We start from the raw sequence: 112,764 nt of genomic DNA, 5'->3' as shown, positions 1-112,764 counted from the left end.
CGATGGTAGTGTGGGGTTTCCCCATGTGAGAGTAGGACATCGCCAGGCTTTAAATTTGAACACTTGTCAGCGACGACAAGTATTCCACTGCGGAGTGGTAGTTCAGTTGGTTAGAATACCGGCCTGTCACGCCGGGGGTCGCGGGTTCGAGTCCCGTCCACTCCGCCACTTATTCAGAGATTCAGCTCTTTAAAACTGAAATAGGGGTGTAGCTCCAATTGGCAGAGCAGCGGATTCCAAATCCGCGTGTTGGGAGTTCGAATCTCTCCACCCCTGCCATATTTAAGGCTCTAGCAGAAATGCTAGAGCCTTTTTGCTTTCTGAATATAATATACAACGTAGGTGGAGCTGCGGACTCCCGACTTACCAAAACAGCGCACGCGGGAGTCTAAGCCTCCACTCCTAGCATATCTAAGGATCTAGACTGCGCGTTCCGGCAGAAATGCTAGAGTCTTTATTATTCCTGTCATCTTTAGAAGTAACGCTAAAAGCCCCAAGTACTCCTTTAGCTATATCTATCTGCTCAACACTCATTTTGCTCTGTAGTTCTGCTAATAAATAACTAATGCTATAGCAACGATACGTTAAGTCTCGTTATTTCAGCTTTCAGGTGAAAGGTTCAAGCCTTTCGATTTATGCTTATAAAACTTGAGAATGGTTTATTAGGTAGACTCGCGAGTGCGCATGAGAATGAGTTATCTGTGTGGCTTAACTCCCTGAAAGAGTTTTGCCCAAATTTAATGTTCACCCCGCGTTAAGGCTTTTGAATACTCCAATAACAGTGCATCAACTACCCAAGGTAAGTTCTATGTTCCTTCAGCTAGCGTTCTAGTAAGGAAATCGGTGGAGCTGACTTTCACTAGGTATAAAAAAAGCCACCTACAGTAGGCGGCCTTGGTTGATCTATTTAGATGTTAATCTAGCTCTTTCTCAGCTTGTTTCGCTTTTTCTATCATTGGAGTGATTGTTGATCCTTGAACCAGAATAGAGAACACAACAACAGCATAGGTCATAACGAGGATTATCTCTTTAACATCTATTGCTTTGTCTTCAATCACCCAGATACCTGAAGGGATTGAAAGTGCCATAGCTAGAGCTAAGCCTCCGCGTAGACCACCCCAAGTTAGAATCTTAGTCGACCATGGGTTGTAAGTTCTAAAGCGTTTAAATCCAATATAAGACAAGAAAACACTTAGATAGCGTGCACTCAATACTAGAGGGACTGCGAACGCCATCAAAATCCAATCTTCTTGGTGGAACTTGAATAGCAGCATAGACATACCAATCAATAAGAATAGTACGCCATTTAAGAACTCATCTATTAATTCCCAGAAATGGTCTAGGTGATCCTCACTTTCCTTAGAAAATCCGATGAAGCGTGTCCAGTTGCCTATCATGATACCAGATACCACCATTGCTAATGGTCCAGATACATGCAGAACCTCTGCAAAAGCATAACCAGCTGTAGGAATACCGATGGTTAATAGCAACTCCATCGAGTGGTCATCTGTGTTGCTGATTAGATAGTGGAATATCAAACCTAGAACAAATCCGTAGACGATACCGCCAATAGCCTCTTGGACGAATAACATGGTCACGCTACCTACAGTCGGAGCTTCTGTGCCGAACGCAATGGTAAATAGGGTTACGAAGATAACTAGGCCAAAACCATCGTTGAATAGAGATTCTCCCTCGATTTGAGTAGAGATTCGTCTGGGAGCATCGAGCTTCTTCACTATTGCTAATACAGCTATTGGATCGGTTGGAGATATTAGAGAACCAAACAGTAAGCAATAAATTAGGTCAAATTGAATACCGATAAATTGACAGAACCCATAAAGTACAAAGCCAATAAAGAATGTCGAAAATAGTGTAGCACCAAGAGCGAGTACCGTTATTTCCCATTTCTGATCTTTTAGATTAGGTAACTTAATTCCCAAACCACCTGCAAAAAGTAAGAATCCCAGTATTCCTTTTAGGAGGAAGTCTTCAAAGTTGATACTGGCAACGGTTTCTGAGGCGATGTCAGCCAATTGGAACCAATTGTTTTGTCCCGCAATGATAATCAATAGAGATAGCATCATTGAGCCAGCTGTGATGGCGATGGTTGTCTGCATTTTACCAATTTTGGTATTAACGAAAGCAATAAGCATGGCTGCAGCGGACAAGAAGCATAAGGTGTAATAGACCGACATTGGGATTCCAATATGTAACAAAATATGAATATTAATTCTCGTTCTCTCATGCTCAAATAGCAAACATTTTTTTGTCATGACTTGGTCATTTACTTTACGTTTTAGACGTCTAGACTCCTTTCGAATGTGTGATAGGATGGAGAGATAATTAAAGGAATGAGGTTGTATCGTGGGAAGTAATGTAAGGCAAAAGATTGACGCTCTGTTGAAGCAACGAATTTTACTGATTGATGGTGGCATGGGTACCATGATTCAGGATTATAAATTGGAAGAGCAAGACTATCGCGGTGAGCGATTTGCTGATTGGCATAGTGACTTAAAAGGTAACAATGACCTTATGGTACTTACGCAGCCTAAGCTTATCAAAGATATCCATATGGAGTATTTGGAAGCCGGTGCTGATATCCTCGAGACCAATACCTTTAACGCTACAACCATCGCTATGGCCGACTATGATATGGAAAGTCTTAGCGAAGAAATTAACTATGCTGCTGCTAAGTTGGCTCGTGAAGCAGCAGATGAATGGACAGTGAAGACTCCTGATAAACCCCGTTTCGTGGCGGGTGTGTTAGGTCCAACTAACCGAACTTGTTCTCTCTCCCCAGATGTTAATGACCCGGGCTATCGTAATGTTAGCTTTGATGAACTTGTTGAGGCTTACTCTGAATCGACTCGTGCGCTTATCAAGGGCGGTTCAGACTTAATTCTTATTGAAACTATCTTCGATACGTTAAACGCGAAAGCGTGTGCTTTTGCGGTTGAATCTGTCTTTGAAGAAATGGGTATCATTTTACCGGTTATGATCTCCGGTACTATCACAGATGCATCTGGTCGGACGCTTTCCGGACAAACAACAGAAGCATTCTATAATGCCCTTCGTCATGTAAAACCTATCTCATTTGGATTGAACTGTGCATTAGGCCCAGATGAATTACGCGAATATGTCGGTGAAATGTCTCGTATCTCCGAATGTCATGTTTCTGCACACCCTAACGCGGGTTTACCTAATGCATTTGGTGAGTATGACCTTTCTCCCGAAGATATGGCTGAACACGTCAAGGAATGGGCTGAAAGTGGTTTCTTGAACTTAATTGGTGGTTGTTGTGGTACGACGCCAGAACATATACGCCAAATGGCAGAAGTTGTTGAAGGTGTAACACCGCGCCAATTACCAGATTTACCCGTCTCTTGTCGTCTCTCTGGTTTAGAGCCATTGACGATATCCAAGGAATCTCTATTTGTTAACGTGGGTGAGCGAACTAACGTTACGGGCTCTGCTCGCTTTAAGCGCCTTATCAAAGAAGAGCTATATGATGAAGCTTTGAGTGTGGCTCGAGAGCAAGTTGAGAACGGCGCTCAAATTATCGATATCAACATGGATGAAGGGATGCTAGACGCTGAAGCGTGTATGGTTAAATTCCTTAATCTATGTGCTTCTGAACCTGAGATCTCGAAAGTGCCAGTCATGGTCGACTCTTCAAAATGGGAAGTTATCGAAGCGGGTCTGAAATGTATTCAGGGTAAAGGGATCGTTAACTCGATCTCATTGAAGGAAGGGAAAGAGAAGTTTGTCGAACAAGCGAAACTGGTTCGCCGATATGGTGCTGCCGTTATCGTGATGGCGTTCGATGAAGTTGGCCAAGCTGATACTCGAGAGCGTAAGGTTGAGATTTGTACTAATGCCTACAATATTCTGGTTGATGAAGTGGGCTTCCCACCTGAAGATATTATTTTTGACCCGAACATTTTTGCTGTGGCGACAGGTATTGATGAGCATAACAACTATGCGGTCGATTTCATTGAAGCTGTAGGGGACATCAAACGAGACTTACCTCATGCGATGATTTCTGGTGGTGTATCGAATGTTTCGTTCTCATTCCGAGGTAATAACTACGTTCGTGAGGCTATCCACGCAGTATTCCTATACCACTGCTTTAAAAACGGTATGGATATGGGCATCGTAAATGCTGGGCAATTAGAGATTTACGATAATGTCCCTGAGGATTTACGTGAAGCCGTTGAAGATGTGGTTCTAAACCGCCGAGATGATTCCACTGAGCGCTTGCTAGATATCGCAACTGAATATCTAGAGCGTGCAGTTGGAAAGGTTGAAGATAAATCTGCTTTAGAGTGGCGTACCTGGCCAGTAGAAAAACGCTTAGAGCATTCTTTAGTTAAAGGTATTACCGACTTTATTGTTGAAGATACCGAAGAAGCTCGTGTTAATGCCTCTCGCCCTATCGAGGTGATAGAAGGCCCATTAATGGATGGTATGAATGTGGTTGGTGACCTCTTTGGTGAAGGTAAGATGTTCCTTCCTCAAGTGGTGAAATCTGCACGTGTTATGAAGCAAGCGGTAGCCCATTTAGAGCCATTTATCAATGCAACCAAAGACGTAGGTGCAACTAACGGAAAAATCTTACTTGCGACCGTAAAAGGCGATGTTCACGATATTGGCAAAAATATTGTGGGCGTTGTCTTGCAGTGTAATAACTACGAAATTATCGATTTAGGCGTGATGGTTTCATGTGAAAAAATCCTTAAGGTCGCTAAGGAAGAAAACGTCGATATCATTGGCCTTTCGGGTTTGATCACTCCTTCCCTGGATGAGATGGTGCATGTTGCGAAAGAAATGGAAAGACAAGGTTTTAAACTGCCTCTTCTCATCGGTGGAGCAACCACATCTAAAGCGCATACAGCCGTTAAGATTGAACAGAACTACTCCGAGCCTGTGGTCTACGTAAACAATGCTTCACGTGCGGTGGGTGTGTGTACTTCGTTGCTATCTAACGAATTGAAACCTGCATTTGTTGAGAAGTTGGATATTGATTACGATCGCGTTCGCGATCAGCATAATCGTAAGAAGCCTCGTACTAAACCGGTCACTCTTGAAAGAGCACGTGCTAATAAAGTCGCTATCGATTGGGATGCTTACACGCCACCGGCACCCGCTAAACCGGGAGTTCACATCTTTAATGATTTTGATGTGGCAACTTTGCGTCAGTACATCGACTGGACTCCATTCTTTATGACATGGTCATTGGTCGGTAAATACCCTGCAATTCTTAATCATGAAGAAGTGGGCGAGGAAGCGAAACGCTTATTCAAAGATGCCAACGATTTATTGGATCGAGTACAGAAAGAGAAGTTACTTGAAGCTCGTGGGATGTGTGCGATGTTCCCTGCCAACAGCGTTGGCGATGATATCGAAGTGTATACCGATGAATCTCGTACTGAAGTGTTAAAGGTTTTACACAACCTTCGTCAGCAAACCGAGAAGCCAAAAGGTTTTAACTACTGTTTGTCTGATTACATTGCGCCGAAAGATAGCGGTAAAGCGGACTGGATTGGTGGCTTTGCAGTGACTGGTGGTATCGGCGAGCGTGAGCTTGCTGATGAATACAAAGCCAACGGTGATGACTACAACGCGATTATGATTCAGGCGGTTGCTGACCGATTGGCTGAAGCGTTCGCTGAATACCTGCATAAAGAAGTGAGAAAGGACATTTGGGGCTACTCGCCGGATGAGGAGCTGTCTAATGACGATTTGATTCGTGAGAAGTACCAAGGTATTCGTCCAGCTCCAGGTTACCCTGCTTGCCCAGAACATACAGAAAAAGGAACGTTGTGGGAGTTGATGGATGTTGAAAAAGCGATCGACATGTCACTAACCACGAGCTACGCGATGTGGCCTGGTGCTTCAGTGTCTGGTATGTATTTTTCACATCCTGATGCCCGATACTTTGCAATTGCACAGATTCAACAGGATCAAGTGGATAGCTATGCCGACCGTAAAGGTTGGGATATGTTGGAAGCTGAGAAGTGGTTAGGCCCAAACATTAACTAGTTTGAATCTATAACGAGCTTTGATTCGTAACGTAAAAAAGAGAAAGGGTTGCTTAATAGCAACCCTTTTTGTATCTGTAATTTAGTTATTTATCTGTCGATGATAAACGGACTATCTACTCAAATAACTCTTGATGAAGTTTTTGAATCGCCAACTTAGACACAGATTCATCTAGCAAGAAGCATAGGTTGTGTGGGCTTGCTCCGTAACAAATCATACGTAGGTTGAAATCTTCTAGAGTGCCGAATACCTGCTTTGCATAGCCTTTGCTTTCGCTCATGTTGTTACCAATAAGAGCAACGAGGCATAGGTCGTGCTCAATATCTACGGAACACAACTCTTCAAGCTCAAGGCGAGCGGCTTCTGGTAACTCAGGAGCACCACCAGAGGTATCGGTTTGATCGAGAGTAAGTGAGACACTGATCTCTGAGGTAGTGATAAGATCGACTGAGATCTTATGTTTAGCCAGGATCTCGAATACCTTAGCCAAAAAACCATAGGCATGGAACATGTTAGCGCTGCGTAGCGTAACCATGGTTTGGTTGCAGCGTAGGGCAAGCGCTCTGAACAGAGGAGAGCTTTCAACTTGTTGACGAATCCATGTTCCACCGAGCTCTGGCGCTTTTGATGAGCCGACAAAAACCGGGATTTGATGGCGTAGTGCAGGAACCAGAGTCGAAGGGTGTAATATCTTCGCACCAAAATTTGCCATCTCAGAGGCTTCACTGAAGCTGATCTCTGGGATAGGGGATGCTTTCGGTGCGATGCGTGGATCTGTGGTGTAGATGCCTGGAACATCAGTCCAGATCTCTAAACCAATCGCTTGTACTGACTCGGCAATTAGTGCAGCAGAGTAATCACTGCCGCCGCGACCTAACGTTGTGGTGTTACCTTCGCTATCGGCACCGATAAAGCCTTGGGTAACGACAACTTGCTGTTGGCATAGTGGAATCAATTTCTGCTGTGCTAAAGCTGCAATATCCTTTAATTGTGGTTCTGCTTTACCGAAGTCATCATTGGTGCGCATCACTTCTCTGATATCAAAACGAACAGCGGGTGTCCCACGTTCACGAATGATCTGAGTCAGAATATGTGTCGACATCAGTTCACCACATGCCACTAGGTGATCGGTGAGTTTGGTACTGGTTTGGAATGATGCGGCCTCTGCAGCGCTCGCAATGTCATCCAGAATACAGTGAACTTCTTTTTCAATGCTAATTGGGTCAGCTAGCTGAGCAAGAATCGTATTATGAATATCGGTTAACTGTGTCACTAGTTCTTGGCGACGAGTTTTATCTTGAACACCATTCGCGAGTTCAACAAGCAGGTTAGTCACGCCAGAGCATGCGCTACTCACGACCAGTTTCGTATTTGAGTTGTTTTCAATAATGGCAGCACAACGGCTCATTGCTTCAAAGTTGGCAACACTTGTTCCACCAAACTTAGCGACATTAAAAGAACCAGCTACATTAGATGCACTCACGATATATCTCCCACGATTTCCTAAAATAAAATTACTGTTGGGTAATCCAACGTCCGATGTTTTTCGAAGAGAGTTTTAGAGCAAAAAAGAGAGGAATTATTAGAATAGTAACCTCAGAAGCTCTTCACCATATAGAAATGGCGACAGTTAACGGGATTCAGCCCGCTCAACCGATAATAAAGGTCCTGCATCCTTTTATTATCTCGGCACTGCTCCCCATGAATGTTTTGTATTGGAAATGCGGTTCCACAAAACACCTGCCTGGGCAGTGCTCCTCTTCTGCTAGATAGCCATTTCATTGAACGTGTTTGCGCAAATAATGTCAATCCGTAACGTGAGATAATTGAAAAATAATTTTAACAATTATGTGACACTGGTTTGACCTCAATACTTATGGCTAATTGCTGAGGTAATCAATTTGCTTTAGGGTGGATTGTTCACAACATTAACGTAAGGGATGTACATGTCTAATTTAACACTCACTGCTGCTATCGATAGCTTTTATCCGCCACACCGAACGTTAATGGGGCCGGGGCCTTCAGACATTTCTCCTCAAGTTTTACAGGCCTTAAGCCGTCCAACCATTGGTCACCTTGACCCGCTATTTATTGCGATGATGGATGAGCTTAAACAACTTCTCAAATACGCTTTTCAGACGGAAAACGAATTTACGATTGCCGTTTCTGCTCCAGGCAGTGCGGGCATGGAAACCTGTTTTGTTAATTTGATTGAGCCTGGTGAAAAGGTCATTGTTTGTCGTAACGGTGTTTTTGGTGAGCGTATGCGCGAGAATGTTGTTCGCTGCGGTGGTGAAGCCATCCTTGTTGATGACGAGTGGGGTAAGCCCGTTTCAGTTGAAAAGGTAGAAAAGGCATTGGCAGAAAACCCCGATGCTGTTGCTGTCGCATTTGTGCATGCCGAGACGTCTACTGGCGCGTTATCGGATGCTCAAGCTATTTCAGCAGTAGCTCGTCAGTTTGATGCATTGTCGATTGTGGATGCGGTGACATCATTAGGTGGTGTGCCATTGTTGGTTGATGAATGGCAACTCGATGCGGTTTATTCAGGCAGTCAGAAGTGTCTGTCTTGTGTACCTGGTTTATCTCCCGTGACGTTCTCTCAACGTGCTGTCGATAAAATGAAAGCACGTCAAGCTCCCGTACAAAGCTGGTTCTTGGATCAGAGCTTGATATTAGGTTATTGGAGTGGACAAGGTAAGCGTAGCTATCACCACACTGCGCCTGTGAACAGCCTATATGCTCTGCATGAGTCGTTGGTTTTATTGAAAAATGAAGGCCTAGACAATGCGTGGTCTCGTCACTATGCGATGCACCAAGAACTTAAAGCTGGCGTAGAAGCTTTGGGGTTGGAATTTGTGGTTGCTGAAGAGAGTCGCTTACCTCAATTGAATGCGCTTTACTTCCCTGAAGGGATTGATGAAGCCAAAATAAGAACGCAGCTGTTAGAAGAGTATAATCTTGAAATCGGTGCTGGGTTGGGCTCTCTGGCTGGGAAGGCTTGGCGTATTGGTTTAATGGGTTATGGCGCTCGAAAAGAGAATGTCGCTTTGTGCTTAAAAGCGTTGCAAGATGTTTTAACATAATGCTAATAAATTGAAGTTTAAAAGAAAAGCGCACGAGAGATCGTGCGCTTTTTTGTGCCTAACCGAAAGATCAGAAATGGTGCTTTAGTTCTGAGAGCTAAACATCACTCAGTAGACGACAGGTTATCTTCTTCTTGTGATACTTTCTTATACTGAACCTTTGAAAAGTCTCGATTTGGGAACAAGAAGCTCGCTTCACTGCGAATTTGTTCTGCTTTGCTGTGATCGCCCAAGCCTTGATACGCGAGAATCAGGTTGCTGTAGAAAGCAGGCCTTGGCTTACTCTTTATGATCTCTAACGACCACTCTATATAAGGCTGGATCAGGCTAGGATCGGCTTTGTAGAGGCCGATATTTAGAAAGGTACTGTACACGTCCCAATCATAGCGATCTTTCCATACTACGGGGTTCGTTACCTGCTTAAGAATATCTGGGTTTTTCGGCTTAGACATTTCAAATTTAGTGAGCACATAATTGGTGTGTAAGGCACTCAGCATGTAAAAACTCACCAAGATAGGAACGACTAAGCTCGACACTCTGAATAGGGTTTTACTGACGATACTAAACGGCTGCTGATAGTGGCGAGAAGCCCGTTGGTCGACCCAGTAAATCAAAATGATAAAGGTTATCCAGTGAATCGCCGAGTGGTAAAAAGGATACTCAAGCTGAGAATGTAAGAGTATCGGTATAAATAGTGCGAGCAGTGCTAGACGTGTTCCTTTCGCTGAGCTTGCTATGCGTGACATCACCAACACTGCAGCAATCAAGATCCCGATGATTGTTACTATTCCGCCTTCAACCCCCCAAAACAGGAACTCATTGTGTGGGTGATCCATTGCAGGAAGGCCGGGATGATAATTTGAGTTAAGTTGATGTTGGCGGGCTGTGTATAGCGTGTATTCGGATTCGAACTTTCCGTAGCCATAACCGGTAAATGGTTTTTCGATCATCATATCGAGCGCTTGTGGAAAGGTATAAGCTCGTGGACTTTCTAAGTTCGTCCTTTTACTTGCGAGGCTATCAGTTGCACTAAGGCTGATAACCGAAAAAGCGACGACGATACCGACGAGCACTGATGCACACCACCCGTAGAAGCGTTTCTTGGTCGAGAACTTGTATAGATAAGGCAGAATGCATACAAATCCAATGACGGCAGCCAACCATCCGGTACGTGATGCGATGATGATCAGCAAAGGTACGGTTAAGGCTGGTGTTAAATAAAGTAGAAGCGACTCGCTAATTTGGTGATTATATTTAGTTGGTTGCCTTGCTAAAAGATACGCTGACAGCACAAAACCAGTAGCAAGAAAGCTTGCCATTACATTCGGTTGTTGGAATATCCCATATGGTCGGTTTGCAGCAGTGTTGTAGCCAAATAGGTTGCCAGGTTCTAATAGGAAATATTGCACATAGCCAAATAGTGCCTGTATAACCACAGCAAGCACAATGAACCACAACATGCGCTGCTTGTGCTTATTGCTGAACTTAAATTGTTGTAGCACGACGAATAATGCAAAGCCCGCCCACAATCCAAGTAAGCGCCCTGATGCTCCTTGAGGGGCGGCATTGCTGTATAAAATCGGCAGTGTGAGTATGATGCAGCTTATCAGAAAGCCAACGGTTAACTTTGAATATTTGAGTGTTCGGTTAGTGGCAAGCTGGTAGAAGCCAATCGCCAACGTAAAGCTAAGAGCTAACCAAGTGGTTGGATTAAAGGATAAAGCAAGGCCTGAGCCTCCAGGATTGGGCATGAAAAAATGCATGGCTATTAAGAATACAATAGCTAGAGAGGCAAGGAATGCCTTGTTAAGCGGAAGCTGAGTTCTCTGATTTTCTAGCTGGGTACCGCTAGTATGTATTGTTGCCATAAATCCCTAACCTTATAAAAACAGAGCTTGTTCCTTCTGAAACAAGCTCTGTTACTTTAACATTTTTCTGTCTACTCGCAGGGCGCTATTTTACACCTACTTCAAATTTAACATAGGCTTAAGGAAGCGAGCAGTGTGCGAACCTTCGACTAACGCCACATCTTCAGGTGTACCTTCTGCAACAATTTCCCCGCCCCCTTGACCACCTTCAGGGCCAAGATCTAAGATCCAGTCTGCTGTTTTGACGACATCGAGGTTGTGCTCAATCACGACAACCGTATTACCGTGATCACGTAATCTATGTAATACCGTTAACAGTTGCTGGATATCGTGGAAATGTAGGCCTGTTGTTGGCTCATCGAGAATGTATAAGGTTTTTCCCGTGTCTCTTTTAGACAATTCACGCGCTAATTTAACGCGTTGCGCTTCACCACCAGATAAGGTTGTCGCTGCTTGTCCGAGGCGAATGTAGGAAAGGCCAACATCCATTAGGGTTTGCAGCTTACGAGCGATAACGGGTACCGGGTTGAAGTATTCACGAGCATCTTCGACAGTCATCTCTAGAACTTCGTCAATGGTTTTACCCTTGTAGCGGACCTCTAGAGTCTCACGGTTATAACGCTTACCTTTACACACATCACACGGTACATACACATCTGGCAAGAAATGCATCTCTACTTTGATGACACCGTCTCCCTGACACGCTTCACAGCGACCACCACGAACGTTAAAACTGAATCGACCTGGCTTGTAGCCACGAGATCGTGATTCTTGGGTACCTGCAAATAACTCACGAATTGGCGTGAAAATACCAGTGTAGGTTGCAGGGTTTGATCTAGGGGTGCGACCGATAGGGCTTTGATCAATATCGATCACTTTGTCGAAATGCTCTAAGCCTTTTATCTTTTTGTGCTGTGCCGGAACCGCAGTGGTTGCACCGTTTAATTGAGTGTGAGCAACTTTAAAGAAGGTGTCATTGATTAGTGTTGATTTTCCTGACCCCGATACCCCCGTAATACAGCTGAACAAGCCTACAGGGATTGTCGCAGTGACATTCTTTAGGTTGTTTCCTTTCGCGCCAACGATCTCGACGACCTTTTTCTTGTTGATAGGCGTTCTTTGTTTTGGTACCGCAATTTCTTTGGCGCCGCTCAGGTATTGCCCTGTTAAAGAGTTCGGATTTTCGATGATGTCTTGCATGGTACCTTCTGCCACCACGTGACCACCATGAACACCTGCGCCTGGACCTATATCGATAACATGGTCAGCGCAACGAATCGCATCTTCGTCATGCTCAACAACAAGTACGGTATTTCCTAAGTTTCTTAGGTGAACCAGAGTTTGTAGTAGACGTTCATTATCACGCTGGTGGAGGCCAATCGATGGTTCATCCAGCACATACATAACACCCACTAAACCGGCTCCAATTTGACTTGCTAGACGAATTCTTTGCGCTTCACCACCTGACAGTGTTTCTGCACTGCGTGATAGGTTCAGGTAATTCAAACCAACGTTCACCAAAAAATGCAGACGATCATTGATCTCTTTCATCACTTTATCAGCAATTTGTCCACGCTGGCCGTCTAACTTCAACTCTTGGAAAAATTGTAGTGCGTCAGCAATACTGAGCTGAACGATTTCTGGCAGTGTGGTATCGCCAATAAAGACATTTCGAGCTTCTAATCTTAAGCGTGTACCATCACAGCTAGAGCATGATTTCGTTGATATGTACTTGGCAAGATCTTCACGCACCGCGCTAGATTCAGTGTCGCGGTAACGGCGTTCCAGCGTATTTAAAATACCTTCAAAGGGGTGACGCTTGACTCGGATATCACCACGATCATTGATGTATTTGAATTCAACTTCAGTTCTACCAGAGCCCTTGAGGATGATCTCTTGAGTTTTCTTTGGTAAAGAGTTGAACGGAGCATAAAGGTCAAAACCATAATGGTCTGATAGCGATGTCAGCATTTGGAAATAGTAATAATTTTTCTGATCCCAGCCTTTTATCGCACCTTCTGCAATGCTTAGGTTCTCATCTAAAATTACTCGAGTTGGGTCAAAATATTGTTGAACACCAAGTCCATCACACGTACCACATGCACCAGCAGGATTGTTGAATGAGAATAGGCGAGGCTCAAGTTCTTGCATGCTGTAGCCACACTTTGGACAAGCAAAATTAGCCGAGAACACGATCTCTTCTTGTTCTTTATCATCCATCCAACCGACTACAGCGATACCGCCAGAGAGCTCTAATGTTGTCTCAAACGATTCAGCTAAACGCTGTTGAAGATCTGGGCGAACCTTAAAGCGATCAACGACAACTTCAATGGTGTGCTTCTTGTGCAGTTCCAATGTTGGTGGATCGGACAAATCACAGGTCTCGCCATCAATACGGGCACGGATAAAGCCTTGAGCCGCTAGGTTCTCAAGCGTTTTAACGTGCTCACCTTTACGTTCTTTGACTATCGGAGCCAAAAGCATCATCTTTGAACCAGCAGGCAGTTCTAAGACTTTATCGACCATTTGACTGATGGTTTGTGCTGCAAGAGGGGTATTGTGATCAGGACAGCGTGGTTCACCGACTCGCGCGTAAAGCAGTCTTAGGTAATCATAGACTTCAGTGATGGTGCCAACCGTTGAACGAGGATTGTGAGAAGTTGATTTCTGTTCTATCGAGATGGCTGGAGATAAACCTTCGATGTGGTCGACATCAGGCTTTTCCATGAGAGATAGAAATTGACGAGCATAGGCCGACAGAGACTCAACATAACGACGTTGACCTTCTGCGTAGAGGGTATCAAACGCAAGTGACGACTTTCCTGAACCTGATAATCCAGTGATAACCGTTAGCTTATCACGGGGTATGGTTAGGTTAATGTCTTTGAGGTTATGCGTACGAGCGCCTCTAATTTCTATTTTATCCATCTCAACAGACCATGTAATTTTAAGTGGCTAAAGTATTACATAGAGTGAGATTTGTGCAAAGTTTTACTGGATAAAAAAACAGTAAACAAAAAAGGGTGACTCAAAGAGCCACCCTTTCTACCAATTTAAACGTTGATTATTAACCCGTTGTCACGCTTCTTTCTTTGTCGAGTGCTTACCTAGTTCGATTTGCTTTTGGTCTTTTTTGTATAGATTTTCAAAGCAGTAGTTTGTTGCTTCGATATAACCTTCAACACTACCGCAATCAAAACGTTGGCCTTTAAATTTGTAAGCCAACACACAGCCTGCTCTTGCTTGTTTTAGCAATGCATCAGTGATTTGGATTTCGCCGCCTTTGCCTGGTTCAGTCTGCTCGATCAGTTCAAAGATATCTGGAGTCAGAATGTAGCGGCCAATGATCGCTAGGTTGCTTGGTGCAGTACCTGGTTCTGGCTTTTCTACCATGTCATCGACACGGAAAAGATCGTCTTTGATCATCTCGCCCGAGATAACACCGTATTTATGAGTTTCGTTTTCAGGCACTTCTTGTACTGCAACGATTGAGCAACGGAACTGCTTGTATAGCGCAACCATTTGAGCCAGAACGCCTTGCTGCTCGTTCACACAAAGGTCATCAGCAAGCACAACGGCGAAAGGCTCATCACCCACAAGTTCACGACCAGTCAAGATAGCATGGCCTAGACCTTTCATTTCGCGTTGACGAATGTAGGTAAAGTTTGCTGCTTCAATCGTCTCACGAATATTGATCAGCAAGTCTTCTTTATTGGTACCGCTAATTTGGTGCTCTAGCTCGTAGTTCTTATCAAAGTGATCCATCAGTGAATGTTTACCACGGCCAGTAACGATGCACATTCCATCCATACCGGCTTCGATAGCTTCCTCTACACCGTATTCAATCAGAGGTTTGTTTACTACAGGCATCATTTCTTTCGGCATTGACTTAGTTGCTGGTAAAAAACGTGTACCGTAGCCTGCTGCCGGGAAAAGGCACTTTTTGATCATGATAAGACCCTTTATCTATAATAATTATTGATTCAACTGATTTGTTGATATTTCTGAGGGCAACTCTAGCATATGTTATGTCGAAATTTCAGCAACAATACCAATGATTACTCGAGCTTCCCTCAAAATTATTGTCAGATTAGAGGCGGAGTGGTTATGCAAGCAAGTTTTGGTTTGCCCATGCAATAGCTTGGACTCTATTTTTCACCGCTAACTTACGGAATATTTGATAGAGGTGGGATTTGACCGTGAATTCGCTAATGAAAAGGTCATCGGCTATTTGAGTATTTGATGATCCTGATTGAAGGCAGCGAATGACTTGGATTTCACGAATAGTTAAATCAACATTGGTTGGGGTCGTATTGGTATTGACCATATTACGATAATAAAACAGAAGTTGATTAGTCACCTTCCTAGGTAGCCAGTTGTCACCATCGATCACTTCTTGAAGACCACGAGCAATCTTGTCCTTTTGTTCAGTGTTGTAAAAGAGTCCTTTTAGTACCCCATAGGTAAGAAGCTCTGAGGTTGGAAGTTGCTGGGGGACATTGAATAAAATGATTTCGTGATTTTTCCACATAACAGTCAGGTTAGGACAAATAACCAGTAGTTGTGGTACCTCTCTATAATCGACGAGCAAGATCCGGTTACTCTGCTTTCTATCAACTAACATTAATTCGTCGGGTGTCATTTTGTAGAGAATAATAGATAAGTGCTTTTCTATCTCCTTTACATGTAGATAGGTATCGTTTGGGTCGATGCACAGAAAGTGTAAAGTGCGAGCGTATCTTGATTTTCTCATTGAAACGTCCTGTTTGAGTGGGATTAGATTCCACGTTGTCATGCAGGCTTTCGCTTCTCTAGCGCCTTGATAGTGACTTGCGTTGAATATCAATTATCAAAGTAAATGAGTGGTTTGTAAGTGGAGAAAAAAGCAACATCGCTCTGAATATCATGATTTGTTACGTTTTTATTCTTTGTGGTGGAGTGAGAATAGGAAGCGATTTATCACAGCAGAAAAGCATGCTATTCTTGTGCGCTAAAATTTTCTGAGACTATGAATTTAGACGGAGCAAATCATGGCTAGCCGTGGAGTTAACAAAGTTATATTAGTGGGTAACCTAGGTAATGACCCTGAAATTCGTTACATGCCAAATGGCGGTGCAGTAGCGAACATTACCATTGCAACGTCAGAGTCATGGCGTGACAAAGCAACTGGCGAACAGCGCGAAAAAACAGAATGGCACCGTGTTGCTCTGTTTGGCAAGCTGGCGGAAGTTGCTGGTGAGTACCTACGTAAAGGTTCCCAAGTTTACATTGAAGGTCAACTTCAAACGCGTAAATGGCAAGATCAAAGCGGTCAAGATCGCTACACAACAGAAGTCGTTGTTCAAGGCTTCAACGGTGTAATGCAAATGCTTGGCGGTCGTGCTCAAGGCGGTGCTCCTGCCCAAGGTGGTATGGGTAACAACCAACAGCAAGGTAGTTGGGGTCAGCCACAGCAGCCACAACAACAGCAGCAACAATACAGTGCGCCAGCTCAACAGCAGCCGAAAGCACCTCAACAAGCTCCTCAGCAGGCTCAACCTCAATATAATGAGCCGCCGATGGATTTTGATGATGACATCCCATTTTGAGGACTGTTTTTAATATATTATAAAAGCAGTATTAAATTGGAAGAAGCCGCGTTCGTCGCGGCTTTTTGTTACCTACAATTCTTAACGCTTTATTTACAACGTCAATTTATAGTATAAGTAGCAATACGGTATAATGTGAGTTGAAAAGGATTTCGTTATTCATGAGATATACCCCGACACTAAAATTGAGCACTCGATTGGTCGCATTTGTCACTGTGATAGTGATCAGTGCGATGTTCATTCTTTTTATTGGTGGCACACTCTCCTTTAAGCGTATTGGACAGGAATATTTAGACCATTATTTGGTTGGCATTGTCGACGTCGTAGATAAAGAGATGGAAGATCCAGATGCTGCGTATTCAATGCAACGTTGGATGCCGAAGATGTTGCAGGCAAGCAATATCGTTGAGATGAAACTCTCGAACCAAACAGGTATCGTTTATCGATTTAAAGATACCTCCCCACAAATTGATCCAAACCGTCTCTATGAGAGAAGCTTCATTTTAGACCGAAATGAAGGCTATCAAATCGAATTTAAAGCACTCCCCCCTTATATTGGTTACAACTATTCGATTGAAGCTATGTGGTCGATTACTTTGGCGGTGGCATTGATCCTTTTCTGTTTGGCTCGCGGTGTTCGTTGGTTAAAAGAACAGTTAATGGGATCAGAGATTTTGGAAGAGCGAGGGAGAATGATCCTTGCTGGGCAGGTTGAGGCTCATTCAAAAGGGGACGAGCGAGAATGGCCATATACGGCAAGTGAAGCGCTTGATGTATTGATTGAAGAGTTGAAAGATGCACGCCAAGAGCGAAGTCGCTTTGATACTTTTATTCGCACCCATACTTTTCTAGATAAGCTCACTGGTACAGCCAACCGAGTACTATTTGATAACAAACTTGAATCTGTACTGCATGAAAGTGGCGCTCGTGGAGGCGTTTTACTGATACGTATCGACGAGTGGGAACAAGTTCGAGATGCCAATGACAAGCAGATCACCGACGGATTTATTATTGAAGTTGGTGAAGTATTGTCGAATATTGTTCAGCGTTATCCCGATGTCATTTTTTCTCGCTATTACGAAGCAGACTTTGCTGTGTTTATTCCGCATCAAGGAACAAAGGATATTGCGACGTTGGCTGCTCAATGTTTAAGGCAATTAGATAAATTGACTCCGCCGGAGCCTTTGGAATCAGATAATTGGTGCCATATTGGTGTGACAATGTATACCGAAGGTGAACGCCATAGCCAAATTATGGATGAAACGGAAACGGCGTTAAAGAGCGCTCAGTTAGAGCGCATTAATAACTGGAGCCGTTACCCAAAAGAAAATAAAAGTGAGATAGACAGAGGCAGTGTTCGCTGGAGAACATTACTTGATAAAGCCCTGCTACCTGAAAATTTAGTAATCTTTGCTCAGCGGTGTTATCTTATGCCGGATTCAGGTCAAGCTAATGAATTGCATAAAGAAATATTTATTAGAATTCAAGATCCAGATAAAGGTCTATTGAAATCTTCTCGCTTTATGTCTGCGGTAGAACAAGTCGGTTATCAAGCTCAAATGGATCAATCGGTTTTGACGGTTTTATTTAAGTCGCTGAAAGTATCAACACAGCCTGTCAATTATTCGGTGAACTTGAGTGTCACTCCGTTTGCAAATAAATCACATTTTAAATGGTTCCGAAGTGAGTTGTTACAGCTCTCTGCTCAGCATCGTTCTCAGCTTGCTTTTGAATTTTCAGAAGGCCATCTAATTACTCACCTTGATTATATGCGACCAGTGGCGAAGATGTTACGAGGGTTAGGGTGTAAAGTGGTGGTTGGCCAAGCTGGGCGAACCATTGTTAGCACTCATTATATAAAGGATTTGAAGGTTGACTATATTAAGCTTCATCGAAGTTTGGTAAAGAAAATCGATCAAAGGCATGAAAACCAACTGTTTGTTCGAAGTCTGATTGGAGCATGCGGTGATTCTCCAACTGAAGTGATCGCGGTCGGAGTTGAGACAAAGCAAGAAAAGAATACCTTGATAGAGTTAGGCATTAACGGTTATCAAGGGAGATATTTCGACGAAGAACAACAAATAATTCCCTTGCCTACTCAAGGGGATAAGACAGTGAAAGCTGAATCCGTTGTAAAAGTCGGTCGAAGAAATCGATGGCGTAAGAGTAATAGTTAAGCATGAATTTTAAAGCGATTTTAGACAAAATAAAGCCAACGAATAATAGCGGTAGTTCTCAAGTTGTCCTTTTGGGCAATGATACCGTTTATATTTCATCGACTGAGTCAAAACCTCAAGTCACCAGTTTCCCTGTGGTTAACGGTGACTGGGAAAGTGCGCTGAAAAAATTGTTGAGCAGTGAATCGCTTACTAGTGATAGCCTTCAGCTAATTGTCTGTGCGAACTACTACCAAACCTATCAAATTGATAAACCGGACATTCCACAGAGTGAATGGTCGGTTGCATTGCCTTTTCTATTGAAAGATCTGATCTCTGAAAGGGTGGCTGATATTACAGCGAGTGCGGTAGCGCTACCGACCTCGAATAAGCTACAAGTGTATGTTTTGCCTAAAAAGCTATTGGACAAGCTTGTAAGCATTACTAATTCAGCACAAGTTGATCTTAAAGGTATTGCTCCCGAAGATGAAGTTTGGGGCTATAGTGCTGGTGAACTCTCTAATTTCATTCTTTTACAACGCAGCCCCAACTCACATTTTAAGCTTGGTGCATTTGTTGAAAACACGGTTTGCTTCCAAAGAACAATCCGCAGTGTTGTCCCCCCATTAACTGGTACCGCATCAAGTGCATTGCAGTTGGATGGTCTAGCTTTAGAACTCCAAAGGTCGATTGATTACCTTTCTTCTCAAATTAAAGGCACCCAACTTCATCAGTTAAAAATATGCTGTGATGAGGAAGATGAAGCTGAATTGCAGAGCGTGTTAAATAGCACATTGAGTTCGACCGTTTCTTTACTTGTTGAAGGTGAGCGCGAAAATTCAGAGAAATGGTTAGTTACGCTCGCGGCTGAAAAGAATGTTTTTAACGTTAATCTCTACCCTGAGCACCTTAAGCCTAAAAAAGAGTATTTCACTCTAGTGAATGTGGTTATGGTTTGGGGGCTTGTGTGTACCTTGTTGCTTGGCAGTTATTGTGTAATGCAGTATCAAGCATCGAGTTTGGATGAAGAGCTAGCAGCTTTACAATATGACTTGAATCAGCTTAACCAAGAAGTTAACCAATTAAATAGTAAGTTGGTTCAACATAAACCGTCTCCAGTGAAAGTAGCTGCGGTTGCTCGTCTCACTAGCGAGATACAAGCGAATAAAGAGGCTTTGAAGGCGGTCGGTCAATACGATGAATCCCAGCAAGTCGGGTATTCTGGTGTTATGAATTCCTTCGCTAAATTAGGGCGAAATGATATTTCGCTTTCGCATATCTACATGACTCACGAGACCCTAAAGCTTCGCGGTTTGGCTCGTGACGCTAATGTTGTTCCAAACTGGATTGGTCAGTTTAAAAATGAACTTAATTTAGTCGGGCGCACCTTTGAAAAGATAAAGATAGGTCGTAATGAGCAAGATGTGGTGACGTTTGAGTTAAGTACTCATAGGGAGAGTGAATAATGCAACTGTGGAACCAGCTTAGCGATAAGTTCCTTGCATTAAGCCTGAGAGAGAAATGGCTACTTTTCGTGTGTGGTCTAGTGGGCTTATCCATGCTTGTATTTACCTTATTGATTGAACCTGCATATCTTGATTTACAAGAAAAGAATGTGAAGTCGATGAGCCTTACGCAGTCAAATCAGAAACAACAAGGTGAATTACTTGTTCTACAAGCCAAGTTGAACAAAGACCCAGATAAAGAAATTGATCTTGAGTTAAAAAAACTATTGGTTGAGAGCCAAGAGCTATCATTTGAGCTCGCTGAAATCGTTGATAGGTTGGTTACGCCTTCTCAAATGGCGCAGTTATTAGAGAGCGTTCTTAATGCAGGTAATGGACTGAAGCTTGAGTCTTTAGAATCGTTACAACCAGAAGCTATTTCGGACAATCAAGAGAACAGTGACAATTCAAAGTACTTTCTCCATCCTGTTAGAATGGAGTTGACGGGTAGCTACTTCGATATTTTAATTTATCTTCAAGCACTTGAGTCACTTCCTGTGAGCTATTATTGGCGCACGTTTGAGTATTCAGTAGAAGAATATCCCAAAGCTCGACTTGTGTTCGAGGTTTACACCCTAGGTACCAGACAGGAGTTTATCGGTGGTTAGAACTCTAGTGTTATCTTTGCTGTTTGGTAGTTCAGTGGTATGGGCAGAACAAGACCCAACTGCGCCATTAGGTTGGCTTTCGCCCCAACAGCAATCAGCATCAGTTAAAAAGGCGCCAGTTCAATATCGTTTACCGTCTCTAGAGAGCATTGTTTGCAAGGGCGATACACCTTGTTATGCGATTATGAATGGTCAGATTCTCGAACAAGGAGAAACGATCAGAGGGTACCGAGTTAAGAACATAGATCCAGAGTACGTCACTCTGCAGAGAAGCTCTAAGCAGTGGAAATTAGAGATGTTCTCTTTAGATGTTAAGAATAATTAAGGTTAGAGTGAAGACATGCGTAAACTTGTAGTAGCAATTCTAGTGTCATCTTTAGTCGGCTGTTCGATGGGGCATAGAGATCCTGTTGAGATAAAAGAGTCTTTAAACGAATCTATTAATGAAGCGAATAGCAAAGCACTTCATGACTTACCTTCGTCGGTACAAGATGACCTTATGCCTCAGCTAAGTTCGGACTCTATGTCTCCGAGTGTGGAAACCGTCAAGCGCTTTCGTATTCAAGCAAAAGGTGTTGAAGCGAGAACCTTTTTTGCAAGCCTAGTGAAAGGTACTGAGTACAGTGCCGCGATTCATCCAAGCGTTGCTGGAAAACTTACTCTAAATCTAACAGACGTGACCTTAGATGAAGTTCTGGCTGTTGCTCAGGATATGTATGGTTACGATATTGAAAAACGTGGCAAAGTGATTCAAATTTATCCGGCTGGTTTGCGTACAGTCACGATTCCTGTGGATTACTTGCAAGTAAAGCGTTCTGGTCGTTCTTTAACGACGATTACTACTGGAACAATTTCCACTTCAGACTCTAACTCGAACTCATCTAACTCGAATTCTAATTCGTCTAACTCGAATTCAAACTCATCAAACTCGAACTCCAATTCGTCTAGCTCCACATCTAATGGTGGTACGGAGATTGAAACGATATCTGAAAGTGATTTTTGGCCGCAGCTTGAAGCGGCAGTCGCTCACTTAATTGGTTCTGGTGATGGGCAAAGCGTTGTGGTTACGCCACAAGCGAGTGTGATTACGGTACGTGCTTACCCCGATGAAATCCGAGAGGTTCGTGAGTTCCTTGGTATTTCTCAGAAACGTCTGCAGCGCCAAGTTATCTTGGAAGCCAAAATCATGGAAGTGACACTTAGTGACGGCTATCAACAAGGCATTAACTGGACCAAGATGTTTTCGTCGAACGGTACTAACTACACGCTAGGTATGGGTTCTATCGTTAAAAATGCAGCCGGTACGATCATCCCAGGCAAACTACCAGGCATGGACCCAATCGGTACCGCTTTAGGTGGTCAATCTAACCTCGTTGTTTCTGGTGGCAGCTTTGAAGCAGTATTGAGTTTTATGGATACACAGGGTGACTTGAATGTGTTATCTAGCCCAAGAGTGACAGCAGCTAATAACCAGAAAGCGGTTATAAAAGTGGGTATAGATAAATATTTCGTGACGAATTTATCAAGTTCGGTCGGTAGTGGTGATAACGCGAATGTTGCCCCTGAAGTTGAGCTAACCCCGTTCTTCTCCGGTATTTCTTTGGATGTGACGCCGCAGATCGATGATAAAGGAAATGTGTTCCTGCATGTTCACCCCGCAGTGATTGAGGTGGAAGAGGAAGTGAAAGAGCTTAATCTTGGCTCAACAACTGGTGTTGTGACGCTGCCGTTGGCTAAAAGCTCTATTCGTGAATCTGACTCCGTGATTCGAGCGCAAGATGGTGATGTGGTAGTTATTGGCGGATTGATGAAATCAAACACCAGTGACATGACTTCAAAAGTTCCATTTCTTGGTGATATCCCAGCACTCGGTCATTTGTTCCGTAATACCAGTCAACTCACTCAAAAAACTGAACTTGTTATTCTATTAAAGCCAACGGTTGTAGGTGTAAATACTTGGCAATCAGAAATGGAGCGTTCTCGAGATCTTTTACAAGAATGGTTCCCTGATGAATAGTAACCACTCACTTTATCAATGCAGATTGGTAGTGAATTACTAAGCTAGGTCGTCTTATGTATCAAGCTCATTTTGATTTTGAACAGTTACCATTTACGTTAACGCCGAATACCGATTTTTTTTATGGTTTAGCACCTCATTTTGAGGCAATTCAAACGGTCATTTCGGCGTTAGAAATGGGCGAGGGGGTAGTTAAGGTTACAGGGGAGGTCGGCACAGGCAAAACCATGGTGTGCCGAATGTTGGTCAATCATCTCAATGATTGTACTGCTTTAATCTACCTGCCTAACCCAGTGCTATCTGGGGCTGAATTACGACAAGCCGTGGCTAAAGAGCTTGGTTTGATTACCGATAATGAAGCCACCTTAGTGGATAACATTCAACATAAACTTATTGAATTGCATAACTCAGGCTTACGAGTGGTTGCGATTCTTGATGAGGCTCAGGCTTTGTCAGATGAAGCTCTAGAGACCTTAAGGTTGTTTGGTAACTTAGAAACTGAAGATAAAAAGCTGCTGCAAATTGTTCTATTAGGGCAGCCGGAATTGGATGCTCGATTAGAGGCTTATCATCTAAGGCAATTTCGTCAAAGAATCACATTCAGTTCGACACTGAGGCCACTGACTCTCGATGAAACAGTGGCTTACATTGATAACCGGATCGCTAAATCTGGTGGCAAATATGCTCCCTTTAGCCTGAGCCATAAAAAAGCGATCTGGCGCTCTTCTTTGGGGATCCCAAGGTTGATTAACCAGTTGTGTCATAAAGCTTTGTTGCTTGCTTTTAGTGAAGATAAGAAAAATATAGAAAACCAACATCTCTTTGCTGCAATGCATGAAACATACGATGTGTGTAAACCTAAATTTAAAACGCCAATGCTGTGGGGTTGGAACTAATTATGAGCGTCATTAATAACGCCTTGTCTGAATTGGCAAAAAAAGAGTCAACAGCATCGATTGAAGCTGCGGTGGTACCTAAAGTAAAAACACGCTCTCCATTGGTTTGGGTGGTCGCAGGTTTTACCCTTAGCTTGGCCATGGGGGGCTGGGCTATATCACAAGGCCCAGCTGTCGATAACTCAATATCAACTCGAGATATACAAGTTTCCGTTATTGATACTTCAGAAGGCAATTCAGAGGGTAGTCCTGAAACGGCCATTACTCAACCTGTATCCTCGCCGACTAAGAAGTTAGTGACGCTAGATTCAGCGAACCTTTCGGCTCACAACACGACGATACTAAAAAGTGCTCAAGCTAAATCGGATTCAGTCATTGCATCAACTCAGTCAGTTACAAAGCCTAAAGTAAACCCTGAATCTCAAGCCACACCTAAATCTCAAAGCGCACCTAAAGCTCAAAGTATACCTAAAGAAAAAGTAGCAAAGCCAATGCTTGTTGCTAGCGTGGCTAAAAAAGATCCCACACCAGTATCTAATCAACCTGAAACGTCTGGCGATTCAGAAAGCAATGGAATGTTGATTGAGCAGGTGGAACTAACGCCTGAACAACTTTCTATTAATGCTCAAGGCCGAGCTCAGAAGGCTCTTGATGCCAACGACCTTTCTGGAGCGTTGAAAGGTTATAACGAAGCGCTCCGTTATGATCCAAGAAATGAAGATGTCCGTCAGAAACTAGCAATTCTCTATTTTGGTAAAGGTGATACTCGCAAAGCGTATGAGTTATTTCAGTCGGGTATCAAACTCAATATCAACAGTGAAAAACTGCGCCTAGGTTTATCGAAGCTACTTGTGAAAGCCAATCAAGCGGAAGCTGCTTTGAGCCCATTAATACACTTACCGCCTAGTCCAACTCAAGACTACTTAGCAATGCGTGCTGCATTAAGTCAAAAGTCTCAGCAAGAAGATATTGCACTAGAGAGCTACCAAAAATTGACTGAGGTCGATTCAGATAATGCTCGCTGGTGGTTAGGTTTAGCGATTCAGCAAGAACGTCAGCTTGATTTCATAGCTGCAAAGCAATCATACCAAGGAGCATTGGTTAGAGTTGGGATCTCATCTCAGTCGCAAGGCTTTGTACGTGATCGTTTAAAAATAATCAATGCTTTAGAGGAGAGTAGCGATGCAAATTAGATTAAGAAAAAGGCTCGGTGATTTGCTCGTAGAAGAGGGCATCATTACTGAAGATCAAGTTGAACAAGCTCTGGCTGCTCAAAAAAGGACAGGCCGTAAGCTTGGTGATGCACTGATCGAGCTTGGCTTTTTATCAGAGCAGCAAATGCTCAGTTTCTTGTCGCAACAGCTTGCTATTCCTCTTATTGATATTAGCCGAGCTAATGTTGACGTCGAAGCTGTGCAGCTTTTACCTGAGGTTCATGCTCGCCGTCTTCGTGCTTTGGTCATTGGGCGTCAAGGTGACACATTGCGTGTTGCAATGAGTGATCCTGCCGATCTGTTTGCCCAAGAATCATTGCTTAGCCAACTAGGCGACTACGCACTCGAATTTGTCGTCGCACAAGAGAGACAATTGGTTGATGGTTTCGACCGTTATTACCGAAGAACCAAAGAGATTGCCTCATTTGCTGAGCAGCTTCATGCTGAGCATAAAGTTAATGAAGCCTTTGACTTTGATATCGCTGAAGAAGACAGCGACGAAGTTACGGTCGTTAAGCTAGTAAACTCGCTGTTTGAAGATGCTATTCAAGTTGGTGCGTCTGATATTCATATTGAACCAGATTCAAACGTATTACGTTTACGTCAGCGTATTGATGGTGTCCTGCATGAAACGTTGTTGAATGAAGTGAATATTGCTTCTGCACTGGTTTTGCGTTTGAAGCTGATGGCTAACCTCGACATTTCAGAGAAACGACTGCCTCAAGATGGTCGCTTTAATATTCGCGTTAAAGGTCAATCGGTCGATATTCGTATGTCGACTATGCCAGTACAGCACGGTGAGTCAGTGGTTATGCGTTTGCTTAATCAATCGGCTGGCCTACGTAAATTGGAGTTGTCAGGCATTCCGAGTGATTTGCTCGTTCGTCTTCGTCATCAATTACGCCGCCCACATGGCATGATTCTCGTAACCGGGCCTACGGGCTCAGGTAAAACAACGACTCTATACGGTGCGTTAAGTGAATTAAACGAACCGGGTAAAAAGATCATTACCGCTGAAGACCCTGTAGAATACCGTCTTCCTCGTGTGAATCAGGTTCAGGTAAACCCTAAGATTAACCTCAATTTCTCAACGATTTTGAGAACCTTCCTACGTCAGGATCCGGATATCATTCTTATTGGTGAGATGCGAGATCACGAAACCGTTGAAATTGGTTTGAGAGCGGCACTTACTGGTCACTTAGTGTTAAGTACTCTGCATACCAACGATGCAGTAGACAGTGCACTGCGTATGATGGACATGGGGGCTCCGGGTTATCTGGTAGCAAGTGCTGTTCGAGCCGTGGTCGCACAGCGGTTAGTTCGTAAGGTATGTACTGATTGCAAGGTTGATGATGAGCTGGATGAAGCGCGTAAGCAATGGTTGAGTGTTCGTTTCCCAAACCAGCGAGGTACGCCATTTATGAAAGGGCGTGGTTGTCAAAATTGTAATTTGACAGGCTACAGTGGTCGTATTGGTGTGTTTGAAATGTTGGAGCTCGATCAGCCTATGATGGATGCGCTTAGAGCCAATGATGCCGTTGGTTTTGCTCAAACGGCAAGGCAGTCTGAAAATTACAAACCGCTGTTAGCTTCTGCGATGGAATTGGCCATACAGGGGGTTGTGAGCTTTGATGAGGTAATGAACCTTGGCGAAGGCGATGCTTCTGGTGCCACTGATCCAATTTATCTGTAGGGGTAGAGTGATATGCCAACTTATCGTTATGTAGGTCGCAGTTCTGATGGCAGTCAAGTGACAGGCCAGTTGGATGCAAATACCGAAGATCTTGCTGCTGACAGTTTGATGAGTAAAGGGATCATTCCAACTTCGATTAAACTTGGAAAAAGTGGCGGTTCAATCCTGGATATGGATGTATCCAGTCTGTTCTCCCCGAATGTGCCTTTAGAGGTGTTGGTTCTGTTTTGCCGACAGTTGTATAGTTTAACTAAGGCGGGTGTTCCGCTATTAAGATCGATGAAAGGGTTAACTCAACATTGTGAAAATAAGCAACTGAAAGTAGCACTTGAAGAAGTGGTCGCTGAACTTACAAATGGTCGTGGATTAGCGGCATCGATGCAAATGCACCCTAAGGTATTTAGTTCATTGTTTGTATCGATGATCAGTGTTGGTGAGAATACAGGTCGTTTAGATCAGGCATTGTTACAACTGGCTGGATACTACGAACAAGAGGTTGAAACTCGAAAGCGAATCAAAACGGCAATGCGTTACCCAACGTTCGTGATTACTTTTATTACAATCGCTATGTTTGTCTTGAATATATTCGTGATTCCTCAGTTTTCGAGTATGTTCGCGCGTTTTGGGGTCGACTTACCACTTCCAACTCGTATTTTAATGGGGATGTCTGAGTTCTTTGTTAATTACTGGGGGTTAATGCTTGGATTAATCTTTGGTCTTGTTTTTGCTTTTAAAGCATGGGTTAAGACAGATAAAGGGTGGGAAAAGTGGGATCGGCTGCGCTTAAAAATGCCAGTGATTGGTGGGGTGGTCAATCGAGCTCTATTGTCGCGCTTCTCACGTACTTTTGCTTTGATGCTAAAAGCAGGTGTACCGCTTAACCAATCGTTATCGCTATCGGCTGAAGCTTTGGACAATCGTTTTTTAGAACTTCGTGTTCAAGGTATGAAATCGGCAATAGAAGCGGGAAGTACCGTTTCTTCTACCGCGATTAACAGCGAGATTTTCACACCACTCGTGATACAAATGATTTCTGTGGGTGAAGAAACGGGTCGTATTGATGAGTTGCTGCTTGAAGTTGCGGATTTTTACGACCGAGAGGTTGATTACGATCTAAAAACGTTAACCGCTAGAATTGAACCTATTCTGTTGACGATCGTTGCGGGAATGGTGCTGGTTTTAGCTCTGGGTATTTTCTTGCCAATGTGGGGAATGCTGGATGCAATCAAAGGTTAGGGGATGCTGAATAACCTACAGCGCTCACGTTTTGTTATTTGGGTTGCGGTTATTCTTTTTCTCGTTATGGGATTGCTTTCTGTATGGAAAACAGTAGAAGAAGAAGCAACGAACACGGCATTAATCGTTGCGAGCAAGCGAATTCTTGAGCAAGCGAATTTGTTCAAACAGCAGTATTTGTTATCTGGTGTGGCGCAAAAGAATGATGCGAAACCGCCAAAGACTTACAGCAGAACGGGGTGGGTTATGCCAATTCAAGACTCGGCTCGAAATTGCGGTTATTGGTTGGAGCAATTATATCCTAAGGGGCGTATTTTAGGTCTCAGCTCTCCAAACATTGAAGACAAAAGTGATAACATTCATTTTCATTGCCGTTATCATTATAGTGATAAGTATCAGATAGATATATTACTCAAAAAAGAAAGATTTAGTGTCAAAGTCAATATATTGGCCTTGTGAACGTATTGGCGCTGTTTTTATGGTTTTATGCATGGTCAAATGTATAATGCGCATTAGCAATTAGATGAGTAGGTAGAAAGTGCTTAAAAATCAAAAGGGTTTCTCCCTAGTCGAGTTAGTCATAGTGATTGTTGTTGTGGGTTTATTAGCTGTTGCAGCTTTACCCCGTTTCTTGGATGTGACAGACGAAGCCAAGAAAGCCAGTATTGAAGGTGTCGCGGGTGGTTTTGCGACAGGCGTACTTTCAGCAAGAGCGCAATGGGAAGCAGAAGCTCGTCCATCAGAAAGAATTGGTGTTGAAATATACAATACTGTAAATTACGATGGTGTTGATTTTTGGCTAACCAGATCAACAAGTAGCAATGGAAGCACTAATTTTAGAGACGGCTACCCATGGTCTATAAACACAAATTCAGCTTCAGCTCCGTCTAATGATGTGACTGATGCTTCGTGTGTCGATTTAATGGAAAATCTACTTCAGAATCCTCCTAAAGTTGGAACATTAACCAATGTGGCTAATGGTTCGAATTACAAATATTCAGCGCAAGCGGATAATAGCAATGACTACTGCACTTACGTTCAATTGGAAGGCGGTACTCAGCATCAATTCGTTTACGAGATTAGAACTGGTCGTGTGACCGTAACACTGCAGTAAACCTGCGTTTAAATATACATAGAGAGAAAAGACTATGAAAAAACAAAGCGGTTTCACCCTAATAGAACTAGTGGTGGTAATTGTTATTCTAGGTATTCTTGCAGTTACTGCAGCACCTCGTTTTTTAAATTTACAAGGTGATGCTCGTACGTCGTCACTGCAAGGCCTGCGTGGCGCAATGGCTGGCGCGACAGGTATTGTGTATGGCGGTTCGGCAGTTGCTGGAGAAGAAGCTTTAGGGAAAACACAAGCTGACGGTGATGCTAATACACCACCACTATCTAATGGCGTTACTACTCACTTTGGCTTCCCTACAGCTAATACTGCTGGTATTGAAGCTGCTGTCACTGGTTTAACTGGTACCGACTGGGTTGCTGTAGCTGTGAGTTCAACAGGTGTTACTCCCACTTCTGTTGCATACTCATTTGCGGGAACAAACCCACTGCAACCAAGCAATGGTTTTGTATACGATGCAACTACACCTGCTAATAACAATGGCTGTTTTGTCATTTATGTTGAAGCTGCCAATGCCACAATACCTGCATTTGTTGATGTTGTCACTACTGGTGCGAATGGCTGTTAATAGTATTGTCATGGAATATCAAGGCCAGCATTGCTGGCCTTTTTTCTGTCTGAAATTCACGTAAGCAACAAAGACAACTTCCTTTCCCTGAGTTACACTTAATCTTCAAACTATCAAATATTTAGCGGATTGGATTTCGGTGAATCAATTCAATAGAACATACAGAAGCATCGGGTTTCAGCAACAAGGTTTTACTTTAGTCGAGCTAATCATTGTGATCTTGTTGATCGCGATTGTCTCTGCCTACGCTGCTAGCCGTTTTTCCGGAAGGGATAGTTTTTCTGCCTTTGCTGCTCAAGAGCAAGTAACTTCTGTTGTCCGCCAAGTTCAAGTGAATCGTATGCAGTCCAATGTGGACCTTGGGGCCGTCGTTGGAGAGAGCAATTTTATTCTCGCTATCGTTGGAAATTGTATCGGCTCGGAAGTGAGCTGTACCGCGCGAAGCCAAGCGCGGAGTGATTGGGTTATGCTCAACGGAGTTAACTTAACGGCTGCATCTGATACCACTCCCGCTATTCCTCTATCTCTAGTTAACTTTGATTTATTAGGTAACCCTACAACAGGTGAAACACCTGCAGGCGTTGTCGTTAACGTTGCAGCTGGTGTGGTGATTACGATTACTTCAAATGTGAATACCTGCCGTGTGGAAATTAACGCGCAAGGTTATGTCGAAAATGGGGTGTGCTCATGAATAGTATTCATAAATCACCTGTAAAAGAACGTGGTTTTACATTAATTGAAAGTGTGATTGTGATTGTGGTTATGGGGCTCGCGATGATGACCATCATAAACTTTTTAGCGCATCAGGTTAGTCGATCTGGTGATCCTCATTATCAGACTCGTTCAGCCGCGCTAGGGCAAAGTGTGATGTCGATAATTCTTGCTCGAGGGTTCGATGAAAATAGTGACTTTGGTGGCGGGGAACTTAGATGTGGTGAGGGGGCTGCTGTCGGTGTTAATTGCACAGCTGAAGCGAGATTGGGCCCTGAAGAGACTGATATTGCCCTATACAATGATGTCGATGACTATGATGGATGTTGGGAACCCGATGCTGATGTCGCAAACCTCTGTCGAGATTTAAACGAACTTATTGGCGAAGATGGCGCAACAACCTACAACAACTACCGCCTAGATATTGATGTGACGTACCAAACTGTCGATCAACTAAAAAGAATCAACCTAACGATCTCGGCCTCAAATTATCCTCCTATCGTGCTGGATGCCTATCGAGGGAATTACTAATGAGAAGGCAAGGTTTCACTCTTATTGAAATGATTATCACCATGATTGTTGGTAGCATTTTAGTTGTAGGCATTGCTGGGTTTGTTGAGTTAGGTGCGCGTGGCTATGCGGACACCGTAGATAGGCAGCGTTTACAAACTCAAGCAAAGTTTGTCTTAGAAAAAATCACTCGTGAAGTGCGTCATGCTGTACCTAATATGTTCAATCAGAATGCTGTTGTCCCTGGATCTCGCTGTGTTTCATTTTTCCCTATCGTTACCTCTGGTATTTATGCGATGTCGGGCGATGATATTCAATTTGTCACGGCTGATAATGCACTGACGGCCGCTGTTCTAGTCCCGTTATCTTTAGTGATAAATCCTACAGAAGCGGCGCCGACCAATAATATTTTCCCCTTAGCTACTGTAACTGCAACCAATAATACTTTCTTGCTTGCTAATGAGTCTGTAAACCTTGTGGGTAATTCGGTTTCAAATCGACATTATATTTACAATCCTAATGGCCGCGTCACCTATTGCATTGTGAATGGCCGAGTATGGAGAAGTGAAGGTAATGGCGCGCTAATCCCAATTTCGGATACGGGAGTGACTGGGGATTTAGACTATCAACCCGCAAATGTTCAGCGTAATGGTATCGTCCATCTTGAGTTTGAATTTAGAAACCAAGTCGGGGATGAACTGACCAATTTCCAGCAAGACATACAGGTGATCAATGTTCCTTAAAAAAAGACAAGTCGGAAGCCTGTATATTGTCGTCATCTTTGTCTTGGTGGTGATGGGTTTTCTGGCGACAACCTTAAATCGCATAGAGTGGTCCAATCATGACGCACATACAAAAGATGTGATTGGTACTCAAGCCCATCTTTTAGCTCATTCGGCAATAGAGCGAGCCTTAATGCAGATATATCCACCTAGAGCCAACACAACGGTTTCATTTGATGTGGCTGCAGAGTGTGCAAACTTGAATGGAACAGCAATGAACTTCGCAACGACAATTACATGTGCAGATGTTCAAATAACGTGCTCACCAACAGGTGGTCAACTTGTCGATAGTTCTCAGTTATACACAGTAAGAGCGGTCGCAATGTGCGGAACGGGTGTGAATTTAATGCAACGTAGTCAAGATGTGTGGGTGAGGGGAGTAATATAAATGCGCCTACTTAGTAGAGTTAGCCTCGTATTTTTTATTCTTTTTAGTGTGTTGTTTCAAACTAATGCATTGGCTAATCAGTGTTTATCTAAAGGGGCATGGGTAGATGCTCGAAATGGTTTTTGTTTCACTTTTCAAATTGATTCTGATGGAAAAAATCGTGCTCGTTTGGAAGGAACTTACTATTTCCCAATTTGGACCGATGATACTGTTTATCAAGGTTATAGCTCTAATGTTTATGAAAGAGACTATGTATCAGAAAGAAAACAAAGAACTTTCCAAGTTAAATTTACACGAACTTCAAATTATAATGCTAGGCATATTAAAGGCATAATTACCTACTCTGTTGATGGAGTAGTAAAAGGTTCTCCTTTTGCGATCAATTTGTCTCAAAAAACAGGTGTTGATAAATTTTACCCATATTTGAGATTGAACTTAAAAGGAACACAATTTTACGATAGCGATAAATATTGTATTAGTAGTGGTAGCTGTGGAGCATTACCTCCTCCACCCGTAACAAAATTTGATGATGCTCGCTTTGAGTTCGGTCGTTTGGACTCAGCCAACTGTAAAGCTAGCGATTGCACGATCACCTTCAATAAAACCTATAGAACGACTCCATTGGTATTTCTTATGCCAACGATTGATCCTGTTAATCCTGATAGTGATGCGCCTGCAACACTTTCTATAAAAAACATCAGTTCAACGCAAGCGACATTCCACCAAGAAGTTGCTCCTCAACACTGGAATTACAATCTTGCTTCAAAACCAATGTCTTCGATTAGTTACCTTGTGGTTGAACCCGGCACTATAACATTCAGTGATGGACATAAGGCAATTGCAGGTTACCTCGATACCAAAGCGTATCAAGCGCATGGAAAAAAAAGCGATCCTAAGTGGGAGTCAGTCCCTTATTCAAGGTTTAGCTCACATCGAATAGGGGATGATGATCCCGTTGTATTTGCTCAGATTAATAGCTCGACGAACCGATGGTTAACTGCCGGCATTGATGACGTAAATCAAACGAGTGCCAAATTCTATTTAGAGCTGACTCGTGTGGATACAAATAACCCGCCTTCTCAGCCAGAAAAAATAGCGTTTTTAATTTCAGATGAACATGATGGCACGTCAAACGGAATTAATTATGAGTTTGGCCGCATTTCTCTTGATGATGACAGCGGATCCTCAAAACCTATCCTTAAATCTTGTAATGATATGCATGATCTTGAAAACGAATATCAGTCCCTACCTGGAATTGTCGCAAGTAAAGTCACCCGTAAAGGAGGCCAAGGTGGTTGGTTGAGACTTTGTAGCGTGAAGCATAACGGCAGTGACGATAATGACTATCAAGTAGGACTTGTTGTTGATGAAGATCTGTCTCTGAGTGGTTCAAAAGGATGGAGGTCTCATACTGACGAAAAGATCGGGTACTTTGCTTTTCAAGTCAATAAGCTCCCTAAGTTTACGAAAAACTACTGTTCGGCTTTTCCTTCTGCAGTTCAAGGTTGGAGAAACTCGTCAGGTAGCAGTATTGAGATGTGGAACCAATCTAAAATTACCAATGCGTTATTGGAGGCTGGCCAAAGAAAGGTCGGGTTTGGAAGTGCTCAATTTGGGAATGCAGTGAAATGTGATGGGATATCGTGTACTAACGATCCCACAAAGCAAATTGTACAATCTAAACTGGATGATTTCCTGATAACAAATTCAGGTAGTGATATCTGGAATACAACAAAAACGTTAACACCTTTATCTCAAAAGAGCTTATCAATTGGTCAGTCAACCGTGACACTGACTGCTGGCGACTACTATTTTAATTCTTTGAATATCAATACCCACTCTTCCTTGAATATTCAAGGGAAGGTGATTATTCATACTCGATACTTAAATTTATCGAATAATTCAAGGATTAATAATTCAGGTAATGCAGATAACCTTGTAATAGTTGGGTATGACCCTACTAAAGGTTCATCTGGACAAACGTGCCCTGCATATGGTTGTGAAATGGATTTATCCAGTCAATCACAAATCAAAGCATTGATTTACAGCGAGGGGGAGGTTCGGTTATCTAATGGATCACATGTGTACGGTGCGGTTACCGTTCGTGACCTTCATATGAGTGGAGCATCTCAGATTACCGGGGAAAGCCAATGTTTTTCTGAGCCAGAGTTGGTTATTACTCCAGGCTCTAGCTCTGGGTTAGCTTGTACCGGTATTCCTATAAACTTTAAGTTGGTCGATAAAATAACCAAGCAACCTGTCAATAATTACACTGGGACGCTTGATGTTACCATTCCAAATAACAGCTCGGGTGATGCGTGTTGGTTAAATTCTGATAACTCCTGCTCTACGTCATTGACTCATGATTTCGTCGCAGGGCAGATGGCTACTTACACCAAATCCCTGTCAAGTATTGGTCTATCTCCGGTTTCAATTTCTGCTTCGATTCGAGGGCAAAGTAACATAAGTGCAACAGGTGGACCTTATCAATTTGTACCTTATGGATTTAAAATTGAAGATAAACAAAGGGTTGATGGAGGTAAGGGGCAGGTTGCTTTCCGAACATTTGAGACCGAAGTTACCGCAGTGGCATCAGGAGCGGCTAACCCAAGGGCGTGTCAGAAAATATCGGATTATGATGGAGCTAAATCGCTTTATGCTTCCTATGAGCAGATAACTCAAGGCAATAGTGGTTGGAATAATGAGCTATTTCTCAATTCGTATAGCATCAAGGTCGGTAGTTCACCTTTAAATGGAACCAAAGTGAACAATATTGCCTTTAAAAATGGTGTTGCAAAACTGACTTCTCAATACTGGTCGGCTGGTCATATAAAACTTCATTTGGCAGATGCTGACTGGCAGCCCTCGAATCAATCTATACCCAATTGGAAAGGCTTACAGAGTTCTATTGATGTGTATGTTAGGCCATTTGCTTTGGTGAGTTGCCAAGATAACTCCGGTGTACCAAATGCCCCATTCCCTTCCGGTAGCTCAACAGGAGGAGCTTCATTTATCGCTGCAGGTGAAACCGCTTATTTAGCCGTTAGTGCGATTGCTTGGGAGCCTAGTGCTGATCGTAATAATGACGGTCTCATTGACAGTTCATTTTCGGGGGATTTATGTAGGGCTCTTTCAGTATCTGGCTTTGATGATGAAGTTGTGTATGTCAATTATGCTCTTGAAAGCCCGAGTAATGGCCATAATGGCGTATTAAGCGTTGGTAATAAAAACAGTGGTGATGAATTGTCACCGCAACCTATCCCTGCTGATATGTGGTTGAATGGCTACGCGTATAAGAGCTTAGCTTGGTCTGAAGTAGGTAGCATTAAACTATGGGCAGACAAACCGGACTACCTGAATGGGATGACGGTGCCAGGTTATAAAACAACCGCTGGTCGTTTTTATCCTAAATATTTTCAAGTGGTGAACAATGCGGTGTGGGATTACCCGGGGAATCAATCATATGCATACATGAATCAGCCTTTTGACGGCGTTACATTTGATGTGGAAGCACTGAGTCTACAACTCACTGCGGTGAAGAACTATGGATATTTTAATCCAACAATTACCGCTAACTTTGCTTTGTATGAGGCTAACCCTGTTTTTGTCAGTCGTTTTCATTCTGGGACTCCGAGTAAGTCGTGGGCTTCCGCCTCGGATAAGAGTATTGGCACATTTACGCTACATGAGAATTCGCCTTCTACTAACTGTGCTAGCGAGTTGTGTTGGGCTAAAGCATCATCGGTTGATGGCTATGAGGATGGACCATTCAATACCGCGGTAAGTGCAACCTCGACGATTTCAATTGATGCTGTGGGGAACAACGTCGATCCTATTAGCTATCACTATAATGGTACTCCTCGATTACTAACGGTTCAGCCTACTATTCGATTTGGTCGCGCTGTAATAGATAGCGTTGGTGGAGTTGCTGGTGGTGGTATGAATATACCGCTCCGCATAGAGCATTGGACCGGAACAAGTTTTGCCACTCATGAAGGTGATAACTCGACGAATTTAGCCGGTATAAATACGGAAGGTGACAACCGAGATATCTGGGTTGAAACGGGAGCTACGGCCGCTGATGTAAATCTTTTAGGGGGCGGTGGTGTTGTGAATGGTATATCTAACTCTATACAGGTTGTTCAAGCGCCAATAGATCCAGAGGTTAGGCAACAAACACAGGTTTGGTTGGAGCTAAATAGCGGTGTAAATGCCGCTCCTTGGCTCCGTTATCGCTGGCAAGATCCTAACCGGGTGGAAGTTGCTGGTGAAGAAGATCCCTCAACAGTAGTCACCTTTGGCATCCATCGCGGGAACGATCGTGTGATCTACCGAGGTGAAAGTGGCTTAATAGGTCAGCAATAATATGATTTTTTGGCTGTTAAGTTAGGAATCTGTAAGAAATTGTGGGTTTCAGTCCATGTTTATACTTCAATGCCTTGCCGTGACAGCAAGGCATTGGTACATTTAGTGCAATTTTTGTCTTCTAATTCTTGCAGGATGAGCGAAGAATATGTTTAAAAAGCTTCGTGGCATGTTTTCAAACGACCTATCGATTGATTTAGGTACTGCCAATACCCTTATATATGTAAAAGGCCAAGGCATTGTTCTTGATGAGCCTTCAGTTGTAGCTATCCGCCAAGATCGTGCGGGTTCTGCAAAGAGTGTCGCTGCGGTTGGTCACGCTGCTAAGCAAATGCTTGGCCGTACGCCTGGTAATATCTCAGCAATCCGTCCAATGAAAGACGGCGTAATTGCTGACTTTTACGTAACGGAAAAAATGCTTCAGCACTTCATTAAGCAAGTGCATGATAACAGTGTTCTTAAACCAAGCCCTCGCGTATTGGTTTGTGTTCCTTGTGGTTCAACGCAAGTTGAGCGCCGTGCAATCCGTGAATCAGCACTGGGTGCTGGTGCTCGTGAGGTTTACCTAATCGATGAGCCTATGGCTGCTGCGATTGGTGCAGGCCTACGTGTATCTGAGCCAACAGGTTCAATGGTGGTTGATATCGGTGGTGGTACGACTGAAGTTGCCGTTATCTCACTAAACGGCGTGGTTTACTCGTCTTCTGTACGTATCGGTGGTGACCGTTTTGATGAAGCTATCATCAACTACGTTCGTCGTAACTACGGCAGCTTGATCGGTGAAGCAACAGCCGAAAAGATCAAACACGAAATCGGTTCTGCTTACCCAGGCGATGAAGTCGATGAGATTGAAGTACGTGGTCGTAACCTTGCTGAAGGTGTTCCTCGTAGCTTTAGCCTGAACTCAAATGAAATCCTTGAAGCGCTTCAAGAACCTTTATCTGGCATCGTATCTGCAGTAATGGTTGCACTTGAACAGTGTCCACCAGAGCTTGCCTCTGATATCTCAGAAAACGGTATGGTACTGACAGGTGGTGGTGCACTGCTTAAAGACCTTGATCGCCTGCTAACTGAAGAAACGGGTATCCCTGTTGTTGTGGCGGAAGAGCCATTAACGTGTGTTGCTCTAGGCGGTGGTAAAGCTCTAGAGATGATCGACATGCACGGCGGTGATCTTTTCAGCGAAGAATAGTATCTAGTGTTAGGCTCTTTTCTTATCTAGTTTTATGTCAAGAGCCTAACACCTTGTCTATAGGATCAAATGTCGCTCTAGGACCAAATATAGAATGAAGCCAATTTTTGGTAGAGGTCCCTCTCTACAATTGCGCCTGTTTTTTGCTGTAACATTATCAGCCAGCCTTATGCTGGCTGATAGTCGTTTAGATGCATTCTCAAATGTCCGCTATCTATTAAACAGCATGGTTGCGCCAATTCAGTATGCCGCTAATTTGCCTCGCACCATGTTTGATGGCGTATACGACCGTTTTAGTACTCGTAAAGGGCTCATTGAATCCAACCATAATATTAAACGAGAAGTCTTGCGACTGAAGAGCGAGTTGATTCTGCTTGAGCAATATCAAGAAGAAAACAAGCGCCTTCGCAAGCTATTAGGCTCTCCGTTTATTCGTGATGAGAAGAAGGTCGTCACAGAGGTTATGGCGGTGGATACTTCACCATACCGACATCAAGTGGTGATCGACAAAGGTCAGATTGATGGAGTGTACGAAGGTCAGCCTGTGATCAATGAAAAAGGCATTGTTGGTCAAGTCACTTTTGTTGCTGCTCATAATAGTCGTGTTTTGCTACTGACTGATGCAAATAACGCAATTCCTGTTCAGGTTATTCGTAACGATATACGTGTTATTGCTTCTGGTAATGGCATGATTGATGAGATCCAGTTAGAGCACATTCCAACCAGTACAGATATCCAAGAAGAAGATCTGCTGGTGACATCTGGACTTGGTGGTGTATATCCAGAGGGTTACCCAGTCGCTTATGTGACTGCCGTTGATTATGATCCGAAGCGTGAGTTCGCCGTTATTAAAGCAGAACCTGTAGTTGAGTTTGATAAGCTCAGATACTTGTTGCTTGTGTGGCCTGATGAAAATAAACAGATGCAAGCAGAACAATCCAGTATCGAACAAGCATTGTTAGAAGGTGAAAATGGCCAATAGCGTTTTAAGAAGCAAAGTCGTAATTGGCTGCTCATTTTTGATAGCACTTATTCTACAAACGATCCCTTGGCCGGGTAGTTTAGACCTATTCAGGCCATCTTGGTTATTACTGGTTACCTGCTATTGGGTTTTAGCGTTACCTTACAGAGTTAACGTTGGTAGTGCTCTAGTACTGGGCTTATTGTGGGACCTTTTGATCGGTTCGACTCTCGGTATTAGAGGCATGATGATGGCAATAGTAATGTACATTATTGCAATGAACTTCCTCGTGATTCGAAATATGGCGCTATGGCAGCAAGCGATAATCATTGCAGCCTTAACAGTGTTGTTTGAAGTGCTGATATTCTTTGGTGAATATTTGATCCAAGATGTCGTTTTCAATCCGTTATCGCTATGGAGCGCATTGATAAACTGTATACTTTGGCCTTGGATGTTTTTATTAATGAGACGTGTACGTCGCCATTGGCATGTAAGGTAGAGTGACGATGGAAAAGAAACATTTAGTTTTGGCATCCGGCTCTCCACGCCGCAAAGAATTGTTATCTCAACTCGGTTATGAGTTTTCTGTCCTTGTAACTGATGTCGAAGAATGTAAACACGCTCAAGAAACCGCCGAAGAGTACGTTAAGCGACTATCTTTAGATAAAGCCTTAGCTGCGTTGTCTTTATTGAAAGGTAACCCTTCTGAAAAACAGCATGTTGCTTCTGGTTCTGATACTGTAGTTGCTAGTTCTCTTGATTCTGAAACAGTGGTTCTGGGCTCTGACACAGTCGTCGTAAGCCAAGGGCAAGTGCTCGAGAAGCCAATAGACCTTGCTGACTCTAAGCGTATGCTTACTCAGTTAGCGAATGATCGTCACCAAGTGATGACGGCAGTTTCTGTTGTATCGGAAGAAAAACAAAAGACAGAAATCATTATTACCGACGTATGGTTTAAACCCCTCAGTGAAAAAGAAATAGAACAATACTGGCAAACAGGGGAGCCATGCGATAAAGCTGGTAGCTATGGGATCCAAGGTTTGGGCGGACGCTTTGTTACCCGAATCGAAGGTAGTTATTACGCCGTTGTCGGCTTACCTTTATTTGAAACGGACCAGCTACTGCAAGAATTCTTATAATTACTAATCTGAGGTGCACCATGAGTGCTGAATTGTTGCTGAACGTGACCCCGAGTGAGACTCGTGTGGCCATGATTGAAGGGGGAGCTCTTCAAGAGATCCATGTCGAACGAGATGCTCGACGCGGGATCGTAGGAAATATCTACAAAGGACGTGTAAGCCGTGTTTTGCCTGGAATGCAGGCGGCATTTGTGGATATTGGCCTTGATAAAGCAGCTTTTTTGCACGCCTCTGATATTGTCCCCCACACTGAATGTGTTGCTGAGAATGAAAAGAAGCAATTTCAGGTTCGTGATATTTCAGAGCTTGTTCGCCAAGGGCAAGATATTGTCGTTCAAGTGGTCAAAGATCCTCTTGGTACCAAAGGTGCCCGTCTAACCACAGACATTACTTTGCCATCTCGTTATCTGGTATTCATGCCGGGCGCAAGCCACGTTGGTGTTTCTCAGAGAATTGATAGTGAGTCAGAACGCAACCGCCTAAAAAAAGTCGTGTCTCGTTACTGTGACGAGCACGGTGGCTTTATCATCCGCACGGCAGCAGAAGGCGCAGATTCAAATGAGTTGGCGCAAGATGCCGCATTCTTGAAGCGATTATGGCTAAAGGTGTTAGAACGTCGTGGTAAGCACAAAGCTCGTACTCGCTTGTATGGTGAGTTGTGCTTAAGCCAACGTATCTTACGTGATTTTGTCGGTACTGAGCTGAGCAAGATTCAGGTCGATTCTCGTCTAGAATATGAAAATCTAAAAGAGTTTACTTCTGAATACGTGCCTGAGCTAACAGACAAGCTTGAGTTGTATGAAGGTGATAAGCCTATCTTTGATATGTACGATACCGAGAACGAAATTCAACGTTCATTGGATCGCAAAGTCGAATTGAAGTCTGGTGGGTATCTGATTATCGACCAAACAGAAGCGATGACAACCGTCGACATCAATACTGGTGCCTTTGTTGGTCGTCGTAATCTAGAAGAGACGATTTTCAATACTAACGTCGAAGCGACACAAGCTATTGCTCGTCAACTTCGCCTTCGTAACTTAGGCGGCATCATCATTATCGATTTTATTGATATGCTGTCTGAAGAACACCGTAAGCGAGTACTAACTTCTTTAGAAGCTGCATTAGACAAAGACCGTGTGAAAACCAACATTAATGGCTTCACACAGCTTGGTTTGGTTGAGATGACTCGTAAACGTACTCGTGAAAGTATTGAGCATATTCTGTGTTCTAGCTGCCCTGCTTGTGAAGGTCGCGGTAGCGTGAAGACAGTTGAAACCGTTTGTTATGAAATTCTTCGAGAGATCACACGAGTGAATCGCGCGTATGACGCCGATAAGTTTGTTGTTTATGCGGCGGCTGCCGTTGCCGAGGCGTTAGAAGGCGAGGAATCTCACGCGCTTGCTGAGCTTGAAGTGTTTATTGGTAAGCAAGTTAAAATCCAGGCTGAGCCTCTGTACATACAAGAGCAGTTTGATGTTGTTATGATGTAATGGATATTTTGTGAGTTCAAGCGTTACTCTGATTCTTCGTACATGTTTATGGTTAGTGGTTACTCTCTTAGTAACACTAGCCATTGCTGTCACTACACTGCGTGTAGCCTTACCCAATTTAAATAAGTATCAATCTGAAATTGAGCTTTGGGTAAACCAACATTCCGGTTTTGAGTTTTCTATTCAAGATGTGGGTGGTTTTTGGCGTAACACTCATCCCTCTATTGCTCTGCAAGGTGTTAAGGCTAGCCTTCCCAACGCAGAAGATGTAGCTTTCTCTGTTGAGCGTGTTGAAGTTGAGTTTGACTTGATTCAATCGGTCGTGCAGATGCGTCCTGTCGTGGCCGATTTGGTCATGAATCAAATGTACCTCGACATCCGCTCAATTGATCTATTTGCCGGGCAAAACGGTAAAGATGTACCTAAAGACCCCGGCTCTTCCAAGCGAGTGATGCAGGAGCTGGACAATTTACTTTTAAAAACTTTGGTGGATGTGACCGCTAAAGATTCCTCTCTTCTATATCGAACTATCTCTGGTGAAGAACGTCAGCTTGATCTCGAAACTTTAAAATGGCAAAACTCAGGTAAACATCACCTTGCGGAGGGTGTAGTAAGTATTAAAGACGCTAACCTCAACTCTTTGTCAGTAAGTGCTAACTTTGTTGATGGTGGTTCTTTAACTGATATGACGGGCGAGTTTTATGTCAGCGCGGATAGTATCTCAGTAATGCCTTGGTTAACTCGTTATATGCAGGCAGAATCCGGCATTGAGACGGGCACGGTGAGCTTGAATAGCTGGCTAACGCTACGAAATAGCAAGCCAGTTAGCGCTTATGTTGAGGTATTACCTTCAGAACTGACTTGGAATGAAGATGGTCAACATGACTTGATGCTTGAGTCGGGTGTTTTTAAATTATCACCAATTGATGGTGGATGGCAGGTAAATGGTCACTCACTAAATCTAAGAACGGATGACAGGCCTTGGCCTGAGCTTGATGTCGCTTTCAAGTGGAATAAAGGCCCGTGGGAACTTAATGTTTCTGAACTTGATGTTGAAACCATTACCCCGTTGATCAAGTTGATGCCAGATTCTTCGCAATCTACCCAAATGATCAATGCATTGGCTCCGGGCGGTATCGTTTCAGACATTCGCGTTGCGATGGGCTCTGGAATTGAAAGCTTGCGTTACTCTGCGAACTTTTCCGATTTGGCGATCGAACAATGGGAGTTAGTCCCTGGCTTTAGCCAAGTATCAGGGCATGTGTTTGGCTCGGCTTCGGAAGCGAAAGCCAGCTTATATGTTATTGATGATGTGTTTCCTTATGGTGATGTTTTCCAAGCGCCTCTGAATATCAAACAAGGTCAGGTTGATATTGTTTGGCAGCAAGATGAAAACGGCTGGAAACTGTGGTCGGACAAAATCACTGCAGCCACGCCAGATTTACAAGTACTAGGCGCATTTCGCTTGGACTTTCCAAATAACGCTAGCCCTTACCTTTCTTTTTATGGTGAAGCGGACGCTTACAACGTCGGTGAAACATGGCGCTATTTACCGACATTGGCACTTGGCCAAGACTTAACCGATTACCTTTCAACGGCGATTCAAGCGGGTAAGGCCGACACCGTTAAATTACTCTGGCATGGTGAATTAGCCCAATATCCGTACACCAATCATGATGGCATTTTCCAAGTTTGGGTTGGCTTAGAAGACGCTAAGTTCAGCTTCGATACCGCGTGGCCATTGATAACCGACCTTCAACTTGATCTGTTATTTGAAAATGATGCGATGTATTTAGACTCTCGCTCCGCTCAATTGATGGATGTGGCGGCAGATCGAATCACTGGTCGTATTCCTTATTTAGGGGAAGGCGGTCATATCGAAATTGAAGCTAAAGCAACGGCGTCTGGTAATGCAGTTCGAAATTACATGACTGCTTCGCCACTCGTAGATTCTGTGGGTGCTGCGTTAACTGCGCTTAAAGTGAGTGGTGATGTCTCTTCTGAGTTCCAGCTTAATATTCCGTTTGATTCTGAACAAGAACCTAGAGCGTGGGGATATGCAGATCTGAGTGGTAATCATGTTGAGATTGAAGCTCCACCAATGGTGCTAGAGAACACCACTGGTCGTATTGAATTTGATAATGATGTCGTGACAGCAAGTGGTCTTGCAGCTGATTTGCTTAATCAAGGTATCTCGGTTGACTTTAAAGGTCTTAATGATGGACCTGGCTATGCAGTGGATCTTGATGTGTTAGGTGATTGGGACGTCAATCCTCTAAAGCCGTATGTCGGAGAGCAGTGGTTAAGCCGTTTGTCGGGTCATGCACAATGGCAAAGCCAGATCGATATTCAACTTAATGATATTGGTTTTACTTACCAACTCGACTTACAGTCAGACCTCAAATACTTAGCGAGTGATTACCCATACCCATTAGCTAAAAAGTCATTAGAAAGTGGCTCGGCAAGGCTACAAGCCTCGGGCAATCAAGAATCGATTACCGCGCGTCTGCAATTGCCGAGCACTAAATACCAAGCTGAGATTGATATTTCCGGCGATGTTCCTGAATTAACGGCGACCAATTTAGTCCTTGGTCGTGGTGGCTATAAAATTAGCCCCGTGGTAGGGCACCATGCCTTGATTCGTACCGATAAGTTCAATGCCGATGACTGGCTGTCAGTAGTCATGGAGCCAGTGCAACCATCGGATGCTGTCCTTAGCCAGATGAACACGCCAACCATTCCAGCGCCACGTCGCATCACCTTCGAGAGCAAAGAGCTGATCTTAGGTGGTATTTCTTGGAATGATGTTGATTTTAGCGCTCGAAAAAATAAGCAAGCATGGCAAATGGAAGTGTCTAGCCAAGAGCTAGAAGGAGATATTAACTACCTGCCACCTTATGATTTGACGGTTTCATTGGATCGCCTGCATCTGTTTGTTCCTGGGTGGAGTGACAAGAAAAACCAAGATCAACTGCTACAGCGTAAGGCGCAAGAAGCACCATTGATCTCTGAGTTGGATAGAAAGCTCCATGATGCGATGCCGAATTTGACGCTGACCTTGAACGACTTCTGGCTTCAAGGCTATAAAGTTGGCAAGGTTGATGTTGAAATGGCGAGAAAGGAAGACCGCATTGAGTGGAATAAGATTCAGGTGAGAAGCGGCGGAAATAAAGCGGATATCAGTGGCTGGTGGGAACTGCAAGGCGATAAGAGTCATTCATCGTTAACTCTTGATGTTGAAGGTGAAAACAACAGTGAGTTAATGGAGCGTTTCGGTATTACTTCCGGGATTCAAAAAGCGCCCTTTGAGTTAGAAGGTCAATTGACTTGGGATGGTTCGCCTTGGGGGATCAAAATGGATACCCTTGATGGCAACGTTAAAACCCAATTTGGTAAAGGTATTATCTCGGATGTGAGTGGCGCAGCTCGATTACTGGGGCTGTTTAGCCTAGATTCGATTATCCGTAAGATGCAGCTCGACTTCTCGGACGTATTTGATAATGGCATGGCATTCAACAGCATCACAGGAACTGGCGAGATTCAAAATGGTATCTTTCTGACTAACGATCTGAATATGGATGCGGTCGCCGGTGAGATGAAAATAAAAGGGATCGCCAACCTCAATACACGCGAGGTCGATGCTGAAGTGAACTTCACCCCAGATATCACCTCCGGGATTCCAGTATTAACGGCTTTTGCGGTAACGCCTCAAACAGCGCTATACGTGTTAGCGGTGACTACGGTTATTTCTCCGGTTGTTGAAGTCTTTACCCAAGTTAATTATTCGGTGAAAGGGCCGTTGGATTCACCAACAGTGAGCGAGCTTTCTCGCAGTTCTGGAGAATTCCAGCTACCAGAAAAACTCAGAAAATTAGCCGAATAAGCCTTAAATTAGCCAAATAAACCTTAAATTAGCCGAAAAAAACTTAGTATCCTAATCAGCTAATATACGGTGAAATGCTGATTTCTGAATCATAATGAATGGAGGAGCGATACACATGGATTGTGTTGGGTTGATTCAAATGACATCAGGCCCTCGACCTGACTTGAACTTTGATTATCTTGCTCAAGAAGTAGCAAAGTGCAAAGAGTTGGGGGCTAAGTGGGTTGTGTGCCCTGAAAATGCGTTAGTCTTTGGCAGTAAAGCCGACTATCACCAGTATGCTGAGCCTCTAAATGATGGCCCACTGCAAAAGAAAGTCTCTGAGCTAGCAAAGCTTTACCGAATTTGGATTGTTATTGGCAGTATGCCGATAAGCACAGCTAAAGGCGTGACTACCACAACTTTGGTGGTTGATGATTTTGGTTGCCTCGTTGCTCATTACGACAAGCTACACATGTTTGATGTGGATGTCGCTGACGCACATAAGTGCTATCGAGAATCGGATATTTTCACGCCCGGTGACCGAGTGGTAACAACGGAAACGCCTTTTGGTCGCTTAGGTTTGAGTATTTGTTATGATGTGCGCTTTCCGCACTTGTATTCAGAGTTACGCAAGCAAGGTGCACAAATCATAGTGGTACCGGCAGCTTTTACCGCAGTAACAGGGCAAGCTCACTGGGAAGCATTATTAAGATGCCGCGCGATCGAAACACAATCGTGGATTATTGCGGTAGGGCAAGGCGGAAATCATCCTTGCCAAAGAGAAACATGGGGACACTCAATGGTGGTTGATCCATGGGGACGAGTGGTTGCACAGCTAGACCAAGATCCTAAAAGTATGGTGGTTGAGATAGACACATCCAGTTGCGAATCAATCAGGCAAAATATGCCAATCGCGCAGCATTCTCGATTTACCAATCAATTTTAATTACAAATAAGAGCCATTTATGAGCATCAATCAAATTGAAGAAGCGCTACTGAACCCAACAGGGCTGACGGAGCAAAATATCGCAGATACATTGGCGAGCATTGCTACCCGCCAAATTGATTATGCTGATATCTACTTTCAGTCAAGCTGGCATGAATCTTTAGTGCTAGAAGACAGCATTATTAAAGACGGCTCTTTCAATATCGATTGTGGTCTTGGTGTACGAGCGGTCTCTGGTGAAAAAACCGGTTTTGCTTACTCTGACCAAATCCAATTGGATGGCCTTAAACAGAGTGCAATCGCGGCTCGCGGTATCGCTAAGCAAGGCCAAAACGGCAAGGTACAAGCTTTCAAGCGCAACTCTAACCAAGCTTACTATGACGCGGTAAACCCGCTAGCAAGCTGGGAAAAGCAGCAAAAGACAGAATTGCTTAAAGCGCTTGATGCTTACATTCGTACTAAAGAGCCGATGGTAACTGAAGTATCGGTAAGCTTAAGTGGTGTACATGAGCAGATGTTGGTTGCGGCAACTGATGGTACTTTCGCTGGTGATATTCGCCCGCTGGTTCGTCTATCAATTAGCGTACTTGCACAGAAAGGCGATCGTCGTGAACGTGGCAGTGCCGGTGGCGGTGGTCGTTTTGGTTACGATTTTTTCTTAAGTGATGCTAACGGTTCTCAAGTTGCTTACCAGTTCGCTGATGAAGCCATTCGCCAAGCATTAGTTAACCTTGAAGCGGTTGCTGCGCCTGCTGGTGCAATGCCTGTGGTTCTTGGTTCTGGTTGGCCTGGTGTTCTACTGCATGAAGCGGTAGGCCACGGCTTAGAAGGTGATTTCAACCGTAAAGAGTCTTCAGTATTTTCTGGCAAGATCGGCGAGCAAGTTACATCAAGCCTATGTACGATTGTTGATGACGGCACATTAACGGATCTACGCGGTTCATTGAACGTTGATGATGAGGGTGTTAATGGTCAGTACAATACGCTAATCGAAAACGGCATCCTAAAAGGTTACATGCAAGATAAGCTAAACGCTCGTCTAATGGGTGTCGCGCCGACAGGTAATGGTCGTCGTGAGTCTTACGCGCATCTTCCAATGCCACGTATGACGAATACATACATGCTGCCGGGCGAACACACACCGGAAGAGATCATTGCAACGGTTGAGAAAGGCATCTACGCACCGAACTTCGGTGGCGGTCAGGTTGATATCACATCAGGTAAGTTTGTGTTCTCAGCTTCTGAAGCGTACATGATTGAAAACGGCAAGATCACTCACCCAGTGAAGGGCGCGACGCTGATCGGTTCTGGTATCGAAGCAATGCAGCAGGTGTCTATGGTCGGTAATGACCTAAGCATTGACCGTGGTGTTGGTGTTTGTGGTAAGGCTGGTCAAAGTGTACCAGTGGGTGTTGGTCAACCAACATTGAAACTAGACTCGCTAACGGTTGGTGGTACTGAGTAATTCAGGTCAGCAGCACGAGTTAATTTCAAAATCTCTCGTCATAAAATAGATTGAAAGCGCCTCTATTGTGAGGCGCTTTTTGTTTATAGGTTACTGGTTCAGTGAGCGCGCAGAGTCTACATGTTCTCTTCCGCGAACTCAGCCAGTCGGCTACGCACCACACCATTGAGGTGGATGTTGGCACTGCCTTCGAAGTTTTTAAAACGCTCGACCATGTAGGTGAGCCCCGAGGTCACAGGAGTTAGGTAGGAAGAATCTATCTGCGCTAGGTTTCCTGAGCAGACGATCTTGGTTCCTTCACCACAACGGGTGATGATGGTTTTGATTTGTGAAGCGGTGAGGTTCTGACACTCATCCAAAAGCACAAACGCATTCTGAATTGAACGGCCACGCATAAAGTTAATCGATTTGAACTGGATGTTAGCTTTATCACAGATGTACTTCATTGAGCCTTCGGTGCAGTGATCATTCTTGTGCAGCGCTTCCAGTGTATCGGTCACTGCAGCTAACCAAGGCAACATCTTCTCTTCCTCTGTACCCGGAAGAAACCCTATCGACTCACCTATATCTGGGGTGTTTCGGGTTACGATGATCTTATCGAACTGCTTACGCTCAATGGTTTGTTCAAGTGCAGCTGCCATGGCTAACAGCGTCTTACCACTCCCCGCTGCGCCTGTAAGAATCACCAGATCAATATCAGGGTCGAGCAGGGCATCGATCGCCATGCCTTGATAAACGTTTTTGGGTGTGATGTCCCATGCTCTGCGATTCATTAGTCTTTCGCGACTGAGGTCTCTTAGTGTAATACTTTCAGTTTCAATCTCTTCGACTCGAGCGGCAAAGTCACTTTCTTCGTCAATCACATACTGGTTGAGAAAGGTTGGCTCGAACGGCGCTCTTGCTAAGGTGTGCAGCGTCTTTCCGCCTAAACTTCTGCTCTCGACATTATCGATACCGTCCCAAAATGAGCCTTCCAGTTGTTGGAAGCCTTTGGTGAGGTATTGGATATCATCAATCAATTGGTCGGTTTGATAGTCTTCAACAAAACGGACACCAGCGCCTTTGGCTCGTAAACGCATGTTGATGTCTTTGGTGATAAGAACCACTTCTCGTGGCGCGCGTTTATTTTGAAGATAGAGGACTGCGTTGAGGATTCGGTTATCGCCAGCTTTGTCATCGGCGAAGGCTTTGATACTTTCTTGAAGTTCGTAGTCAGCGAGTATTGAAATACTGCCAGATGCGTTTATGTCTTTAGAAAAAGGGATGCCTTCCGATATTTGGTCTGGTGTGGCTTCCCTGAATAAGTCTTCGAGCGTTCGAATCGCAATTCTCGCATCACGAGCAACATCTCTTTTACTGTCTTTGATTCTGTCGAGTTCTTCTAGCACTGTCATTGGGATAACGACATCGTGCTCTTGGAAAGAAAATATAGCGAAGGGTTCGTGAAGTAGGATATTGGTGTCTAAAACAAATAGCTTCCGGTTGGTCTCGCCCATAGCATCTCCTTGCCGACGTGCGGCTTGCCTTGCATTCATTGAACGTAGATTAAGCTCATATAAAGGTTAGTATCTGATTCTAGTGATAGTCAACAACTCACCTAAACTTCATTTGAGAGCTGCATTCTGCTCTCCATAGAATAACCATGATTTTTTGACAGTTTGATTGCACTTATGAAAACAGAAAAAAAGTATGAAATCGTCTCCTTTAGGCGTGACCTAAATCACAGCATCGAGTAAGATTAGCGACCTTTTTCTGCACCATTTTCTCAAGATATTTATTATTAAGAGCGCACTTAAAAAGTGGCTGCAAACTAGGCATTTTTGGCTATATTTTTAGTTCAAGAGCAATAACGTTCTTGTTTGAAATTGCAGTTAGAAAGACCAAATTCCAACTATAAGATTGAGGTAGTCGATTCATGACATTTGCTTTGGGGCAACGCTGGATAAGCGATACGGAGAGCGATTTAGGTTTAGGTACCGTTGTAGCAATGGATGCTCGCACAGTGACAGTAATGTTTGCTGCGTCAGAAGAAAACCGCGTCTATGCACGCACAGATGCTCCCGTAACCCGAGTGGCGTTCAATGTAGGCGATGTCATCGAATGCCAAGAAGGTTGGTCTTTATCTGTTGAAGAAGTTATCGAAGATAAAGGGCTACTGACTTATTTGGGGACTCGTGAAGATACTCAAGAGACAGAGGTGACTCTGCGTGAAATCTTTTTAAGCAACCAGATCCGCTTTAACAAGCCACAAGATAAGCTGTACGCAGGTCAAATCGACCGTATGGATAACTTTGTGCTGCGTTACCGTGCACTAAGCAATCAATATCAACAGCATAAGAGCCCAATGCGCGGCTTGTGTGGTATGCGAGCGGGCCTGATTCCTCACCAGTTGTACATTGCTCATGAAGTCGGTCGTCGTCACGCTCCGCGCGTTTTACTGGCTGATGAAGTTGGCCTAGGTAAAACCATAGAAGCGGGCATGATCATCCACCAACAGGTGTTGTCTGGCCGTGCTGAACGTATTCTGATTGTGGTTCCTGAAACTCTACAACACCAGTGGTTAGTAGAGATGATGCGCCGTTTCAACCTGCACTTCTCTATCTTTGATGAAGAGCGTTGCATAGAATCTTTCGCAGAATCAGATAATCCATTCGATACACAGCAATACGTTCTGTGTTCTTTGGATTTCCTACGCAAGAGCCGTAAGCGCTACGAGCAAGCACTTGAAGGTGAGTGGGATTTGTTGGTTGTCGATGAAGCACACCACCTTGAGTGGAGCCAAGACAAACCGAGCCGCGAATACCAAGTGGTTGAAGGATTAGCTGAAAACACGTCTGGTGTATTGCTACTGACAGCGACCCCTGAACAGCTTGGTCGTGAGAGTCACTTTGCGCGTCTGCGTCTGCTTGATCCTGATCGTTTTTACGATTACGAAGCTTTCGTTGAAGAAGAAGACCAATATGCGCCTGTTGCTGATGCCGTAACGGCATTGTTCTCTGGCGTGAAGCTTGAAAACAGCGCGAAGAACCAAATTACAGAACTTCTATCTGAGCAAGATGTTGAGCCTCTATTCCGCGTTATCGAAGGCGACAGCAGCGAAGAAGAGCAAGCGTTAGCTCGCCAAGAACTGATTGATAACCTTATGGATCGCCATGGTACAGGTCGTGTTCTATTCAGAAACACGCGTGCTGCAATCAAAGGCTTCCCTAAGCGTAATGTAAACCTACTGCCGATGGACATTCCAACGCAGTACACCACCTCGATGCGTGTATCAGGCATGATCGGTGGCAAGATGGCACCTGAAGCTCGTGCAATGAAGATGTTGTACCCAGAAGAGATCTTCCAAGAGTTTGAAGGTGAAGACTCAAGCTGGTGGCAGTTCGATTCACGTGTGAACTGGTTGATTGAAAAGATTCAAGACAAGCGCAGCGAGAAGATCCTAGTGATCGCGTCACGTGCGAGTACGGCTCTGCAACTGGAACAAGCTCTACGTGAGCGTGAAGGTGTGCGTGCAACGGTATTCCACGAAGGCATGTCGATTCTAGAGCGTGATAAAGCTGCGGCTTACTTTGCTCAAGAAGAGGGCGGCGCTCAGGTTCTTATCTGTAGCGAAATCGGTTCTGAAGGTCGTAACTTCCAGTTTGCTAACCAGTTAGTGATGTTCGATCTTCCGTTTAACCCGGATTTGCTTGAACAACGTATTGGTCGTTTGGACCGTATCGGTCAGCTTCGAGATATCGACATTCATGTCCCTTACCTAAAAGGCACATCGCAAGCGATTCTAGCGCGTTGGTTCGATGAAGGTTTGAATGCATTCGCAGAGACTTGCCCTACTGGTCGCATGGTTTACGATAAGTATTCTGATGTACTGATTGAAATGCTGGCTTCTGGCAACACCGAGCAGCTTGATGAAGTCATTGAAGAATCAGCGAAGCTCAATCAAAGTCTGAAATCGGATCTAGAAAAAGGCCGAGATCGCCTATTAGAGATGCATTCAAATGGTGGCGATAAAGCCCATGAGATTGCAGAGAAAATTGCTTCTACCGATGGTGATACTAACCTCGTTTCTTTTGCTCTGAGCCTGTTTGACACCATTGGTCTGAACCAAGATGACAAGGGTGAAAATGCACTAGTTGTGACACCTTCTGAACACATGATGGTGCCAAGCTACCCAGGCTTACCTTATGAAGGTGCAACGATTACGTTTGACCGTGAAACCGCGCTTTCTCGTGAAGACATGAATTTTATTAGCTGGGAACACCCAATGATTCAGGGCGGTATTGATCTGCTATTGAGTGAAGGTGTCGGTGCGTCTGCGGTATCTCTACTGAAGAACAAAGCGCTGCCAGTGGGCACTATTCTGCTTGAGTTGGTTTACCTTGTTGATGCACAAGCGCCAAAGCGCAGCGGTATCAGCCAGTTTCTGCCTAAGACGCCGATTCGCTTGATGATGGATGGTCGTGGTAACGATTTATCTGCTCAGGTTGAATTCGATAGCTTTAACCGTCAACTAAGCCCGGTAAACCGTCATTTAGCGAGCAAGCTAGTGAACTCGGTACAAGGTGAGATTCACAAGCTAATCGAAGCCGGTGAGACGCATGTACTTCCGAAGGTTGAAGAAGTTCGTCAGCAAGCTCAGAAAGATATGCAAACTAACTTGAACGGTGAGTTAGAACGCCTACAAGCGCTTAAAGCGGTTAATCCTAATATTCGTGATGAAGAGCTAGAGGTTATCGAAGCTCAAATCAATGAACTAACTGGTTACATCGGTAAAGCTCAGGTTCAGCTGGATTCGTTACGCTTGATTGTGGTTTCTCACAACTAGTTTTGAATTAGCTAAATGCTTTAACGAAATAAGGCCTTCATTACGAAGGCCTTATTTGTATCTGTAGTTTGGTTAAGAGTTTGGTTAACAGTTTGGCTAAGAATTTGGAGAGCAGATTACATCAACCATTTCCACCAAACGAACAGAGCTAAGAAGCCAAATAGGTAAACAAGGCCTGCCACAGACAACCATTTTAGTTTAGTGCCAATCGCCAACGCTTCAGGAAGCTTAGTTTTGCTTACTAAGATGAAGTTAAGCAATGCGAAGAATGGCGTAGTAGCAAAGGCAAGCACCATCGCAAAATCAAGCATTGGCATCAGTGCTGCGCTGAAGAACATCACAATTGCGAGTGCCGCGAGAGAGACAATGATGATCCAACCTTGCAGTATTCTTGGGCTCGATTCCTTTTTCAATAATAGGCGCTGTGATTCGGCAAGCACGCGTGAGTAGCCATCGATAACGGTAATGGTACTGCCAAAAATACAGAAGAAGGCGATAAGAGCGATCAGTGGACGAGACCATTCACCAATCGTAGAAGCGTAGATGCCGACCAATTGATGGGTGAAACCAACACCAGAGCGAGACAGTTCAACGCCTGTTCCGTGAAGTACCAGTGCACCTAAAGCAACGAATACCAAAGCAAGCAGTGCCGTACCAATGTAGCCTACGTTGAAATCGAACAGTGCAGATTGAGCGGTCACTTCTTGTTTCTCTTTTTGGCTTTTTAGCCACATAGAGGTGATGCTTGATATCTCGATAGGCGCGGGCATCCAACCCATAGTGACAACGATAAAGCCAATAGCTGCCAATGACCAAGGTGATGGTGGAACAAAAGCCGCATCAGGTTCAACTGGAGAGCCGATAGCAATAGCGACTGCAGCCAAGGTTGTGAAGGTCAGGATCGCCATGATCGCTTTAGACAGTGTGTCGAGCGCGCGATAATGGCCAGCGAATAGAATGATCAAGCACGTAGCTAAAACGATCATGCACAATGTGCTGGTGGCCAAATCAAAAGGAATAAAGTAACTCAGTAAGCTTGCACTGAATAGCAGTAAGGCTGCGGTATTTACCACGGCGGAAATGGCACTTAGTATCGAAAAGATAACAAGGTAAGGTCGACCGAGGTTAGAATATCCTTCCACCAAGCTTTGCCCAGTACCAAGGGTATATTGGATGCCGGCTCTAAAGAATGGGTACTTAAATACGTTAACTAAAAGAATCAGTGCGGCGAGCTGCCATCCATAAATAGCGCCAGCTTTCGTTGAAGCGACTAAGTGAGATCCACCGACCGCAGCAGCGGCCATCATGATTCCTGGGCCAAGAGATTTAATCAGGCTTGAAAGTGGTGCGGAGGTTGGTGTTGAGGTGGTTTTAGCCGTACTTTCCATCGTTTTTCCTTTGAGGCTTAGTTCTTATTTTCCGTTACCTTATCAATACCATGTTTCGTAATTTCGTCAACTTTTATGTACAAAAGTGTTTAAAATTGTATTTTTTAATAAACGAATCGACCATGAGTTATTTATTAACCAGTAATTAAGAGGCTCTAATGGCGTTAGAACAGTACACACCACCACGTGAACCGTGGACTGATATTATCTATCAAGATGATGATGTTCTTGTGGTGAACAAGCCAGCAGGCCTGCTTTCGGTGCCGGGGAGACTGCCGGAGCACTACGACAGTATGTGGAGTCGGTTGGTTGTCGAATTTCCGGAGATTCAAGTTGTGCATCGGTTGGATATGTCTACATCAGGCTTGATGCTATTGGCTAAGCATAAACAGGCTGAGCGGCATTTGAAGAAGCAATTTCAATATCGACTGACACACAAACTTTATTACGCACGAGTGTGGGGTTCAATGGAAGACAAGGCAGGTTTGATTGACCTTCCTCTTATTTGCGATTGGACGAATCGCCCTAGACAGAAAGTGTGTTTCGACGATGGTAAACCATCTCAGACTCGCTATGTGGTTGAGCAACAAGAGCCTCAAACGACATTATTGAAATTGCTGCCGATCACTGGTCGCTCTCATCAGTTGCGTGTTCACTGCATGGAGCTAGGGAATCCAATTGTGGGCGACGAGTTTTATGCAACACCAGATGCGTTTAATTATAGTGACAGGTTAGCTTTACACGCATGTGAACTGAGTTTTTATCATCCGGCTAATAATCAGCTTTTCAAAGCTTTCGTGCCATGTGATTTTTACCCTCAAGCATCGCCACAAATCGAGCAGCACTTTGAAATTGCGCCAGAGCTTCCAGACTACAGTAAGCTAAAAGCTTAGAATGGTTAAATTAATACCAATGCAAGGACGTACAATGCCGAAGTTGAAAGTGGTCTTTCTCGACCGAGCTACCATCCCATCTCAAATACATTTAAAACCCCTTAGCTTTGAGCATCAGTGGGTGGAGTATGACTTCACTTCGCCAGAACAAGTGTCTGAACGAATAGAAGGCGCTGATGTTGTTATTACCAACAAGGTCGTGCTTAACGAATCGAATTTGGCTCAAGCACAACAACTTAAGCTAATAGCTGTTTCAGCAACGGGTGTGAACAATGTCGATGTAGAGTACTGCAAGGGTAACAATATCGCAGTGGCTAACGTACAGGGCTACGCGACTCAATCGGTACCGGAACATGTTATCGCGATGCTGTTTACGCTTAAGCGAAACCTCGTTGGTTATCATCAAGATATCGAGACAGGCGAGTGGCAAAAGGACAAACAATTCTGTTTCTTTACTCATCCAATTCAAGATGTTGCAGGCAGTACATTGGGCTTAATAGGGAGTGGTAGCTTAGGGCAAGCGACCGCGATATTAGCAAAAGCGATTGGTATGAATGTCATCTTTACTGAGCGTAAAGGGGCAGATTCTTGTCGAGAAGGGTATCTACCTTTTGATACGGTGTTACAGCAAGCGGATGCGATCAGCTTACATTGTCCATTAACTGAAGCGACCCGAAATCTGATTTCAGAGCGAGAGCTAACCATGATGAAATCAAGTGCGGTATTAATTAATGCTGGCCGTGGTGGACTTGTCGATGAGCAGGCCTTAGTTGAAGCTTTGAAAAGTAATGAGATTGCAGGTGCGGGCATGGATGTGTTTACACAAGAACCTGCAGATAATTCGAATCCACTATTGGCTAACAGCCACTTACCTAATTTACTGCTGACACCACATGTGGCGTGGGGCAGCGACAGTTCAATTCAAAAACTGTCTGATATCTTAATCGATAATATTGATGGGTTTGTTGCAGGTAATCCGCAGAACTTAGTGAGTTGATTGAAGAATTGAATGGTGCAAGCACAAAATAAAAAAGGTTGGCTTTTAGGCCAACCTTTTTAGATTTAGATCTTTGTGTCGATTAAGTGATTTAGCCTTGCGGCTTAACTACCAATACATTGATTGGTGAGTTCTGAACCACTTTGCTTGCAACAGAACCCAGTACAACCTTGTCGATTTTTGAACGCTTATGACTAGGCATCACGATAAGATCTGCCCCTAGTTTCTCTGCGCAATCAAGAATCGTTGTGTAGGTCTTGCCTTCGGCAACGTGAACTTTATAGATCACATCATCGTCGATATGCTTATCAGCAAATTCTTTCAGCTGATTTTTAACATCAAGCTTCATTTGGTTTGCTGCATCTTTCGGGAAGTAAGACGCTACCATCGACATGTGGATGCCCGGTAATACGTTCAGAATGTGGATCTCAGCATTACTGTGTTTCGCGTGCCATACCGCTAGCTCGACCGCTTTATCAGAAAAGCCTTTGTCGTTCAGATCAACGGGAACAAGGATTTGTCTATACATGTATTCGTCTCTTTTTGAGCAGCGCTGAGTACATACCAAGCGCTGTAATTATCTTTTCCATGTAGTAAAAAAGCCAAATAGAGTAGAGCGCTATTTGGCTCTATCCATTACGCGCTAATCTCATCCTTACGAGCACGCCTTCTTTGGTTCATCGCTAAACCAATCAAAATTAATAGGGCAGGTAAGAAAACCCACTCTTTCATTGGTCGTTCTGCATCTTGGATAACGGATTTAATTTCCCAATCAAAGTCAATGCCAGCAGCTTCAGCAGGGCTACCAAACTCAACCATATCAACAATCATCTTGTCGTCAGCTTGGGTCAGCATTAGGCCCATTGAAGCAATGCGGTCTTCACTTGTTGTCGCAGAATCTTCAAACGGAAGGCGAACTGTTTTCTCAGAATAGTTACCTTCTAAGTTTTCGCCACCGACTCTCAATTCAAGTGATTGTCCCACAGATAGATTTTCTGTGATTTGAGCGATCTCAACTCCAGGTGAAAGAACTTTCTCTGGATAAATCATGTCCCACCAGAAGCCAGGGCGGAAGAAAGAGAAGGTCAGAACGATAAGCAGTATAGTTTCCCACCACTTGTTCTTAGTGAACCACCAACCTTGTGTCGCTGCTGCAAAGATAAGTACCGCAGTAACCGAAGAGAAAATCGTCAGTGCTAAGTGCCACCAAGAATCAATGCCCATCAACAGTAGTTGGGTGTTGAAGATGAACATGAACGGCAATATCGCGGTCCGGATATCGTAGGTAAAACCTTGAATACCGGTACGAATCGGGTCTGATTTAGCAATCGCAGCGGCCGCAAATGCAGCCAAACCTACCGGAGGTGTATCGTCCGCAAGAATACCGAAGTAGAACACGAATAAGTGAACCGCAATCAGTGGAATGATCAAGCCGTGCGCTGCACCTAAGGTAACAATTACTGGTGCCATCAATGTTGATACAACGATGTAGTTCGCCGTTGTTGGCAAGCCCATACCTAAGATCAAGCTGATTACCGCAGTGAATAACAACATTAGAATGATGCTACCGCCTGAGATGAACTCAACAAAATCGGTCATTACAAGGCCGATACCTGTCAGTGTTACCACGCCTACAACCGTACCTGCTGCAGCTGTCGCTACACCGATACCGATCATGTTGCGCGCGCCTGAAACCAAGCTCTCTAATAGATCAACGAAACCGGCTTTAGTTTGCTCTGCAAGATCGTCAGATTTGTTCATCAGAGTCATCAAAGGACGCTGTGTGATCAAAATAAAGATCATGAATACCGTTGCCCAGAAGGCAGAAAGACCTGGAGAGAATCGCTCTACAGTCAGACACCAAACAAGAACCACGATAGGCAGTAGGAAGTGCAGGCCAGATTTAATGGTTGGGCCTGGATCGGGTACTTCTGTTAGCTCGGCATCGATGTCCATGCCACCTTCAGCGGCATATTTTGCTGATACTCGAACCAAGGCTACATAAGAGATCAATAGAGCAACGGTAACAATAGGTGTCGCTGCATCGCCAAAGACATCTTTCGTCCAGCCGACACCGTAGTAAACCGCAGCACTGATGACACATAGCCCAAGAATGGTACCAGTGAAAGACAGTAAGCTTTGTACGATAGTTGGTGTGTGGCGACGAGGTAGGCCAGTCATACCAGCTTTACATGCTTCTAAGTGAACAATGTAAATCAGGGCGATGTAAGAGATAAGAGCAGGCAATAGCGCCGCTTTAATCACTTCTACATACGAGATACCTACATATTCAACCATCAAGAATGCAGCAGCACCCATGATTGGTGGAGTTAATTGACCATTGGTTGAAGCGGCAACTTCTACAGCACCGGCTTTTTCACCTGAGAATCCGACTCTTTTCATGAGAGGGATCGTAAAAGTACCCGTGGTTACCACGTTAGCGATAGATGAACCAGACACAAGACCGGATAAGCCAGATGCAACAACGGCTGCTTTCGCTGGGCCGCCTTTCATGTGGCCAAGTAAAGAGAACGCAACCTTGATGAAGTAAGCACCTGCGCCCGCGCGTTCTAGCATTGCACCAAACAGTACAAACAAGAATACGAATGACGTAGAGACGCCAAGAGCAACACCGAATACACCTTCAGTTGTTAGCCACAGATGCGACATTGCCTTGTTCAGGCTTGCACCTTTATGGGCGATAACGTCTGGCATGTGTGGACCGCCAAAGGTGTAAAGTAGGAAGACTGCAGCCACAACCATAAGAGGTGGACCTAAAGCGCGTCGTGTTGCTTCAAGCAGTAGAACCATACCCAATACAGCAGCAACAATATCGAATGTTGTTGGTGCGCCTGAACGTTCAGCGAGTTGAGTATAGAAAATATAGATATACGAAGCTGAAAAGCTACCAACCAGCGCTAATATCCAGTCGACCGCAGGAATTCTATCCCGAGGTGAATTTTTCATGGCTGGATAAGCGGTAAAGGCTAGGAAGATGGCAAACGTAAGATGAATTGCTCGAGCTTCAGTGTCGTTTAAAATTGCGAAGTTAAAAATGAACGGCAGCGGAGATGCATACCAAAGTTGGAACAGTGACCAACATAGAGGCACAAACCATAAAATACGGCCTTGGATACCGCGAGGGCTACGCGCACCAGTGTCTGATTGTGCCACCATTTCTTGCACATCTGGAGACGGTGATGTTGTCTGCGTCATGTACTTTATCCTTATTATTGATGGTCTGCCTTTCTTACGAACAACGAGACGTTATTTATTTCCTATCTAGTGTAGCGAATGGATAGGGAAATGCGTTTTTTGTTCGTCTTTGTCTTAGGCTTGATACGAAGGTAAGTTCGCCAAATTGGAGAAACTTAAAGGTTTGTCTCTTTTCACTTGGGTTATTTTTATAAAACGTGAAAAGCCAATAAGGAGGACATGCCTCCTTATTGGTAGAGCAGGCTTAAAGTAGAATTACTTTAGAAGGCCTACTTCTTTGTAGTATTTTACTGCGCCAGGGTGAAGAGGGATTGAGATACCCGCTTTAACCATGTCTTCTTTCTTCAGGTTCGCAAATGCTGGGTGCAGGCGTTTGAATGTAGCGAAGTTTTCAAATACCGCTTTAGCAACGTTGTATGCGACTTCATCAGAAACGTCAGACGTTGTTACCATAGTTGCAGCAACACCGAAGCTGTTTACGTCAGCATCTGTACCACGGTACATGCCAGCTGGAACTGTGCTGTATGCGTAGTATGGGTTTTCAGCTACGATCTTGTCGATTTGTGGACCAGTTGCAGAAACCAGTTTTGCATCACAAGAAGTCGTTGCTTCTTTGATTGATCCGTTCGGGTGACCAACCATGTAGATGAATGCATCAATCTTGTTGTCACAAAGAGCTTGTGAACGCTCAGAACCTTTAAGTTCAGAAGCAAGCTTGAAGCTATCGTTAGTCCAACCCATAGCGTCCATTACAACACCCATCGTTGCACGGTCACCAGAGCCTGGGTTCCCAATGTTTACACGCTTACCTGCTAGGTCAGACACATTGTTGATACCAGCATCGGTACGAGCGATGATGTTGAACGGTTCTGTATGTAGAGAGAACATAGCGCGAAGTTTTTTGTATTCGCCCTGATCTTTGAATTTACTTGTACCGTTGTAGCCGTGGTATTGCCAGTCCGATTGAACAACACCGAAATCTAGTTCACCAGCACGGATGGTGTTAACGTTGTAGATCGAACCACCAGTAGATTCTACAGAACAACGAATGTTGTGGTCTTTGCGGCCTTTGTTCACAAGCTTACAAATAGCACCACCAGTTGGGTAGTAAACACCCGTTACTGAACCTGTACCAATTGTGATGAACTCTTGAGCGTTAACTGCGCCAGCGCCCATTACAGCAGCTGCAATAGCCCCAACTTTAATAAGTTTGGTAAATGCCATGAATTTCCCTTCCTTTATTCATTATTAACCCTGAAACAAGTGTAGTCGTTTCTGGAGTTTCCTATTTGGAAACGGCACCTTTTTCAATCCATGTGATGAAAAAGTGGCTGAATAATATCAAAAATTGGCAGAAAATTACTCAAATGTTAAAAGATATAGCTAAAAAATCTAACAAATGACGGTTAGATCTTGTGTTTGATTTGCTACTGAGTTTTTTAAAATCAATGGTTTAGTGGTGTTTGAAGAGGGGGAGATAGATATTCTAGGATGTGATTTGGATCACGAAGCGAATCGGTGTTCGTGATCCATTAATCAGGTTTATGGTTATGAAACTGTGACCAATTATCCTGCGTATTCAAACAGTTCGCACACAGAATCAAACAATTGCTTCGTGGTAACTGACAAGGTTGGCGTGATGAAGATAGTATCATCGCCTGCAACGACACCTAGTATACCTTCCGACTTACCTAATGAGTCCAATAAACGAGCAATAAGCTGCGCCGCACCTGGGCCGGTGTGTATCACCACCAATGCATTGTTGTGGTCGATATCTAATACTAATTCTCTCAGAGAGCTAGAAACTGTCGGAACACCAAGTTCAGCAGGAAGACAGTAAACCATCTCCATTTTTGCATTACGAGTTCGAACTGCACCAAACTTAGTTAACATACGCGAAACTTTAGATTGGTTGATACTTTCAAAACCTTCATGTTTGAGGGCATCGACAATCTCGCCTTGCGAACCAAAACGTTCTTCTTTTAGTAATGATTTAAAAGCACGAACTAAGTTGTCTTGTTTTTCTGTATTGCGCATATGTCATTCTTATTCATTAACAAAGATGTTTGCATATTCTCGCATACATATTCAATTTTAGCTAAAGTATCACGGCAATTTGTTAGTCACATCACTGTAAAAATTTAATAGAATAATGTGTTATTAGTGGCGACTTATTTTGTTATTTCAGTCGATTATCGCCATAATGCGAACTTGCTGTGTAGCACGGTTTTATTGACTTGCGCGAAGTCGCAAAGCTGGCGTTAATTGATTGTAATCACTTTGTGATTAATATATTTTTTTAACCATAATTTAGCTCAAGAACTACCCTACCAAGAATTTATAAGAGAAATCTCTCAAGGAGAATAACAATGAAAGTAGCTGTTATTGGTGCCGCTGGTGGCATCGGTCAAGCCCTAGCCCTACTACTAAAGAACCGCCTACCTGCTGGTTCAGATCTTGCACTTTACGACATCGCTCCGGTAACACCGGGTGTCGCTGCCGATCTTAGCCATATCCCAACACCTGTTTCGATCAAAGGTTACGCGGGTGAAGATCCAACACCAGCACTAGAAGGTGCGGATGTTGTGCTTATTTCTGCGGGTGTTGCTCGTAAGCCTGGTATGGATCGTGCGGATCTTTTCAATGTGAACGCTGGCATTGTTAAGTCTCTTGCAGAGAAAATCGCAGTTACTTGTCCTACTGCTTGTGTTGGTATCATCACTAACCCAGTAAACACAACAGTACCAATCGCTGCTGAAGTACTTAAGAAAGCGGGCGTTTACGACAAGCGTCGTTTATTCGGTATTACTACTCTTGATGTTATTCGTTCTGAAACGTTTGTTGCTGAGCTGAAAGATAAAGATCCAAGCGACATCCGTGTTCCTGTTATCGGCGGTCACTCAGGTGTAACGATCCTTCCTCTACTTTCTCAAGTTGAAGGCGTAGAGTTTACTGATGAAGAAATCGCAGCGCTAACAACTCGTATCCAAAATGCGGGTACTGAAGTAGTAGAAGCTAAAGCTGGCGGCGGCAGTGCAACACTATCGATGGGTCAAGCGGCATGTCGTTTCGGTCTTGCTCTAGTGAAAGCGCTTCAAGGCGAAGAGAACGTAATTGAATGTGCATACGTTGAAGGTGAAGGCGAGCACGCACCATTCTTCGCACAACCAGTTAAACTTGGCAAAGAGGGCGCAGAAGCGATCCTTAGCTACGGTGAACTGAGCGACTTCGAACGCAACGCACTAGACAGCATGCTAGAAACGCTAAATGGCGATATTGAGATCGGTGTTGAATTCGCTAAATAAGCGGGACACCATTTAACTCAACCAAAAGATAGTTAATAAGAGCCGATCATTATGATCGGCTTTTTTGATCCTTGCACTCACCCCGCTCGTAAAAATTTTCTAACCACGAAGAATTAGGGTATTGAACGATGACTAGAGTACAAAAAGGAATGAATGTTAACTATCTAGGTCGCTTGGGTAAGATATTGGTTATCGATGAGCAAGAGCAGTTCGCTTTATTTGAGTCTTACAATAGTCATAAGCAATATGCGGTTCCATTGGAAGAACTTGAAGAGATCGAAGCGCAATTACCTTTATCATTAGAATCGAGTCGATATTGAAACCCGGAGTTATATCTAACAGGATCAAAAAAAGAGCCAACCGGCTCTTTTTTAATATATAGCTGTCTACTTACTACTTAGCTTCTATTTACTTACTGCGTTTTACCGCAAGGTGAGCTAGCGTGGTTAAAGCCTGCTTATATTCTGAATCAGGAAGTACAGAAAGCTCAGCAATGGCTTTATCTGCTTCTTCATAGGCTTTATTTGTTGTGTACTCTAAAGAGCCTGTCTCTTTCATAACAGCCATAATGTCGTCGAGACGCTCCATACCATTGGCTTTTTCAATCGCTTCTCGAATCATGCTGGTTTGCTCAGGAGAACCATTGTGCATTGCGTAAAGTAGAGGCAGTGTTGGTTTGCCTTCGGCTAGATCGTCACCAACGTTCTTACCCATCTCTTTACCATCAGCGGTGTAGTCCATCACATCATCAATAAGCTGGAATGCAGTGCCTAGGTACTTACCGTAGTTTTGCATAGCCGTTTCGATTTCAGGTGAAGACTCTGTAAGAATCGCGCCAATTTGAGTTGCGGCTTCAAACAAACGAGCGGTCTTTGAATAGATCACCTGCATGTAGCTTTCTTCTGTGGTATCCGGGTTATTGCAGTTCATTAATTGTTGAACTTCACCCTCGGCAATCACGTTAACTGCTTCACTCATTAACTCAAGGATCTTTAAGGATCCTAGCGTTGTCATCATCTGGAACGAGCGAGTGTAGATAAAGTCACCCACCAAAACGCTAGCGGCATTACCAAAAGCTGCGTTGGCTGTCGCTTTACCGCGTCTCATGTCCGACTCGTCGACGACATCATCATGGAGAAGGGTAGCTGTGTGAATAAACTCGATAAAAGCTGCAGAGGTGATATGAGCTTCACCTTGATAACCAAGTGCACGAGCAGATAAAAGAGCAAGCAAAGGACGTAGGCGTTTGCCACCACCGCTAACGATATAAAAACCAAGCTGGTTGATTAAACTTACGTCAGAATTAAGTTGGGCTTGAATTGTTTCATTCACTTTTGCCATATCATTGGCAGTAAGCGTTTGGATAGCTTTAAAATCCATTGTTCATCCGGCTGAAGTTAGACCCTGTAAGGCTTATACGTTGTATTTAATTGTTGAATAATACACTAAAAAACGTTGATTAATACATCACTTAAAGGCATCATTGCCGCACTTTTCTTTGGCGAACATGTTTTCGCCAATATTTTAAAAATATGGCTTGTCATAGCGGCATGATTCCCGTAGAATCTGCGCCCTATTGATTAGTTTAGCGCACACCCGAGTTGTAGAATTAACAACCATAGGCTGTGCGGAAAAAGCGGAGTAAAATATGTACGCTGTTTTCCAATCTGGTGGCAAACAACACCGAGTAAGCGAAGGTCAAACACTTCGTTTAGAGAAATTAGACGTTGAAACTGGTGCAACTGTAGAATTTGATAAAGTTCTTCTTGTTGCTAACGGCGAAGAAATCGCTGTTGGTGCACCTCTTGTTGAAGGTGGCAAAGTTACTGCAGAAGTAGTACAACACGGTCGTGGCGATAAAGTAAAAATCGTTAAGTTCCGTCGTCGTAAGCACTCGCGTAAGCAAGCTGGTCACCGTCAGTGGTTCACAGAAGTGAAAATCACTGGCATTAACGCTTAAGTATTAGGAGAGTTTAACAATGGCACATAAAAAAGCTGGCGGTTCTACTAATAACGGCCGCGATTCAGAAAGCAAACGTCTTGGTGTTAAGCGTTTTGGTGGTGAATCTGTTCTTGCAGGTAACATCATCGTTCGTCAACGTGGTACTAAGTTCCACGCTGGCACAAACGTTGGCATCGGTAAAGACCATACTCTTTTCGCTCTTACTGAAGGTAAAGTGAAATTTGCAGTAAAAGGTCCTAAAAACCGTAAGTTTGTAAGCATCGAAGCTGAGTAATTTAATCTTTTATTAGATTATTTATACTAGCTTTCAAGCTGAATTCAAAAGCCCTGCCGATTCGGCAGGGTTTTTTATTTATAGCGAGAATAAAAAAGTAGACGCTCTTGTTTTGGTTTTGAGAAGCCGTTTTATTTTTGAGAAACAGTTTGGTTTTATTAAGAAGCCGTTTGTTTTTTAGGATACAGAAAGCAAAGAACCTCTCCTTATTTGTTCCTTGGTTGCAGATCGATCTAGATCTTAGGTGATCGATCTAAACACGGATCTGCTAGAATTTATATCACTCCTTGATGAGTGGTAACGCAACGTAAGTGCGGAGTTAAAAAATGAAATTCGTTGATGAAGCATCAGTAAAAATAGAAGCCGGTGATGGCGGTAATGGTACAGTAAGCTTTTGGCGCGAAAAATTCGTCGCTAAAGGTGGTCCTGACGGCGGTGATGGCGGTGATGGTGGTGATGTTTACATTCAAGCGGATGAAAACTTAAACACACTGATCGATTACCGTTTCCAACGTTTTTACAATGCTGAGCGTGGCGAAAATGGCCGCGGTGGTAACTGTACTGGTAAACGTGGTAAAGATATGACAATGAAAGTACCAGTAGGTACTCGCGCTGTTGATATCCACACTAATGAAATCGTTGCTGAAGTTGCTGAGCATGGCAAGAAAGTCATGGTTGGTAAAGGTGGTTGGCACGGTCTTGGTAACACGCGTTTTAAGTCGTCTGTTAACCGTGCTCCTCGTCAAAAGACAATGGGTACTAAAGGTGAAGTTCGCGAACTACGTTTAGAGCTTCTTCTGCTTGCGGATGTTGGTATGCTTGGCTTGCCAAACGCTGGTAAATCTACGTTTATTCGCTCCGTATCTGCTGCGAAGCCGAAAGTTGCTGATTACCCGTTTACCACGCTAATCCCTAGCTTAGGTGTGGTAAGTGTTGTCCCTGAAAAGAGCTTCGTTGTTGCTGATATCCCGGGTCTAATTGAAGGTGCAGCTGATGGCGCTGGCCTTGGCATTCGTTTCTTGAAGCACCTTGAGCGTTGTCGTGTTCTTCTGCACATGATCGATATTTTGCCGATTGATGGTTCTGATCCTATTCAGAATGCACTGACGATCATTGACGAGCTTGAGCAATACAGCGAAAAAGTGGCACAGAAACCTCGCTGGTTAGTATTCAACAAAGTTGATCTAATGCCTGAAGAAGAAGCGGATGAAAAGATTCAAGAAATCGTCGAAGCTTTAGGTTGGGAAGGCGAGTACTTCAAGATCTCTGCTGTAAACAAGATCGGTACCAAAGATCTTTGCTTTAAACTGGGTGAGTTCATGGAGAACCTACCTCGTGAAGTTGAAGCAATTGAAGAAGAAGAAAAAGTTAACTTTATGTGGGATGACTACCATAAAGATGCGATGGCCGGTAAGAATGTCGTGACTGAAGATGACGACGACTGGGATGATTGGGATGACGAAGAAGATGACGGTCATGTTATCTATGTTCGTGATTAATAATCCTCGTAGTTTCTTGTAAGCACTTTGGTCGCTTTTTCTAAGATACGCTGATAGTTTTATTAAACCGCAATGAAAATTGCGGTTTTTTTGTATCTAAATCATGACGTCTTGCTGTTTTTTATGCAAAATTTATCTTTAGATAATTAACGCCTATGGGAAGGAAATCATGGCATCAAAGCAAAGAGCGATCTCAAGGTTAGTCGCTCAATCAGGACAAATGTTATTAGCTCATGGCGCCGAGAGCACATTGGTCGGTGACATTATGCGCCGTATCGGTATTGCTTGTGGGGTGAATGAAGTTGAAGTTGCACTGTCAGCCAATGCGTTGGTTGTGACAACGGTAATGGATGATCATTGCATAACGACGACTCGAAGTTGTGCTGATCGTGGCATTAATATGCAGGTTATCACCGAGATTCAACGCGTGTGTATCATGATGGAGAAAGGGATTCTTGATTATGATTTAGCTTATAAGAAGATCCAAGGGATCAGTCCCGAACGCTACAACCGTTGGTTAGTTGTCGTAATGATAGGGCTATCGTGTGCTTCTTTTAGCCGTCTTGCTGGCGGAGATTGGCATGTCTTTATGATGACGTTTATAGCTTCGGCTTGCGGTATGATCGTGAGACAAGAGATTGGTCATCGCCATTTCAATCCGTTATTAAATTTCGCTATTACCGCTTTTGTCACCACCACCATTTCAGCTCAGGCAGTGCTCTACAATATTGGTGGTCAACCCACTATCGTGATGGCTTCGTCAGTATTGATGCTAGTGCCCGGTTTTCCTTTGATTAACTCCGTAGCAGATATGCTTAAAGGCCACATTAATATGGGTCTCGCACGCTTCACCATGGCCAGTTTATTAACGTTGGCTACAAGCTTAGGTATTGTCGCAGCGATGAGCCTATCTGACGTATGGGGGTGGGTGAACTAATGACTATTTTTGAACTTTTTGTTGGGTTACTCAACGACATGTTTTTTGCTGCGATTCCTGCGGTTGGTTTTGCATTGGTGTTTAACGTCCCGCAACGAGCGTTGATCTATTGTGCTCTCGGAGGATCCATTGGCCACGGTAGCCGTTACTTAATGATGCATTTCGGCATTCCCATTGAATGGGCGACGTTCTTTGCTGCTACATTGGTCGGCATGATAGGGGTGCATTGGTCGCATAAATTGTTAGCACACCCGAAAGTATTTACGGTTGCAGCCTTGATTCCGATGGTCCCTGGCGTGTTTGCCTTTAAGGCGATGATTGCCATGGTTGAGATTAACCGAGCAGGATACAACCCAGAACTATTGGCATTGTTGATGGAGAACTTTTTGAAATCGATGTTCATTATCGCAGGGCTTGCGGTTGGCTTAGCAGTGCCTGGGCTGTTATTCTACCGTCGTAGACCTATCGTCTAGCTTCAACTTCATTTTCAAGTAAGGACAGGACTTTCGATTTATGATCATCAGCATGATAGCGGCAATGGCGAACAACCGTGTAATTGGTAAAGACAATCAGATGCCTTGGCATTTACCTGCAGATTTCGCATGGTTTAAACGTTCAACTATGGGTAAACCTGTCGTGATGGGACGTAAGACTTACGATTCAATTGGACGTCCTTTACCGGGGAGGCTGAACGTTGTAATCAGCCGCGACGAGAGTTTAGAAATCGGAGGCGTCACGACGGTAACTTCGATTGAAAAAGCACTAGAGCTGGTTAGTGATGTTGATGAAGTGATGATCATCGGTGGCGGTTCAATCTATGAAAGCTGCTTACCAAAAGCGAACAAGTTATACCTGACTTATATCGATTTTGATGTGGATGGTGATACTCAATTCCCAGACTGGGGAGAAGGTTGGAAGCAGAGCTTTAATGATACTTATCAGGCGGATGAGAAAAACAAGCACAATATGGAGTTTGTGGTTCTCGAGCGTTAACGGTGGTTATTAAGCGTTAGGCTCTGAAAATGCTTGCGTTACTGTGCCCAGCTAGCGCAAGCTTCTCGTATCTCGTATCTCGTATCTCGTATCTCGTATCTCGTATCTCGTATCTCGTGTTTCTATAGCGCTTTTTGAGTGAAAAACTGTTTGTCTTCCCAGCGAAGTATCGTCAAGTCTCCCCCCCACACACACCCAGTATCAAGTCCAATTACATCTTTTCCGTTATAGCCTTCAAGCGCAGCCCAGTGTCCAAAAACAACGGTTTTATCGAGCTTTATGCGTTGCGGAAGGTCAAACCATGGCACTAGTGGTTCATCGGTAATTTCATTCGGTGGTAGCTTACATGCCATGTCGAGTCGGCCATCTTCAAAACAGAAGCGCATTCTTGTCAGGCTATTGATCGCATAGCGATAACGTTCGATGTCTTGCAACTCGTTGTTCCAGAGATCTGGCGTGTTGCTGTACATGTTCTCAATAAGCCACTGCCAACGGTCCGATTTCAGTAATGACGTTATCTCTCGATTCTCTGTACGTGCTTGTTCTAAGTCCCATTGAGGTGAGATGCCCGCATGTGTCATGACAAACTCAGGGTGTTCTTGCATCAAGGGTTGTTGTCTTAACCATTCCAGCAATTGGTCACGGTCTTCAGCATCAAGAATTGGTTGAGTCTTGTCTTTTGGTTTGGCTGAAAAGAGGCCTAAGGAGACCGCAAGTAGATGTAAATCATGGTTACCCAATACCACCTTCGCTGAACTGCCAAGGCTACGAACAAAACGTAACGTCTCTAAGGATTTAGGGCCACGAGCAACTATGTCTCCGGCGACCCATAACGTATCTTGTTGTTTATCAAAGTTGATGGTTTCAAGCAGTAACTGAAGTTCGTCGAAGCATCCTTGGATGTCTCCGACAATATAATTCGACACAGCATTTTCCTGTAAGTGGTAGATGTGTACTAGTTAAGAATATTGGGGATGGCCAGTCTAAATGGGTCGACTTCTGTTATGAAATCAATGCCTTTATGATCGGTCATTACATAGTGTCCCTGCATGACTCCCACTGGGGTTTCGATGACGGTGCCACTGGTGTATGTGTATTCGTCATTGGCTTCAATCACAGGTTGCTGTCCAACCACGCCATCACCTTCTATGGTGAGTTGTTTACCGTTGGAATCAGTAATCAGCCAGCGACGAGACATAAGTTGTACTGTTGTTTTACTTAGATTTTTGATGGTAATGATGTAAGCGAAAACGTAGCGATTCTTAGATGGCTCAGATTGTTCTTCAATATATTTAGAATGAACTTGGCATTTGATACAAGGCGTAGATATATCCATATTCGCACCTTTTGTTGTTGGTATGCTTTAAGTATTACATAAAAAATAGGCTCCTCACCGAAGTGTAGGAGCCTTTTTCGATTATTTATCAGCGTTGTGACTGTCGTGCAACCAGTTCGCCATATCGACAAACTGTTCGAGCGTCAGGTTCTCAGGGCGCATGCCAGGGTTTACACCTAGCTCTTCAAGCACTTCCTTGTCAATTAGGCTCTTGTAGCAGTTACGTACTGTTTTACGACGCTGGTTAAAGCCTTCGCGACATACGCGATCTAACCACTTAAGATCTTTTGCCGGGTAAGGCAGTACTTCATAAGGCTGAAGGCGAACGACTGCAGAGTCTACTTTCGGTGGCGGAACAAATGCTGTTGGTGGCACTTCTAAAACAGGAGTGACTTTACAGTAATATTGAGCCATAACCGTTAGACGACCGTAAGCTTTAGTACCAGGACCCGCTGCTAATCGGTTAACGACTTCTTTTTGAAGCATAAAGTGCATGTCTTGCACGTCTTTATGGAACTCAAAAAGGTGGAACATCAATGGTGTAGAGATGTTGTATGGCAAGTTACCGAAGATACGCAGCTTGTTGTTTGGCTTAACAAGTTGTTCGAAATCGAACTTCATTGCATCGCCCTCATAGATCGTTAACTTTTCAGCAAGATCAGGGTGATTACGCAGACGTTCAGCAAGATCTCTATCCAGTTCAATTACTGTGAACTTGTCGACAAGCTTGCCAACAGGCTCAGTAATTGCGCCCAGACCAGGGCCGATTTCTACTAAGTTCTGGCCTGGTAGTGGGTTAATACTCGATACGATTCCATCAATAATGTATGGGTCGTTAAGGAAGTTTTGACCAAAACGTTTACGCGCTTTGTGCCCTAAGTGGACATCATTTCTCATTGCTTTTTCTCTACTAATTCAATGGCGTGCGTGAGCGCTGTTCTAAAGCTCCCTGTATCGGCTTGGCCTTTCCCTGCCAAGTCTAAGGCGGTACCGTGATCGACTGATGTGCGAATAAACGGTAAGCCAAGCGTGATGTTCACTGAGCGACCAAACCCTTTGTATTTCAATACCGGGAGTACTTGGTCGTGATACATACCTAAAACAGCATCTGCATCTTGCAAATATTTTTCATTAAAGATGGTGTCTGCTGGCAATGGGCCAACTAAATTAATACCATCTTTCTGGCGAATTTTTTCTAGCGTAGGGGTGATAGTTTCTATCTCTTCACGACCCAAACAACCATCTTCACCAGCATGTGGATTCAAACCACACACGTAGATAGTTGGTTTCTCAATAGCAAATTTTTCAACCAAGTCTTTATGCAGAATAGCAATGATTTGCTCTAATCTGTCTTCGGTCACTGCTTGAGATACATAAGCTAGCGGGATGTGCGTTGTTACTAGAGCAACACGCAGCCCTTCTGTTGCCAACATCATCACGACAAGTGGAGTATTGGACTTCTCTGCAAAGAACTCGGTATGGCCACTAAAAGCAACGCCAGCTCGGTTAATTACACCCTTGTGAACAGGGCCGGTGACAATAGCATCAAATTCATCATTCATACAGCCAATTGCTGCGGTTTCTAAAGTATTTAATACGTAATGACCGTTAGCCTCGTTGAGTTGGCCTGCAACTGCTGTTTCAGTTAGTGGAACGTGTTTCACAACCAATGTTCCAGATCGTTGAGGTTGCTTAGGAGCTGTTGAATCGTAATCCAACAGCTCAACCTCAATCCCTAACATTTCAGCTCGCTCTGCTAATAGGCTTTTATCCGCACAAACCACGAGCTGATGTGGCCAGCTTTCTTGGGATAATGCGAGAGTTAAATCTGGCCCTATTCCAGCCGGTTCACCTGCTGTAATGACAAGGCGTTTAGTTGTCATCTTGGTCATCCTCGACCACTTCAACAAAGGCGCTAGCTCTTACTTCTTGCAGCCAAGCACCAACTTCTTCGTTGAACTTACGGTTAAATAGAATTTGATAAGCTTTGTTTTTCAATGCTGAATCGGTACGGTCGACTTCGCGACGGTCTAGTACTTCAACAATGTGCCAACCGTGCACGGTTTTGAATGGCGCACTGATTTTACCTTCAGGTAACGTTTCTACTTGGTGCTTGAATTCAGGTACGTATAAATCCGGAGTTTGGTAGCCTAACTCACCATCTTGTACTGCTGAACCTGGGTCTTGGCTGTATTGCTGTGCAAGGTCACCAAAGCTCGCTTCACCTGCGTTTACACGACGAGTGATTTCTTCAAGCTGCTCTTTCGCACCGTCATCACTCAAGATAACCGTTGGCTTAATCAAAATATGACGTGCATTAACTTCGGTAACTGCAACGGTTTCCAAACCTTTTACGTCTTCAATTTTTAGAATATGGAAGCCAACACCACTTCGGAAAGGGCCGATGATGCTGCCTTTGTTCTGCATTTTTATTTGATCTGCAAAAATCGTAGGCATCTCTTCTTTACGCATCCAACCCCAATCACCACCTTGCAGTGCTTTAGGGCCTTTAGAGTAAGTATAAGCCATGGTGCTGAAGTCTTTGCCGTTGTTTAGCTCTTCCACTAAATCAGTCGCTTGTGCTTCCAATTCTTCTTTGGTTTGGTCGTCATTGAATCGCAGTTGAATGTGGCCAATTTTGTATTGAACCGTCGCATTGGTTTCTTGCGCTAAGATGTCCGCTAGGTTGTCAACTTCTGCAGGAAGGATATTAATACGACGACGAACCAAGGCATTGCGCGCTTCACTTGCCGCAATCTCTTTTCTTACTTGCTCACGAAATGCATTGTAGCTCAGGCCTTCTTCAGCAACCGATGCTGTAAGTTGTTGCACTGTTTGGTTGTTATCTTTGGCAATGCCTTCAATCGCTTGATCCAGTCGAGCATCATCAATTCGAACCCCAATACGTTCCGCTTCTTGGGTCTGAATTGTATCGATGATCAACTTTTCGAGTACTTGTTCATTGAGCACGTCTTGTGATGGTAGTGTTTGCCCGCTTTTCTTCGCGTTTGCACGCAGTGTTTTCATTGAAGTATCAATGTCACTTTGTAAGATCACGCCCTCGTTGACGATTACTTTTACGCTATCGAGTTCAACTGGTGCGGCATAGCTTGTTGATAAAGTACAAGCGGCTGCGATAGCTATTAATGTGCGTTTCCACAATGTCATGTGTAATCCTTTATATTTACCGATGTTTTATCAGTAAAGAAAGTTAGTTGTTTAAGAAGAATGGGCGACCGTAGCTGAGTGCGTTACCTGAGCTTGTTTCACTTACTTCGCTTGAGTCTGAGCCTATGTTGGTACCAAAGCCAACAATACCGAAGTTAAAGCCAAAGTTTTTCTCGTATACTGGTGTCGCATTCGATGTGTTGATGTAATCACCTTCCCATCTACGTAATTGGTTACTATAGGTGAAGCCGATATACCAACAATCGGACTTGTAATTGAGTTTAGCTAACCACTCAAGGTTCTCTTCGGTTGTTAAATCATAGAAGTACTGAGCGCTGGCACTCCACTTACGTGAAATCTGGTAGGCTCCGAGTAATCCTGCTTGAGATATACCATCTTTAGTAATCGATCCAACATTAAAATCAACAGTGTCTTCGATATACTCTTTGGTTACGTAGCGGTAGTTGGTTTGGATATAACCACCAGAAAAACGGTACTCAATGGTGCTGTTGGCTAGTTGCATTGCTGTGGTATCGATGTCGTACTGAACCCCACCATGATAAAACAGGTAGTCGTCGTAATTAAAGTCGACTTCTACAGCCCAAGATGAGTAATTCGAGTTCTTATCTTTAGTATCAAGTGTTAGATGTTGTTTCGTATCTTTGTCGATATAAAAGATCTGTCCAAAAGACACATTGAGTCGCTCTTTATACTCATCATCAAAGAAACGAGATGATGCACCGTAGCTTACTTGGTTAGCTGCAGCGATACGGTCTACACCACTGTATTTACGGCTTCTAAACAGGCCATAATAATCAGTCTGCAGAAGTGTCGTATCGTAAAGACCAATGTTGTTTTGATCTTCTTTTGGTACATACAGGTATTGAACTTGGGGTTCTAGAGTTTGAGTGTAGTTACCAATAACCTTGGTATCTCTTTCTAAAACGATACCAGCATGACTCCTAAATTCTGGGACAACTCGACTTACTGACTTTTCTAAATCTTTATATTTGTCACTTGTGGTATCAACACCATCAAGATCTTGTTGGTAGTAAGTACCAAGAAGTCGGGCTTCTGTGGTCCAAGTACCCCAAGTGTTGCCTACTGGAATTGTAATTCCCGGCTCAACGTGAATACGAGTTGCCGATGGTTTCCCTTTTGCATCTGTATCAAACAGAGACACATGGCTGACCAAGTCGAAATCTAAATACTCCATTACCTCCGGGGCATAATAGTTATATTCCAGCTGTGGGAGCAGGCGGTATGGAAGGTTGTTTGTCGTATTTGTGAGGACCTGAAAATCTCGCACAAGTACAGACGCATCCCAATTTTGAGAACGGTATGTAGCCTGCCCTTCTTGAAGAAGCTGGCCATCTTCACGGTTACCAATGCCGCTTCCGTTGACATCTGTGAAGTACTCGATATCGCCAACTTTTGAGTAATCAATTTCAAACAACCAAGATTCTTGGAATATTCCTGAGTGATTAAGTTGAGCCCCCCAACGTTTGCCTTTCTCTGGGTATTTTTTGTCATCAGGCAAGTATTCAGACTTAATCATCCCGGAACCAAAATCGCTTAAATATCTAAATTCACTGTTAAGCTGAGTACCACGCTCTTTCATGTGCTTAAAAGTGGTTTTGAGGTCATACTCTGGTGCCAAATTCCAATAAACAGGGATCTCAAATTCAAAACCATCACTTGAGCCATATGATACCGTTGGATATAAGAAGCCTGTTTTACGCGTATCACCAATCGGAACGGTTAAGTACGGCAGATAAAAAACAGGGACGCTCTGAATTTCAAACCTTGGGTTGTAGAACGTAGCCTCTTCTTCATTTTGGTCGACATCGATACTTGACGCTCTTAGTCGCCATGCATTGTCGCCGATAGGGCAAGAGGTGATTGAGCCATCTTCAATCTCATAAACCGCTTTTCCGGTTTTTGCGATGTAAACCGCATCTCCTCGCCCTTGCTCACAGAGGAACTCATAATCGGTATTTTCGAGCGTCATTTCATCGGTGGTCAGATTGTTAGTGGCTCTGTCTGCCACTGACTTTATTTGACCATCGCTAAAGTTTACGTTGCCTTCAGCTACAACGATATTTTCTTGTTGGTGAAGCGTTACATTGTCGGCAAGGATGGTTTTGTTTCCTTGGGTAACTCTTACATCACCTGAGTAGATTGCCTTGTCACCATTGATAGCCTCTAAGCGATCGGACTCAACATGAGCGGGAAGTTGTGTCTCGTTTTCTGCAGCGGGCTCGATCAAGCATTGATCTATAGAGGGCATTTCCTGCACACTACTATCTGTGATTGTTTCAGCTTGAGTTGTCGATACGTATAATGCCGTACTTATAGACGCGGCTAACAAGGTGCGGGAAAAAGATTGCATGAAGTTGAACTATCCTGTGTCACTAGATGAAGGGTTGATCTAGTATCAATCCAATTAATAAAGCATTTTCCTTATGATAAAGGAAATATTAGCATTCAGCATCATCAGACAGCATTACTCAGACAAAATTCATAGATAGAGAACACATAATGCAAATATTTGGCAAAATTTTGGGCGCTTTTTTTGGTTTTTTATTTGGGGGGCCGCTCGGTTTAGTTTTTGGCCTATTTTTAGGGCACCAGTTCGATAAAGCTCGCCGATTGAACCAATCGGGCTTCAATAGCTCTGGTTTTGGCCGAGGTCCAAGCCAAGCTGAAAGACAAAACGAGTTTTTCAAATCTGCTTTTGCGGTTATGGGACACGTTGCTAAAGCTAAGGGGCAGGTTACACCAGAAGAGATTCAGCTCGCTTCTACAATGATGGAGCGTATGAACCTGCATGGCGAACAACGTAAAGCGGCTCAAGATGCTTTCCGTGACGGCAAGGAGAGTGACTTCCCGTTAAGCGATGTGCTTGAGCGTGTGAAGATCTCATCGGGTGGCCGTTTTGATCTCCTGCAGTTTTTTTTAGAGCTACAAGTATCTGCTGCATTTGCTGATGGAAGTTTGCACCCTAGTGAACGTCAGGTTTTGCATAAGATAGCGCAAGGCCTTGGCTTTTCAGCAGAGCAACTAGAGCGTCGTTTGCAGATGCAAGAAGCAGCGTTTCGTTTCCAACAGCAAGGTGGAAGCTTTGGTGGCCATCAAGGCCATGGGCAATCATCAGGTTGGCAACAGGCTTCACAACAGAACCAGCTAGGCGACGCATATAAGGTTCTTGGTGTGAGTGAAAGTGCTGACGGTAAAGAGGTGAAGAAAGCCTACCGCAAGCTGATGAATGAGCATCACCCAGATAAACTGATGGCGAAGGGCTTACCGCCGGAGATGATGAATGTTGCGAAAGAGAAATCGCAAGAAATTCAAAATGCTTATGACCTGATAAAGAAGGTCAAAGGTTTTAAGTAATCGAACACTAAACCGAGTAATAACAAAGTTACTCGGTTTTTTATTAAAGGGAATTATATGACGGTAACGTATCAGGATGTTCTAGAGTTTTGGTTCGATGAATTGACGCCAAAAGACTGGTTTGCTGGCGGCGAAGAAATTGATGCTTTAATAGAATCTCGTTTTGCTGAACTGCACAAAGCAGTTATCCAAGGTGAGCTATTTGAATGGCGACAAAACGCACAAGGGCGCTTGGCAGAGATTATCGTGCTGGATCAGTTTTCTAGAAATCTTGGCAGAAACAGTCCGACAGCTTTTTCGGCTGACCCAATGGCGTTGGCTCTAGCCCAAGAGGCGGTATCGGGTGGTTTTGATCACCAGCTTAACGAGCAACAAAAAAGCTTCCTGTATATGCCTTATATGCACAGTGAGTCTTTGCTGATGCATGAACAGGCTGTGATGCTTTTTTCTCAGACAGGCTTAGAGAATAACTTGGATTTTGAGTTTAAGCATAAGGTCATTATTGAGCGTTTTGGTCGCTACCCTCACCGTAATGAGGTGTTGGGACGAGAATCTACTGCCGAAGAAATTAAGTTCTTACAGCAACCGAGTTCAAGTTTCTAGTTCTAGAAACTGTCAAATAGATCAAAAGAGGCGAGTGGTTTTTAAACAACTCGCCTCTTTTTTGTTTAGCTTAATTCATGAGCTTTAACGTTAAAACTAGTTTGCTTGGTTAAGCGACCAGTCGTAGTCATAACTGATATTTTGAGTATTGGTTACTGCTTCTGTTCGATATTGGTCTAAGTGCTGAATGAGCTGTTTCTCTGTACCAAAATCCACAGCAAACCATTCGTAAATCGATGATAGTTGTAGTTTGCTGTTGCTAACCAATACACCCTTATCACTGTTTACATACTCAGATGCAGCAAGCTCCAATAACATATCAGTCTTGTCAGCAGTAAAGGCCTGAGGTTGTAAGTTAGGGCAACCCAAACTCGCACAATTCACCGCATAATGAGTGCGCGGATCTTGCCAAATCGGTCTTAGGATTCGATGTTCAATGTCATTGAGTGTCAGTGACTTCCCGTTAACGCTTACCACATCATCTCCCCATGGTCCGAAACTAAATAGACCACCGAGTTTAGTGATGGATTTTATTGGGTAGGCATCAAGAATTAAATCGACAGTCACGGCGTTATATAGATTAACCCAGTAGGCATACTGCTCCGCTTTTGAATAGTCGAGCGGATTAACCTGTTCTAATCTCTTGATGTACTGCTTGAGTTTGGTCTTATCGGCAGTGTTCACTGCTTGGTAGCGAACTAGGGTATTTTGACCTTGTTGAACTAAGTAGTTGTCGAGGAATAGCTGCCAATCTTGATGAGGTACCTGTTCTAGATTGGTTTCGTTGCTTCGATTCCAGTATGGCCAAAGATCGGATTTCGGCGCAGACCAAGCTAAGGTTGAGAAAAGTAGGCTGACAATAAAAAGTAGTTGTTTCATGGCATTCTCCTGATGACTGACTACTAAGACCTTATGCTTTACGATTTTCTTTCATGGCTCTTAAGTTAAATAGCGGAACTTATCTAAATAAAGGGTTGAGTTTAATAAAGACGTTGAGTTAAATAAAAGATTGAACCAAATAAAAAAGGTTGGCGCTAGGCCAACCTTTTATATGAACACAAAACTGTGTGACTCTACTTCAAGACTTCTTTACTTCAGGAAGCTAGGAATCTTAGCTTCAAACTCTGAAATCTTATCTGCGTGTTGAAGCGTTAGGCCGATGTTATCTAGGCCATTCAGCAAACAGTGACGACGGAACTCATCAATCTCAAACGAGTATTCTTTTCCATTCGCACTGACTTTCATTGCTTCTAAATCAACGTCGATCTCAGCGCCTTCGTTTGCCTCAACGAACTGGAATAGTTCATCGACTTCCTGTTCTGTCAGACGAACAGGGACCATCTGGTTGTTGATCGAGTTACCGTAGAAAATATCTGCAAAGCTTGGCGCGATCATCACTTTAATACCGTAATCGGCAAGCGCCCACGGTGCATGTTCACGAGATGAACCACAACCAAAGTTTTCACGAGCGAGAAGAATTGAAGCGCCTTTATAGCGGGGTGCGTTCATTACAAACTCAGGGTTTGGCTGTTGGCCTGCATCATCAAGGAAGCGCCAGTCGTGGAACAAGTGCTTACCAAAACCGATACGGTTCACTTTCTGTAGAAACTGCTTTGGAATGATCGCATCAGTATCGATGTTGGCCGTATCTAGAGGAACGACTAATCCGGTGTGTTGTTGAAAACCTGACATGTTAAATCCTCTAATTAAAGTTCACGAATATCGACAAAGTGACCAGCGATTGCTGCTGCGGCTGCCATTGCTGGGCTAACTAGGTGCGTACGACCATCACGGCCTTGGCGACCTTCAAAGTTACGGTTTGATGTAGAAGCACAGCGCTCTTGTGGACCAAGGCGGTCGTTGTTCATTGCAAGACACATAGAACAACCTGGCAAACGCCATTCAAAGCCGGCTTCTTTAAAGATTACATCTAAGCCTTCAGCTTCTGCTTGTGCTTTAACTTGCTCAGAGCCCGGAACGATCAATGCTTGAACGTGTTTCGCTACTTGACGGCCTTTCGCTACTGCTGCTGCTGCACGCATGTCTTCGATACGCGAGTTAGTACAAGAACCAACAAACACTTTATCGACGTTATAATCCGATAACGATTTACCTGCTTCAAGACCCATGTATGCCAGAGCCTTTTCTGCTGAAGCTTTCTCAACAGGATCTGCAAAGCTTTCTGGTGCAGGGATTGGCGTGTCTACCGAGATAACCTGACCTGGGTTAGTGCCCCAAGTAACTTGTGGCTTGATGTCTGCTGCTTCTAATGTCACAACTGCATCGAATTCAGCGTCAACATCGGTTTTCAATGTGTCCCAGTATTCGATTGCTGCTTCTAAGTCTTCACCTTGTGGAGAGAACTTACGACCTTTGATGTACTCGTATGTCGTTGCATCAGGGGCGATTAAGCCTGCTTTAGCGCCAAGCTCGATTGCCATGTTACATACCGTCATACGACCTTCCATCGTAAGGTCGGTAATTGCCTCACCACAGAATTCAACCACGTAGCCTGTACCGCCAGCAGCCGTTGTTTTACCGATGATCGCTAGTACGATGTCTTTTGCCGTGATGCCCGCAGCAACCTTGCCTTTTACTTCGATCTTCATGGTTTTAGCACGAGCTTGTTTTAGCGTTTGCGTTGCTAGAACGTGCTCAACTTCAGAAGTACCGATACCGAATGCTAAAGAACCAAATGCACCGTGTGTTGCTGTGTGTGAGTCACCACATACGATGGTCATGCCCGGCAGTGTAATACCTAGCTCAGGGCCCATTACGTGAACAATACCTTGGTATTTGTGGTTTAGGTCGTAGAGCGTGACACCAAACTCTTCACAGTTCTTCGATAGTGTTTCCATTTGGATACGAGCCATCTCACCAGAAGCGTTGATGTCTTTGGTTTGTGTCGATACGTTGTGATCCATCGTCGCAAAAGTTTTGCCTACTTGGCGAACTTTACGGCCTTTTTCACGCAGACCATCAAAGGCTTGTGGCGACGTTACTTCATGGACTAAGTGGCGATCGATATAAAGAATTGGCGTTTCGCCCTTTGCTGCAACTGCAACGTGAGCGTCATAAACTTTTTCGTATAAGGTTTTTGCTTGCTGGTTTGTCGACATAGCTTTTCTTCCTTGGGATCATCAGTCCCAGTGTTTGTTTCGAGCCAAGTCATGCGGTTTACGATGACTTGGCTTGATATTATTCTTATGTACTTGCTTCAATCGGAGCATTTAGCTTATGAAGCTAAGATGTACTCAGCGATCTTGTCACCCATTTCAGAGGTAGTCAGTGCTTGGTTCTTACCTGCAAGGTCTGCCGTTAGCTCACCTGCAGAAAGTGCTTTAGATACCGCTGATTCGATGTCTTGTGCTGCCGCTTCTTCGCCTAGGCTGTAACGAAGCATTAGCGCTGCAGAAAGAATTTGCGCGACTGGGTTCGCAATGTTCTTACCTGCGATATCTGGTGCGCTGCCACCTGCTGGTTCGTATAGGCCGAAGTTGCTTTCGTTTAAGCTTGCAGAAGGAAGCATACCCATGGAGCCTGTGATCATTGCGCACTCATCAGAGATGATGTCACCAAAGATGTTTGAACATAGCATTACGTCAAACTGAGATGGGTCTTTGATTAGCTGCATGGTCGCGTTGTCGATGTACATGTGGTTTAGCGTGACATCTGGGTAATCTTTTGCGATTTCTTCAACCACTTCACGCCATAAGATAGAGCTCTGCAGAACGTTTGCTTTGTCGATTGAGTAAACGTTTTTGTTACGTAGACGTGCAGATTCAAACGCAATCTTTGCAATACGTTCGATCTCGTAACGGTGATAAACCTCTGTATCAAAAGCTTTCTCAGTTGCGCCTTCGCCTTCACGACCTTTAGGTTGGCCGAAGTAGATGCCGCCTGTTAGTTCACGAACTACAACGATATCGAAGCCGTTACCTGAGATGTCAGCACGCAAAGGAGAGAAAGACTCTAGACCTTTGTGGATTTGTGCAGGACGTAGGTTACAGAACAGTTGGAAGTGTTTACGTAGAGGAAGTAGGGCACCACGTTCTGGTTGATCGTTTGGTGGAAGGTGTTCCCACTTAGGGCCGCCAACCGAGCCGAAAAGTACCGCGTCAGATTCTTCACAGCCTGTTACTGTCGCTTCTGGAAGTGGACAGCCGTGGTTATCAATTGCGATACCACCAACATCATACTCTTCGCGAGAAAAGCTAATTGCGTGTTTCTTTTCAATCGCGTCTAGCACCTTGTGTGCTTGTTGCATTACTTCTGGGCCAATGCCATCACCAGGTAGTACGGCAATTTTGTATGATTTATCTGTCATGTTAATCCTTTAATTCTTGTTACTGAGCTGTTTGGCTCGTTTTAAATTTTGTCCCTAAAGCCAACAACATCGGCTCTAGGGCTCTGTTATTGGGGTCTTAAACAGTCGCGAATTTTTGCTGCTTCATTTCAGCAATAGTGTCTGCGCGTTGAATGCTATTGATAACGTGTAGCAACGCTTGACCAGAAGCTTCAACGATATCGGTTGAAACGCCAGTACCGTGGTACTTACGGCCTTTATAGTTAGCAATGATGTCCGCTTGACCTAAGCCATCTTCGCCTTCACCTTTTGCAGTTAGGTCGAACTTATCCAACGCTATTTCGTAGCCTGTTAAGCGGTAGATACATTGGTATAAAGCATCAACCGGGCCATTGCCGACAGCGGCTTCGCATTTCTCTTCATCACCACATTGCAGTTTGATGCTGGTGGTAGACATAACACTACCAGATTGTACGCTTAGGTAGTTAAGTTTATAGAAGTCATCTTCATCACGTAGATTCGCGAAGTGCATCAATGCTTCTAGGTCGTAATCGAACACTTGTCCTTTACGGTCAGCAAGCTTCAAGAAGTCTTCGTACAATGAATCTAGGTTGTACTCATTATCTTTATAACCCATAGCGTCCATGTGACTCTTAACCGCTGCTCGGCCACTACGGCTTGTTAGGTTTAAGGCTTTGTTTTTCAAGCCAATAGACTCAGGCGTCATGATCTCATAAGTGTTCTTGTTCTTTAGCATGCCATCTTGGTGAATACCTGAAGAGTGGCTGAATGCGTTAGCACCGACGATTGCTTTGTTGTCTTGAATTGGCATGTGGCAAAGCTGACTTACCAACTTACTGGTACGGTGGATCTCCTTGTGATCCAAGCCAGTATGAACACCCAAAAGCTCTTGACGAGTTTTGATGATCATTGCTATTTCTTCTAAAGAACAATTACCTGCACGTTCGCCAATACCATTGATTGTGCCTTCAATTTGGCGAGCGCCCGCTTGCACAGCTGCAATTGAGTTTGCAACCGACATACCTAAGTCATCGTGACAGTGAACAGAGATGATCGCTTGGTCGATGTTGGGTACGCGATCGAATAGCGTTTTAATAATGCCACCAAACTCATTCGGTACTGTATAGCCTACCGTGTCTGGAATGTTGATGGTCTTAGCGCCTGCGTTAATCGCGGCTTCAACCATGCGACATAGGTTGTCGATAGGGGTACGGCCGGCATCTTCACAAGAGAATTCAACATCATCGGTATAGTTACGAGCGTGCTTGACTGCTTTCACTGCCATCTCTACTACGTCATCGTAGCTGCGGCGTAATTTGTCTTGTACGTGAACCGTTGATGTTGAGATGAAGGTATGAATACGGAACTGGTCAGCCACTTTAAGCGCTTCTGCAGCGGCATCGATATCTTTCGCTACGGCACGAGAAAGTGCACAAATACGGCTGTCTTTGATGTGCTTAGCGATGGTTTGTACTGACTCAAAATCACCTGGAGAAGAGATAGGGAAGCCAGCTTCGATAACATCTACACCCAGTCTCTCAAGAGCATAAGCGATCTGTAACTTCTCTTTTACCGTAAGGCTTGCAGCCAATGCTTGCTCGCCGTCACGTAAGGTAGTATCAAAAATTATTACTTGATCGTTCATGGGTGCTTCCTTATATCGATAATGAATCGATTGCTATCCAAATTATTATTAAGAATGATGTTCTTTTAAAAGTGCCAGTTACAAAAAAACCCGCTCAGTGCGGGTTTTAATATTTGTGTAGTTCTTGACCCACAACTTACCCGCGCGATTGGTTCACGATAAGGAGAAGTTTCAGCAGTAGAGAAGAAGAAAAAATCATTACACAAATATCCGTAAATAAACTGTTAACACCATATTTACCGTAATTTATTCTGAGCGTCAAACAAGAAAATCCAATATCAGCGTGCATTGGCAGTGTTTTGGTTTTGTTTGTGCTGTTTTTTGTTTAAGTGTTAGCGATATCAACTAAATGGTGGTTTTGTATTGGCGGGTTAGTTTATCGTTTGGCTGATGTGTAGGTTAAAACTTTGTAGTAAATATTTTTAATGGAACGATTCACCAAAAAAATCACAAGCGTGACTAAAGTAATTAATCAATTGATTAAATAGTGAGTAATTAATCTTCTACTGTTATGCCTGTTTATCTCTATAATTAATCGAATGATTAATTATAGAGATAGGTTGATGCCATGACAGCAAGAAAAGCGGGGCGACCTCAACAGAACTTAGATGTTCGACAACTATTGATTGAGCATGCTCGTGATCTGTTTGTCGTTCAGTCATACGACAAGGTCTCGACACGCCTGATTGCAGATCGTGCGGGTGTGAACATTGCGATGATCCGTTATTACTTTGGCAGTAAGGCTGGATTATTTGAGGCGATGCTGCGTGAAACGCTACGACCGATGCAATTGCAAATGCAGAGATTGGTTGAAGAAAGCAGCCATGAGAACTTTCTTGATTTAATGCGGACTTACTATAAAGAGATGGTCAAGGTGCCCAAGTTTCCTCGCTTGATTGCTCAAGTGATGAATATGCCTCCCTCTGAAGTGCAAAGAGAGTTGCTCGAAAAGGTTTTTCTCGATGTCGCCAAGCCAGCCCAAGATGTCATTTTTGAAAAGCTGGTTGAACAAGGCATCTTAAAACAGAACATGGATCCAAAATTGTGTCGAGTTTCGTATATAAGCTTGATGGTGTTCCCCTTCATTGCTCCGCCCCCTCTATTAGCAATCCATGGTATTGAGATTAATGAAGAATTTCTTAACCGTTTAATCGAACACAACATTCAATTGATGACCGAAGGCTTTATCAACGCACCGAGCCCTTCTGCAGTGCAGGACAAAAGATAATGAAAATAAATAAAAAACTACTCTTCTTCCCAGCACTTGCGGTTGGTGTCATCGGCCTTGTGACTGCGATTAGCTTAAAGCCGGATCTGCCGACTAAGCCCGCGGGAGATAGGGCTCGTCTAGTCGAAACAGTTAGTTTAGAACAACAAATGATCGCGCCGTTGGCGGTGGGCTTTGGCAAAGTAGTCCCTAAAGTTGAATGGAAAGCCATCGCCGAGGTGACAGGGCAGATTGTTTATCGACATCCAGACCTAGAAAAAGGGCAGATCATTCCAGCGGGAACTGAGGTACTTAAGATCGATCCTTTGGATTACGAGTTGAAGTTGGTACAAGCTGAAGCGGATCTTAAATCAAGCCAGACTTCATTAGCGAAATTGAATCAAGAAGAAGACAACCTGAATCAGACTCTTAAGATCGAAAAGAATCGCTTAGTGATCAGCAATAAAGAGCTGCAACGTAAACAAGATCTGCGCAAGAAAGGGCTAACTTCTCAATCCGATGTTGATCTCCAGCAGCAAAGTGCGTTGTCTCAACAGAAGCTTGTATTGGATATTGACAACCAAATTGCATTGATGCCAGATGAAAAGCGTGTTGCGGAAGCAGTGATTAAGGTGAATGTCTCTAAAGTAAAAGAGGCGCAACGCTCTTTGGATAAAACGACCATTACTTTACCTAGAGCGATGCGAATAGCTCAGGTCGATATTGAACAGAACCAAGTGGTTAATCTTCAGCAAGAGATGTTTGTTGCTCACGGGATTAAAGTTATGGAAGTTGAGGCGCAACTCTCTATTCACGATATGCAAACTTTAGCCTCAAGCTTTACTCAATTCCCTCGTGATGTCGCAGGCATACCAAACCCTTATGAAGCGCCAATCAAAGCAAGTATTCAGCTAAACAGTGGCAGCCTTAACCTCAATTGGCCTGCAAAGGTGGCGAGAATCAGTGAAACCGTTGATGAGAACCAAGCAACTGCGGGGATCATTCTTGAAATTGGTCAAGACTATTCAGCTCTGCAGCCAAGCAGTGCAACGCCTTTGGTCAATGGCATGTTCGTCAAAGCAGAGATTGAAGGCTTGGCCAACCTTAGTTGGGTTGTCCCAGAGCGCGCTTTGCACGGTGATAAGGTTTATCTGATGGATGACAGCCAGCGCTTACAAGTGGTGAATGTTGAAGTGCTTTATCGCAGAGACAATCAAGTGGTTGTGAGTGGTGAGCTAAAAACGGGAGATAAACTAGTTCTCAATGATGTCCTGCCAGCAATCGAAGGCATGTTACTGAAAGAGTCGAACTCTGAAGAGGCTGAGCTTGAATCAGATACTCAGGAGAGTGCGTCATGATCAAGTTTTTCTCTCGGCACCCAACAGCAGCAAACTTGTTGATGCTTGGGTTGTTGATTTTGGGTATAAGCTCACTATCAACCATCAAACGTGAAACCTTTCCTGCCTATGATCCACCTTACATTATGGCGGCGATCGTTTATCCCGGCGCATCACCACAAGAAGTGGAAGAGAGCTTATGTGTGCGAATGGAAGATGCAGTAGACGGCTTAGCCAACATTGAAGAGACTCAGTGTGAAGCCATCGAAGGCAGCGCTCGTTTAATTCTCAAGTTAAATGAGAAAGCGGACATTGGCCGAATGCTGGTGGACGTTCAAACTCAGATCAACTCGATCAATGATTTCCCTAGTGAGATTGAATCTCCGGTTGTTCAAGAGTTGGATTGGAATGAACCGGTAGTTGATATCGCGATTACAGCCGAAACCTCATGGCCTGAACTCAAAGCTTACGCCGAAGATCTCAAACGAACCATGAAGCTCGATTACGACGTTTCTTTAGTCGAAGTTAGTGGTTTTTCCGATCACCAATATCGTGTCGAACTGGATACCCAAGCCATTCGCCAGTTGGGTTTGAGTGTCGGTGATATCGCCGACCAAATTGGTCGTCAGAATGTAAAGCTGCCGAGTGGTAACGTTGAAACACCAGACAAGAATTTTTTGATTCGTTTTGATGAAAGACGAATTACACCGGTTGAGCTGGAAAGCATCGTGGTTGGCTCTGCGCCTAATGGATCAGTGATTCGTTTGAGAGACATAGCCAAAATAACCGACCGCTTTGAGCTTGATGAACAGAAGGTTCTATTTGATGGTAAGCCATCTGCTCTGTTGAAAATCAGTAAGAACAAAGAAGATGATGCGTTACGAATTAAAGAGAACGTGACTCGATTCGTTGAAGATCAAAGCGCGATTGCGCCCGATGGCGTGACATTGCAAATGACCAACGATCTCTCGTCGGTACTTTGGGATCGTCTAACCATGATGGTGCGCAATGGCTGGCAAGGTATTGTGTTGGTGTTCGCAACCATGTGGCTGTTCTTCAGTTTACGATATTCATTCTGGGTTGCAGCAGGTTTGCCGGTAGCCTTCCTTGGTGGCTTGTTCTTAATGGCTAACTTGGGCTTGTCGATTAACATCATGTCATTGGTCGGTTTATTAATGGCGATTGGTATCATGATGGACGACGCCATCGTGATAGCCGAATCGATAGCCTCCCATTTAGATAGGGGACAAAGCGTTGATGATGCGGTGTACAACGGCGTAAAGAAAGTGCTTCCCGGAGTACTGTCTTCTTTCCTAACCACGGTGTGTATTTTCGGTAGCTTACTGTTCCTTGATGGGGAAATGGGCGCGGTGCTTAAAGCGGTGCCTCAGGTGCTTATCTTGGTGTTGTCGCTGAGCTTAATCGAGGCGTTTCTTATTCTACCAAATCACTTATCTCATTCATTACACAAAGAAAAAAATGATAAGCCAGCGCTGCGCTTTAAAGTTGTGTTGTTAGAGAAGTTCGAGAACTTTCGTAATACCATCTTGATGAACATGGTTGAGAAGGTCGTGACGTTCCGCTACGCCTTTATGGGTGGAGTGATAACCTTATTACTTCTATCTATCTCCTTGATTGCTGGTGGTGTTGTCAAATTCCAACCATTTCCTGAGTTGGATGGTGATATTGCCGAGGCTCGCATCATTCTTCCACCGGGCGCATCACTGTCTCAAACCGAGAAAGTGGTCCATAAAATAGTCGCATCTGCTGAACGTTTGAATGAGCAGTGGAGTGAAGACGTCGAGGACGGTAATAGATTGGTTGAGCATATCACCAGCCAATTCAATGCAAACGCGGATGCCAATGAATCAGGGCCACACTTAGCTACCGTGCGCTTAGACTTACGAGGTGCAGAAAGTCGCAACACGGTGATCGATGATTTCATTGATGCATGGCGGGAAGACATCGGCGATTTGGCGGACCCTATCTCGCTGGTTTTCAAACAACCGACGATGGGGCCGGGTGGTCGTGCTATCGAGATCCGCGCCAAACATGATGATCTTGCTGCATTGAAATCGGCTTCTTTGGATATTCAGGAGTACCTTAATCAGTTTGATGGTGTGCATGGTGTTCTTGATGACATGCGCATGGGTAAGGAAGAGATCTTAGTTAAACTTCGCCCAGGTGCGGAAACCTACAATGTGAATGGGCAGATGATTGCTTCCCAATTGCGTGCGGCCTTCTTTGGTCAGACTGCGGATGAAATCCAAATTGGGGTTGAGAACATTTCGATTGAGGTACGCCTTGATAAAGAACAGGCGGGTGATTTACAGCAACTGGCTAACTTCCCAATCATCACCGCAGACGGCAGTCAGATCCCGCTAGCTACATTGGCAACGCTAGATTTTCAACGTAATTACGTGCGAATCCAACGTATCGATGGGCTGAGAACCATCAGTATCTTTGGTGACATCGATAATAAGAAGGCGAGCTCTTCCGCGATTTTGGCTCAGTTTCAAAAAGAAGAAGCCGCTAAGCTGATTCAAAAATACCCAGGCTTACGTTTTGATTTCGAAGGCGAAGCCAAAGATGCAGCTAAGACTGGAGCCTCGATGGGCAAAGGTTTCTTATTGGGCTTATTCGGCGTATTTGCGATTCTGAGTTATCAATTCAGAAGCTACTTGGAACCTGTGGTCGTAATGTTGGCAATTCCACTGGCCTTCATTGGGGTAGTTGTTGGTCACTGGCTGTTAGGGCACGCGTTAAGTATGCCGAGCATGATGGGCTTTGTGTCGCTTGCCGGTATTGTGGTTAATGATTCCATCTTGTTGGTGCAGTACATTCGTCACCATGTTGATGAGGGAGATAGCGTTCATGACTCGGTGGTGAAGGCCAGTCGCGAGCGTTTCCGTGCGGTATTTTTGACATCAATGACGACCGCTGCTGGTTTGCTACCGCTGTTGACGGAAACCAGCTTGCAGGCTCAGGTTATCCAACCATTGGTTATTTCAATTGTGTTTGGCATATTTGCTTCAACCTTACTGGTGTTGTTTATGATCCCTGCCGCTTACGCGATATTGGCTGACTTCGGGTTGGTGAAGAAGCATGAGCCATTAGCGCTATAATCTTTAGCGCTATTATCATTAGAGAGCACTATTATCATTAGCGAGCTCTATAACCATTAGCACGATAGAAGTAGTGTTTGCTTATATAAAGAAGCAAAAACATAGAAGAATAAAGCGGCCTTGTGTCGCTTTATTTTTATCGGCTGCTTCTAGGCTCCTATTAGCTTACTTAGTGAAAGCGGTTAATTCGCTTCAAAATTCATTTTAGTTCATTAAAAACGTCACTTAACTGTCATTTCAGGGGCATACCTTGAGCCTTAACTGAATGAGGATTGTTAAGGAGATCGTATGCGTACTATCGAACCGATTGTCCGCTGGGATGTGGCATTTTCTGTTTTCTGTTTGAAGAACCGTTATAGCGGGCAACATGCAACACTGAGTAAAGCGGTGTCTCATACTGGGGATGGTCACTTATATGTGTTGATCGCTCTGATTGCGCTGTTAGCTGATGGCTATACAGGTCGTGAATTTTTAATGGTTGGTCTAGCCGCTTTTGCGATAGAGCTGCCGATTTATTGGTTAGCCAAGAACACTCTTAAGCGCCGTAGACCCGCTGAATTCTCTTCATTGCTTCACTCTCACATTGTGCCATCAGATAAATACAGCCTGCCTTCTGGGCATTCCGCTGCTGCATTTGTTATGGCGACTCTAATCGGACATTTTTATCCAAGTCTCTATCTCTTTAGCTTGATTTGGGCGACAGCGATTGCTGGCTCTCGAATCCTACTCGGTGTGCACTTTTTAACGGATGTCTTAATTGGTGCAGCGTTAGGTATAGCGTGCACAAGCCTAGCCATTTACTTCATTTTATAGCGCTTAGTCGTATGGTTGTTTGTTCTGTTGTTCATATTAAAAAGACACAGGCAAAGACAGCAGCGCTCGAATTGTTAATCTTCAAGGAACCTGAATGAAAATTTTATATGGCGTACAAGGTACAGGGAATGGTCACATCGCTCGTGCGAGAGCAATGGCCGTCGCTTTTCGTCAGAAAAATATCGATGTCGACTTTCTGTTCTCTGGGCGTGACGAGAGTAAATTCTTTTCGATGGAAGCATTTGGCAATTATCAGACCCGCAGCGGCTTAACTTTTTACAGCGAGCAGGGGAAGGTTAAATACGGCAAGACATTCATCGAGAACAACATCTGGCGATTTCTCCGCGAGGTTAACCAGCTCGATCTTGCGCCTTATGACTTAGTGCTTAATGATTTTGAACCTGTGACGGCATGGGCGGCTAAGAGGCAAGGTGTGCCATGCATTGGGATAAGCCACCAGAATGCGTTCCGCTATGATGTACCTAAAGAAGGGGGCAACTGGATTGAACATTCCGTGATTCAACATTTCGCCCCAACTGAGCACTCTATTGGTTTGCACTGGTATCACTTTGAACAGCCAATATTGCCACCTATCGTTCACACGCCTGCGTGTGATGAGCGAGCTAAAGCAACACAAGACTTCACCTTGGTTTATCTACCATTTGAGGATCTTGATGCTATCTCTGAGTTGTTGATGAAGTTTGTTTCTCATCACTTTGTCTGTTATCACCCGAATGTGATTGAGCATAGCCGAGTCGAAAATATAGAGTTCAAACCACTCAGTCATGCCGGCTTCCAATTCGATCTCAATCAGTGCTCTGGTGTGGTGGCCAACGGCGGTTTTGAATTGCCATCTGAAGCCTTAACTTTAGGTAAGAAGTTGCTTCTTAAGCCTCTTGAGGGACAGTTCGAACAACAAAGTAATGTGGCGACGCTTGAAGCGCTCGGGTTGGCTCAAACCATGAGCTTTTTAGACGCGGCTACCTTGCGTGGTTGGCTCGGTGAAAAGCAGGCAGAAGTGGTCACTTATCCCGACGTGGCAAGTGCACTTGTTGAGTGGGTGTTAGCGGGCAATTGGTCCAACCAAGATGACTTAAGAAAGCAACTTTGGGACAAGGTAGATTTTCCTAGTTATGCATCGCTCACTTAACTCATAAGTGTTATTTCTGAATTGGCTGGTTGAACGATTCATGAGTTCAATAATTTGTAACAAATGTAACCAAAACGATAGAACAGCTAAATAAGTCGAAATGAAACTCATAAGTGACGCATTTTATGTTTTTTTATAACTCCATAAGCAACTGATTTTTAGGTGTTGTTTAATCATTAAGGTAAAATTAAATTATTCTTTATCAATCTTGTTGGTAGCTCGAGATTTATTGGTTAATAGTAATGGCAATCCGAAAAACATCGGTCTGATAAATATAAGAATTAGTGGTTATCTATTCCCACACCATTACCAATTTAACCCTGTCGAACCGACAAGAGGCAACTTGAATGTTAGAGAAAAAAGACGCAATGAGTGCAATTGCAAGCTACAGAATGGAAAGCACACTTCGTGGAGTCGACTTAAATCTTTTGACTGTATTTGATGCAGTTATGCAAGAGCAAAATATTACTCGTGCAGCTCATAATCTGGGCATGTCTCAGCCAGCGGTAAGTAATGCTGTTGCTCGTTTGAAAGTAATGTTCAACGACGAGCTATTCATGCGTCAAGGTCGTGGTATTCAACCGACTCAACGTGCTCGTCAGTTGTTTGGTCCAATCCGCCAAGCGCTGCAGTTAGTACGCAACGAATTGCCAAGTTCTGTATTCTCACCAGAGTCGTCTTCTCGTTTGTTCAAACTTGCAATTTGTAGCCCTTGCGACATGCGTTTTGCACCTAAGATTATGTCGACAATCAACGACCAAGCACCTAGCGTTAATCTGCACATGGATGCAGAATTTGACCGTCAACTTTCTGAGCGCATGCGTTACCAAGAAATTGACTTCGTTATTGATTACTCGCGTTTTGATGAACAAGGTTTCTCAAGCACTGAAATCTTCCAAGATGAATTGGTTGTGGTCGCTTCTGCTTCTCACCCACGCATCAACGGTGAAGTTTCAGCAGCAGAATTGCTTAACGAAAAGCACGCTAAACTGTCTCGCATTCACGGTCAACGTAGCTTCTCTGAGCAAGCTTACCGTGACCTAGATTGCACGCCTTTCTACGAAGGTACGAGCTTGAGCAACGTTCTTTACGTTGTTGGTCAATCTGAACTTGTAACAATCGCTCCTCGTTGGATGGTAGAACATGCAGCAAACAAAGAGCAGCTTCAGATTCTAGATTTCCCATTCGATAATGCGGCGATTTCTGGCTTCCTTAGCTGGCACGAATCAAGTGAAAAGGACAAAGGACACATCTGGTTACGAGATCAGTTAATGATGATCTGTGGCGAAGTAGTAGCGCTTAACTAGACACTAATTCCTATGATTTATAAGCCCTAAGCTAGGAGTCTGGCTTGGGGTTTTTTTGTACCTGCTATTTTTGTTGATAGAAAACTTAGCGTGAGACGTACTATTACTGATAACTTTGAGCTTCATCAGTTGCCTTTTCCATGATCAGAGGTACACTTGTGCGCTCAAAAAAGCTTACAGGTGTAAGCCAAAGGTAAAGAGATGGCCAATTTAGATTTTCATATCGTAAAAAGACTTCGTGACCAAATTGCCCAAGGCGGCAACCGTACAGCTTTGAAGCACAAAGTAGACAATGTATGGCAAGGTATTAGCTGGGAACAATTTGGACAACAAATCGATACGCTTTCATTAGCGCTATTGGCTCAAGGATTGAGAGTTCAGGATAAGATCGGTATCTTCTCGAACAATATGCCTCAGTGGACTGTGGCTGACTTCGCATCCTTACAAGCGCGCCTTGTAACGGTACCAATCTACCCAACCAACACAGCGGCACAGTCTTCTTACATTATCCAAAATGCGGATGTGAAGATCTTATTCGTTGGTGAGCAAGCTCAATTCGATGCGGCGGTTAGCCTTTTTGAAGAGTGTGAACAGCTAGAAGTTGTTGTGGCGATGTCTGATGATATCGATCTGCAAGGACATCGCTTTGCTGTCTCTTGGAAAGAGTTCATGGCTCGTGGTGTTGAAGATCAGCGAGCTGAGCTTGATGTTCGTCTTGCGGATGCCAGCATGGATGACTTACTGACGCTTATCTATACCTCTGGTACAACAGGCCAGCCTAAAGGTGTAATGCTTGATTACACTAATGTTGGCTATCAACTAAAAGGCCATGATGAGCGTCTCAGCTTAAGCAAAGACGACGTCTCATTGTGTTTCTTACCTCTATCACATGTATTTGAACGCGCTTGGACTTTCTATGTCCTTTATAAAGGCGCAACCAACTGCTATTTGCAAGACACCATGCAAGTTCGTGACGCACTGAGTGATGTTAAACCAACGGTTATGTCTGCTGTTCCTCGCTTCTACGAGAAGATTTTCTCAGCGATTCACGAGAAAGTATCTAAAGCACCGTTTATTCGTAAAGTACTCTTTACTTGGGCGGTGAACATGGGCGCGAAGCTTTCTGTTTGTCATCAAGAAGGTCGTACACCATCATTCATGCTGAAGAAGAGCCATGCGCTTGCTGACAAGCTTGTGTTATCTAAACTGCGAGCTCTGTTAGGTGGTAACATCAACTTCATGCCATGTGGTGGCGCGAAGCTTGATGAAACCATTGGTCGCTTCTTCCACGCGATTGGTATCAATGTAAAACTTGGCTACGGCATGACAGAAACCACGGCAACAGTATCGTGCTGGGATGATCGTTGTTTTAACCCTGATTCGATCGGTATGTCGATGCCGGGCGCTGAAGTGAAAATTGGCGCTAAGGACGAGATTCTTGTTCGTGGCCCAATGGTGATGCGTGGCTACTACAAGATGCCAGAAGAGACAGCTAAAACATTTGACGAGCATGGTTTCCTAAAAACGGGTGATGCGGGTCATTTTGATGAAAATGGTAATCTATTCATTACTGATCGCATAAAAGAATTAATGAAGACTTCTGGCGGTAAGTACATTGCACCGCAAGTGGTTGAAGGCGCAATTGGTAAAGATCACTTTATCGAGCAGATTGCTGTTATCGCTGATACGCGCAAATTCGTTTCTGCACTGATTGTTCCTTGTTATGACTCGCTAGAAGAGTATGCCAAAGAGCTTAATATCAAATATCATGACCGTGTGGAACTTGTTAAAAATCACCAAATAGTAGAGATGCTAGAGAAGCGTGTGAATGACTTACAACAAGAGCTAGCGAAGTTTGAGCAAGTGAAGAAGTTCAAGTTGCTGCCAAAAGCGTTTTCTATGGATGATGGTGAGCTAACACCGACCCAGAAACTGCGTCGTAAGGTTATTAACGATAAGTATCAAGACGAAATCGAAGAAATGTACAACGAAAAGCCTAAAGATAAGTAGTTTTCTGTTTAGATAAATTTTCAGTTGTTTAAAAATCCCCCTACGAATGTGATTGCATTTTTAGGGGGATTTTTTGTATCTAATGACACAGCACAATGTGCGAAAGCGCACACCAACAAGCTCGCTGTTTATCGATAAATAGCGAGCTGCTGAAATATTAAGTGCTTTTTTTTATTAAGTAGGCAGTGTTTAAGCCTAGTATGAAAGCCTGTATTGGGTTTTATTTGATGCTTTGAGCTAATAGTTGGTTTTTTGGCACTGTTGCCGAATAACAGGCGTTAGACCAGATGATAATAAAGCGTTAAAGTTGTTTCGTATTACTGTTTGTTGTTATCACTACAGACAGCCATAGCCGAAAAAGTGGAAGTATTTCGAATTAGGCTACGAATAAGCCCTAGACTATGAAAAACCAGCCCAACATGTTCACCAAATGTGATTGGAAACTGGTGAGGAGAGCAATATGACAACAAAACCTGAAACAGCTATGTCATCCGGCGCTGAAATGTTATCCGGCGCTGAGATGGTGGTGCAGTCTCTAATTGAAGAGGGTGTAGAACAAATTTTTGGTTATCCAGGTGGTTCTGTACTTGATATCTACGATGCGCTGCATGCTAAAACTGCTGAAATTAAACACGTATTAGTACGACACGAACAAGCCGCTACCCACATGGCAGATGGCTATACTCGTTCTACCGGTAAGCCGGGTGTAGTACTTGTGTGTTCTGGGCCAGGTGCGACCAATACCGTTACTGGTATTGCAACAGCCTACATGGACTCAATCCCAATGATTGTTATTTCTGGTAACGTACCAAATAACCTTATTGGTAACGACGCCTTCCAAGAGTGTGACATCGTTGGTGTATCACGCCCGATCGTTAAACACAGCTTCCTCGTTAAGAAAGCGGAAGATATCCCTGAAGTCGTTAAAAAAGCATTCTATATTTCAACGACAGGACGTCCAGGTCCTGTGGTTATTGATCTGCCAAAAGACATTTTAAACCCACAAATTAAGCTTCCTTATGAATACCCAGAAACGATCAAAATGCGTTCATATAACCCAACGGTTACGGGTCATAAAGGTCAGATCAAAAAGGCGCTAAAAGCCCTTCTTGAAGCGAAGAAGCCGGTACTTTATGTCGGTGGTGGTGCGGTTATTTCTGAGGCAGATAAGCCGCTGTTAAAATTAGCAGAGGCACTGAATTTACCCGTGGTAAGTACCCTAATGGGGCTTGGCGCTTTCCCTGGTACTCATAAGAATTCTTTGGGTATGTTGGGCATGCATGGTTTGTATGAAGCCAATATGGCGATGCACAATGCGGACTTGATCTTTGGTATTGGCGTACGTTTTGATGATCGAACCACCAATAACCTAGATAAGTACTGTCCTGATGCGAAGATCATGCATATTGATATCGATCCATCTTCTATCTCTAAGAACGTTAAAGTGGATCTACCGATTGTAGGTTCAGCGGAAAAAGTACTAGAAAGCATGGTTAACCTGCTTATTGAGCAAGGTGGAACTAACGATGCAGAAGCGATGGAAAGCTGGTGGAATGAAATTAAACAATGGCAAGAACGTGACTGCTTAACGTATGACAAAACGTCGGGTCGAATTAAGCCACAACAAGTTATTGAAACACTGCATAAAGTAACCAATGGCGATGCCTATGTTGCTTCGGATGTTGGTCAGCACCAAATGTTTGCTGCTTTGTATTACCCGTTTGACAAGCCACGCCGTTGGATTAACTCTGGTGGTCTAGGTACGATGGGCTTTGGCTTACCAGCTGGTATGGGCGTTAAGTTTGCGAAACCTGATGAAGAAGTTGTGATTGTTACTGGTGACGGCAGTATTCAAATGAATATCCAAGAGCTGTCGACTGCGCTGCAATACAATATCCCCGTTAAGATTATTAATCTTAACAACCGTTTCTTAGGCATGGTAAAACAGTGGCAAGACATTGTTTATCAAGGTCGTTACTCTAATTCATATATGGACTCTGTTCCTGATTTTGCTGCTATCGCTGAGGCTTATGGCCACGTTGGCATGCGTATTTCATCTCCGGATGAATTGGAATCAGGTTTGGAAAAAGCACTGGCGATGAAAGACCGTTTGGTATTTGTCGATATTAGTGTGGATGACACCGAGCACGTATACCCAATGCAGATCAAAGGCGAGGGTATGGATAACATGTGGCTAAGCAAAACGGAGAGAACATAGTATGAGACACATCCTTTCACTATTAATGGAAAACCAACCAGGTGCACTATCTCGTGTGGTTGGCTTGTTTTCTCAGCGTGGCTACAACATCGAGTCTTTGAATGTATCCCCTACGGATGATCCAACGCTTTCTCGTCTGAATGTCACCACTAACTCGAGCGAAATGCAGCTTGAGCAGATCCAAAAACAGCTACACAAGTTAATCGACGTACTTAAGGTACAAGAAGTGTCTGAGCTTGAGCATATCGAGCGTGAACTTCTGATGGTAAAAGTACGCGCTAGCGGCTTTGCTCGCGCTGAAGTGAAACGCACAGCGGATATATTCCGTGGTCAAATCGTTGATGTGACGGCTTCGAAATATACGGTTCAAATGGCCGGCACTAGCGAGAAGCTGGATGCTTTCATTCAGGCATTGTCTGAAGTAACGGAAGTACTTGAAGTGGCTCGAAGTGGGGTTGTTGGCATCGCACGTGGTGAACGAGCGTTGAAAGCCTAACGAAGAAAGATTTAAAGCTGCTTTTAAGCTAAAACTGAGCATTTAATCGTTTGAAAAAAATAGCGATTTTACTGATACGAACGGCCCTTAATTTGGGCCGTTTTGCTTTCTGGAAGTAAGCATCGTTTGTCCATACTTTCTTATTGCCATTCATTTCTTTGTAGCTCTCCATTAGGGCGCTATTGCGCTTTTTATAGAGTGCCCTGTTATTTACTGTGCTTGATCCCCTCCAGTACCATGCATCCATATTTATTGGGAATCTCATTTTTGAGAGACTTAAATCACAAAGTTTATATGATTAGACTAAAGTCTAATACTCGCGGTGATTTGAGCTAAACTGAACAATAATCAAACAGTCTTGCTTCATGTCATCTCATGATAAAAGATGCAATTAATAGAGTGTTTGCTAGATGTAAAAGGATGGCACCGTTAACTTAATTCAACTGGTTAGCTAACCCTATCAAAGTCTTGAAGGGCATTAGTTGAATTAGGTTCGCTGAAGCAAGGGTTTAGGGATCATACAGTCTGATTGAAAGAGGCGTGGTATGTTTGTCGATTTTTTAGTGAGGTTAACCATAGGTACATTAGCCGTTCTTGGCTTTCAACTGAGTGCATTGTATTTTTTACCTATGGTTGTGCTACTCAATACTCATCACAAAGAGTTTTTTGGGTGGTAGTTCAGTCGTAATACTGGAAATAAAAAACGGAGCTATTAGGCTCCGTTTTTATGTGGTTAGAATCTATCTTGACATTATGCGGCTTCGATAACTTCTTCAATTCGCTTCATTGAACTTAACAGGTGTTGATCCAATAGTTCTGTCGCTTGATCGACATTTTTAGCAAGTACCAGCTTCATGATCATTTCATGCTCATCAATATTGAACAGATCATCAGATGCGCTTTTCGCTGACATCGCTAGGAAGCGGTAGCGTTTTACTTGATTGATAAGATCATCAAAGAACTTAAACATGTTCTCTGAGTCTGCGCCTTCAAGTAACGCTGCATGGAACTGCTGGTGACGTTCTTCCCACTCAACACAATCAAACTCTTCTGAGACATATTGTATGCGTGATAGCTTGTGGTAGGAGGTTAATACTTCCAGTTCCCAGCTTTCATCGCCTGCTGAAATTGCCTTTTTAAGCAGAACAGAAGAGACAACACGAAGGCTTTCATATAGGTCATTGAGTTCTTTCTTTGATACCGGTGATACCCAGCAGCCTTTTTGTGGCTCTAGCTTTACGTATTTACTCCAAGATAGTTGCACTAAGGCTTCGCGAATTGGAGATGCGCCGACGTTGTATCGTGCTTTGAGATCAGCTACAACGAGTTTTTTACCTGGGGTTAATTCACCATTGAGAATATCTTGGCGAATCATCTTTGATACTTTGTCAGTAAGCGTAGGACTAGACATTACAAACCTCATGTATATTTGATTTCTAGTCTGCTAATCCGTTTCTTAGGAAGAGTTTATTGGAGTTTAACAGTACGTAGTTCTAATGTGATTGATAATACAGCGTACTGAAAAGTTAGGCAAGATTTTGTTTCATAAAAAAAGAGGGCCGAAGCCCTCTTTTATATTTTATGCGAATCGGTTCATTCTTATAGAACGTGAACAGATGCTGTGTTTGTAGTACCAGAAGCGACTAGAGCACCAGAAACCATAACTACGATGTCGCCTTTGTTACCTAGGCCAGATTGTAGAGCGATTTCTTTACCGTTGATGTAGAACGCGTCTGTGTTCTCGATAGAGTCAACAAGAACTGGCTTAACACCTTTAGTAAGAACTAGCTGTGCAGCTGTCTTTTCGTTAGTTGTTAGAGCAAGGATGTTTGCAGTTGGGAAGTACTTACGTACTGAACGTGCAGACTTACCGCCTTCAGTTGCAACAACGATTAGAGGAGCAGCTAGTTTCTCTGCTGTGTCTACAGCGCCTTTACATACTGCTTCAGTGATGCGTAGACGTGGGCTGTCTAGACGAGAACCTAGCTCAGCTTTAAGAGCTGAATCAGTACGGTTCGCGATTTGAGCCATGATAGTAACAGCTTCAACTGGGTACTTACCTTTAGCCGTTTCACCAGAAAGCATTACTGCATCAGTACCATCCATGATTGCGTTCGCAACGTCACCCGCTTCTGCACGAGTTGGACGTGGGTTGCTGATCATAGAGTCAAGCATTTGAGTTGCAGTGATAACCATCTTACGTGCGCGGTTACACTTCTCGATCATCATCTTCTGAGCGAAGATTACTTCTTCAGCTGGGATTTCAACACCTAGGTCACCACGAGCAACCATGATGCCGTCAGAAGCTTCAAGGATTGAATCGAAGTTATCTACACCTTCTTGGTTTTCAATCTTAGAAATGATGTGGATGTTCTCGCCGCCGTTAGCGTTTAGAAGCTCACGGATTTCTTTAACGTCTTCTTCTTTACGAATGAAAGAAGCAGCAACGAAATCAACGCCTTGCTCGCAACCAAACTTAAGGTCAGCTTTGTCTTTCTCAGAAAGAGCTGGAAGTTGAACAGAAACGCCAGGAAGGTTAACACCTTTGTTTTCGCCTAGAGCACCGTTGTTAAGAACTTTACACTTAACTTCAGTTTCTGTTGTTGCGATAACTTCCATTTCGATTAGGCCATCATCAACAAGGATAGTGTTACCTGCTGTTAGGTCCTTAGCGAAACCTAGGTAAGTTACTGCTACTACGTCTTTGTTACCAACAACTGTTGCATCAGTTGTGAAAGTGAACTCTTGACCAGCTACTAGATCTACGTCGTTACCATCTTCAAGTTTGATAGTACGGATTTCTGGACCTTTAGTATCTAGAAGGATAGCAAGTTGCTCACCTTTGTTTTCCATTACTTTACGGAAGTTCGCGATACGAGTGCCGTGCTCTGCGAAATCACCGTGAGAGAAGTTAAGACGCATAACGTTCATGCCAGCATCTACTAGTTCAGTTAGCTTCTCTACAGATTCAGTTTTAGGGCCAATCGTACATACGATTTTGGTCTTTTTCATGGAAGGTACTCTCCGGTAAGTATTGTTACAATTTGAAATTTATTTAAGTTCTGAAGGTTGGTCCGCTACATCAACATTTTGTGCCTGTTGTGTAAAAGCGCGGGACTTCCAATATGCCATTCAGAGTTGTAAGTCTTTCATCAAATTTAGTCATTTTATGACCAAAAGATTTTGATTCAATATCGGTTTTCTGTGACTTACTCCACTATATAAGGGGTAAGTTGCAAAAAAATAACAGTCAGTTTTGTAATTTTTTTTCTTTTCGGGTGCGGATTCTACCACCTAATCAATTCAATATCACTGCTTAACAATTGTCTTAGGACAAGGTTTTATCGCTATTTATTAATTTTTTGGATCAAAATAAATGGACTAAATAGTTTCGTTGTAACTATAATATGTTTCATATCGAAACTTAATGGCCTTTTTAAAATGTCGAAACGAAACACCCAGCTCAGAAGATATGCAATTTCTAACCTAGTGAATGAAAAAGGGGAGGTTAGTGTTGATGAATTATCCGCTAAGTTCGAAACCTCAGAGGTCACGATTAGAAAGGACTTGGCGTCTTTAGAGAAAAACGGTCAGCTTTTACGCCGTTATGGTGGTGCGATTTCGTTACCTAAAGAGGTTGTCAACGAAGAGCTGTGTCCACAAGTTTCGACTCGAAAGATTTCATTAGCGAAAGCCGCTGCAGATTTAATTCGCGACCATAATCGCATTGTGATCGATAGCGGTAGCACGACAGGAGCGCTAATTCAGCAGCTCAATAGCAAGCGTGGTTTAGTTGTGATGACCAACTCGTTGCACGTTGCTAACGCACTTAATGAGTTGGAAAGCGAACCAACACTGCTAATGACCGGCGGCACTTGGGATACCCACTCGGACTCTTTCCAAGGCAAAGTCGCAGAGTCAGTACTTCGTGCTTACGATTTTGATCAACTATTTATTGGGGCTGATGGTATCGACCTTGATAGAGGCACAACCACGTTCAATGAATTGGTTGGCCTAAGTAAAGTAATGGCTGAAGTGTCACGAGAAGTGATCGTGATGGTTGAGTCGGAAAAGGTGGGACGAAAGATCCCGAACTTAGAGCTGGCATGGGAACACATTGACATCTTAATTACCGATACAGACTTAGGCGAAGAATCCAAAGCAAGTATCGAATCACATGATGTTCGAGTGATCCTGACCGATCCAGCGTAAAAACAAATTTAAATATTATGCATTTACCTTCCTATAATTGATCTTAATAAAGATCTGGCCTTTGCTTGCTGCCAATAGGAATAAAATGAAATTGATGGAGTGAAACTATGTGTGGAATTGTTGGTGCAGTAGCACAGCGTGATGTAGCTGAAATTTTAGTAGAAGGCCTTCGCCGCCTAGAATACCGAGGCTACGATTCAGCGGGTGTCGCTGTAGTTGATAACGAATCTAACCTAACTCGTGTACGCCGCCTTGGTAAAGTACAAGAGCTAGCAGACGCAGTCGATCAACAACATGTTATTGGCGGTACTGGTATCGCTCATACACGTTGGGCGACACACGGTGAGCCTTCTGAAGCAAACGCACACCCTCACATGTCGGGCGACATTGCTGTTGTACACAATGGCATTATCGAAAACCACGAAACACTGCGCGCTCTGCTGCAAGAGCGTGGCTACGTGTTTACTTCACAAACAGATACAGAAGTTATCGCTCATCTTGTTGAGTGGGAACTTCGCACGTCAGCTTCTTTGGTTGAAGCTCTGCAAAAAACAGCAAAACAATTAGACGGTGCATACGGCACAGTGGCGGTTGATCGTAAAGAACCTAGCCGTATCGTTGTTGCTCGTTCTGGTAGCCCAATCGTTATCGGTTTTGGTGTGGGCGAGAACTTCCTTGCTTCTGACCAACTAGCGCTATTAAGCGTAACTCGTCGCTTCATGTACTTAGAAGAGGGTGATGTTGCTGAGGTGACTCGTCGTGATGTAACAGTATTTGATGTAGCGGGCGAGCGTGTAGAGCGTGAAATCGTTGAATCAAACGCAGAACACGATGCAGGTGATAAAGGTCAATACCGTCACTTCATGCAGAAAGAGATCTTTGAGCAGCCAACAGCGCTGATCAACACAATGGAAGGTCGTATCTCTGACACTTCTGTAATCACTAATGCAATCGGTGTTAAAGCGGAAGAGATCCTAAGCAAGGTAGAACACGTGCAGATCATCGCATGTGGTACGTCTTACAACTCAGGCATGGCAGCTCGTTACTGGTTTGAGTCTCTAGCAGGCGTAAGCTGTGACGTAGAGATTGCCTCTGAATTCCGTTACCGTGATTTCGTTGTTCGCCCGAACAGCCTATTGGTGACTCTGTCTCAGTCTGGTGAAACGGCGGATACGCTTGCTGCACTTCGTCTTGCAAAAGAAAAAGGTTACATGTCCGCAATGACTATCTGTAACGTTGCGGGTTCTTCTCTGGTTCGTGAATCTGATTTTGCCTTCATGACTCGCGCAGGAACTGAGATCGGCGTTGCTTCAACTAAAGCCTTCACGACACAGCTAGCGGCTATGCTGATGATGGTAACGTCAATTGGTCGTCTACAAGGTCGCATCAATGAAGAGAAAGAAGCTGAGATCGTTCAAGCACTGCATCAACTGCCTGCTGATATTGAAAAAGCATTAGCGTTTGATAAAGAGATCGAAGCGCTAGCACCTGATTTTGCAGATAAGCACCACACACTATTCTTGGGTCGTGGTGAGTTCTACCCAATCGCGATGGAAGCGTCTCTTAAACTGAAAGAGATCTCTTACATCCACGCAGAAGCATACGCGGCTGGTGAGCTTAAGCACGGTCCTTTGGCTCTTATCGATGCAGATATGCCAGTCGTCGTTATTGCACCAAGCAACGACTTGCTAGAGAAACTGAAATCAAACGTTGAAGAAGTACGTGCTCGTGGCGGTCTACTTTACGTATTCGCAGATGAAGATGCAGGCTTTGAAAGCGATGAGAACATGAAGATCATCAAGATGCCTCACGTAAGTGAAGTAACAGCACCTATCTACTACACAGTACCGATGCAGTTGTTGTCTTACCACGTAGCGCTAATCAAAGGTACTGACGTTGACCAACCTCGTAACCTTGCGAAAGCGGTTACTGTTGAGTAATCGTTAGCTTATCTAAGAAAATTAGATAATAAGAAGCCCATCCTGTGATGGGCTTTTTTGTGTCTGCTAGTTAACGATTCGTGTTAGAGCTAGCTGTAGCGTCATTAAGCATTAAGCATTAAGCATTAAGCATTAAGCGCTAAGTGCTTGCTCTAGGTCAGCCAAGATATCGTCAATGTGCTCGATACCTACTGAGAGACGAATCATCTCTGGTGACACACCTGCTTGCTTTTGTTCCGCTTCGCTCAATTGACGGTGTGTTGTAGAAGCAGGGTGACAAGCGAGAGATTTTGCATCGCCAATGTTCACCAATCGCTTGAATATTTGTAGCGCATCATAGAAACGAACACCGGCTTCATAACCATCTTTCAAGCCAAAAGATAAAATGGCAGACGGCTTACCTTGCATGTATTTCTCAGCCAGCGGATAGAACTCAGACGTTGGTAAACCAGCGTAGCTCACCCAACTCACTTTCTCATTTTGCTGAAGGTACTCTGCTACTTTTAGTGCGTTCTCTGTGTGTCGCTCCATGCGTAACGACAACGTTTCTAGACCTTGCATTAGCATGAAGGCATTCATGGGTGACAATGCTGCACCTGTATTACGTAGTGGAACCGTTCGAGCGCGGCCAATAAACGCGGCTTCGCCAAAGGCTTCGGTATACACCACACCGTGGTAAGAAGGTTCTGGTTGATTAAATACTGGGAAGCGATCTTTGTGCTCTGCCCATGGGAATTTGCCTGAGTCGACAATCACGCCACCCAATGTTGTTCCGTGACCACCAACGTATTTGGTGAGTGAGTGCACCACAATATCAGCACCAAAATCGATAGGTTTACACAACACAGGTGTCGCCACCGTGTTATCGACAATCACAGGTACACCTTGTGCGTGAGCAAGCTCAGCCACACGTTCTAAGTCGATGATATTACCAGCGGGGTTACCGATACTTTCGCAGTAAACCGCTTTGGTTTTGTCATCGATCAGTGCCGCTAAGCTTTCTGGTTTGTCGTCTTTGGCAAAGCGAACTTCTATCCCTTGGTTTGGCAGCATGTGAGCAAATAGAGTGTAAGTACCGCCGTAAAGCTGAGGCGTTGAAACGATGTTGTCACCGATTTGTGCCAACGTTTGAATGGCGTAGTTGATCGCCGCGCTGCCCGCACTCACCACTAAGCCTGCAATACCACCCTCTAAGGCCGCCATGCGTTTTTCCAACACATCGTTGGTTGGGTTCATTATGCGAGTGTAGATATTACCGGGTACCGCAAGATTAAACAGGTCTGCACCGTGTTGTGCGTCATCGAATTCGTAAGCAACGGTTTGGTAAATAGGGGTCGCAACTGATTTGGTTGTTGGATCAGTTTCGTAGCCGAAGTGAATCGAGAGCGTTTCGTCTTTCATGTTTCTTCCCTGAACGATTGAATTATCTATGTACTCTCATATTGCCGATTTTTTTATAAAAGAAAAGTATATTTAGTCACAGAGAGGGAATTGGAATTGCGTGTGGGACAATTCGTTATTTGTAGGAAATACAGCGGTGAGTTGTACAGCTTCAGAAAAGCAAAAAGCCAGAGCAGTGTGAACTGTTCTGGCTTTTCTAATTTGGTGGCCCCTCCCAGATTTGAACTGGGGACCGAACGATTATGAGCCAAGCTTCAGCCCTGTAATCAACATAGTAACCCTGCCCCGAATCACTCCGAAATCCACCAGCAAAATCACATCACATGATTATCCGCATGAATTCTCTGACGTCGACGACGAGGTTATGGGGTTGATGGGGATGACTTAGTACGACGACGCCGTCGAGGTTATGGGGGTAAAGTTGGGTGGAAAGACAGGAACCGGACAGGAAAAGACAGGAAGAAGTCTCTATGCGTAACAAGTCTCAAAATGAATTTATATTATTGAATTAGAATGATTTTTACCGACTTGTGTCGACAAGGATCTTCTTTCTAGTTCAATAAATAAAGGAAAGTTTCTATGAACCAATCTAAAGGTAGTACAGTGAATGCAGAAGCTGATGCATCTAAAGACACGCCAAAACACAATCCATTCTCGAACATCCTCAAATCAGGGGAAGCAGACAAACTAGGTTCAAAATCTCAAGGGACAGTTCTCTACGAGATTTCTCAAAATATTGAGGATAAACAACTCTACTTCCGGATTGCTGGGCAGACAGGAGGGGCAGGGTTACATTCAAAACAATGGGTTCCATGCTCTAAGTTATTCGAGGTTATCGAATCTCAGGGTGATAAACCATGGAAAAGTCAGGTCTACAAATCCCTCTATTCTTCTGGTTCAGCCAACAATCAGGGCTTCTGTGCCGCTATCGTTCGTGGCCTAGGTTTAGCCGTGAAAGCTGAGTCTTCTATTTACTTACATGTCGTTTCAGAGAAATACCAAGATAGAAAAAAGGAGCTTCTCGCACTGTCAAAATCAAGGGCTAAATAGTGTGTAAAAACCTTGTCGTCGTCGACGTAATGACGACGCTGTCGATAAACCTACTCATGAACAAGTCGCTAGGTAGGTTTCAACATCTCTAACCAAGGCTTGTTTTACCCATGATGGAGAAATTACATCGATATCAGGTAGCCAAGATTTGAGGACTGGCATTAATGCGTGAATATCTGATGTCTCAATGCTTATAAGTGTCGAGCCATAACCCAACTCTTTCAGCACCTGAATTGCCATAGGTTGTTCTGACCTCTGGTAATCATCAATTCGACTAGAACCTACCTGTGCGATGACCTCTACAATACCCTGAGTATTCCAGTGTAATTCTTCTCTGATTAGTTTCTCGTTGAAGCTAGGGGAGGGAGTGTAAATATCATCGTGTTGAACTAACTCTGTAATCTCCGATACTCGAAACGAATATGACTGGTTCCTAAGTACTGAAACCAAATGCCAAATCCCATGTTCGTTAATGAGTTGGTAAGGCTCAATCCGATGATAACGACGACGCTGACACGTTAAGGTTAGAGTGTTTCGCTGATGAATAGCGTTCGCAATGACACGTAATGTTGTCTGAAAGTGACTGGAATCTTCGATAGGTAAATGACGGAACAGAATAGATTGTGTCTTATGGCTTAGTGCCTGAGTCATGACTGCTCTATCTGGAAACAACTTATCTACTCCCATACTCGATAGGGAGTTCAGAGCTAAATGAGCTTTAGGGTTACGATGATCTAATTGCTTTAAGAAGTAATATCCATCCTCTCTTACGATAGGTAGAAATGCCAGTCGACTGAAATCTCGAAGTACAGTTCGTTCATGTACTCCAAATTCCTGCTGTAAGTCGATAAGGCTCAGTTTCTCTCCTGAATGTAATCGGGAAAGTATCTGACTCAATCGGTAGGCTAACTTCTCACTCTTATTCATATCACCAATGATGTACTGATTCGCTGACAGGTAGTGTCAGTCATCATTATTTCCCGATAGTCATGAGTAAGTGACCGATTTTGTTATAGGTTTCATAGCCTACGAAACCTAAGCCCTGCCGTTATTCCTCAAATTAATTTTACCAACTGACACCACCTGTCAGTCCACACCTTCAAACTAATCAACAGATGTCTTCTTAGAAAGAGGGCATGCAATCTTCAAGGAAAAAACAAAAATGAAAACATCAATCATCCTGCTAGGTCTAACTTCGCTTTTCGCATCTTCAGTATTCGCAGGTGGCACGTTCGGTGGTAATCCGGGCGATATCTCGAAAATGAAAGAGCTGCTAGAGCCTCAATGGAATGGCAAGGCAGGTATTCAGAATACAGCGTCTTACGGTGTCATCGTGCAATGGAAAGCGGATGTCTGTGGAACCATGAATGGTCATGTCACTGATACGGCGAAATGCGGCCCAGATACCCAGAAAGGTAAAGCACAATAAATTTTGTTGCGGAGCTTGGCTCACGATATCTCAGTTTCGAAATTGGAACTCTCTAGGCTGAGGTATCAATGAGCTCCGCAACACTCAATCAACCAACAACAAGGAGCCTTAACATGGCGATTAAATCAATTACAACACTAGTTACAACCTGTCCTGCATGTGGTGAACGTGCTTATGATGATGGCAGCTGTCAGGTGTGCGGTCACTCTCACTAAAGCGGCATTAACAAAAACTCCAAAGGGTCATGTTCTTCATTGAGCATGGCCCTTTTTCATATCTATATAAAGAGGTAGGGAAGTATGCAAAGTAAAACATTCTCACAATCATCATCCCAATCAAAAAAGAACACTGCTATCCGTGGCGCTCAAGTCGGTGCTGCCATTGGTGCTAGGTATGGTCCATACCCATATTCCGTATTAATTGGGGGAATCGTTGGGTACGTAATTGGTGTCGTCGCCGACGAAGTTATTGAGGATTGACGGGCAAGTGTTATGAGAGCAGGGGATAACCTCTGCTTTTTTTGTCGACGACGCAGATGGTCGGAGTTGAAACCTCCTAGCCATATTAAGCTGTGCTGTGCCATTCAGATAGACAGTTATATATAGATATTAGTTTGCGTATAGGCTGCGATACTACTCATTAATATATTTAAGTATAATCAAATAATAAGCCACTTATCGAATATGCTCGCACAATGATAAATAACTATACAATTAGCCCTGACGATCCCGACTTAAATGCATATGAAAAGTACATTGCTGATTTTCATCAACAGCTCTCTTACCTAAAGATTGGTGAAGAACCTAGTTACGAAAATGCTGACTTTTTCGAGGAAGCAATAACCGTTGAATACCTTCCTGGAAATGATGATGGGTACTGCGTGTTCGCGGCAAGTCTCTTCAGCGAAGACCTCCTTAATAGTTACAAGCTTGATGCTCATTTAATGTTGCAAAAATCTTACGGTAAAAAAGCGGATAAAACTGTTGATTCAATCAAGAATGATTTTTTGCGTATTGAAGATAAACCTAGCTTGATAGCTGAGTTGAAAGGTTTGAGTAAACGATGCTGCCAATTGTGGGATTACATAATTTATAAACACTTATCTGATCCTTTAGCCAAGATAACAGAAGACGATGTCAGTATGCTCATCGAGCAATCAGATCAAATTGGTGATGAACTTATTAAACTGTCTCTTTGTGAGGATATGGAACTAGGTGGGACTAAGGCGCTAAGTAACGGAGCAAAGTATGATTGGCTAGCTAAAGCGGCATTGCAACTCTACGAAGGAGAACTGCCGTTATATGCACAATTATTTACTCAAGTGTGCGTTAATAAATTAGGTAATGAACTAGTTGAGTATAACCACGATATTATTAAGGTTGTTGACTTGATTCTGACTCATCGTCTAGCGTTAAAATCAGATTTCGCTGCTGGCAGAAAGAAGGTTAGAAAAGAAATGCTACAACTGCCAGCAGAGTATATTTACGTCAGACTCAATGGCAATCTCAAAGCAGACAGTACAAAAGCGGCTTATCGTTGGCTATTTATCAAGGCGTGGGCCTATTCTTATTTAAAGGTAAACCCAATGAGTCTTTCAGATTTAGCCCGTGTCATTGCGAAAGATGACCGTTTTTTCTATCGAGATAGCATGCATTTGCTTAGCTACTGTAAAAGTGAATCTGAAAGAAATGACCTAATAGATAAGCGTTTTTTGGATTTAAAAAATGAACTATCCAAGTGGAATAAGAATGAAGACAGTGAAGGGTTCATTAATGGCAAATTGATAGCAATGAGTCAACGTGGCAGTTAGTACGTATAAAAATTGATACTGAATTGAAAGGGAGAAGCTTAACGGCTTCTCTTTTTTTTTGCTCTCCATAAGCCGGAGCAGAGATGACAGCCGGATTGGTTGAATTAAAGGATACTGCATTTGTCAGCGGAAAAGCTGAAATAACGAAAGGCTGATAGGCAATAGCTGGACCACAGATGACAGCTTAAATAACCCATTTGGGTTGTAATTACATCTGTCGACAAGTGACGCACTACATGCACTGAATCGTTCACAGCATGAATAAAAATCAATCAAAAGGATAAGCAAAATGTCATTACTTAATAAATCCATAAAGAAAGCGCTAGCAATTAAATCAATCACTGAGCAGTACGATGCACCTGAGCAGGCCGCATATATTAAAGTGCCAAGTGAAGATGAAGCATTTCAAAGCAAACTTGGTGTGGCTGAATTAGTTGTTATTGAGGAGCAGTATAAAAACACTGACTACAAAGTGCAGTACATCGTAGACCCTGATCTAATCGAACATTTAGATCGCAAGCATTACCGCACTAAAGTACTCCATGTAGTCAAAACAGAAAGTGGCGAGCTAAAGAGCATCATGATACCAGCTAAGACGAAGAACTCATGGCATGTGTCTAACTATGAATTGCTTATGCAAGCGCAAACATCATCTGTTATCGCCAAGCGTGACGTTATAGCTAAGGTTTACGAGGCGCATAAAGCAACAGGTATTACACCAATTGTTATTACCGATGAAGATGTACAGCAAGCTTACGCTAACGCATTCGGTCAATATGAAATTGCTGACCTCAATCACCCTGCACTAGTCGGAAAATTAAAAAACAGTCCAACGATTGACGCTGTCGACGAACCTGAGATTGAACTACTCGACGACACCGACGCGGTAGAGGCTAATTTGCCTAAATCTGGTTCCCTTGAAGAATTACAGGAGATTCAGCAGCCTGTCAGTTCAGTTAAAAATGAACTCGAACTTGAAGACATATACCTTGATGAGGATGAGCTAGAGTTTGAAGAGATTTCGCTTGATGACATTGATATCAACGAAGAAGCGGCATGAATCATAGCTGCAAGACATTGCATTGAAGGTAAGCCACATGCTTACGTGCTATCAAGACAACTTAATGTTGCTCTGGCGCGTAAGGTGGTTCCTCAACATGTAGTACAACAAGTATCTGCATTCGGGGAAACAATCCCTTGTGCGGTACTGGTGAATATTAAACGGTATCTAGCTCATGTTAATCACCGTCCTGCAATTCGCATTGATGTTGATTACCTCAATCGAAAGATAGCTAAATACAGTAAGAAAAAGTCCAACCGAAGCCTAGCTCTAGTGAGTCAGCTAGTCAGATTTAAAGCTAGCCTGACTCATGATTTAAGCGGTGATTGGCACCGCCAAGTAGTGAATGTCTTCGGTACTAAAACAGGCAGAGATACCACATCAGGAAGTGCCTTAAATCTGATACCAAAACATCATTGGCAAGGCTTACTGAGTCCCCAGCAAGGATATTGTTATGTGCTCTTAGATTATGACCAACAAGAGCCAATGATAGCTGCGCAGAAAGCAAAGTGCATGAAATTACTTAACTTATACGAACAAGGCGATATTTATGAATTACTCATAGAAACAGTAACGGACAATGCATTAACACGCACTGAATTAAAGACATTAATAGTCATGCAGCTTTACGGAGCGAGCATAAAGCGTATAGCGCACGAGCTATCTCAACCACAATCAAACGTCATGAACTGGCTGATGGTGCTTAAGAAAGCCCTAAGCCCAATTGATTATTACCTTGACGGTGAAGCCTTAAAAGCCAAGCGGCAAGGCGAGGTACGCTCATTAGACTGGCGCATGGGAATTACCCAAGAAATTAACACGCTAACAATACGCAACTGGCCTATACAGGCGACAGGTGCGGACATTATGCGGCGAGCTTGCTTCAACCTAGACAAGGCCAAGCTCCCCGTACTACTGACCAACCATGATTCATTCTTGGTGCGGTTAGAAACCGATAAATACGACTATCAACTTAGGCAAGCGAAAAAGGCGTTAACCGACGCCAGCGCCGAGGTATTGGATGGATTTAAATTAAATGTGCAGGTGGAAATGCAACTACCCGCGATGATCAGAGATGAATAAAATGAGTAAATCAAAAAACACAATATCAATGGACGACATTATTGAAGTCGTAAACCCAGAGCAAAACTTGTGTGTAGATGAGAAAGATCAAGTCTATGTGTTGGTGAGAAAAGGTGCATCAACAGAGGCCATAAACATTAAGAGTAAGAAATTCAAGTCTGTACTTCGCAAGATTGCTCGTGACCTTGGAGCACGCCTTAAGGCAGCAGATATTGATGAAATTATTGAAGAACTAGAGAGTATGGTATGGGACTATGAAAAAGCACCGATTACCATTGAAATTCGCAATGCACTGTCCAAAGATAAAGCGTCAGTACTAATCGACCTGTGTAATGATAAAGGTGAAATCATCAACCTTTCGGCAGGTAATGTAGAAGTACTGAGTAAACCTAATGCTAAAACAAAATCAGTGGTATTTAGTCGCCCTAAAGACATGAAACCTATGGTGACTCCTGAATTCACTTCGATTAAAAGTGGCATTACACGGCTAAAACCGTTCATTAATACAGACCCAAACACATTCCTTCAGTTAGTGGCTTACATGACTTACATCTTGGCCCATCCGAAAGAATGCGGTGTCCCTTATCCAATATTGCTTATTCAAGGCGAGAAGGGTTCAGGTAAAAGTTTCTTCTCCAACAGTGTCACACGTACTTTATTGGACCCAAGTAGCCTTGATGGATTGCGAATGCCAAGACGTGAACAAGACTTTGCCATTCAAGTTAACAGTATGTTTTTAGGTGTGTATGACAACTTACGTAAGCTCACGAAAGACCAAAGTGATATGCTCTGTACGACTGCAACTAAGGGTAATATTGCTTCTCGTACCTTGTATTCCGATGATGGCTTAACTTCACTGCTCTTACATGCTCCTTTATTGCTTAATGGTATCCATAATTTTGTGACCGAATCAGATTTGGCCTCACGTTGCTTTAAGGTCGCGCTTGTTCCTATGGAAGAGGACAAACGTAAGCCCGAAGGTTTACTAAAACAGGAGTTAGAAGCAGCATTACCTGAAATTTTTGGTTCACTGTTGACGTTGGCGTCGAAAACATTGGTTGAAGAGGAAAGTGCTAAAGTGAAGTATCCGGCTCGTATGATGGACTTTGCAAAGTGGCTTGCTGCGATTGAGAAAGTGCTGGGGTTAGGTGAGGGCAAGTTACAGAAAGCCTATAAGTTGAATGTGAGAAATATCATGGCCTCAGGTACAGAAGATGACAGCCTTACGGTTGCTATGCAAAAGCTCATCAAATCAGCAGCGAACGATAAAATTTGGAAAGCAACTCCATCTCGCTTATTGGAAACATTGCAGCATCATGAAAACCCGATGTACTTACCACGAGGCGCTGCTGCACTAACAAGCAAGCTTAAAGCTCAAGAAAGCAGTCTTAATGCCAACGGAATTTATTTTAAGATAGGTCGAGATACCGAGCGTTATGTGATGGTGTCAGGTAAGCCTCTAGCTGCTTAATCGTAACCTTGAACATCATATTGATTGAAGCCCATTCTAACGCTGAGTGGGCTTTTTTGTGCCTGAGTGATTATGGTATCGCTCAGGTGCTTACCGTCGACGACAAGGTATTTATAGCAAAGATAAAAAAGTTGTTTCAAATACCGTACTTTGATTTCTCGGTCGATAAGATTAATGTAACAACTTAGCAATTACAGGATCTTATATGCAAACGAAGAGCAAATTAACTACGAGTGCGCAGGCTTGCCTTGATTGGCTTGAAAAGGACTTAGAGTACAATCAGAAGAACAATATTTGGGGGAGTTTGACTCCGCTTTATAAGAGATCTATCGAACGTTCTGGTGAACTCAATGATTTTTTTGAAGACGTCCACAACCAGCTTGATGAACACCAGAAAAGGTTGATATTAGAAATCTTGGTAGATGCGGATATGTTCTGGCACCCAAATCAAGCAACTAAAATACGGGCTGATTACCAGAGGTTTATCGAGTCGAATCAAGCTGTTTTTGATGCAGCACGAACGCTTGCGTCACTTTTAGAAGAAAGGGAAGAGTTTAGTGAAGGTGCTCGCTGGTACTCATATGTTGATACTGACTTACCAGACATTTTGAATGCCTCTAGTCAGCATCATTCACGTTTCAATTCATTTTTGAGAGAGAGATTTAAACCACTTTTATCTTTTGATTCGAGGTATTGGCCAACGACGATAGATTTTATTGAAGAACTTCGAAATAGATTTTTTGATGCAGAAATAGAAACCTCTGAGCAGCCATTGCATTTGTTAGTCAATCAGAAAAGAGCTTCTGATCTTGATACCATTATTTTATTTTTTTCTGACTTACAGACCAGAAAGGCGGGTCTTAATGGCTTACCTAAGTCATTTAAGCTCCGAGATTCATCAGTAGCATCGGCAATCAATATTGGGTTAGATCTACCACTAGAGAATTTATTTACAGCAGAAAAAGTCAAAGTTGGTCGGCAAAACTTACGCAAGAAAGGATGGGATGTTTGGGGGGAAAGGTACGAGTTTAACGGTTTTAATTTATCAACTTAATAAGAGAAGCGTCGTCGACATATAGAGATGGTCATCGACGACATCACTAAACTTCCCCATACTTGTTTAATCAAGCTTGTCTTGATTACGTTCTATGGCGTTGTCTAGCTCTTCGTGTGTGAGTCGAGTTTTATTCAGTTGTTTTTTAGCCTTGTCACCAATGTTCTTTAACTTTTGGCGGTTCTCTTCGGTTTGGCGCTTGTTATTGCGTTTTAGGCGATTGTTTAGTTCATATTCTTCTGAGAAATTAACGAGATTTCTATCTTTTGGCATGTGATATCCTATTTCAGTAATGTTATTTGAATAATATGCCACTAACCACGTATGCTTGATGTGATTTGGATACCAATATTCCTGTCTTTCCACCCAACTTTACCCCCATAACCTCGACGGCGTCGTCGTACTA

Annotated in this window: 89 protein-coding genes, 2 tRNA genes and 1 riboswitch; of the genes, 62 read left to right on the top strand and 29 right to left on the bottom strand. The window is 43.7% G+C overall.

Annotation, left to right across the window (positions count from 1 at the left end; genetic code table 11):
- The first annotated feature begins 91 nt into the window (after positions 1-91).
- Both AB6D07_RS06910 and AB6D07_RS06905 read left to right on the top strand, forming a co-directional pair.
- Positions 92-168, top strand: a tRNA-Asp gene (locus AB6D07_RS06910).
- 34 nt (positions 169-202) lie between these two features.
- Positions 203-279 (top strand) — tRNA-Trp (locus tag AB6D07_RS06905).
- Between the two features lie 635 nt (positions 280-914).
- Here AB6D07_RS06905 and AB6D07_RS06900 read toward each other — a convergent pair.
- Positions 915-2,195: a sodium:proton antiporter gene (locus AB6D07_RS06900; protein ID WP_017102902.1), complete on the bottom strand. Its 1,281-nt coding sequence runs from the start codon at positions 2,193-2,195 to the stop codon at positions 915-917.
- Between the two features lie 169 nt (positions 2,196-2,364).
- Here AB6D07_RS06900 and metH point away from each other — a divergent pair, with 169 nt between their 5' ends.
- Positions 2,365-6,042 (top strand): methionine synthase, encoded by a 3,678-nt coding sequence (metH, locus tag AB6D07_RS06895; protein WP_017102903.1) that lies wholly within the window; start codon positions 2,365-2,367, stop codon positions 6,040-6,042.
- 115 nt (positions 6,043-6,157) lie between these two features.
- Here the strand turns inward: metH and lysC are convergent, their stop codons facing one another.
- Positions 6,158-7,525: a lysine-sensitive aspartokinase 3 gene (gene lysC, locus AB6D07_RS06890; protein WP_017102904.1), complete on the bottom strand. Its 1,368-nt coding sequence runs from the start codon at positions 7,523-7,525 to the stop codon at positions 6,158-6,160.
- Between the two features lie 109 nt (positions 7,526-7,634).
- Positions 7,635-7,812: riboswitch (Lysine riboswitch) on the bottom strand.
- A gap of 176 nt (positions 7,813-7,988) precedes the next feature.
- On the opposite strand from lysC, the gene AB6D07_RS06885 reads away from it, so the two are divergent.
- Positions 7,989-9,128: an alanine--glyoxylate aminotransferase family protein gene (locus tag AB6D07_RS06885; protein ID WP_017102905.1), complete on the top strand. Its 1,140-nt coding sequence runs from the start codon at positions 7,989-7,991 to the stop codon at positions 9,126-9,128.
- Between the two features lie 104 nt (positions 9,129-9,232).
- Here the strand turns inward: AB6D07_RS06885 and AB6D07_RS06880 are convergent, their stop codons facing one another.
- The 4 genes from AB6D07_RS06880 to AB6D07_RS06865 form a co-directional block, all read right to left on the bottom strand.
- Positions 9,233-10,996 carry a PglL family O-oligosaccharyltransferase gene (locus tag AB6D07_RS06880; RefSeq protein WP_017102906.1) on the bottom strand — a complete coding sequence of 588 codons (1,764 nt, stop codon included), beginning with the start codon at positions 10,994-10,996 and terminating at the stop codon, positions 9,233-9,235.
- A gap of 96 nt (positions 10,997-11,092) precedes the next feature.
- Positions 11,093-13,924: an excinuclease ABC subunit UvrA gene (gene uvrA / locus AB6D07_RS06875; RefSeq protein ID WP_017102907.1), complete on the bottom strand. Its 2,832-nt coding sequence runs from the start codon at positions 13,922-13,924 to the stop codon at positions 11,093-11,095.
- 150 nt (positions 13,925-14,074) lie between these two features.
- Positions 14,075-14,947, bottom strand: a complete 873-nt coding sequence (galU, locus tag AB6D07_RS06870) for a UTP--glucose-1-phosphate uridylyltransferase GalU (RefSeq protein ID WP_017101387.1) — start codon at positions 14,945-14,947, stop codon at positions 14,075-14,077.
- 154 nt (positions 14,948-15,101) lie between these two features.
- A complete protein-coding gene (locus tag AB6D07_RS06865; protein ID WP_029222919.1) occupies positions 15,102-15,749 on the bottom strand; it encodes a LuxR C-terminal-related transcriptional regulator in 648 nt (215 codons plus the stop codon).
- 277 nt (positions 15,750-16,026) lie between these two features.
- Between AB6D07_RS06865 and AB6D07_RS06860 the strand changes: the two genes are divergently transcribed.
- From AB6D07_RS06860 to tldD, 26 genes are all read left to right on the top strand, one after another.
- Entirely contained in the window at positions 16,027-16,584 is a 558-nt protein-coding gene (locus tag AB6D07_RS06860; RefSeq protein WP_009847868.1) for a single-stranded DNA-binding protein, read from the top strand.
- Positions 16,585-16,745: 161 nt separating this feature from the next.
- Positions 16,746-18,761, top strand: coding sequence for an RNase E specificity factor CsrD (gene csrD / locus AB6D07_RS06855; protein WP_017102908.1), 2,016 nt, complete (start codon positions 16,746-16,748; stop codon positions 18,759-18,761).
- Between the two features lie 2 nt (positions 18,762-18,763).
- Complete coding sequence (locus AB6D07_RS06850; RefSeq protein WP_017102909.1) at positions 18,764-20,206, top strand: hypothetical protein; 1,443 nt, start codon at positions 18,764-18,766, stop codon at positions 20,204-20,206.
- Positions 20,206-20,853 (top strand): type 4a pilus biogenesis protein PilO, encoded by a 648-nt coding sequence (pilO, locus tag AB6D07_RS06845; RefSeq protein WP_017102910.1) that lies wholly within the window; start codon positions 20,206-20,208, stop codon positions 20,851-20,853. The genes AB6D07_RS06850 and pilO overlap by 1 nt, the downstream gene beginning before the upstream one ends.
- On the top strand, positions 20,846-21,178 hold the full coding sequence (locus AB6D07_RS06840) for a hypothetical protein (RefSeq protein ID WP_017102911.1): 333 nt from the start codon (positions 20,846-20,848) through the stop codon (positions 21,176-21,178). Before pilO ends, AB6D07_RS06840 begins: the two co-directional genes overlap by 8 nt.
- Positions 21,179-21,193: 15 nt before the next feature.
- Positions 21,194-22,870, top strand: a complete 1,677-nt coding sequence (mshL, locus tag AB6D07_RS06835) for a pilus (MSHA type) biogenesis protein MshL (RefSeq protein WP_017102912.1) — start codon at positions 21,194-21,196, stop codon at positions 22,868-22,870.
- 56 nt (positions 22,871-22,926) lie between these two features.
- A complete protein-coding gene (locus AB6D07_RS06830) occupies positions 22,927-23,766 on the top strand; it encodes an ExeA family protein (protein WP_017102913.1) in 840 nt (279 codons plus the stop codon).
- Between the two features lie 2 nt (positions 23,767-23,768).
- Positions 23,769-24,959: a tetratricopeptide repeat protein gene (locus AB6D07_RS06825; RefSeq protein ID WP_032500660.1), complete on the top strand. Its 1,191-nt coding sequence runs from the start codon at positions 23,769-23,771 to the stop codon at positions 24,957-24,959.
- Positions 24,949-26,673 (top strand): GspE/PulE family protein, encoded by a 1,725-nt coding sequence (locus AB6D07_RS06820; RefSeq protein WP_017098885.1) that lies wholly within the window; start codon positions 24,949-24,951, stop codon positions 26,671-26,673. Before AB6D07_RS06825 ends, AB6D07_RS06820 begins: the two co-directional genes overlap by 11 nt.
- A 12-nt stretch (positions 26,674-26,685) precedes the next feature.
- A complete protein-coding gene (locus tag AB6D07_RS06815; protein ID WP_017102915.1) occupies positions 26,686-27,909 on the top strand; it encodes a type II secretion system F family protein in 1,224 nt (407 codons plus the stop codon).
- A gap of 3 nt (positions 27,910-27,912) precedes the next feature.
- Positions 27,913-28,368: an MSHA biogenesis protein MshF gene (locus AB6D07_RS06810; RefSeq protein WP_372091515.1), complete on the top strand. Its 456-nt coding sequence runs from the start codon at positions 27,913-27,915 to the stop codon at positions 28,366-28,368.
- Between the two features lie 79 nt (positions 28,369-28,447).
- Complete coding sequence (locus AB6D07_RS06805; RefSeq protein WP_017102916.1) at positions 28,448-29,023, top strand: prepilin-type N-terminal cleavage/methylation domain-containing protein; 576 nt, start codon at positions 28,448-28,450, stop codon at positions 29,021-29,023.
- A gap of 34 nt (positions 29,024-29,057) precedes the next feature.
- Positions 29,058-29,606 carry a type II secretion system protein gene (locus tag AB6D07_RS06800; RefSeq protein ID WP_017102917.1) on the top strand — a complete coding sequence of 183 codons (549 nt, stop codon included), beginning with the start codon at positions 29,058-29,060 and terminating at the stop codon, positions 29,604-29,606.
- Positions 29,607-29,745: 139 nt separating this feature from the next.
- On the top strand, positions 29,746-30,297 hold the full coding sequence (locus tag AB6D07_RS06795) for a prepilin-type N-terminal cleavage/methylation domain-containing protein (protein ID WP_017102918.1): 552 nt from the start codon (positions 29,746-29,748) through the stop codon (positions 30,295-30,297).
- Positions 30,288-30,848, top strand: coding sequence for a prepilin-type N-terminal cleavage/methylation domain-containing protein (locus AB6D07_RS06790; RefSeq protein WP_017102919.1), 561 nt, complete (start codon positions 30,288-30,290; stop codon positions 30,846-30,848). Before AB6D07_RS06795 ends, AB6D07_RS06790 begins: the two co-directional genes overlap by 10 nt.
- On the top strand, positions 30,848-31,570 hold the full coding sequence (locus AB6D07_RS06785; RefSeq protein ID WP_017102920.1) for a PilW family protein: 723 nt from the start codon (positions 30,848-30,850) through the stop codon (positions 31,568-31,570). Before AB6D07_RS06790 ends, AB6D07_RS06785 begins: the two co-directional genes overlap by 1 nt.
- Positions 31,560-31,997 (top strand): hypothetical protein, encoded by a 438-nt coding sequence (locus AB6D07_RS06780; protein WP_017102921.1) that lies wholly within the window; start codon positions 31,560-31,562, stop codon positions 31,995-31,997. The genes AB6D07_RS06785 and AB6D07_RS06780 overlap by 11 nt, the downstream gene beginning before the upstream one ends.
- Positions 31,998-36,362, top strand: coding sequence for a DUF6701 domain-containing protein (locus AB6D07_RS06775; protein WP_241810836.1), 4,365 nt, complete (start codon positions 31,998-32,000; stop codon positions 36,360-36,362). It abuts the gene before it with no gap.
- A 148-nt stretch (positions 36,363-36,510) separates the two neighbouring features.
- A complete protein-coding gene (locus AB6D07_RS06770) occupies positions 36,511-37,554 on the top strand; it encodes a rod shape-determining protein (protein WP_009847850.1) in 1,044 nt (347 codons plus the stop codon).
- 94 nt (positions 37,555-37,648) lie between these two features.
- On the top strand, positions 37,649-38,536 hold the full coding sequence (mreC, locus tag AB6D07_RS06765) for a rod shape-determining protein MreC (RefSeq protein WP_012603147.1): 888 nt from the start codon (positions 37,649-37,651) through the stop codon (positions 38,534-38,536).
- On the top strand, positions 38,526-39,014 hold the full coding sequence (gene mreD / locus AB6D07_RS06760; RefSeq protein WP_009847848.1) for a rod shape-determining protein MreD: 489 nt from the start codon (positions 38,526-38,528) through the stop codon (positions 39,012-39,014). Before mreC ends, mreD begins: the two co-directional genes overlap by 11 nt.
- 7 nt (positions 39,015-39,021) lie before the next feature.
- On the top strand, positions 39,022-39,654 hold the full coding sequence (locus AB6D07_RS06755) for a nucleoside triphosphate pyrophosphatase (RefSeq protein WP_017098896.1): 633 nt from the start codon (positions 39,022-39,024) through the stop codon (positions 39,652-39,654).
- 20 nt (positions 39,655-39,674) lie between these two features.
- A complete protein-coding gene (rng, locus tag AB6D07_RS06750) occupies positions 39,675-41,144 on the top strand; it encodes a ribonuclease G (protein WP_009847846.1) in 1,470 nt (489 codons plus the stop codon).
- 10 nt (positions 41,145-41,154) lie between these two features.
- Positions 41,155-45,027: a YhdP family protein gene (locus AB6D07_RS06745; RefSeq protein WP_017102923.1), complete on the top strand. Its 3,873-nt coding sequence runs from the start codon at positions 41,155-41,157 to the stop codon at positions 45,025-45,027.
- 115 nt (positions 45,028-45,142) lie between these two features.
- Positions 45,143-45,955 carry a carbon-nitrogen hydrolase family protein gene (locus AB6D07_RS06740; RefSeq protein ID WP_009847844.1) on the top strand — a complete coding sequence of 271 codons (813 nt, stop codon included), beginning with the start codon at positions 45,143-45,145 and terminating at the stop codon, positions 45,953-45,955.
- Positions 45,956-45,974: 19 nt separating this feature from the next.
- Complete coding sequence (tldD, locus tag AB6D07_RS06735; protein WP_009847843.1) at positions 45,975-47,420, top strand: metalloprotease TldD; 1,446 nt, start codon at positions 45,975-45,977, stop codon at positions 47,418-47,420.
- A gap of 116 nt (positions 47,421-47,536) precedes the next feature.
- Here the strand turns inward: tldD and AB6D07_RS06730 are convergent, their stop codons facing one another.
- On the bottom strand, positions 47,537-48,916 hold the full coding sequence (locus tag AB6D07_RS06730) for a PhoH family protein (RefSeq protein ID WP_009847842.1): 1,380 nt from the start codon (positions 48,914-48,916) through the stop codon (positions 47,537-47,539).
- Positions 48,917-49,335: 419 nt separating this feature from the next.
- On the opposite strand from AB6D07_RS06730, the gene rapA reads away from it, so the two are divergent.
- Positions 49,336-52,245 carry an RNA polymerase-associated protein RapA gene (gene rapA / locus AB6D07_RS06725; protein WP_017102924.1) on the top strand — a complete coding sequence of 970 codons (2,910 nt, stop codon included), beginning with the start codon at positions 49,336-49,338 and terminating at the stop codon, positions 52,243-52,245.
- Positions 52,246-52,361: 116 nt separating this feature from the next.
- Here rapA and AB6D07_RS06720 read toward each other — a convergent pair whose 3' ends face one another.
- Entirely contained in the window at positions 52,362-53,633 is a 1,272-nt protein-coding gene (locus AB6D07_RS06720) for an NRAMP family divalent metal transporter (RefSeq protein ID WP_017102925.1), read from the bottom strand.
- 158 nt (positions 53,634-53,791) lie between these two features.
- Here AB6D07_RS06720 and AB6D07_RS06715 point away from each other — a divergent pair, with 158 nt between their 5' ends.
- On the top strand, positions 53,792-54,526 hold the full coding sequence (locus AB6D07_RS06715; protein WP_017102926.1) for a pseudouridine synthase: 735 nt from the start codon (positions 53,792-53,794) through the stop codon (positions 54,524-54,526).
- Between the two features lie 34 nt (positions 54,527-54,560).
- Entirely contained in the window at positions 54,561-55,523 is a 963-nt protein-coding gene (locus AB6D07_RS06710; RefSeq protein WP_017102927.1) for a D-2-hydroxyacid dehydrogenase, read from the top strand.
- 91 nt (positions 55,524-55,614) lie between these two features.
- On the opposite strand, the gene AB6D07_RS06705 is transcribed toward AB6D07_RS06710, so the two are convergent.
- The 4 genes from AB6D07_RS06705 to argR all read right to left on the bottom strand — a co-directional run bounded on the left by AB6D07_RS06705 (position 55,615) and on the right by argR (position 60,776).
- Complete coding sequence (locus AB6D07_RS06705; RefSeq protein ID WP_029222921.1) at positions 55,615-56,052, bottom strand: universal stress protein; 438 nt, start codon at positions 56,050-56,052, stop codon at positions 55,615-55,617.
- A 107-nt stretch (positions 56,053-56,159) separates the two neighbouring features.
- Positions 56,160-58,739, bottom strand: coding sequence for a TRAP transporter permease (locus AB6D07_RS06700; RefSeq protein WP_017102929.1), 2,580 nt, complete (start codon positions 58,737-58,739; stop codon positions 56,160-56,162).
- Between the two features lie 255 nt (positions 58,740-58,994).
- Entirely contained in the window at positions 58,995-59,963 is a 969-nt protein-coding gene (locus AB6D07_RS06695) for a TAXI family TRAP transporter solute-binding subunit (RefSeq protein WP_017078819.1), read from the bottom strand.
- A gap of 342 nt (positions 59,964-60,305) precedes the next feature.
- Positions 60,306-60,776 (bottom strand): transcriptional regulator ArgR, encoded by a 471-nt coding sequence (gene argR, locus AB6D07_RS06690; protein WP_004735909.1) that lies wholly within the window; start codon positions 60,774-60,776, stop codon positions 60,306-60,308.
- 332 nt (positions 60,777-61,108) lie between these two features.
- On the opposite strand from argR, the gene mdh reads away from it, so the two are divergent.
- Positions 61,109-62,044 (top strand): malate dehydrogenase, encoded by a 936-nt coding sequence (mdh, locus tag AB6D07_RS06685; protein ID WP_004735908.1) that lies wholly within the window; start codon positions 61,109-61,111, stop codon positions 62,042-62,044.
- Positions 62,045-62,172: 128 nt separating this feature from the next.
- The gene (locus AB6D07_RS06680) at positions 62,173-62,364 is read left to right on the top strand and encodes a hypothetical protein (protein ID WP_009847833.1); all 192 of its coding nucleotides are present in this window, start codon (positions 62,173-62,175) and stop codon (positions 62,362-62,364) included.
- A gap of 88 nt (positions 62,365-62,452) precedes the next feature.
- Here the strand turns inward: AB6D07_RS06680 and ispB are convergent, their stop codons facing one another.
- Positions 62,453-63,424, bottom strand: coding sequence for an octaprenyl diphosphate synthase (ispB, locus tag AB6D07_RS06675; RefSeq protein WP_017102930.1), 972 nt, complete (start codon positions 63,422-63,424; stop codon positions 62,453-62,455).
- Positions 63,425-63,692: 268 nt separating this feature from the next.
- Between ispB and rplU the strand changes: the two genes are divergently transcribed.
- The 6 genes from rplU to folA all read left to right on the top strand — a co-directional run bounded on the left by rplU (position 63,693) and on the right by folA (position 67,710).
- Entirely contained in the window at positions 63,693-64,004 is a 312-nt protein-coding gene (gene rplU, locus AB6D07_RS06670; RefSeq protein WP_004740823.1) for a 50S ribosomal protein L21, read from the top strand.
- 19 nt (positions 64,005-64,023) lie between these two features.
- The gene (rpmA, locus tag AB6D07_RS06665; protein WP_004735905.1) at positions 64,024-64,281 is read left to right on the top strand and encodes a 50S ribosomal protein L27; all 258 of its coding nucleotides are present in this window, start codon (positions 64,024-64,026) and stop codon (positions 64,279-64,281) included.
- Positions 64,282-64,607: 326 nt separating this feature from the next.
- A complete protein-coding gene (gene cgtA, locus AB6D07_RS06660; RefSeq protein ID WP_009847831.1) occupies positions 64,608-65,780 on the top strand; it encodes an Obg family GTPase CgtA in 1,173 nt (390 codons plus the stop codon).
- Positions 65,781-65,949: 169 nt separating this feature from the next.
- Positions 65,950-66,717: a threonine/serine exporter ThrE family protein gene (locus AB6D07_RS06655; RefSeq protein WP_004735903.1), complete on the top strand. Its 768-nt coding sequence runs from the start codon at positions 65,950-65,952 to the stop codon at positions 66,715-66,717.
- The gene (locus tag AB6D07_RS06650) at positions 66,717-67,190 is read left to right on the top strand and encodes a threonine/serine exporter family protein (protein ID WP_009847830.1); all 474 of its coding nucleotides are present in this window, start codon (positions 66,717-66,719) and stop codon (positions 67,188-67,190) included. The genes AB6D07_RS06655 and AB6D07_RS06650 overlap by 1 nt, the downstream gene beginning before the upstream one ends.
- A gap of 40 nt (positions 67,191-67,230) precedes the next feature.
- Positions 67,231-67,710, top strand: coding sequence for a type 3 dihydrofolate reductase (gene folA / locus AB6D07_RS06645; protein ID WP_009847829.1), 480 nt, complete (start codon positions 67,231-67,233; stop codon positions 67,708-67,710).
- A gap of 122 nt (positions 67,711-67,832) precedes the next feature.
- Here the strand turns inward: folA and AB6D07_RS06640 are convergent, their stop codons facing one another.
- From AB6D07_RS06640 to lptD, 6 genes are all read right to left on the bottom strand, one after another.
- The gene (locus tag AB6D07_RS06640; protein WP_009847828.1) at positions 67,833-68,636 is read right to left on the bottom strand and encodes a symmetrical bis(5'-nucleosyl)-tetraphosphatase; all 804 of its coding nucleotides are present in this window, start codon (positions 68,634-68,636) and stop codon (positions 67,833-67,835) included.
- A gap of 29 nt (positions 68,637-68,665) precedes the next feature.
- Complete coding sequence (gene apaG, locus AB6D07_RS06635) at positions 68,666-69,046, bottom strand: Co2+/Mg2+ efflux protein ApaG (RefSeq protein ID WP_009847827.1); 381 nt, start codon at positions 69,044-69,046, stop codon at positions 68,666-68,668.
- Positions 69,047-69,127: 81 nt separating this feature from the next.
- Positions 69,128-69,943 carry a 16S rRNA (adenine(1518)-N(6)/adenine(1519)-N(6))-dimethyltransferase RsmA gene (gene rsmA, locus AB6D07_RS06630; protein WP_009847826.1) on the bottom strand — a complete coding sequence of 272 codons (816 nt, stop codon included), beginning with the start codon at positions 69,941-69,943 and terminating at the stop codon, positions 69,128-69,130.
- A complete protein-coding gene (gene pdxA / locus AB6D07_RS06625; RefSeq protein WP_032500665.1) occupies positions 69,940-70,929 on the bottom strand; it encodes a 4-hydroxythreonine-4-phosphate dehydrogenase PdxA in 990 nt (329 codons plus the stop codon). Before pdxA ends, rsmA begins: the two co-directional genes overlap by 4 nt.
- The gene (gene surA / locus AB6D07_RS06620) at positions 70,919-72,214 is read right to left on the bottom strand and encodes a peptidylprolyl isomerase SurA (protein ID WP_009847824.1); all 1,296 of its coding nucleotides are present in this window, start codon (positions 72,212-72,214) and stop codon (positions 70,919-70,921) included. Before surA ends, pdxA begins: the two co-directional genes overlap by 11 nt.
- Positions 72,215-72,257: 43 nt before the next feature.
- A complete protein-coding gene (lptD, locus tag AB6D07_RS06615; RefSeq protein WP_017102932.1) occupies positions 72,258-74,606 on the bottom strand; it encodes an LPS assembly protein LptD in 2,349 nt (782 codons plus the stop codon).
- Positions 74,607-74,755: 149 nt separating this feature from the next.
- On the opposite strand from lptD, the gene djlA reads away from it, so the two are divergent.
- On the top strand, positions 74,756-75,610 hold the full coding sequence (djlA, locus tag AB6D07_RS06610; protein WP_010434455.1) for a co-chaperone DjlA: 855 nt from the start codon (positions 74,756-74,758) through the stop codon (positions 75,608-75,610).
- A gap of 57 nt (positions 75,611-75,667) precedes the next feature.
- Positions 75,668-76,213 carry a DUF924 family protein gene (locus tag AB6D07_RS06605; protein WP_017102933.1) on the top strand — a complete coding sequence of 182 codons (546 nt, stop codon included), beginning with the start codon at positions 75,668-75,670 and terminating at the stop codon, positions 76,211-76,213.
- Between the two features lie 96 nt (positions 76,214-76,309).
- Here AB6D07_RS06605 and AB6D07_RS06600 read toward each other — a convergent pair whose 3' ends face one another.
- The 5 genes from AB6D07_RS06600 to leuA all read right to left on the bottom strand — a co-directional run bounded on the left by AB6D07_RS06600 (position 76,310) and on the right by leuA (position 82,185).
- A complete protein-coding gene (locus tag AB6D07_RS06600) occupies positions 76,310-77,092 on the bottom strand; it encodes a DUF547 domain-containing protein (RefSeq protein ID WP_017102934.1) in 783 nt (260 codons plus the stop codon).
- A gap of 210 nt (positions 77,093-77,302) precedes the next feature.
- On the bottom strand, positions 77,303-77,905 hold the full coding sequence (gene leuD, locus AB6D07_RS06595) for a 3-isopropylmalate dehydratase small subunit (RefSeq protein ID WP_017102935.1): 603 nt from the start codon (positions 77,903-77,905) through the stop codon (positions 77,303-77,305).
- Positions 77,906-77,919: 14 nt separating this feature from the next.
- On the bottom strand, positions 77,920-79,332 hold the full coding sequence (gene leuC / locus AB6D07_RS06590) for a 3-isopropylmalate dehydratase large subunit (protein WP_017102936.1): 1,413 nt from the start codon (positions 79,330-79,332) through the stop codon (positions 77,920-77,922).
- A gap of 116 nt (positions 79,333-79,448) precedes the next feature.
- Positions 79,449-80,540 carry a 3-isopropylmalate dehydrogenase gene (gene leuB / locus AB6D07_RS06585; RefSeq protein ID WP_017102937.1) on the bottom strand — a complete coding sequence of 364 codons (1,092 nt, stop codon included), beginning with the start codon at positions 80,538-80,540 and terminating at the stop codon, positions 79,449-79,451.
- 97 nt (positions 80,541-80,637) lie between these two features.
- Positions 80,638-82,185: a 2-isopropylmalate synthase gene (gene leuA, locus AB6D07_RS06580; protein ID WP_009847816.1), complete on the bottom strand. Its 1,548-nt coding sequence runs from the start codon at positions 82,183-82,185 to the stop codon at positions 80,638-80,640.
- Positions 82,186-82,753: 568 nt separating this feature from the next.
- On the opposite strand from leuA, the gene AB6D07_RS06575 reads away from it, so the two are divergent.
- The 9 genes from AB6D07_RS06575 to ilvN all read left to right on the top strand — a co-directional run bounded on the left by AB6D07_RS06575 (position 82,754) and on the right by ilvN (position 95,848).
- Complete coding sequence (locus AB6D07_RS06575) at positions 82,754-83,413, top strand: TetR/AcrR family transcriptional regulator (RefSeq protein ID WP_009847815.1); 660 nt, start codon at positions 82,754-82,756, stop codon at positions 83,411-83,413.
- A complete protein-coding gene (locus AB6D07_RS06570; RefSeq protein WP_017102938.1) occupies positions 83,413-84,750 on the top strand; it encodes an efflux RND transporter periplasmic adaptor subunit in 1,338 nt (445 codons plus the stop codon). The genes AB6D07_RS06575 and AB6D07_RS06570 overlap by 1 nt, the downstream gene beginning before the upstream one ends.
- A complete protein-coding gene (locus AB6D07_RS06565; protein WP_372091505.1) occupies positions 84,747-87,854 on the top strand; it encodes an efflux RND transporter permease subunit in 3,108 nt (1,035 codons plus the stop codon). Before AB6D07_RS06570 ends, AB6D07_RS06565 begins: the two co-directional genes overlap by 4 nt.
- A 288-nt stretch (positions 87,855-88,142) precedes the next feature.
- Positions 88,143-88,667: a phosphatase PAP2 family protein gene (locus AB6D07_RS06560; protein WP_012603172.1), complete on the top strand. Its 525-nt coding sequence runs from the start codon at positions 88,143-88,145 to the stop codon at positions 88,665-88,667.
- 94 nt (positions 88,668-88,761) lie between these two features.
- Positions 88,762-89,817, top strand: a complete 1,056-nt coding sequence (locus tag AB6D07_RS06555) for an MJ1255/VC2487 family glycosyltransferase (protein ID WP_372047281.1) — start codon at positions 88,762-88,764, stop codon at positions 89,815-89,817.
- Positions 89,818-90,164: 347 nt separating this feature from the next.
- Complete coding sequence (gene leuO / locus AB6D07_RS06550) at positions 90,165-91,124, top strand: transcriptional regulator LeuO (protein ID WP_009847810.1); 960 nt, start codon at positions 90,165-90,167, stop codon at positions 91,122-91,124.
- A gap of 201 nt (positions 91,125-91,325) precedes the next feature.
- The gene (locus AB6D07_RS06545; RefSeq protein ID WP_065680158.1) at positions 91,326-93,134 is read left to right on the top strand and encodes a long-chain fatty acid--CoA ligase; all 1,809 of its coding nucleotides are present in this window, start codon (positions 91,326-91,328) and stop codon (positions 93,132-93,134) included.
- Between the two features lie 460 nt (positions 93,135-93,594).
- Positions 93,595-95,352: an acetolactate synthase 3 large subunit gene (locus AB6D07_RS06540; RefSeq protein WP_065680159.1), complete on the top strand. Its 1,758-nt coding sequence runs from the start codon at positions 93,595-93,597 to the stop codon at positions 95,350-95,352.
- 1 nt (position 95,353) lies between these two features.
- Positions 95,354-95,848: an acetolactate synthase small subunit gene (gene ilvN, locus AB6D07_RS06535; RefSeq protein WP_372091503.1), complete on the top strand. Its 495-nt coding sequence runs from the start codon at positions 95,354-95,356 to the stop codon at positions 95,846-95,848.
- Positions 95,849-96,599: 751 nt separating this feature from the next.
- Here the strand turns inward: ilvN and AB6D07_RS06530 are convergent.
- Both AB6D07_RS06530 and pykF read right to left on the bottom strand, forming a co-directional pair.
- A complete protein-coding gene (locus tag AB6D07_RS06530; RefSeq protein ID WP_012603177.1) occupies positions 96,600-97,271 on the bottom strand; it encodes a GntR family transcriptional regulator in 672 nt (223 codons plus the stop codon).
- 176 nt (positions 97,272-97,447) lie between these two features.
- On the bottom strand, positions 97,448-98,860 hold the full coding sequence (gene pykF, locus AB6D07_RS06525) for a pyruvate kinase PykF (protein ID WP_017061403.1): 1,413 nt from the start codon (positions 98,858-98,860) through the stop codon (positions 97,448-97,450).
- Between the two features lie 429 nt (positions 98,861-99,289).
- Between pykF and AB6D07_RS06520 the strand changes: the two genes are divergently transcribed.
- Together AB6D07_RS06520 and glmS are read left to right on the top strand one after the other, a co-directional pair.
- Positions 99,290-100,060, top strand: a complete 771-nt coding sequence (locus tag AB6D07_RS06520) for a DeoR/GlpR family DNA-binding transcription regulator (RefSeq protein WP_372091500.1) — start codon at positions 99,290-99,292, stop codon at positions 100,058-100,060.
- Between the two features lie 107 nt (positions 100,061-100,167).
- Positions 100,168-102,000: a glutamine--fructose-6-phosphate transaminase (isomerizing) gene (gene glmS / locus AB6D07_RS06515; protein WP_372140709.1), complete on the top strand. Its 1,833-nt coding sequence runs from the start codon at positions 100,168-100,170 to the stop codon at positions 101,998-102,000.
- A 132-nt stretch (positions 102,001-102,132) separates the two neighbouring features.
- Here the strand turns inward: glmS and AB6D07_RS06510 are convergent, their stop codons facing one another.
- Positions 102,133-103,401: an O-acetylhomoserine aminocarboxypropyltransferase/cysteine synthase family protein gene (locus AB6D07_RS06510; protein WP_017102946.1), complete on the bottom strand. Its 1,269-nt coding sequence runs from the start codon at positions 103,399-103,401 to the stop codon at positions 102,133-102,135.
- Positions 103,402-103,980: 579 nt separating this feature from the next.
- Here AB6D07_RS06510 and AB6D07_RS06505 point away from each other — a divergent pair.
- Entirely contained in the window at positions 103,981-104,451 is a 471-nt protein-coding gene (locus tag AB6D07_RS06505) for a hypothetical protein (RefSeq protein ID WP_017102549.1), read from the top strand.
- Between the two features lie 54 nt (positions 104,452-104,505).
- Here the strand turns inward: AB6D07_RS06505 and AB6D07_RS06500 are convergent, their stop codons facing one another.
- A complete protein-coding gene (locus tag AB6D07_RS06500) occupies positions 104,506-105,378 on the bottom strand; it encodes a YafY family protein (protein ID WP_017102550.1) in 873 nt (290 codons plus the stop codon).
- Between the two features lie 235 nt (positions 105,379-105,613).
- Here AB6D07_RS06500 and AB6D07_RS06495 point away from each other — a divergent pair, with 235 nt between their 5' ends.
- From AB6D07_RS06495 to AB6D07_RS06465, 7 genes are all read left to right on the top strand, one after another.
- Entirely contained in the window at positions 105,614-105,880 is a 267-nt protein-coding gene (locus tag AB6D07_RS06495) for a hypothetical protein (RefSeq protein WP_017102551.1), read from the top strand.
- A gap of 299 nt (positions 105,881-106,179) precedes the next feature.
- Positions 106,180-106,359 (top strand): hypothetical protein, encoded by a 180-nt coding sequence (locus AB6D07_RS06490; RefSeq protein WP_017102552.1) that lies wholly within the window; start codon positions 106,180-106,182, stop codon positions 106,357-106,359.
- Between the two features lie 215 nt (positions 106,360-106,574).
- A complete protein-coding gene (locus tag AB6D07_RS06485) occupies positions 106,575-107,690 on the top strand; it encodes a hypothetical protein (protein ID WP_017102553.1) in 1,116 nt (371 codons plus the stop codon).
- A gap of 289 nt (positions 107,691-107,979) precedes the next feature.
- Positions 107,980-108,750, top strand: coding sequence for a hypothetical protein (locus tag AB6D07_RS06480; protein ID WP_017102554.1), 771 nt, complete (start codon positions 107,980-107,982; stop codon positions 108,748-108,750).
- Between the two features lie 45 nt (positions 108,751-108,795).
- A complete protein-coding gene (locus tag AB6D07_RS06475; RefSeq protein WP_017102555.1) occupies positions 108,796-109,833 on the top strand; it encodes a DNA polymerase in 1,038 nt (345 codons plus the stop codon).
- Between the two features lies 1 nt (position 109,834).
- On the top strand, positions 109,835-111,304 hold the full coding sequence (locus AB6D07_RS06470) for an ATP-binding protein (RefSeq protein ID WP_241810840.1): 1,470 nt from the start codon (positions 109,835-109,837) through the stop codon (positions 111,302-111,304).
- Positions 111,305-111,509: 205 nt separating this feature from the next.
- The gene (locus AB6D07_RS06465; RefSeq protein WP_017102558.1) at positions 111,510-112,358 is read left to right on the top strand and encodes a hypothetical protein; all 849 of its coding nucleotides are present in this window, start codon (positions 111,510-111,512) and stop codon (positions 112,356-112,358) included.
- Between the two features lie 66 nt (positions 112,359-112,424).
- Here the strand turns inward: AB6D07_RS06465 and AB6D07_RS06460 are convergent, their stop codons facing one another.
- Positions 112,425-112,631, bottom strand: coding sequence for a hypothetical protein (locus tag AB6D07_RS06460; RefSeq protein WP_017102559.1), 207 nt, complete (start codon positions 112,629-112,631; stop codon positions 112,425-112,427).
- Positions 112,632-112,764: the final 133 nt, after the last annotated feature.

The organism is Vibrio sp. 10N.239.312.C11 (assembly GCF_041466065.1).
GTDB lineage: Bacteria > Pseudomonadota > Gammaproteobacteria > Enterobacterales > Vibrionaceae > Vibrio > Vibrio tasmaniensis_A.
The sequence above is the reverse complement of the archived record's forward strand: the minus strand, read 5'-3'. Positions and strand labels throughout refer to the sequence as shown.

Bases quoted from the DNA above. Each gene is read 5' to 3' on its own strand.
- AB6D07_RS06900 (WP_017102902.1), bottom strand. From the start codon at position 2,195: ATGTCGGTCTATTACACCTTATGCTTCTTGTCCGCTGCAGCCATGCTT.
- AB6D07_RS06885 (WP_017102905.1), top strand. From the start codon at position 7,989: ATGTCTAATTTAACACTCACTGCTGCTATCGATAGCTTTTATCCGCCA.
- AB6D07_RS06880 (WP_017102906.1), bottom strand. From the start codon at position 10,996: ATGGCAACAATACATACTAGCGGTACCCAGCTAGAAAATCAGAGAACT.
- uvrA (WP_017102907.1), bottom strand. From the start codon at position 13,924: ATGGATAAAATAGAAATTAGAGGCGCTCGTACGCATAACCTCAAAGAC.
- galU (WP_017101387.1), bottom strand. From the start codon at position 14,947: ATGATCAAAAAGTGCCTTTTCCCGGCAGCAGGCTACGGTACACGTTTT.
- AB6D07_RS06865 (WP_029222919.1), bottom strand. From the start codon at position 15,749: ATGAGAAAATCAAGATACGCTCGCACTTTACACTTTCTGTGCATCGAC.
- AB6D07_RS06860 (WP_009847868.1), top strand. From the start codon at position 16,027: ATGGCTAGCCGTGGAGTTAACAAAGTTATATTAGTGGGTAACCTAGGT.
- csrD (WP_017102908.1), top strand. From the start codon at position 16,746: ATGAGATATACCCCGACACTAAAATTGAGCACTCGATTGGTCGCATTT.
- AB6D07_RS06850 (WP_017102909.1), top strand. From the start codon at position 18,764: ATGAATTTTAAAGCGATTTTAGACAAAATAAAGCCAACGAATAATAGC.
- pilO (WP_017102910.1), top strand. From the start codon at position 20,206: ATGCAACTGTGGAACCAGCTTAGCGATAAGTTCCTTGCATTAAGCCTG.
- mshL (WP_017102912.1), top strand. From the start codon at position 21,194: ATGCGTAAACTTGTAGTAGCAATTCTAGTGTCATCTTTAGTCGGCTGT.
- AB6D07_RS06830 (WP_017102913.1), top strand. From the start codon at position 22,927: ATGTATCAAGCTCATTTTGATTTTGAACAGTTACCATTTACGTTAACG.
- AB6D07_RS06825 (WP_032500660.1), top strand. From the start codon at position 23,769: ATGAGCGTCATTAATAACGCCTTGTCTGAATTGGCAAAAAAAGAGTCA.
- AB6D07_RS06820 (WP_017098885.1), top strand. From the start codon at position 24,949: ATGCAAATTAGATTAAGAAAAAGGCTCGGTGATTTGCTCGTAGAAGAG.
- AB6D07_RS06815 (WP_017102915.1), top strand. From the start codon at position 26,686: ATGCCAACTTATCGTTATGTAGGTCGCAGTTCTGATGGCAGTCAAGTG.
- AB6D07_RS06810 (WP_372091515.1), top strand. From the start codon at position 27,913: ATGCTGAATAACCTACAGCGCTCACGTTTTGTTATTTGGGTTGCGGTT.
- AB6D07_RS06800 (WP_017102917.1), top strand. From the start codon at position 29,058: ATGAAAAAACAAAGCGGTTTCACCCTAATAGAACTAGTGGTGGTAATT.
- AB6D07_RS06785 (WP_017102920.1), top strand. From the start codon at position 30,848: ATGAGAAGGCAAGGTTTCACTCTTATTGAAATGATTATCACCATGATT.
- AB6D07_RS06780 (WP_017102921.1), top strand. From the start codon at position 31,560: ATGTTCCTTAAAAAAAGACAAGTCGGAAGCCTGTATATTGTCGTCATC.
- AB6D07_RS06775 (WP_241810836.1), top strand. From the start codon at position 31,998: ATGCGCCTACTTAGTAGAGTTAGCCTCGTATTTTTTATTCTTTTTAGT.
- AB6D07_RS06770 (WP_009847850.1), top strand. From the start codon at position 36,511: ATGTTTAAAAAGCTTCGTGGCATGTTTTCAAACGACCTATCGATTGAT.
- mreC (WP_012603147.1), top strand. From the start codon at position 37,649: ATGAAGCCAATTTTTGGTAGAGGTCCCTCTCTACAATTGCGCCTGTTT.
- mreD (WP_009847848.1), top strand. From the start codon at position 38,526: ATGGCCAATAGCGTTTTAAGAAGCAAAGTCGTAATTGGCTGCTCATTT.
- AB6D07_RS06755 (WP_017098896.1), top strand. From the start codon at position 39,022: ATGGAAAAGAAACATTTAGTTTTGGCATCCGGCTCTCCACGCCGCAAA.
- rng (WP_009847846.1), top strand. From the start codon at position 39,675: ATGAGTGCTGAATTGTTGCTGAACGTGACCCCGAGTGAGACTCGTGTG.
- AB6D07_RS06740 (WP_009847844.1), top strand. From the start codon at position 45,143: ATGGATTGTGTTGGGTTGATTCAAATGACATCAGGCCCTCGACCTGAC.
- tldD (WP_009847843.1), top strand. From the start codon at position 45,975: ATGAGCATCAATCAAATTGAAGAAGCGCTACTGAACCCAACAGGGCTG.
- AB6D07_RS06730 (WP_009847842.1), bottom strand. From the start codon at position 48,916: ATGGGCGAGACCAACCGGAAGCTATTTGTTTTAGACACCAATATCCTA.
- rapA (WP_017102924.1), top strand. From the start codon at position 49,336: ATGACATTTGCTTTGGGGCAACGCTGGATAAGCGATACGGAGAGCGAT.
- AB6D07_RS06720 (WP_017102925.1), bottom strand. From the start codon at position 53,633: ATGGAAAGTACGGCTAAAACCACCTCAACACCAACCTCCGCACCACTT.
- AB6D07_RS06715 (WP_017102926.1), top strand. From the start codon at position 53,792: ATGGCGTTAGAACAGTACACACCACCACGTGAACCGTGGACTGATATT.
- AB6D07_RS06710 (WP_017102927.1), top strand. From the start codon at position 54,561: ATGCCGAAGTTGAAAGTGGTCTTTCTCGACCGAGCTACCATCCCATCT.
- AB6D07_RS06705 (WP_029222921.1), bottom strand. From the start codon at position 56,052: ATGTATAGACAAATCCTTGTTCCCGTTGATCTGAACGACAAAGGCTTT.
- AB6D07_RS06700 (WP_017102929.1), bottom strand. From the start codon at position 58,739: ATGACGCAGACAACATCACCGTCTCCAGATGTGCAAGAAATGGTGGCA.
- AB6D07_RS06695 (WP_017078819.1), bottom strand. From the start codon at position 59,963: ATGGCATTTACCAAACTTATTAAAGTTGGGGCTATTGCAGCTGCTGTA.
- argR (WP_004735909.1), bottom strand. From the start codon at position 60,776: ATGCGCAATACAGAAAAACAAGACAACTTAGTTCGTGCTTTTAAATCA.
- mdh (WP_004735908.1), top strand. From the start codon at position 61,109: ATGAAAGTAGCTGTTATTGGTGCCGCTGGTGGCATCGGTCAAGCCCTA.
- AB6D07_RS06680 (WP_009847833.1), top strand. From the start codon at position 62,173: ATGACTAGAGTACAAAAAGGAATGAATGTTAACTATCTAGGTCGCTTG.
- ispB (WP_017102930.1), bottom strand. From the start codon at position 63,424: ATGGATTTTAAAGCTATCCAAACGCTTACTGCCAATGATATGGCAAAA.
- rplU (WP_004740823.1), top strand. From the start codon at position 63,693: ATGTACGCTGTTTTCCAATCTGGTGGCAAACAACACCGAGTAAGCGAA.
- rpmA (WP_004735905.1), top strand. From the start codon at position 64,024: ATGGCACATAAAAAAGCTGGCGGTTCTACTAATAACGGCCGCGATTCA.
- cgtA (WP_009847831.1), top strand. From the start codon at position 64,608: ATGAAATTCGTTGATGAAGCATCAGTAAAAATAGAAGCCGGTGATGGC.
- AB6D07_RS06655 (WP_004735903.1), top strand. From the start codon at position 65,950: ATGGCATCAAAGCAAAGAGCGATCTCAAGGTTAGTCGCTCAATCAGGA.
- AB6D07_RS06650 (WP_009847830.1), top strand. From the start codon at position 66,717: ATGACTATTTTTGAACTTTTTGTTGGGTTACTCAACGACATGTTTTTT.
- folA (WP_009847829.1), top strand. From the start codon at position 67,231: ATGATCATCAGCATGATAGCGGCAATGGCGAACAACCGTGTAATTGGT.
- apaG (WP_009847827.1), bottom strand. From the start codon at position 69,046: ATGGATATATCTACGCCTTGTATCAAATGCCAAGTTCATTCTAAATAT.
- rsmA (WP_009847826.1), bottom strand. From the start codon at position 69,943: ATGAGAAATGATGTCCACTTAGGGCACAAAGCGCGTAAACGTTTTGGT.
- pdxA (WP_032500665.1), bottom strand. From the start codon at position 70,929: ATGACAACTAAACGCCTTGTCATTACAGCAGGTGAACCGGCTGGAATA.
- surA (WP_009847824.1), bottom strand. From the start codon at position 72,214: ATGACATTGTGGAAACGCACATTAATAGCTATCGCAGCCGCTTGTACT.
- lptD (WP_017102932.1), bottom strand. From the start codon at position 74,606: ATGCAATCTTTTTCCCGCACCTTGTTAGCCGCGTCTATAAGTACGGCA.
- djlA (WP_010434455.1), top strand. From the start codon at position 74,756: ATGCAAATATTTGGCAAAATTTTGGGCGCTTTTTTTGGTTTTTTATTT.
- AB6D07_RS06605 (WP_017102933.1), top strand. From the start codon at position 75,668: ATGACGGTAACGTATCAGGATGTTCTAGAGTTTTGGTTCGATGAATTG.
- AB6D07_RS06600 (WP_017102934.1), bottom strand. From the start codon at position 77,092: ATGAAACAACTACTTTTTATTGTCAGCCTACTTTTCTCAACCTTAGCT.
- leuD (WP_017102935.1), bottom strand. From the start codon at position 77,905: ATGTCAGGTTTTCAACAACACACCGGATTAGTCGTTCCTCTAGATACG.
- leuC (WP_017102936.1), bottom strand. From the start codon at position 79,332: ATGTCGACAAACCAGCAAGCAAAAACCTTATACGAAAAAGTTTATGAC.
- leuB (WP_017102937.1), bottom strand. From the start codon at position 80,540: ATGACAGATAAATCATACAAAATTGCCGTACTACCTGGTGATGGCATT.
- leuA (WP_009847816.1), bottom strand. From the start codon at position 82,185: ATGAACGATCAAGTAATAATTTTTGATACTACCTTACGTGACGGCGAG.
- AB6D07_RS06575 (WP_009847815.1), top strand. From the start codon at position 82,754: ATGACAGCAAGAAAAGCGGGGCGACCTCAACAGAACTTAGATGTTCGA.
- AB6D07_RS06570 (WP_017102938.1), top strand. From the start codon at position 83,413: ATGAAAATAAATAAAAAACTACTCTTCTTCCCAGCACTTGCGGTTGGT.
- AB6D07_RS06565 (WP_372091505.1), top strand. From the start codon at position 84,747: ATGATCAAGTTTTTCTCTCGGCACCCAACAGCAGCAAACTTGTTGATG.
- AB6D07_RS06560 (WP_012603172.1), top strand. From the start codon at position 88,143: ATGCGTACTATCGAACCGATTGTCCGCTGGGATGTGGCATTTTCTGTT.
- AB6D07_RS06555 (WP_372047281.1), top strand. From the start codon at position 88,762: ATGAAAATTTTATATGGCGTACAAGGTACAGGGAATGGTCACATCGCT.
- leuO (WP_009847810.1), top strand. From the start codon at position 90,165: ATGTTAGAGAAAAAAGACGCAATGAGTGCAATTGCAAGCTACAGAATG.
- AB6D07_RS06545 (WP_065680158.1), top strand. From the start codon at position 91,326: ATGGCCAATTTAGATTTTCATATCGTAAAAAGACTTCGTGACCAAATT.
- AB6D07_RS06540 (WP_065680159.1), top strand. From the start codon at position 93,595: ATGACAACAAAACCTGAAACAGCTATGTCATCCGGCGCTGAAATGTTA.
- ilvN (WP_372091503.1), top strand. From the start codon at position 95,354: ATGAGACACATCCTTTCACTATTAATGGAAAACCAACCAGGTGCACTA.
- AB6D07_RS06530 (WP_012603177.1), bottom strand. From the start codon at position 97,271: ATGAGGTTTGTAATGTCTAGTCCTACGCTTACTGACAAAGTATCAAAG.
- pykF (WP_017061403.1), bottom strand. From the start codon at position 98,860: ATGAAAAAGACCAAAATCGTATGTACGATTGGCCCTAAAACTGAATCT.
- AB6D07_RS06520 (WP_372091500.1), top strand. From the start codon at position 99,290: ATGTCGAAACGAAACACCCAGCTCAGAAGATATGCAATTTCTAACCTA.
- glmS (WP_372140709.1), top strand. From the start codon at position 100,168: ATGTGTGGAATTGTTGGTGCAGTAGCACAGCGTGATGTAGCTGAAATT.
- AB6D07_RS06510 (WP_017102946.1), bottom strand. From the start codon at position 103,401: ATGAAAGACGAAACGCTCTCGATTCACTTCGGCTACGAAACTGATCCA.
- AB6D07_RS06505 (WP_017102549.1), top strand. From the start codon at position 103,981: ATGAACCAATCTAAAGGTAGTACAGTGAATGCAGAAGCTGATGCATCT.
- AB6D07_RS06500 (WP_017102550.1), bottom strand. From the start codon at position 105,378: ATGAATAAGAGTGAGAAGTTAGCCTACCGATTGAGTCAGATACTTTCC.
- AB6D07_RS06495 (WP_017102551.1), top strand. From the start codon at position 105,614: ATGAAAACATCAATCATCCTGCTAGGTCTAACTTCGCTTTTCGCATCT.
- AB6D07_RS06490 (WP_017102552.1), top strand. From the start codon at position 106,180: ATGCAAAGTAAAACATTCTCACAATCATCATCCCAATCAAAAAAGAAC.
- AB6D07_RS06485 (WP_017102553.1), top strand. From the start codon at position 106,575: ATGATAAATAACTATACAATTAGCCCTGACGATCCCGACTTAAATGCA.
- AB6D07_RS06480 (WP_017102554.1), top strand. From the start codon at position 107,980: ATGTCATTACTTAATAAATCCATAAAGAAAGCGCTAGCAATTAAATCA.
- AB6D07_RS06470 (WP_241810840.1), top strand. From the start codon at position 109,835: ATGAGTAAATCAAAAAACACAATATCAATGGACGACATTATTGAAGTC.
- AB6D07_RS06465 (WP_017102558.1), top strand. From the start codon at position 111,510: ATGCAAACGAAGAGCAAATTAACTACGAGTGCGCAGGCTTGCCTTGAT.
- AB6D07_RS06460 (WP_017102559.1), bottom strand. From the start codon at position 112,631: ATGCCAAAAGATAGAAATCTCGTTAATTTCTCAGAAGAATATGAACTA.